Source organism: Halomonas kalidii, from assembly GCF_030010475.1.
Lineage (GTDB): Bacteria > Pseudomonadota > Gammaproteobacteria > Pseudomonadales > Halomonadaceae > Halomonas > Halomonas heilongjiangensis.
Genome location: NZ_JASCQN010000040.1, coordinates 57,672 through 167,238 on the forward strand (window position 1 = coordinate 57,672; position 109,567 = coordinate 167,238).

Consider the following 109,567-nt stretch of genomic DNA (forward strand, 5'->3'; position numbering starts at 1 on the left):
CGCCTCTCCCCCAGCTTCGAACGCCACGCCGGTATCACGCCTCGGCGCCCACCTGACGCAACCACTCCTGCAGGTTGTAGTAGTTGGTCACCCGGGTGATGCGGCCGTCGCGCACCTCGAAGAAGGCACCACCGGGCAGCACATAGCGCTGGCCCGTGGCCGGCGGCAGCCCCTCGTCGGTGGTGCGGTATTCGCCGTGCACCACGTACTCGGCGGCGAGGCGCCGGCCATCGGCGGTGGCCATGACGACGATGTCCTCCAGCCGCTCGACGTAGCTGCGGTCCATGCGCGCGAGGAAGGCGCGGAACGCCTCGCGGCCGATTTCCCGCTCCCCCTGGTTCAGGTCGTGCGCGACCTCCTCGGCGAGGCAGTCGAGCATGGCGTCCCAGTCGCCCCGATTGAAGGCCGCGTAGTACCGCTGGACCAATTGCACGCTATCGGACATGGTGCTCCCCCTGGACGGCAGATGAATCGAAAAGGCGACAGTGTAGCCGAGCCGTCCCCGGGCGGTGTAGGCCGCCCGGCAGCACGACATTGCTGCCACATGGCAATGATGCACCCCCATTCCTGCCCTGCCCCCTGGGGGGATTCGGGCGTCACGCCGGCTAGTACTACAGCCTTAACTGAACAAGCTAAAATGCATGTGTTTGATATGGAAGCGATCATACGGTGGAGAATGCAAGCGCTGGATCTCTCTGTCTCAGCATTGTTTGATGACTTGACGGATCGGTTAGGCCCGCTCTTTCCACATTCGGAAATGCGCGATCGAGCACTACGCTACATCCAGGGGCTGCTCAGTCATTGTGAACGAAAGAATGGGTGGCACCTCGCCGAGTGACACGGGGATGCATCCCCGGATGGGGTGCAGTACCTGTTGGATCGTGCCCGTTGGGATGCGGAGGCGGCACGGGATATCCTCCGTCAATGGATCATCGATACGCTGGGCTCGCCTGAAAGTGTCCTGGTGCTGGACGAGACCGGCTTTTCAAGAAGGGTCAGCACTCGGCCGGTGTGCAACCCCAGTACAGTGGCACTGCCGGTCGTATCGAAAATTGTCAGATCGGGCGCCAGTTCACTGTATGCACACCTTCCCGGGCGCACTAGGAGCGCCCGCGGGCGCGATCAGGCCGGCGGGGCATATCGTGCCCGAGATCGCGACTTCCCCTCTTCGCGATCACCTCCGCCTCAATCGCGGGGGAAGCGCGCTTCCAGTTCGGCAACCTGCTCGGGGGTCAGGCAACGCGGGTTCTGTCCGCGCAGCAGCAGGTACAGCTTGGCGGTTTCCTCGAGTTCCTCGGTGGCGTAGAGCGCGGCTTCCAGCGTCTTTCCCGCAACCACCGGGCCGTGATTGGCCAGCAGCACCGCGCTGTGCCGGCCGGCCAGGGCGCCCACCGCATCGCCGAGCGCGGTGTCGCCGGGGATGTGGTAGGGCACCAGCGGCAGCTTGCCGACGCGCATCACGTAGTAGGCCGTCAATGGCGGGATGCAGTCGTGCGGTTCGATCTCCGGCAGGCAGGAGACCGCCACCGAGTGGGTCGAGTGCAGGTGCACGATGGCCGCGGACTGGGGACGCTCGCGGTACATCGCCATGTGCAGGAAGCACTCCTTGGTCGGCTTGTCGCCGTCCCGCAGGCGGCCGTCGCGGTCCAGGCGCGAGATGCGCGCCGGGTCCAGCCGCCCCAGGCAGGCGTTGGTCGGCGTCATCAGCCAGCCACCGTCCACGGTGCGCACGCTGATGTTGCCACTGGAGCCCATGGTCAAGCCACGCTCGAACAGCGACTTGCCGTACACCACAATCTGCTCGCGCAGGCGATTCTCGTCATGTCGGGTCATGCCAGCACCTCGAAAGCCCGGGTGAAGAAGTCGACGTCGCCGAAATTGCCCGATTTCAGCGCCAGCGACAGCGGCGCGGCGCGCCCGGCCAGCGGCGCCTGGGTCCAGGGCACGCCGGGATCGATCTGATGGCCGATGCGCAGCTGCTGGATGTCCAGCGCCGAGACCACCGCCCCGGAGGTTTCGCCGCCAGCGACCACCAGGCGCCCCACGCCCTCGCCCACCAGGATGCGGGCCAGGCTGGCCATGGCCTCCTCGACGACCCGTCCCGCGGCCTCCGTCCCCAGGACCTGCTGGGCCTGCTTGACGCGTTCCGGCGACGCCGAGGCATAGATCAGCACCGGCTCGTCCCGCCGCTCACCCTGCAGATGCGCTCGGGCAAAGGCCAGCGCCTCCTCCAGCTGCTCGCCGCTCTCGGCCAGCGCCAGGGGATCGAGGGCAAAGCCCGGGTGACGCTCGAGGAAATGCTCCACCTGGCCCAGGGTGGCCCGCGAACAGCTCCCGGACAGCACCAGGGTGGCCCCCTCGGCGGGCGCCAGCCGACCGGCATCGGTCACCTCCTCGAGCCAGCCCAGGCGCCGGTACTCCGCCGGCAGCGACTGGCCCAGACCGGAGCCGCCGGTGACCAGCGGATACTCCGCCACGGCGCCGGCCAGCACCGCCAGGTCCGCCTCGTCCAGGGTGTCGCAGATCACATGGCGCACGCCCTCGTCGGCCAGGCGCGCCAGGTGATCGCGCAGCGCCTCGACCCCCTGCACCAGCACCTCGCGCGGCGCCAGGCCGACCCGATGCGGGGTCTGGCGCGACAGCACGCGCACCAGGTCGGCGTCACGCATGGGGTTGAGCGGGTGGTGCTCCATGCCGCTGTCGTTGAGCAGCCGGTCGCCGACGAACAGGTGCCCCTGATAGACCGTACGCCGGTTGGTCGGGAACGCCGGCACCATCACGGTCTGGCGGCTGCCCAGCCGCACTTCCGATGTCGCCCGCATCCGCTCCAGCAAGGCATCGCTTACCGGGCCGATATTGCCCGCGTCGGTGGAATCAAAGGTGGAGCAGTACTTGAAGAAGATCTGCCGCGCGCCCTGCTCGTGCAGCCATTCCAACGCGGCCTGGGAGTCCTCGACGGCCTGGTTGGCGGGACACGAGCGCGACTTGAGCGCCACCACCACCGCGTCGACATTCTCCAGGGCCAGCGTCTGCGGGGGAACCCCGATCACCTGCACGCAGCGCATGCCGGCACGCACCAGGTTGTTGGCCAGGTCCGTCGCGCCGGTGAAGTCATCGGCGATCGCCCCTAGGATAATGCTCATGCGGGTACCTCCCGAGTTGCAGTGCATGCGTGGTTGTCATTGCGTCAATGACCGGGGTGGGCTGTGCCGCGCTTCACCCGTGAAAACAGGTCCTCCCCGCCGATCTGGCCGCCCTTGAGCACCACCTCCAGCCCGTCGATCGCCGAACCGGTGGCGACCAGGCGACACAGGTGGCCGCCCTGGGCCTCGTCGAAGGCCACCAGCTCCAGTGCCTCGGCGCCGACTTGGCGCATGGCATGGCTCGAGGTATCGCCACCGGCGAAGACCACCCGGTGAAGGTCGCCGGCATCCCGCACCTCGCGGGTCAGGCGAGCGAAGACCTTGCCCACGGCCGTCGCCAGGCGCTCGGTGGAGAGGTCGGCGACCACGTCCGCCTCGCCGCGCGTGGTCGCCACGGCGACATCACGGCCCTCGCCGAACAGCGCCACCACCTGGCCTGCCAACCGCCTGGCCAGGCCCGGCGCATCGCGCAGCGCCTGCTCGGGCGGCAGCGACAGGATCGCCCCGCCCCGGGACTCGAAGTGCGCCAACTGGCCGCGGGTCTGCGGCGAACAACTGCCGGACAGCACCAGCAGCCGGGCCACGCCGGGGTAGGTGGTCGGCAACGGCTGCCGCTCCGCCGTATCGCGGGTCACCACGCGCCCCACGGCATCGGCCAGCCCCTGGGCGGCTACCGCCAGCGTGGGTCGCCGGTCGGCCAGGCGCAGGATCAACTCGGCGGCATGCTGCAGTTCGGCCTGGTCGGTGGCGTCGAGGACCGCGAAGCGCTCCGCCTCGGCGGCCGACCACAACGCCTGCCAGCCACCGTCCGGCGCACGATAGTCGAGCAGCGTCACCGCCGCCGGCGCGATCGTCGTCTGCGCGGTCAGGTGGCGGCGCAGGTCCGCCTCGGTCATCGGTGTCGAGGGGTGATGGGCCATGGCCGGATTCTGGTCCAGCCGGCAGATCTCGCCCTGGTAGCGGGTGAACAGGTGGGAGAACGCCGTGAATCGCCCGAAGGCCGGCGTGGCGGGCAACACCGGCAGGGCACAGCCTGGCCAGCGCTGCCGGGCCAGCTCCATCACGTGACCGATGCTGCCCACCGTCGGCGACGAGTCGAAGGTCGAACAGACCTTGAACTGCATGAGCCGCGGGGCGAGCGCCTTAAGGACCGCCAGGGCCGGCTCGACCTCTTTGGTCATCGCCGCCGGGGCCAGTCCGCGGGCCGTGCCCGCCAGCCCCACCACGTCCAGCTCCGGCGCCATGTCGAGAATCGCCTCGCGCCTGGCACTGAAGAACAGCCGGCCCCGCAACCCATGGCGGCTGAACTGTGCCAGGTTTTCCGTCGAACCGGTGAAATCGTCGCCATAGAAGGCCGCCAGCAGTCGCGTCATTGGTTGTCTCCTTCCGGCCAGGGTTCAGGTGCTCTCGCGCACGGTCAGTTCATAGCCGATGTCGACCCGCGGCAAGGCGGGCGACCGGCCCTCCAGCCTCGCCAGCAGCAACCTGGCCGCCTCGACGCCCATCTCGAAGCGTGGCACCGTCACGGTGGTCAGGCGAGGGGTCAGGTGCTCCCCCAGCGACAGGCCCAGATAGCCGCCGATGGCGATATCCTCCGGTACCCGCATCCCGCGCCGATTGGCTTCCAGGATCGCCCCGGCGGCCAGGTTGTCGTTGGCGAAGTGCATCGCCTCGAGATCGGGACGCGCCTCCAGCGCCTCGAGGAACAGCTGCCGGCCCACTTCATACGAGGAGGGCTCGTCATGCTGGAACAACAGCTCGCTCTCCACGCCGGCCGTTGCCAGCACCTCGCGATGTCCTTCGTAACGCAGGCGGGCCCGATAGTCGCGCACCATGCCGGTCCCCAGGAAGGCGATGCGCCGATAGCCCCGCTCCAGCAGGTGGCGGGCCATGCAGGCCCCGACGCCGGCGTTATCGACCCCCACGTTCATATCGATGCTGGCATCGCCGAGCTCCATGATCTCGACCACCGGGCGCCCCCAGGCCTTCAGGCGACGCACGGTGCTCTCGCGATGCCGCAGCCCGGTCATGATCACCCCCGAGGGTGAATAGCCCAGCACCGAGTCGAGCAACGCCGCCTCACGGTCCAGGTCGAAATCGGTCGAGCCCAGCAGCACCTGGTAGCCGGCATCCTCCAGGGTCTGCTGGATGCCGTGGATCACCTCGATGAAGGTCAGGATCGACAGCGACGGCACCACCACCGGGATCACCCGGGTGCCCGCCGAGGCCAGCCCGCCGGCAATCAGGTTGGGCACATAGCCCAGCGTCTCCACCGCCTGGTCGATGCGTTCGCGCAGGCGGGCCGAGACCTTCTCTGGGGTGTTCAAGGCGCGCGACACCGTGATCGGGGCGACCCCCGCCTGCTTGGCCACGTCCTCGATGGTCACGCGGTTGTCGCCGCGATGACGGCGCCGTTCCCGAACGCCCGCCTTGTCGATCGCCATGCCCTCATCCTCTACCAGCCCAGGTTGCGTGCCTTTCAGTCTACCCTAGAATGAAAAATATGGTAGCGCTACCAAATATCCCGTGCTAGCTTTCTTTCAACAACGACAACCACCCGTACTGATCGCTGAGGAGCACGCAAATGGCGACAACCCCCATGCCCCGCTTCAGCGCCAGCTATCGCATCGAAACGCCGCTTGACCCCGAGCGCACCGCCGCGTCCATGGCCGGCGAGCAGTCCTCCGGCACCTTTCTCAAGCTCGCCGGGGAAACCGACGCCCTGCGCGAACGCCATGCCGCCCGGGTCGAAGCGGTGACCCCGCTGGAAAGACGGCAGGCCCCCTCACTGCCCGGCGCCCTGCCCGGCGAGACCTACCACCGGGCCGAGGTCACCCTGTCATGGCCGCTCGAGAACATCGGCGCCAGTCTGCCCAACCTGATGGCGACGATTCTCGGCAACCTCAGCGAGCTGCGCGAACTCTCCGGCATCCGGCTGACGGATATCGCCCTGCCCGACGACTTCATCGAGGCCTTCCCGGGACCGCAGTTCTCCATCGGCGGCACCCGGCGGCTGGCCGGGGTCGAGCGCGGCCCGCTGATCGGCACCATCATCAAGCCCAGCGTCGGCCTCTCGCCCGAGGAAACGGCGGACCTGGTCCGCCAGCTGATCGAGGCGGGCATCGACTTCATCAAGGACGACGAGCTGATCGCCGATCCCCCTTACTCGCCGCTGACCGAGCGTGTCCCGGCGGTCATGCGGGTCATCGAGGAGCACGCCCAGCGCACCGGGCGCAAGCCCATGTATGCCTTCAACATCACCGGTGATATCGACGAGATGCGCCAGCGCCACGACCTGGTCCGCGACCACGGCGGCACCTGCGTCATGGCCAGCGTCAACTGGATCGGCATGAGCTCGCTGGTGGCGCTGCGTCGCCATGCGCAACTGCCGATCCATGGCCATCGCAACGGCTGGGGGCTGTTCTACCGCCATCCGCAGATCGGCATCGACTATCGCGCCTACCAGGCCCTGCTGCGCCTGGCGGGCGCCGACCACCTGCACGTCAACGGGCTCGGCAGCAAGTTCGCCGAGGCCGACGCCTCGGTGATCGACTCCGCCCGCGCCTGCCTCACCCCTCTGCTCGAGGCACCGGGCCGGGACGACCGCGCCATGCCGGTGTTCTCGTCGGCACAGACCGTCCACCAGGCGCCCCCTACCTTCGCGGCGCTGAAGTCGACCGACCTCATCTACACTTGCGGTGGCGGCATCATGGGCCATCCCGACGGGGTCGCCGCCGGCTGCCGCAGCATTCGCGCCGCCTGGGAGGCCACGGCCAGCGGCGCCACCCTGGAGGAACACGCCAGACAGGAACCCGACCTCGCCGTCGCGTTGCGGGCCTATCAAAGCCCGTTTTCAGGATGAAGAAGCAACGACACGCCACCCAAGCTCGAACCGCACAGGGGTACTCAAGATGAAGACAATAACAGCAAGCGGCATCGTCCTCGCCGGCCTCGCCTCCCTCGCCACCGCGGCGAATGCCTCGGCCGCGGAGCTGGCCATCGCCATCCACGTCGAGCCCTCGCACGCCATGTTCAAGGTCGGCGAGCGGCTCAAGGAAAGCATCGAGGAGCAGACCAACGGCGAGTTCTCGATCACCCTGCTGGGCACCGAGGTGGGTGGCGAACGCGACCACCTCGAGGGCGCCAGCTACGGCGAATACCACATCGCCCTGGGGGGCTCGATGCCCATGACGCTGTATGCCGAGGAGTTCGCCGCCGCCGATCTGCCCTTCGTCTACGGCTCCAGCGGGGAAGCCAGAGAGGTTTACGAAGGGGAGACCGGCGAGCTGCTCAACGACCAGCTGGTCGCCAACGGCAACATGCGCCTGGTCGGGCTTTCCGCGCGCAACCCGCGCAACCTGACCTCCAACTTCGCGGTCGAGGCACCGGAGGACATCGAAGGCGTACGCATGCGCGTTCCCGAGATCGCCCCCTGGATCCAGATCTGGGAGGAGATCGGTGCCCTGCCCAGCCCCATCGCCTGGCCCGAGGTCTACACCTCGCTGCAGACCGGGGTGATCGAGATGCAGGAAAACCCGGTCGACCTCATCCATGCCGGCAAGATCTACGAGGTGCAGAGCCACATCAACCGCACCGAGCACGTCTACTCCTTCTTCCACTGGCTGATGAACGAGGACTTCTACCAGGGCCTGTCCGACGACGATCGCGAGATCATCCTCGGCGCCATCGAGGAGGCCACCACCTGGGGTAATGAGATGGTCGCCGATGGCCAGGCCGACCTCTACGAGCAGCTCCAGGAACTCGGCATGACGGTCGTCGAGCCGGACGTGGCCGCCTTCCGCAGTGCCGCCGAGCCCGCCATCCGCGAGATCGCCGAAAGCTATCACCCCGCGGTGCGTGACTACGTCCTGTCCCTCGTCGAGTAGTAAACGAGGGGGCGATCCGGCGAGCCAGTCACGGCACCGGATCGCTCCGGGCACACCACTGCGAACCACATCCCTCGGAGGCGCCCGTGAAAACCGCGGAACGCATTACCCGTGCCCTCGACCTGTTCTGGCGATTGCTGACCGGTGTCGTCATGACCGCCTTCGCCCTGATGCTGATCATCATGGCCATCCAGGTCATCTCGCGCTACGCCCTGGGCATTGCGGTGTCCTGGACCGACGAGGCCTCGCGCTACCTGTTCCTGGCCGAGATCTTCCTGGGCTCCGTGCTCGCCTTGCGTTACCAGGAGCACATTCGCATCACCATCGTCACCGACATCATGAGTCCGTCCCTTCGCAACATCGCCGCCAGCGTGGCGGACGTGATCTGCGTGCTGGTGCTGCTGATGCTGGTGGTCGGTGCCTGGAACATGATGGACCGCACGGCCGGCATCATGGCCAGCACATTCCAGATGAGCTTTTCCTATATCTACCTCATCCAGCTGATTTCCGCGCTGCTGATGATCGGGCTGCTCCTTGGCGATCTCTACCGGCGAATCGCTGGCGGCCCCCCAACCACCGAAGAAGGCAGGAGTGATTGACCATGGAAGTCTTCGTCATCATGTTCGTCGGCCTGATCGTCCTGCTGATGCTGGGGGTGCCCGTGGCATTCGCCATGATCGCCTCCTCGGCCCTGGTGCTGGGCTATACCCGTGGCTTTGATTCCATTCCCATGGAAATGATCTCCCAGCGCACTCTCTATGGGGTCAACAGTTTCACCCTGCTGGCCATTCCCGCCTTCCTGCTCATCGGGCGGCTGATGAACAGCGCCGGCATCTCGGATCGTGTCTTCGATGTCGCCCGCACCATGGTCGGTCACCTCAAGGGGGGCCTGGGGCATGTCAACGTCGTCGCCAGCATGCTGTTCGCCGGGATGTCGGGCTCGGCGGTCGCCGATGCCGGGGGGCTGGGGGCGCTCGAGATCAAGGCCATGGAAGATGACGGCTACCCGACCGGCTTCAGTGCCGCGGTTACCGCCAGCTCGGCGACCATCGGCCCAATCATTCCGCCCAGCATCCCCGCGGTCATCTACGGCGCTCTGGCCAATGCCTCGATTGCCGCGATCTTCCTGGCCTCCATCATTCCCGGGCTGTTCATGGGGCTGGGCCTGATGGTGATGGTCGCCATCATCTCCCATCGCCGCGGCTTCCCCACCCGAGCCAGGGCGCGCCTGAGCGAGTTCACCCTCGCCATATCGCGTGGCCTGCTGCCGATGCTTACGCCCCTGATCATCATCGTGGGCATCCTGTCGGGCGTGTTCACCCCCACCGAGGCCTCGGTGGTCGCCCTGCTCTACTGCATGATTATCTCGTTTCTGGTCTATCGCTCGATCAGCTTCCGGGAATTCCTGAAGATCCTGCGTGCCACCGCTATCGACACCGCAGCCCTGCTGTTCATCATCGCCGGCAGCGCCCTGTACAGCTGGGTTCTGGCACGCTACCAGGTCACCTCGCTGGTGGCTGACTTCCTGTTGGCCACCGTGACCGACCCGCTGGCACTGCTGCTGTTGCTGGCCTTGTTCATTCTGCTGATCGGGCTGTTCATCGATTCTGTGCCGGCGCTGTTCCTGCTGACCCCGCTGCTGGTGCCTGTGGTGGTGCAGTACGGCATCGACCCGGTGCATTTCGGTGTGGTGATGATCTTCACCCTGATGATCGGCCTGATCACGCCCCCGGTCGGTACCGTGCTGTTCACGATACAGAAGATCACCGGCATGTCCTTCGCGGGCCTGGTGCGGGAAACCATGCCGTTCTACATCCCGCTTTTCGTGGTACTGCTGATCATCATCTGTTTTCCGGCAATCGTCATGTTCCTGCCCGACCTGGTACTCAACTAGGGCAGGCAACGCCTGTCCGAGACAACCGAGGAGATTCACATCATGTCCGTTCTGATCACGGGGGGGCTCGGCCACGTCGGCTCCTGGGTGGCCTACCAACTGGCCAAGCAAGGCAAGCAGGTCATCCTCTGCGACATGGCCGCGAACCATTTCGACCGGCTGGGGCTCGACTACCTGGAGGAGGTCCGCGACAAGCTGGTGCTGGAAAGCGTCGATGTCCTCGACTATCACAGCATGTTCGAGCTCCTGCTGCGTCATCGCGACGACCTCGAAGGGGTGATCCACGGCGTCTCGGTCATCGCCGGCCCGCACTTCCAGCAACGCCCCTTCAAGCACATCTCGATCAACGCCACCGGCACCCTGAACGTGCTCGAGATCTGCCGGATCCTGGGCATCGACAAGGTCGTCAACATGAGCTCCGGCGCCGTCTACGGCGATGCCCCCGGCCCCCAGAGCGAAGCGACCCCCTACAAGGCAACCGACCTCTACGGTGCCACCAAGATCTCTGGTGAGCTCTACGGCCTGCAATACAGCGATACCTTCGGTATGGACGTGCGCAACGCGCGGCTGTTCTTCGTCTACGGCCCGGGCAAGCGCCCCTCGCACATGCACCTGGTCTACCAGGCGCTGTTCGGCCCGCTGGAAGGGCTCGACGACATCCAGGCGCCCAACGGCTCCGAGCAGACCCTGGACTGGACCCATGTCCACGACACGGCGGCCGGGATCGTCAAGCTGTTCGAGAAGGAGAGCGTCACCCACCGCAACTTCAACATCTCCAGTGGTGTCACCGTCGATCACCTGCAGATCGTCGAACATGTGGCGGATATCATCGGCAAGCGGTCCAACGTCCAGCTCGGCCCCGGCCCCTTCGTGGTCAGGGGAGCGCCACTGGACATCACCCTGGCCCAGCAGGAGATCGGTTTTACGCCCAAGTTCACGGACATCCGCGAAGGCATCCGCGACTACTGGCAGTGGCTGAAAACCAACGCCGGCTGAGGTGGCCCCGCCATCGCGGCTGAAGCCGCTCCTACAAAGGCCTGGGTGCCAGGTGCGAGCGCGGTGGCGTCACCGTCGCGCCGCGCGTGGCATGGCGCCCATGCCCCGGTACTCGCCGTAGATCCCGTGCTCACGGGGGTATTCATCCAGCGCGTCTTCATAGCAGTGGATCACCGCGCCCCACCCCTGGCGAGCCATGTGCTGGCTGGTGGCCGATGACGTTTCGCCTGCGACCTTCACGCTCTCGGCAAGTAACAGCCACTGGACCATTTCTTGTTATGAATGGAGTACGATTCTGAGGAACGAAGCACACCACGGAGCCATAAACGACAATTGGCTGATTAGACCAGTTCAGAGTTGCGCCATACCGTGCCAGCACGACGCTATCCTTCTTGTCCATTTTGCCGCGTACCCCCAGGTTACGGGAGTCGCTCGCTCTTCGAGCAGCGGAGCTGCCCAAATCGTCAATCCTGACGATTTGTCGCTGACTTTTGCCTTGTCTGACCATCGCTCGCCGACTTTTCAGACAATGCTAGAACCCCTCGGCCTCCAGGCGATCGGCCAGCCCCTCGAGGATCTCGATCCCCTGGACATCGGTGGGCAGCCAGGGCAGGCGCGGCCGCGGCAGGTGGCCGAGCTCGGCGTCGATGCGCGCGAGATAGGTCGCCTCCTGCGCGCGGCGGGCACGCAGGAAGTCGCCGTCGGCGTCCTCGGGAATGACCCGGTTGACCAGGGTGCCGGCCACCGGGACATGCACCGCCTCCAGCGCCTCGACCGCGCGCGCCGTCTCGAGGATCGGCAGCCGCTCCGGCGTCAGCACGAAGAGGAAGCTCGTCTCCTCGGCGTCCTCGATGCGCCGCCGGGCGCGATGGAAGAGCCGCCGCCGCTCGATCAGGGTGCGTGCCACGTCGCGGGTGCGCTCGTCGAGATCGGCCAGCGGGTCCTGCTCGGGGTCGTCGAAGGGGGTCGCCACGTCACGCCCACGCTTCGGCGTCAGGTGCGAGAGCACGCGTCCCAGCTCCTCCGACTTGCGGTTGTGGGCGAGCAGCCCGTCGGTCCAGGCCGCCATCGCCTCGGGCAGGGTCAGCAGGCGCAGGGTATGGCCGGTGGGGGCGGTGTCGAAGATGACCAGGTCGTGGTCGACGTCGTCGGCGGTCACCAGTCGCGACAACCGCTCGAGCAGCGCCGCCTCCTGGGTGCCCGGCGACTGCCGGGTCAGCCGCATCTGGCGCTCGAGCTCGGCCATCATCTCCGGGGCCGCGTAGCGGCGCATCTGCTCGGTGACCCGCGCCAGGTGGGCGTCGACCTCGGCGTCGGGGTCGATCTCCATGGCGTCGAGGCCCGGCAGCAGGCGCCGCGGCGTGTCGCCGAGCTCGCGGTCGAAGACATCGCCCAGGCTGTGGGCCGGGTCGGTGGAGACCACCAGCACGCGCTTGCCGCGCCGGGCGGCGAGTACCGCCAAGGCCGCGGCCACGGTGGTCTTGCCCACCCCGCCCTTGCCGCCCACCCACAGCAGGCGCTTTTCCAGCAGTTCTTTCATGTCATCTCTCAAGCAATTGAAACGTCGGGGCTAAGGCTGCATGGAGCAAGCGCCGAGACCGCCCCTGTGGGGTCAGACCCCAACCAAGACGTCAGGCCCGTCGTAGTGCACTGAGCGAGCGGAACCGATACCGCCGGGGTCTGACCCCGCAGGGTTCTCCAGCGTTGGCAAAGTAGTACCGAAGTCTTCCCATCTTTCAGCAGCGCCAGTACCGGCTCAGCAGCAACGAAAGTGATCCAGCGGCGAGTGCTCCATACCCATGCGCCGGTGCCAGTCGTGGAAGCGCTCCAGCAACAGCGGCTGGAGCTCCAGGGTGTAGTAGGCGGCCGGGTTGGGGACGCCCATCATCTCGGAGAACACCAGCAGCATGAACAGGTCGTCCTCGTCGCGCCGGGCCCGGGCGATGGCGCCGCGGTAGCGGGCGGAGTAGACCTCCTCCGCGAAGAAACGGGCCTGGCTCAGCCAGGCCCGAATCCGTTCGCGACGAGGATCATGCCCCTTGCCATGATCGTCGTTCATCTCACCCTCCTTGCCTCACTGCTGCTCGGTCGCCACCTCGGCGCGAGAGCGCTTGAGCGCCGAGGCGCACTCCATGGCCACCATGATCGCCGCGATCAGCACCACGATGTCCAGCACCAGCAGGAAATAGTTGCCCTGCTCGAGGAAGCTGCGCAGCTGGATCAGCAGCGCGGCGATGGTCATCACCAGCAGGAAGCAGAGCGGCACCAGGGTGTACATCATCGGGCGCCGCAGGCGTACCAGCATCACCGTGATCACCAGCAGGGTCAGGCCGGCCAGCAGCTGGTTGGTGGTACCGAACAGCGGCCAGATGATCAGGCCGCCGGAGCCGTCGGCGCCACCGGCACCGAAGGCCAGCAGCAGGCAGCTGCCCACCGCCAGCAGGGTGGCGATGGCCGGCTTCTTCATCCAGGCCTGGTCATAGATCTCGCCCCACTCCTGGAAGATGTAGCGCTGCAGGCGCAGGCCGGTGTCCATGGTGGTGCCGGCGAACAGCGCCGCCATCACGGTGAGCAGGGTCGCGGCGGTCGCTTCCGGCAGGCCGAGACCGTTGTGGATGATGAAGGCGCCACCCTCGACGAAGGCGTTGACGCCGCCCTGGCCGAAGGCGGTGTACATCGCCTCCCAGTCGGCGAAGGTGGCGAAGCCGGCGGTGGCGGCGAGGATCGCGGCCAGTGCCAGCATGCCCTCGCCCACGGCACCGAAGTAGCCGACGAAGCGGGCGTCGGTCTCCTTGCTGAGCTGCTTGGAGGTAGTGCCCGACGAGACCAGGCCATGGAAGCCGGAGATGGCGCCGCAGGCGATGGTCACGAACAGCAGCGGCAGCAGCGACGGCGTGCCCGCCGGCACGTTGGTGTTGAAGGCCGGGGCCACCAGGGTCGGATTCATCAGCACGATGGCGCCGTAGAGCACGATCAGGCCGATGAACAGCTGCAGGCCATTGATGTAGTCGCGCGGCTGCAGCAGCACCCAGACCGGCAGCAGCGAGGCGATGGCGGCGTAGCCGAACAGGATCAGGATCCACACCGCGTTGCCCGACAGCCCGGCCACCTCGGCAGGCATCTGCAGCGGCACGGACGGCCCGATGCCGATCAGCGCGTAGAGCGCCACGACGCCGATGATCGACACCATCGGCAGGCTCAGCAGGCGCCGATAGATCAGTTGGCCGATGACCAGGGCCACCAGGATGGCGCCCCACACCGGGACCACGGCGCTGGAGAAGTTCATCATCAGCCCGGCGATGACCAACGCGAACACCGCGTTGACCATCAGCAACACCAGGAAGATGACGATCATGAAGATGCTGCGGGCGCGCTTGCCGACCACGTCGCCGGTCAGGGCCCCGACCGACTTGGCCCTGTTGCGCACGCTGGCCCAGATGGCGCCGGCGTCGTGCACCCCGGCGAAGAAGATGGTGCCGCCGATCACCCACAGGAAGGCCGGCAGCCAGCCCCAGATCACCGCGATGGCCGGCCCCACGATGGGGGCAGCCCCCGCCACGGAGGTGAAGTGGTGGCCCCAGAGCACGAAACGGTTGGTGGGCACGAAGTCGACGCCGTCCTCGAACTCGTGGGCAGGCGTCTGGTAATCGGGATCGAGGCGATAGATCTTCTCGGCGATGAACTTCGAGTACAGCAGGTACCCGGCCGCCATCGCGGCAAGACCCAGGACAAGTAGAACGATTGCACTCATCAGGGAAGCTCCTTGGTAAGGATGTCCTTGTTCTGTACGGCCTGCATGTTTGGCAAGACGCGTCCAGGCAGCAGAATGGTGACCCCGGATGAATAAGTCCATCCTTGTGTAAGCGAATTACATCAAAAGTCGAAGGGGCAGCCGCGCCGCGAAAACGCTACGCTGGCGACACTGCCTCTTCCTGCCCACGGCACGAGACTCGACATGCAAGAACTGCTGATCCCCCTGGCCATGGCGGCCGCCTTCGGCGCCTTCATCGGCTCGCTGTTTCGCCTCTCGCGCCTGGCCGGCCGCAAGCGCCCCCTGCTGTTCCCGATGGTCGGGCTGATCGCCGGGATCACTGCCTTCTTCATCCACTACGTGCTGGTCTCGACCGTGGGGGCGCCGATCTGGCTGCTGCCGGTGCTGGTGGTGGTGCAGATCTGGCTGTGGCTCGGTCCGCTGGGGCCGAAGGTCCGCGACACCGGGAACGGCGACAACGGTCGCTGATCGCCCCGCCCCGTACGCCGGCGTGCCGCTTGCTGCTGGCCGCCTCGGCCAGCATTTTCTGCGCCGGTTCTCCTGCCAAGGTCGTCTTTGCCGCGCCCTGGCCGCCCACTAGACTGATCGGTAACAACGCATGATAGAAGCACGCTGACGAGGAGAGCGCCCATGGCCAAGGTCCTGGTGGTGGACGATGAGCCCAACATCGTCCTGTCGCTGGAGTTCCTGATGCAACAGGCCGGCTTCGAGGTGGTCACCGCCGAGGACGGCGAAGGGGCGTTGGCCAGGGTGGCCGAGGGGGCCCCCGACCTGATGCTGCTGGATATCAGCCTGCCAGGCATCAGCGGCTTCGACGTGCTCGAGCGGCTGCGCGCCGACCCGGCCCACGCCCGCCTGCCGATCATCATGCTCACCGCCCACGGCCGCGAGGTCGAGCGCGAGAAGGGCATGGCGCTGGGGGCCGACGACTACATCACCAAGCCCTTCTCCACCCAGGCCCTGGTGGAGAAGGTCAAGACGTTGCTCGACGAGGCTCGCTGATGGGGCGTCGTCTCTCCGGCCTGCCCAGGCGCCAGCGGCTGGTGGGACTGTGGCTGTTGCTCAGCGGCATCAGCCTGTTCGGCGGGGCGGTGTTCGCCCTCTGGCTCGACAGCCTGTTCCAGCCCCAGGGGCTGGCCCGCTGGGTCCTCTGGCTGGGCTGCTTCTCGGGCGGCGGCACCATCTTCCTGGTCGGCCTGCTGCTCGAACGCCAGTTGTTCACCCCGCTGCGCCACCTGCAGGTCCAGTTGGCGCGGCTGGTGGCCAACCCCGACGCCCGGGAGGACTACCCGCCGGAGGGCTGGCTGCGCGGCCTGGGCCCCGACCTGGTACGGATCCGCGACGCCTGGCGGGCGGACCGCAATCGCCTGGCCACGGCCCATGCCGAGGGCGCGCGCAGTGCGGCCCGTATCCGCCAGGAACTCGAGGCCCTGCTCCAGGTACTGGACACGCCCCTGCTGCTCTGCGACCACCACCGTCGCCTGCTGCTCTTCAACCAGGCCGCCGAGAGCCTCTTCGAGGGCCACCCCGGGCTCGGTCTCGGCAAGCGGCTCGATGCGCTGCTCCCGGTGGCCAGCCTGCAGGAGGCATTGGGCCAGCTGCCCGACGACGGCACCCCGCGCGAGATCCTGGTGCCCTGCGACGAGCGCTGGCTGTGCGCCATCCTGCGCCGGGTCCCCGGCAGCAACGGCGAGACCCTGCTGACGCTCACCGATACCACCGCCGCCTGGACCAGCGAGATGGGCGCCCGGGGGAAACTGGTCGACACCCTGCTGCTGCTGCGCCGCCACAGCGCCAGCCTGACCAGCGCCGCCGACGCCTTGTCCAGCCTGCGCCCCGACGGCGAGTCGAGCGAGCTGCGCCAGCGGCTGGAGACGGTGGTCGAGGAGGAGAGCCTGGCGCTGGGTCGCGACATCGAACGCATGGGAGCGCTGATCGAGGACATGCAGCGCCAGGGCGAGCGGCTGGTGCCGCTGTGGTCCAACGACCTCTGGGACGCCCTCAACGAGCGCCACGCCGGCGACGGCCGCAGGGTCGTGCCGATCGGCATGCCGGCCTGGCTCAAGGGCGACGCCACGGCGTTACTGGTGCTGCTCGGCTCGCTGCTCGAACGGCTGGCGGCGCATACCGGCGGCGGCGACATCGAGGGCGAGATCTGCCTCGGCAACAAGCGGGTCTACCTCGACCTGGTGTGGCGTGGCCCGCCGCTGGGCGAACGCCAGCTCGCCGACTGGAGCCGCACGCCCCTGGAGGCCCTGCCGCTCGTGCCGCGGGTGGGCGATGTGCTGCGCCAGCACGACAGCGACGCCTGGAGCCTCGCCGACCCTGACGGCGAGCACGCCCGGCTGCGCCTGCCGCTGCCGGCCACCGAGCGGGTCGGGGCACCGCGCCCACGGACACCGCCGCGGCCCGAGTTCCACGACTTCGGCATCGCCGACCTGCCGCCCCCGGACGCCGAGCTCGCCGGCCGCTCGCTGCGGGCGCTGGAGGTCGTGGCCTTCGACACCGAGACCACCGGCCTCGAACTGCGGCGCGGCGACCGCGTGATCAGCATCGGCGCCTGTCGCGTGGTCAACGCCCGGCTGCTGGCCAGCGACGTCTTCGACATCCGCGTCGACCCGGGCCGGCCGATTCCGCCGGCCAGCACCGCCATCCACGGCCTGACCGACCGCGACGTGGCCGGCGCCCCGCCCCTGCACGTGGCACTGCCGCGCTTTCGCAACTACATCGGCGAGGCGGTGATACTCGCCCACAACGCCGCCTTCGACCTGCTGGCGATCCAGCCAGCGGACGGTGGGGTGCGCTTCGAGATGCCGGTGCTCGATACCCTGCTGCTGTCCCGGGCGCTCGACGAGGCCATCGACGGCCACGACCTGGATACCCTGGCCGAGCGCTATGGCCTGATGATCCCCCCGGGGGCCCGTCACACTGCCCTGGGCGATGCCAGGGTCACCGCCGAGCTGTGGCTGGCGCTGCTGCCACGGCTCGAGGCCCGCGGCTTCGATACCCTCGAACAGGTGCTGGCGCTGCAGGCGACCGCCTTCGATCGGGAGGATGCCAGCGCATGACGACCCCCCGGCTCAAGGAGCGGCTGATCGCCCTGATCGTGCTGGCGACCCTGCTCTTCTCGCCACCGCTGCTGCTGGTGGTCGACCGCCCCCCGGCCGCCGGGCTCTCCTGGCTGCCCCTCTACCTGTTCCTCGCCTGGGGGGCGGTGATCGCCCTGGCCGCCTGGCTGATGGAACGGCGCCACGAGGAGTGACCGGACCATGAGGGGAGACATGGTGGTGCTGAGTGTCGCCTTCGGCTACCTGGCGCTGCTGTTCGTGATCGCCGCCTGGGGCGACCGCCGCGCCGAGCAGGGTCGCTCGCTGATCGGCTCGCCCACCGTCTACGCCCTGTCGATCGCCGTCTACTGCACCGCCTGGACCTTCTACGGCAGCGTCGGCCGGGCCGCCGAGCACGGGCCCAGCTTCCTGCTGATCTACCTGGGGCCGACGCTCGCCATGCTCATGGCGCCCTTCGTGATCCGCAAGATGGTGCGCATCGCCAGCGCCCAGCGCATCACCTCCATCGCCGACTTCATCAGCGCCCGCTACGGCAAGAGCTCGAGCCTGGGCGCCCTGGTGGCGCTGATCGCGCTGATCGGCATCACCCCCTACATCGCGCTGCAGCTCAAGGCGATCACCCTGAGCCACGCGGTGCTGGTCAATTACCCCGAGGCCGCCGCGCTGAGCCTGGCCGAGGAGAGCTTCTGGCACGACAAGTCGTTCTGGGTGGCGCTGGTGCTGGCGGTGTTCATCATCCTCTTCGGCACCCGCCACCTCGACGCCAGCGAGCGCCACGAGGGCATGGTCGCGGCCATCGCCTTCGAGTCGCTGGTCAAGCTGGTCGCCTTCCTGTCGGTCGGGGTGTTCACCCTCTTCGTGCTGTTCAACGGCCCCGGCGATCTCTTCGCCCGCGTGGCGGCGGTACCGGCCCTGGCCGACGCCCTGAGCCTCGAGGCGGTGCCGGGCGGCGCCGTCGGCTGGGTCGGCATGCTGGTGCTGGCCTTCCTCGCCTTCCTCACCCTGCCCCGCCAGTTCCAGGTGCTGGTCGTCGAGAACGTCGACGAGCGGCATCTCAAGCGCGCCAGCTGGCTCTTCCCGCTCTACCTGCTGGCGATCAACCTGTTCGTGATCCCCATCGCCATGGCTGGGCTGCTGCTCGGCGGGACGGGCAGCGACCCGGACAGCTTCGTGCTCACCCTGCCGCTCTCCGCCGGGCTCGATGGGCTGCCGCTGCTGGTCTTCATCGGCGGGCTCTCGGCGGCCACCAGCATGGTGATCGTCGAGACCATCGCGCTCTCGACCATGGTCAGCAACCAGCTGGTGATGCCGCTGCTGCTGCGCTCGCGGCGCCTTCACCTGGGGTCCCGTGGCGAGCTCGCCGGCTGGCTGCTGGGGATCCGCCGCGTGGCCATCGTGCTGATCCTGCTGCTCGGCTACCTCTACCATGCCCTGATCGGCGACTCCTACAGCCTGGTGACCATCGGCCTGGTCTCCTTCGCCGCCGCGACCCAGTTCGCCCCGGCCATGCTGATCGGCATGTACTGGCGCGGTGCCACCCGCAACGGCGCGGCCCTGGGCCTGATCGCCGGCTTCCTGATCTGGGCCTGGACCCTGCTGCTGCCGGGCTTCGCCCTGTCGGGATGGCTCGACGCCGGCTTCATCGACGAGGGGCCCTGGGGGCTGTCCTGGCTGCGACCCTATGCGCTGTTCGGCCTCGAGGGCTGGGACATCTATACCCATTCGTTGCTGTGGAGCCTGCTCGCCAACGTCGGCCTGCTGGTCGGGGTGTCGCTCTTCACCCGCCAGGGGCCGCTGGAACAGACCCAGGCGGCGCTGTTCGCCGAGGCGATGCACCCGGGACTGATGGAGACCTCGCTGTGGCACGGCCAGACCACCCGCGGCGAACTGCGCGCCCTGCTCGATCGCTACCTGGGCCTCGCCGCCACGGCGCGGGTCTTCGCCCGGCAGGGCGAACACGAGGGCGACGACCAGCCCGCCCCGCCGGCGCTGATCGCCCGCGCCGAGCAGGCGCTGGCCGGCGCACTCGGCAGCGCCTCGGCCCGGGTGCTGATCAACTCGGTGGTGCGCGGCGAGGCGCTCGACCTGGAATCGATCCTCAGCATCCTCGACACCACCTCCCAGACCCTGGAGTACAACCGCCGCCTGGAGCAGAAGTCGCGGGAGCTGGCGCGCATCGGCGAGGAGCTGCGCGCCGCCAACGAGCGGCTGCGCGAGCTCGACCGGCTCAAGGACGAGTTCGTGGCCATGGTCAGCCACGAGCTGCGCACCCCGCTGACCTCGATCCGCGCCTTCGCCGAGATCCTGCGCGATGGTCGCGACCTGCCCGACGAGAAGCGCGAGCACTTCCTCGACGTGGTGGTGCTGGAGAGCCAGCGCCTGTCGCGGCTGATCGAGGAGATCCTCGACCTGGCACGGCTGGAGAGCGGCCGCCTGACCCTCACCCCGCAACCGCTGGACCTGGCCGCACTGGCCCGGCACAGCGTGGACGCCGTGCACCGGCTGCAGGAGAACCGCGGCGTGAGCCTCGAGGTCGAGATGGCGCTGGAGACGGCACCGGTGATCGGCGACCCGGACCGGCTCGAGCAGGTGATCATCAACCTGCTCGACAATGCCGGCAAGTTCGCCGCCGACGAGGACCCGCGGGTGCTGTTGCGCCTCGAGCGCCACAAGGGGCACTTCCGCCTGGCGGTGGAGGACAACGGCCCCGGCATCGCCGAGGACGAGCGTGAGCGGGTGTTCGAGAAGTTCCACCAGATCAAGCGCAGCGGCGGCCAGACCCGCGGTCGCCCGCGGGGCAGTGGCCTGGGCCTGCCGATCAGCCGCGGCATCGTCGCCCACCTGGGCGGGCGGCTGTGGGTGGAGGATGCTCCGCACCTGGGGGGCGCCTGCCTGGTGATGGAGCTGCCGGCCGCGCCGCCGGAGGCGCAGGCGGCCGACCGCCCTACCCTGCTGCCCGTCCCCGGGCCAGCCTGACCAGCGCGCGGATCTGCTGGAGATCGTGACGCAGCAGCAGGCGCCGGTCCTCGCCGAGGCGGGCGACATCCACCCAGCCATCCACCGGACGTCCCTCCTGGAGGTTCAAGCGCTGCTCGGCCAGCAGCAGCCCCTGCAGGCGCTCGAGTGCCGCGGTCAGGGCCAGGGCCCGCTCGGCGCTCAGCCCCCCCTTCACCACCAGGTCGGTCAACCGGGCGCGGGTCTCCGGCGGTCGCACGCCATGGCGCAGCGCCAGCAGCCGGACGGCATTGACCAGCGGCAGCACGCCCTGGTGCTTGAGGTTGAGGGCGCGGTCGTGGGGGGCCCCCTCGCGGCTGCCGGCGAGCCGCCCGAAGCGATCCAGTGCCACCGGCAGTTCGTCGAGCAGCGCGGCCATCTCGTCGAGGAACAGCGGGGAGCGAGGCATCAGCCTGGCGACGTGGTCGGCCAGCGCCTCGGCCAACGCCGCCTCGCCACGCACCGGAAAGAAGTCGAGCAGGATATTGGCCTGCTGGACCCGCTTGACGCGCCGGTCCGCGGTCCAGATCGCCAGTTGCTCCGTCCACTCGCAGAGCCGCTTGCGCCACATCGGCCAGCGCGCCATGACGTGGCCGCTGCACAGCGGGATGCCGGCCTCGTCGAGACGGGTGGTGAAGCGTTCGCCGAGCGCCTGGAAATAGCCGTCGATCTCGGTGTGCCGGCTATCGGGATAGTCGGCGATGATCATGGCATTGTCCTGGTCCGGCGCCAGCAGGCTCTCGTGGCGGGCCGCTGAGCCAAGGGTCAGCACGCACCAGGCCGTGGGGGGCGCGCCCCAGCCCTGCCCCTGCATCTCGTTGAGGGAGAGGTCGATGGCGCGGCGGTAGAGCCAATCGTTGTGGTCGCTGACCAGCTGCGCGATGCGCCAGGCCGGCAGGTCGAGGCGGTCGAGCGCGTCGACCAGCTCGGCCTGCCAGCGGTGGGCGACGGCGAGACTCGGTGCCGGCCCCAGCGAGGTCAGCGCATCGCGCAGCGGCGCGACCAGCGATGGCAGCCGGGCGGGATCGGGCAGGGCGTCGGCGGCGAAGAGGTCCCGCCAGGGCGAGGCGCGATGCAGCAGGCGCATGGAGGCTCCGGGTCAGCGTGAACCGCACTTCACGAATACCCGAAGTGTAGCGAGGCGCGGCGGCCGGGGCACTTGGGCGAAGGGTTAAGTGAACATCTCGTCGCCCACCTCGTCGATGAAGCGCTGTGCCTTGCTGATCATCAGCTGATCGCAGGCCTCGCGCCCGGGCACCATGTCGGAGCGCTCGAAACGGTGCTCGAGGAGCTCGCCATCGGCGCCGGGCTTGCGGATCCAGCCGCTGACGCGGTACAGCCCCCCCAGCTCGGCGGGCTCGGAGACGATCTGGAACCCCTTGTACTCCACCGGCTCGGCGGCCGCATCCTTCGGCTTCTCGTCACCGCCGCCGAACAGCCCCGACAACAGTTTCTTGAACATTGTGCTGTCCTCACCAATGATAAGCCTCGAAACGACGACGCCGGCGGCGAGCCGGCGTCGAAGAGGGCGCGGGCGCCGGGCTCAGTCCTGCTTGCGGCCCTTGCCGGCGGCGATGCGCAGGCGCAGGGCGTTGAGCTTGATGAAACCCTCGGCGTCCTTCTGGTCGTAGGCGCCGGCATCGTCCTCGAAGGTGGCGATCGACTCGTCGAACAGCGACTGGTCGGACTTGCGGCCGACCACGGTGGCGCTGCCCTTGTAGAGCTTCATGCGCACCACGCCGGAGACGTTCTTCTGGGTCTCGTCGATGGCGGCCTGCAGCATGCGGCGCTCCGGGCTCCACCAGTAGCCGTTGTAGATCACCTTGGCGTACTTGGGCATCAGCTCGTCCTTGAGGTGGGCCTCCTCGCGGTCGAGGGTGATCGACTCGATGGCACGGTGGGCGCGCAGCATGATGGTGCCCCCCGGCGTCTCGTAGCAGCCGCGGGACTTCATGCCCACGTAGCGGTTCTCGACGATGTCGAGGCGGCCGATGCCGTTGTCGCCGCCCAGCTTGTTGAGTGTCTCGAGCACCTCGTGGGGACGCATCGGGGTGCCGTCGATGGCGACGATGTCGCCCTGCTCATAGGTCAGCTCCACATAGGTGGGCTGGTCCGGGGCGGTCTCCGGCGAGACGCTCCAGCGCCACATGTCCTCCTCGGCCTCGGCCCAGGGGTCCTCGAGGATGCCGCCCTCGTAGGAGATGTGCAGCAGGTTGGCGTCCATGGAGTACGGCGACTTCTTCTTGCTCGAGGAGAAGTCGACCGGGATATCGTGCTGCTGGCAGTAGGCCATCAGCTTCTCGCGGGAGGTCAGGTCCCACTCGCGCCACGGGGCGATCACCTTGACGCCGGGCTTGAGCGCATAGGCGCCCATCTCGAAGCGCACCTGGTCGTTGCCCTTGCCGGTGGCGCCGTGGGAGATGGCGTCGGCGCCGGTCTGGTTGGCGATCTCGATCAGGCGCCTGGCGATCAGCGGGCGGGCGATGGAGGTGCCGAGCAGGTACTCGCCCTCGTAGATGGTGTTGGCGCGGAACATCGGGTAGACGTAGTCGCGCACGAACTCCTCGCGCAGGTCCTCGATGTAGATCTCCTTGACGCCCAGGGCCTGGGCCTTGGCCCGTGCCGGCTCGACTTCCTCGCCCTGGCCGATGTCGGCGGTGAAGGTCACGACCTCACAGTCATAGGTCTCCTGCAACCACTTGACGATGACGGATGTGTCCAGGCCGCCGGAATAGGCGAGAACGACCTTCTTGACATCGGACATTGAGGGGCTCCTGAAATTGAAATGAATGACAGCGGTGAACGTCATGGAGCATCGATTATAGCGCGGCAGCCCGCCAGCGAATACCGGCCACGGGACGCAGCCAGGCCAAACTGCTAGACTGCCGCGATTCGATGCCGACCGGGACACGACCGTGCTCCTGGATGACGGTGCATTGGTCGTGACGAGCCGGAATGACGCAAGGAGAGGTGCATGAGCGAGGCGATCGCCCGCGAACTGATGGCGCAGCGATTCCGCAGCTTCCTGCCGGTGGTGGTGGACCTGGAAACCGGCGGATTCAATGCCGAACGCGATGCGATTCTGGAGATCGCCGCCGTGACCCTGACCATGGACCCGGAGGGCAACCTGATTCCCGATGCCACCTACGCCTTCCACGTCAAGCCCTTCACCGGGGCCAACGTGGAGCAGTCGGCGCTGGACTTCACGGGCATCAGGCTCGACGACCCGCTGCGCCAGCAGGTGGCGCTCACCGAAGCCGAGGCGCTGGGGGAGATCTTTCGTCCGGTACGCAAGGCGATCAAGGCCCACGGCTGTACCCGGGCCGTGCTGGTGGGACACAATGCCGCCTTCGACCACGGCTTCCTCAACGCCGCCGTGGCTCGCTGCGGCATCAAGCGCAACCCCTTCCACCCCTTCTCGAGCTTCGACACCGCCTCGCTGGCCGGCCTGATCTACGGCCAGACGGTGCTGGCCCGCTCCTGCCGGGCGGCCGGCATCGAGTTCGACAACAGCTCGGCCCACTCGGCCCGCTACGATACCGAGCGCACCGCCGAACTGTTCTGCGCCATGGTCAACCGCTACAAGGACCTGGGTGGCTGGGCACTGGCCCAGCACGAGCAGGGCATCGAGGAGCAGCCGTAAGCGGCTAACGCAAGCGGGCCCGCCGGATCACGACGGGCCCGCTGCCATGGCCTGCTACCCTCCTGTGGGAGCGCAGATTTTCTGCGCGATTGGCGCCGGCAGGCGCCCAGGTGCTGATCGCCAACGGCTCGACTCACCGCCGGCGCCGCTTCGCGACGCATCGCCCGGCAGAGCCGGGCTCCTACAGTGGGGCGTGCAGCCCAGCTCAGGCTTCCGGCTTGTCGCTGGCTTCGGCGCGCGCGGCGGCCTCCTTGACCAGCTTCTCGAGTTCGCCGTTCTGGTACATCTCGACCACGATGTCGCAGCCGCCGACCAGCTCGCCCTCGACCCACAGCTGCGGGAAGGTCGGCCAGTTGGCCACCTTGGGCAGCTCGGCGCGGATGTCCGGGTTGTCCAGGACGTTGACGAAGGCGAAGCGCTCGCCGCAGGCCATCAGCGCCTGGACGGTCTGGGCGGAGAAGCCGCACTGGGGCAGCTGGGGGGTGCCCTTCATGTAGATCAGGATGGGGTTCTCGCTGATCTGACGCTGGATGTTCTCGACGGTAGTGCTCATGGGCCTGTCCTTTCTGAAGCTTGAAACGTGGGAGTCTGGAACGGGGATGGACCGTCGCCCCGGAATACCCGAGTGCGGTCGTCGGCATTGAGTGTGTCCATTCTACTGATGCAGGGCGCATTGCGCATCCCCCCGGCGCTGGCTAGGATGGTCGTTTTTTCCCGTGGAGCGACCCCATGGCCACCCGCCACTTCCTGACCCTGCTGGACCTCAGCCCGGAAGAGCTGCGCTACCTGATCCAACGCGCCATCTCGATCAAGAACGGCCTGAAGACCCACGGCCCGACCTACACCCCCTTCGCCAACCGCACCCTGGCGATGATCTTCGAGAAGTCGTCGACGCGCACCCGGGTCTCGTTCGAGACCGCCATGGCGCAGTTCGGTGGCCATGCGCTGTTCCTGTCGCCCCGCGATACCCAGCTCGGCCGCGGCGAGCCCATCGAGGACACCGCCCGGGTGCTCGCCGAGATGGTCGATGCGGTGATGATCCGCACCTTCTCCCACGCCGGGCTCGAGGCCTACGCCGCCGCCAGCACGGTGCCGGTGATCAACGCGCTCACCGACGACTACCATCCCTGCCAGTTGCTTGCCGACATCATGACCTGGACCGAGCTGCGGGGGGGCGTGAAGGGGCGTACCGCGGTATGGATCGGCGACGGCAACAACATGTGCCACTCGTGGATCAACGCCGCGCGCCAGTTCGACTTCCAGCTGCGCATCTGCTGCCCCGAGGGTTACGAGCCGCGCCGGGACATCCTCGACGCCGCCGGGGATCGCGTTACCCTCTTCCGCGACCCGCGCGAGGCGGTGACCGGCGCCGACCTGGTGACCACCGATGTGTGGGCCTCCATGGGTCAGGAGGAGGAGCAGAGCAAGCGCGAGGCGGCCTTCGCCGACCTCCAGGTCAGCGAGGCCCTGCTCGACCTGGCCAGGGACGACGTGCTGTTCCTGCACTGCCTGCCCGCCCATCGCGGCGAGGAGATCAGCGAAACGCTGCTCGACGACCCCCGCGCCGTGGTCTGGCAGGAGGCCGGCAACCGCCTGCACGCCCAGAAGGCACTGCTGGAGTTCCTGCTGATCGGCCGAGTCGACGGCTAGCCGCCACCGGCCGATCACCGACTAGACTTTGGTCGCATATCGTCCCTCGTGGTATAGTGCGCTGCAGCACACTGGAGTCATAGGGAGATGCAGCGCATGACACCCGACACTTCCGCCACGGCCGGCATGCAGCGCAGCCTGCGCCAGTGCCTGTCGCACATGGCCGCCCTGCTCTATCACCACGGCCACGTCCTGGAGTCGGTAACGGTTCCCCACCGCGGCCTCGACCGCAACGCGATGCGCGACCTGCACGCCGCCTCGGGCGACTGGTCCACCTGCCTGCGCGTCCTCGAGCGCAGCGAGGCCGCCGCCTACAACGAGCAGGACCGCTTCGTGCTCACCGCCCTGGGTCGCGAACTGCTGTTCGACATGTTCGGCGAAGGCGCCGCCGACTGCGCCTGACCCCCTGCCGCCTGCGTACCGACCCCACGACGGCGCCGCCCTCCAGCATCGGCGACGCCCTCTCTCGCCGCCCACCCTCACCACGGTCCGCCCCGCCAGGCTTGCGGGACACTTCGCCAGCACTGTATCGGCACACGAAGAACACCAGCACACGAAAAAGCCGCTTGAAGCAGTGCTTCAAGCGGCTGATTCTTCTAAACTTGTTGGTGGAGCCTAGCGGGATCGAACCGCTGACCTCAACACTGCCAGTGTTGCGCTCTCCCAGCTGAGCTAAGGCCCCACACCGTCTCGCCGTGCGAGAACGAGGCATATAGTACGCAGGGTGACAGGCCGGGTCAACCCCGAGGCGAAAGAAAAGGGTGAACGAGAATATTCACCCCCTCGCACCAATTCCTCTTAGGATGAAGTTGTGTCACTCTTACGCTACCAGAGACATCATCCGTCGTCGCAGTCGATGATCCGCCATTTCGCTCAGGAGGCACTGCCTTGATCCGGGTTCTTGTTGCCGATGATCACCACCTGGTAAGGACCAGCATTGCCCACCTGCTGAATGCCGAGGAGGACATCAGCGTGGTCGGCGAGGCCGCCGACGGGGAGGATGCCATCACCCAGGTCCGCACCCTGCGTCCGGACATCGTGCTGATGGATATCCGCATGCCCGGCATCGGCGGCCTCGAAGCGACCCGCAAGATCACCCGGGGCATGGACGAGACCCGGGTGCTGGTGCTGACCGCCTTTCTCGAGGAGACCTTCGCCCAACGCCTGCTGGAGGCCGGGGCTCACGGCTTCATCAGCAAGGGTTCGCAGCACGACGAGATGGTCGGGGCCATTCGCAGCGTCTTCGCCGGCCAGCGCTACGTCAGCCCCGAGATCGCCCAACGCCTGGTACTGTCGCGAATCGACTCCCAGGATAACCCCTTCGACCAGCTCTCGCAGCGCGAACTGCAGGTGGCGATGATGATCGTCAACTGCCAGAAGGTGGCCGATATCTCCGATCGGCTCTTCCTCAGCCCCAAGACGGTCAACACCTACCGCTACCGGATCTTCGAGAAACTCGGCGTCCACTCCGACGTGGAACTGACGCACCTGGGACTGCGCCACGGTCTGGTCGACGGCTACGCAAGCGTGGAGTGAGTCCCCCCCCGCCCGAACGATCTGCTAGGATGACACTCCCGTCGTCCCGGCCGCGTTTCCCGCATGAGCTTCGACCACCGCCACTTCCTCGACACCGTCAGCGAGTCCCCCGGCATCTACCGCATGCTCGACGATCAGGGCGAGACCCTCTACGTGGGCAAGGCCCGCCGGCTCAAGGCACGGCTGGCGAGCTACTTCCGCGGGGCGCTGAACACCAAGACCCAGGCCCTGGTCGCCCGCATCGGCGATATTCAGGTCACGGTGACCAACAGCGAGACCGAGGCGCTGCTGCTGGAACAGACGCTGATCAAGGAGCTGCGTCCGCCCTACAACATCCTGCTGCGCGACGACAAATCCTATCCCTTCGTCTTCGTCACCGATCGCCACCCCTTCCCGGCACTGGAGTACAAGCGCGCCCGCACCCGGCGCGACGACGGCCGCTACCTGGGCCCCTACCCGAGCAGCGGCGCGGTACGCGAGAGCCTGTCGCTGATGCAGAAGATCTTCCGCATCCGCAACTGCGAGGACAGCGTCTTCGCCCACCGCACCCGTCCCTGCCTGCAGCACCAGATCCAGCGCTGCAGCGCGCCCTGCGTCGGCTACATCGACGAGGCCGACTACCGCCGCGATCTCGAGCACGCCGTGCAGTGCCTGGAGGGCAAGAGCGAGCAGGTCACTCGCGAGCTGACCCGCGACATGGAAGCCGCCAGCCGCGACCTGGACTTCGAGGAGGCGGCCCGGCTGCGCGATCAGATCCAGCACCTGCGCCAGCTCCAGCAACGCCAGTTCGTCGACACCGCCGCTGGCGATGCCGATGTGTTCGCCCTGGCGAGCCGCCCCGGGGCGCTGTGCATCTCGGTGCTGACGGTGCGCCAGGGCCGGTTGCTGGGCGCCCGCCACCACGCCCCGAGCAACGGCCTGGACCTGGGCCCCGAGGCCCTGCTCGGCGATTTCGTCAGCCAGTTCTATCTGGGCCAGGCCCGGGAGATCCCCCAGGAGGTGATCACCAGCCACCGGGTGCCGGACGCCGACCTGATCGCCCGGGCGCTGGCCGAGCGCGCCGGCCGGCGCGTGCGGCTGGCCGACCAGGTGCGCGGCCACCGCGCCCAGTGGCGGGAGCTTGCCCGGACCAACGCCGAGCAGCAGCTCGCCAGCCAGCTCGCCGGCCAGGCCCAGCTGTCCCATCGCTTCGAGGCCCTGCGCGAGGCCCTGCACCTCGAGGCAGTGCCGCGGCGCCTGGAGTGCTACGACATCAGCCATAGCCACGGCGAGGCCACGGTGGCGTCCTGCGTGGTGTTCGACGCGAACGGGCCGCGCAAGTCCGATTACCGCCGCTTCAACATCGAGGGCGTGGCCGCCGGCGACGACTACGCCGCCATGCGCCAGGTCCTGACCCGTCGCTTCCGGCGGCTCAAGGAGGGCGAGGGCGAACGGCCCGACATCCTGATCGTCGACGGCGGCAAGGGCCAGCTCAACATGGCGCGCGAGGTGTTCGCCGAACTCGGCGTCGAAGGCGTGATGCTGCTCGGGGTGGCCAAGGGCACCACCCGCAAGGCGGGGCTCGAGACGCTGTTCGTCGAGACCGTCGAGCGCAGCCTCGACCTCGATGGCGCCTCCCCCGCCCTGCACCTGATCCAGCATATCCGCGACGAATCTCACCGCTTCGCCATCGCCGGGCACCGGGCCCGGCGCGACAAGGCCCGACGCACCTCGACCCTGCAGGAGATCCCCGGCGTGGGGCCGCGCCGTCGACGCGAGCTGCTGCGCTTCTTCGGCGGGCTGCAGGGCGTGAAGCAGGCCAGCCGCGAGGAGCTGGCGCGGGTTCCGGGCATCAGCGCCACCCTCGCCGAGACGATTCATCGCGCCCTGCATGGATGACGGCGCCCAAGCTGGATAGAATGAGTGGCCTCTTGGCCCCACCCTACCGGCAAGGACAGCATCACCCGATGAACATACCCAACATTCTGACCCTGGCTCGTATCATCTTCATCCCGTTGCTGGTGGTGCTGTTCTATCTGCCCTTCGCCTGGAGCATGCCGGTGGCCGCCGGGCTCTTCGGTCTGGCCTCGCTCACCGACTGGCTCGACGGCTACCTGGCGCGCCTCTGGGACCAGTCGACCCCCTTCGGCGCCTTCCTCGACCCGGTGGCCGACAAGCTCATGGTGGTGGTGGCCCTGGCCCTGCTGATCGAGCGCTACGAGGCCCTCTGGCTGACCCTGCCGGCGCTGGTGATCATCGGTCGCGAGATCGTCATCTCGGCGCTGCGCGAATGGATGGCCGAGATGGGCAAGCGCGGCCAGGTGGCGGTCTCCTGGATCGGCAAGGTCAAGACCAGCCTGCAGATGATCGCCCTGCTGGTGCTGCTGGCCTTCGCCCCCGGCTCGTCGCTGGCCAATATCGGCGTCGCCACTCTCTACCTGGCCGCCGTGCTGACCCTGTGGTCGATGATCCTCTACCTGCGCGCCGCCTGGCCTCACCTGAGTCGCTCGATGTGACGACGGGCAGTGAAAAGCGTTTGACAGTCACCGACTTATCCGTATAATTCGCTCTCGAGTCGAGCGGGAATAGCTCAGTGGTAGAGCATCGCCTTGCCAAGGCGAGGGTCGCGAGTTCGAATCTCGTTTCCCGCTCCATTCTCTCCGTCGAGAGCTTCTCGACAGGGAACGGCTCGATGAGGCTGGATGGCAGAGTGGTTATGCAGCGGACTGCAACTCCGTGTACGCCGGTTCGATTCCGACTCCAGCCTCCATCTTCCCCCGACTTTTCGCCCGAACCCATGCCGCCCGGATGGCGAAATTGGTAGACGCAAGGGACTTAAAATCCCTCGGTGGCGACACCGTGCCGGTTCGAGCCCGGCTCCGGGCACCAGCCTCCTGGCTTCGACTCTGGACCCTTCCGCTTCCAGGCTACGAGCGGGGCATCGCTTCATGATCCTGCCGCGTTTGCGCGACCCCCACTTCAACTATCGGCACCGCCGAAAGCTGCACGTGCTGCGTGTACTGCTGGCACTCACGATCACCTACGCCGTCATCAATGTGTTCACCATCCCCCACTCCAGCTGGGCGCTGGTCAGCACCGTCATGGTGATGGGCAACCTGCCGCACATCGGCGGCGTGCTCGACAAGGGGCGGCAGCGCCTGCTCGGCACCCTGCTCGGGGCGGGCTGGGGGCTCACGCTGATCCTGCTGCCGCTGCCCGTGCATCAGCTGGTACCGGCCGGCGCCCTGGCCGGCATCGGGGTGGCCACCTGGATCACCTTCGGCAAACGCCACGGCTACAGCGGCCTGATGTTCGCCATCAGCCTGCTGCTGGTGATCGGCGACGGCAGCCATGACCTCGGCCTCGGCCTGTGGCGGTCCTTCGACGTGCTGCTCGGCACCCTGGTGGGCATCGCCGTCACGGTCCTGGTGCTGCCCCAGAAGGCCACCGACATGATGCGCTTCATGCTCGCCGAGAACCTGGATCGCCTGGCGCGGCTCTACCACGCCCACACCTCGGCCACCTCGTCGGCGGATGTCGACACCCGGGCACTGCTCAAGGCCACCAGCGCCCTGCTGGTCAAGCAGCGGGGCCTGGTCGACGCCATCCACCGGGAGCGCCGGCTGCGCCGCGACGAGCTCGACGACATCATCTCCCTGCAGCGCCGCATGCTCTCGACCGTCGAACTGCTGCTCGAGACCCACTGGACGACCCGCGCCGGACATGATCGTATCGATGCCATGAGCGGGCTGCGCGACGAACAGCACCGCCTGGCCCGGGACCTCGGCAGCCTGGCCTTCCAGGTGCGCACCGGCCAGCCCATCGAGGTCCGGGTCAGTCAGTTCGACCTGCAACGTCATGCCGAGCTGGCCTGCAATGCCCGCACCGACAACGGCCGGGCGCTCTTCAGCCCCAGCGGCTATCTATGGCTCAACCGCGAGCTGGCGCGCCTGACCGACGCGCTGGTGGAACGCCTCGGCAGCCTGACGCGCCTGCCCAGCAGGCGCCTGCGCAGTGCCTCGCACCGTGCCGGCGCCACCGAGCGGCCGGCCCAGCTCGAAAAAGGAAAGCGAGATGACTGACGGCAAGCATGACGTACTGATCATCGGCGGTGGCGTCGCCGGCCTGGTGCTGGCCCTGGAGGTCGCCGACCGGCGCCGGGTCACCCTGCTGCGCCCGGCCAGCGACGACCAGGGGGCCAGCCGCTGGGCCCAGGGCGGGATCGCCGCCGTGCTCTCGCCGCTGGACGATTTCGACGCCCATGTCGCCGACACCCTGGTGGCCGGCGATGGCCTGTGCGACGAGCGTGCCGTACGCTTCACCGTGGAGCAGGGCCCGGCGGCCATCGAGTGGCTGCTCTCGCTGGGCGTGCCCTTCACCCCGGACCCCAGCCCCGAGGCCGCCTACCCCTACCACCTGACGCGTGAAGGCGGACACGGCGCGCGACGCATCATCCACGCCGACGACGCCACCGGCCGGGCCGTGGTCGACACCCTGATGGCCCACGCCCTGGCGCATCCGAACATCGCCCTGCGCGACGACCTCACCGCCATCGGCCTGATCGGCGACGTCGACGGTCACTGCCGCGGGGTTCGCTGCCTCGACGCCGGGGGGGATCGGCACGACCTGTCGGCCGAGGACACCGTGCTCGCCACCGGCGGCGCCAGCGGGCTCTACCGCCACACCACCAGCCCGCGCCCGGCCAGCGGCGAGGGCATGATGATGGCCGCCGAACTCGGCGCCGAGCTGATGAACCTGGAGTTCCAGCAGTTTCACCCCACCTGTCTCTACGACCCGGACGGCCCGCCCTTCCTGATCAGCGAGGCGGTGCGCGGCGAGGGGGGGCTGCTGCTCAACGCCGCGGGCGAGCGCTTCATGCCGGCGCTGGACCCGCGGGCCGAGCTGGCCCCGCGCGACATCGTCGCCCGGGCCATCGACGCCGAGATGCAGCGTACCGGCCGCGACCATGTCTTCCTCGACATCCGCCACCTGGGCGAGGCCGCGATCCGCCACCACTTCCCCACCATCCACGCCCATTGCGCGAGCCGCGGGCTCGATATCACCCAGGCGCCGATCCCGGTGGTACCGGCGGCCCACTACAGCTGTGGCGGGGTCGCCACCGACCTGGACGGCGCCACGACGGTGCCACGACTGCATGCCATCGGCGAGGTCGCCTGCACCGGCCTGCACGGGGCCAACCGCATGGCCAGCAACTCGCTGCTGGAGTGCCTGGTATTCGCCCGCAGCTGCGCCCGACGCCTGTGTCACGCCGCACCGGCCTCCACCGCCCCCCTGCTGCCCGGGCCGCACGGCAGCGACCGGCTACCCGCGGCGACGGTCGCCGAGGCGTTCGAGGTAATGCGCGGCGTGATGAGCGCCCGGGTCGCCATCGTGCGCCGCGACGCCGGCCTCGCCGAGGCTGCCGACCGCCTGGCCCGCCTGCAGGCCGAGCTGGCCCCGCGGATGAGCCGGGCGGCAGCCGATGCCGAACTGGCGAGCCTCTGGCACGCCCTGCGCCTGGCACGGCTAACGGTGGCCAGCGCCCGGGCACGCCGCGAATCCCGCGGCCTGCACTACAACCCCGACTGCCCGGCCCACGGCGACCCGACACCGCGGCCATCGCGAATCCGGCTGAGCGATCTGGACGAGGCGTGACGGGCCGACGACGCGTCGCGCCCTCCGCACCCGGCAGGCCGTCAGGGCAAGGCGACCAGCGCACGCCGAAGCGCGTGTAGCGAGGCGGCATCGCTGCTGTCGGGCCAGAGCCAGAGTCGGCGCCCGTCGAGGCGCAGGCCGATCAGCCAGGGCCCCAGGTAGTCGCACCGCAGGGCCACCGGCCGCCACGGCGCGGCGGCACCCTCTCGCCAGCGCCAGCTCGTCTCGCCGGCGGGCCGCGGCGACCCGCGAAGCTCCCCCCGCGACCGGCGACGCCCCTCGATCACCAGCACGCCGGCCAGGCTCACGATGGCGAGCGAGGCGACCCATGCCGGGGCGAACCACAGCGCCAGCCCGCTCACGACCAGAACCAGCAGCAGATGGACGGCCAGGGCCAGCCTAGACGGGACGATGCGCAGCGCTATCGGGGTGTTCGGCATGCTCGACGATCATCTGCACGATGCGGCGGCGCAGCGGCTCCTCCGGCCACTCGCGACGCATCAGCCAGGCGAAGAGGTCCTGGTCCTCCTCGTCGATCAGCGCTCGGTAGGCGGCCTGGTCCGTCTCGCCCAGGGCGTCGTAGCGCTGTTCGAGGAAGGGAATCAGCAGCAGGTCCAGCTCCCACATGCCACGGCGGGAGTGCCAGTAGAGCCGCTTGCGCAGGGCAGCGTCCGTGGACGATTGTTCGCTCAACGTCGACCTCGACAGTGCGGATGAATGTGGCGCCAGTATACCCGAGCCCCCTCCAGGCAGCAGCATGCACCGGCCCGCACGGGACCGTTCCAACCTCAATAGTCGTAGTTCGTTGTTTTATCACGCTTTGCGCAGTATGCTTTGACAAAACAACAACGCTGGGAACAGACAGGCCCCAGGCACGAATGCATGGAGAGAGCCGATGACCAAGTCAGAGTTGATCGAGCAGATTGCGATGCGGCAGCCCGAGCTGTCGGTCAAGGAAGTCGAAGCGGCGGTGCGCCTGATCCTCGACGACATCACCGACACCCTGGCCGAAGGGGGACGCGTGGAGATCCGTGGCTTCGGCAGCTTCTCGCTGCACTATCGCGAGCCCCGGGTCGGCCGCAACCCCAAGACCGGCGAACCGGTCGCGCTGAGCGGCAAGTTCGTGCCACACTTCAAGCCCGGCAAGGAGCTGCGCGAGCAGGTGGATGCCAGTCGCGCCCTGGGCTACTGAGGTCCACACCATCTATCGGGTTCCGATTTCCATTGCCATACCGACTGACATCACAGGGGACACATTCATGCGTTGGCTCAAAGGCCTGATCCTGGCCATCATCCTGCTGGCGGTTCTGCTCATCGGCATCCTGTTCGCCGTCAACAACCAGCAGGCGCTGCCCCTCAACCTGATCTGGATCGAGCTTCCCGCGGCCTCGCTGTCGGTATGGTTGCTGGCGGCCCTGGCCTGCGGCGTGTTCCTCGGCATGCTGGCCATGAGTGGCGTCTATCTCCGCCTGCGCACCCTGCTGACCCGCGCCCAGCGCCACAATCAGCAGCAGCGCAAGGAGCTCGACCGCCTGCGCATCCAGGAGATGAAGGAACTCCCCTAAATGCCCGATGTTCTGCTGCTGGCGCTGTTGTTGGCAGCGGTGGCCATCGGCTGGTGGCTAGGCCGCCGCGAACGCAGAAAACACCACGATCCCGCGCCGTCGACGCCCCTTGCACGGGATTATTTCGTGGGCCTCAACTATCTGCTCAATGACCAGCAGGATCGGGCCATCGAGACCTTCGTCGCGGCCCTCGAGGTCAACAGCGAGACCATCGAGACCCACATCACCCTGGGCAACCTCTTTCGCACTCGCGGAGAGGCCGACCGCGCCGTGAAGATCCACCAGAACCTGCTCGCCCGCCCGACCCTCACCGCCCTGCAAAGCGACCGCGTACAGCTCGAGCTGTCACGCGACTTCCTCAAGCTGGGGCTGCTCGATCGCGCCGAACGGTTGCTGCAGAGCCTGGTGCGCGACACCCCGGACGAGGAGATCCGCCAGGCGGCCAAGCGACTGCTGGTCGACCTGCTGGAGCGTGAAGGCGAATGGAGGGCGGCTCTCGACGTGGCGCTGCCCCATATGGTGCGCCAGCACGACGATATCCGCCGCGCCGCCGCCCACTGGCTCTGCGAGCTGGCCGAGCAGGAGCGGCACACCTCGAGCCCGGCGCTGGCACGGCGCCACCTGCGCCAGGCGCTGGCCACCGACGAGCGCTGCGTGCGCGCCAACCTGCTGCTGGCCGGCATGGAGCACGACACCGGTCACTACAAGCAGGAGATCCGCCTCCTCAGGCGCATCCCCGACCAGGACCCGGCCTTCGCCCCCACCATCCTCGAGCCACTGGGCCGGGCCTATCGCCTGATGGACGACGAGGAGGGCCTGATCCAGTGCCTGCGAGAGCTGCTCGAACGCGCGCCCTACACCAGCGTGATCATCCTGCTCGCCGAGACGCTGCGCCAGCGCGAGGGGCTCCAGGCGGCCCTCGACCTGGTCGGCGAGCAACTCGACCGGGAGCCGAGCCTGGGCGCGGTGGACTACCTGATGGACCTCTACCGACACGACGGCCAGGGCCAACCCGCCGAACGTATCCTGCTGCTCCAGCGCCACACCCGCACCCTGCTCCAGGCCCTGCCCCGCCACCGCTGCCGGCGCTGCGGCTTCGCCGGCGAGCAGCTGCACTGGCAGTGCCCCAGCTGTCGCAGCTGGGGCACCACCAAGCCGATCACCGGTATCGAGGGCGAGTAGCGATCACTCCCCGGCCAGCTCCGCCTCGATGGCGGAAAGCGCCGCCATGGGGTCCTCCGCCTGGGTCACCGGACGCCCCACCACCAGATGGGTACTGCCGGCCGCCAGGGCGTCGCTCGGCGCCATGATGCGCCGCTGATCGCCGGCAGCCGCGAAGCTCGGGCGAATGCCCGGCGTCACCTTCAGAAAATCATCGCCACACAGCGTACGCAGCCGGGCCGACTCCCTGGCCGAGCAGACCACGCCGTCCATGCCGCTGTCGCGGGCCAGCAGCGCCAGGCGCTCGACCTGCTCGGCGGGACTCGCGGCGACCCCCACCTCGGCAAGGTCCCCCGCCTCCATGCTGGTCAGCACCGTGACCGCGATCAGTTGGGTCGAAAGGCCATGTCGGTCGAGCCGTTCCCGGGCGGCCTCCATCATGCGCCGCCCGCCGCCGGCATGAACATTGACCATCCACGTCCCCTGCTCGGCGGCGGCCTGCACCGCACCGGCCACCGTATTGGGGATGTCGTGGAACTTGAGATCCAGGAACACTTCGAAACCGCGCCCATGCAAGGCATCCAGCACGTCGGGCCCGCTGCGGGTGAACAGCTCCTTGCCCACCTTGACCCGGCAGCGCGCGGGGTCCAGCTGGTCGGCCATGCACAGGGCGGCATCCAGGGAGGGGTAGTCGAGGGCAATGATCAGCGGCGAATCGGTGGACACGGACCGGTCTCCAGGCAGGTGGGCATTGGGCAGATAACACGCAGCCGCCAGTATATCAGCCCTGGCGGACGGCCGATGTGGGAGAAAACCTGCAACGATCATGGCAACCGGCCGACAGCCACTGGCGGCGATGGCCGACCCTGCAACCGGGAAGCTCGCGCTAGCTTGATAGGGGCACCCGCGGGGTGTCTAACGCCAAGAGGAACTGAAAGGGAGAATCGACATGACACAATGGACCAGAGGGATCGTCGCCGCGATGCTGCTCGGGCTGCTGCTGGGCCTATCGTCCATGGCGGCACTGGCCCAGGAGGTAGCCCCCATCAACGTCAACACCGCCGACGCCGAACTGCTCACCGAGCTCCCGGGGGTCGGGCCCAGCCGGGCAGAGGCCATCATCGAGTATCGCGAGTCGAATGGTCCCTTCGAGAGTGCCGACGACCTGGCGAATGTCAGCGGCATCGGCGCCAGCACCGTCGAGGGATTGCAGGAGCAGGTGGAGTTCTAGCCACTCCGGGCGGGCCAGCACTGGCCCGCCCTTCGCGACACCGCCTCATAGGCGCAAGCCACCATCGCACTCGATGACCCGGCCACTGAAGTAGTCGTTCTCCATGATGAAGGCCACGCTCTCGGCGATGTCCGCCGGCTGCCCCAGTCGGCCCAGCGGCACCCCGGCAGCGAGCTTGTCGAGCATGTCCTGGCGCATCGAGGCGGTCATGTCGGTCTCGATGAAGCCCGGCGCCACCGCCCCCACGCGAATGCCGTAGCGCGCCAGCTCCCTCGCCCAGGTCGTAGTCAACGCCACCACCCCGGCCTTGGCCGCGGCATAGTTGCTCTGTCCCATGTTGCCGGCCCGCGAGATGCTGGAGATATTGACGATCACGCCCTGGCACTCCGCCTCGATCATCTGGGCGGCTGCCTCGCGTCCGCACAGGAAGACCCCGGTGAGGTTGACGTCGATCACCTGCTGCCACTGCTCCAGCGACAGGGTCTTCTCGACCCGCCCCTCCTTCGCCTTGACCAGCAGGCCATCGCGCAGGATACCGGCATTGTTGACCAGGCCGTTGACCGGGCCCAGGGAGGCCGCGATGTCGCCGAAGGCCTGCTTGACCGATGCCTCGTCGGCCACGTTGACCACGAAACCGCGCGCCTCGATGCCGGCGCCGTGAAGGCTGGAGACTGCCCGGTCGAGGGAGGCGGCATCCACGTCGAGCAGAGCCGGGGTCGCCCCACGGCTCCCCAGCAGATGGGCCATGGCGAGGCCGAGGCCGCGGGCGCCGCCGGTGATGGCGACAATGGAACTTGCGAGCTTCATATGCGCTTCTCCAGGGGAAAGGGTCATGCCGCCTGCGCAGGCTCATGGCAGCGGCTCGAGCCTGCGGAGCACTCATCCTGTTATTATGCAACCACTATGCAACCATCGTTCATGCAACCATCGTTCATGCAACCAACGTTCATGCAACCAACGTTCATGTAACCAACGTTCATGTAACTAACGTTGTGCACTGCATCATTACCATATCGAGATATGGAAGCCTATTCCACCTTCGCCAAAGCAGGATCGGTCGGACGGCGCGTCGCTTGATTTTTTTCCTGCCGCCCCCATCCTCTGCGAAACTGTCATCCGCGGAGTCGTCATGCCCTTTCTGCTTGTCTTCACTCTCTTCGCCCTGCTCGATTTCGTCATCCTGTTCTCCGTCGGCAGCCAGATCGGCCTGCTGACGACCCTGGCCCTGGTACTGGCCACCGGCTTCATCGGCCTGCACCTGATACGCCGCGAGGGGGTCGCGACCTTCGCCCGGGCCCAGGAGCGCATGGCGCGGGGCGAGGTACCCTCCGGCGAACTGCTCACCGGGGCGGCACTGATCTTCGGCGGCGCGCTGCTGATGGCCCCTGGCTTCCTTTCCGACGCCCTGGGGTTCATCTGCCTGCTCCCCAACGCCCGCCGCCTGCTCGGCCGTCTGCTGGGGTGGCTCGGCATCCGCCTGCAGCACCGCACGGTGCACGGCCATGGCACTCGCCCCGACCAGGGCCCCGATGCCGACTGGCAACAGGCCGGCCGGGGAGACGACGCCCCACGACAGGAGCAGGCAACGTCCAGCAGCGGCTCCCAGGAGGCACCGCTGGAAGGCGATTTCATCGGCCGCGACGAGCGGCGCCGTTGAGCGAGAGCCGGGCAGGAATTTTTTTTCTTCGGCGCCCTTGAAAGCCCCTACCCAGCCCCCACTTCTCGCTCAGCAACAGGCTTCGGCACGGGGTCAGCCCCGGGCCATCGACAGGGAAGGCGATTCGTCGCCTCCACCTCGCGGCCCGTCCGCGAGGGTGATGATGAACCGCCATGGCAGTGACGTCATGGCACAGCAAACCATCAGGAGAACGTGAGCAATGAACATCCGTCCCTTGCACGATCGCGTCGTCGTCCGTCGCGTGGAAGAAGAACAGAAAACCGCTGGCGGCATCGTGCTCCCGGGTAACGCCCAGGAAAAACCGACTCGTGGCGAGGTACTCGCCGTCGGTAATGGCCGGATTCTCGACAACGGCGATGTCCGTCCGCTGGATGTGAAGACCGGTGACACCGTGATCTTCAAGGAGGGCTTCGGCGTCGAGAAGCAGAAGATCGACGGCGAGGAAGTCCTGATCATGAGCGAGTCCGACATCCTGGCCGTGGTCGAAGGCTGAACGGCCTTCCGCAACGCCGAGACTCGCACGCATACCGCTCAAATCTGACGTTCACGAACTCATAGGAAGACTTCGAAAATGGCAGCAAAACAAGTCAAGTTCTCCGACGACGCCCGCAAGCGCATGGCCCGTGGTGTCGACATCCTGGCCAACGCCGTGAAGGCCACCCTGGGGCCGAAGGGCCGCAACGTGGTGCTCGAGAAGTCCTTCGGCGCCCCGACCGTGACCAAGGACGGCGTCTCCGTCGCCAAGGAGATCGAACTCAAGGACAAGTTCGAGAACATGGGTGCCCAGATGGTCAAGGAAGTCGCTTCCAAGACCTCCGACGTCGCCGGTGACGGCACCACCACCGCCACCGTGCTGGCCCAGTCCATCGTCACCGAAGGCATGAAGGGCGTGACCGCAGGCATGAACCCGATGGACCTCAAGCGCGGCATCGACCAGGCCGTCGTCGCCGCGGTCAAGGAGATCCAGAACCTGGCCGTGCCCTGCACCGAGCGCAAGTCCATCGCCCAGGTCGGTACCATCTCCGCCAACGGCGACGCGCCTATCGGCGAGATCATCGCCGAGGCCATGGAGAAGGTCGGCAAGGAAGGCGTCATCACCGTCGACGAAGGCCGTGGCCTGGAAGACGAGCTGGAAGTGGTCGAAGGCATGCAGTTCGACCGCGGCTACCTGTCGCCCTACTTCGTGACCAACCAGGACACCATGGCGGTCGAGCTGGAAGACCCCTACCTGCTGCTGGTCGACAAGAAGATCTCCAACATCCGCGAACTGCTGCCGGTGCTGGAATCCGTCGCCAAGGCCGGCAAGCCGCTGGCGATCATCGCCGAGGACATCGAGGGCGAAGCCCTGGCGACGCTGGTGGTCAACACCATGCGCGGCATCGTCAAGGTCGCCGCCGCCAAGGCGCCCGGCTTCGGTGATCGTCGCAAGGCGATGCTGCAGGATATCGCCATCCTGACCAACGGCACCGTGATCTCCGAGGAAGTGGGTCTGACCCTCGAGCAGGCCACCCTGGATCACCTGGGTAGCGCCAAGCGCATCACCATGTCCAAGGAAAACACCACCATCATCGATGGTGCCGGTGGCGAGGGTGACATCGAGGCCCGCGTCAACCAGATCCGCGCCCAGATCGAGGAGACCTCCTCCGACTACGATCGCGAGAAGCTCCAGGAGCGTGTCGCCAAGCTGGCCGGCGGTGTCGCCGTGATCCGCGTCGGTGCCGCCACCGAAGTGGAGATGAAAGAGAAGAAGGCTCGCGTCGAGGACGCCCTGCACTCCACTCGCGCCGCCGTCGAGGAAGGCGTGGTGCCTGGCGGTGGTACCGCCCTGGTCCGCGTGCTGACCAAGATCAAGGACCTCAAGGGCGACAACGAGGACCAGACCCACGGTATCGCCATTGCGCTGCGCGCCATGGAGTCACCGCTGCGTCAGATCGTCACCAACGCCGGCCAGGAAGCCTCCGTGATCCTCAACGAGGTCAAGGCGGGTGAAGGCAACTTCGGCTACAACGCCCAGACCGGCGAGTTCGGCGACCTGTTCGAGATGGGTGTGCTGGACCCGGCCAAGGTGACCCGCTCTGCGCTGCAGTCCGCCGGCTCCGTGGCAGGTCTGATGATCACCACCGAGTGCATGATCGCCGACGATCCGGAAGAGAAGGATGCTGCTCCGGACATGGGCGGCATGGGCGGCATGGGTGGCATGGGCGGCATGATGTAACCAGCCCCCTGACCCACCAGGCACCCGCCTGATCGACCCCCGCCGGGACACCGGCGGGGTTTTTTATTGCAGAATCAGGAAAGCTCCAGGCCCGCGAATCCGGCGTTGGCCACCGCCTGGTCGTCGCCCCTGAAGGCCACGTCCGCACGCGAATGCCGGGGGCGACCTCCGGTATCCTCACCGATGTCCTGAACCTGGATTAGGTGGAGCGTGCACGCACCTTCGGCACTGCGGGCTTGAACCGGGTATGGTCCCAGTTCCGCGAAGACGACCCAGTGCTGGAGCTGCCGATGTATGAGGGTCGCATCGATCCGCGCCAATGGAATCGAAGGCGATGAGTGGTCAGCCTGGCCCAGCGTCTTCCACGAAGGAAATGAAGGAGGGAGGCATACGCCTCCCTCCTTCCAGTTCAGGTGCGAATTCCAACTCACCGGTAGCGCTTGGCCTCGCGATTAGCGCTCGCGGTAGTTGAACTCCTGCCTGCTAAGCACGCCGTCATGGTTGCGGTCCATGAACAGGAAGATCCTCGGCAAGGTGCCTGCTTCGGCCTCGTCGTGGGAGAGGCGGCTATCGTTATCGAGGTCCAGCTTCTCGAAGCTGTTCTGGTCGGAGGTACCGGTCGAGGTGGCCAGCGGTATCTGCAGGTCCGCGGCGCCCCTTTCGGCAAGGGCGACACCGGAAGCAAGGGCAAGTGCAAGGAACAGGGCGGTTTTCTGAGTTTTCATCGTTTCTCTCTCGATTCGTTTCAGGGAGTAGGTCCGCACCTCTCGATGGATGCCGTCTCTGGTGCCGACCCGATATTTGTATTCTATAGGACACCAATCCACTGACTAGATCGCACCATTCGAACTTTGCGTTTCCCTGGGGAAACGATTAATGTACGGCTGACTCCCACCCCGTAGCGCCGCGATGAACGACCTCAACGACCTCTACTACTTCCATGCCGTGGTAACTTACCAGGGCTTCTCCGCCGCCTCCCGCCACATCGGCGTGCCCAAGGGAACGCTCAGCAAGCGCATCGCACGGCTCGAGGAGCGGCTCCGGGTTCGCCTGCTGGAGCGGTCGACCCGCAGGATCCGCACGACCGACGTGGGCCAGGCGTTCTACGAACACTGCCAGACCGTACTCGCCGGAGCCGAAGCGGCTGAAACGGTGGCGGCGCAGGCCTACGCTGAGCCCAACGGCATCGTGCGACTCAGCTGTCCGCAGGGTCTGATCCAGAACCTCATCGAGGAAGTCTTGCCGGCCTTCATGAAGACCTACCCCAAGGTCCGCGTACACATGCAGGTCTTTGACCGCCGTGCCGATCTGATCGAGGATCGACTCGACATCGCCATACGCGTTCGCAGCAGGCCGGACATGGCCGACGCCTCGCTGATCATGCGCCCGCTCGGGCAGAACCATCTGGTGATGGCGGTAAGCCCAGCCGTGCATGCCGCCTGCCAGCGGGGACTCACCATCGACGAACTCCCACAGGTGCCGACACTGTCGATGGGGGGAGACACGGATGAGGTCCGCTGGGAACTGACGGGGCCGAATGACGAAATGCGCGTGATTACCCTGCGGCCCCGCCTGATGTGCAGCAACTTCGACATGTTGCTTGCGGCAGCGTGCCAGGGGCTCGGCGTGGCGCTGCTGCCCATTCATATTTGCCGCACGAGTTTCGCCAAGAGAGATCTGGTCCATATCCTCCCGGACTGGCGCTCACCTTACGGCACGATCCAGGCGGTCTTCGCCTCTCGCAAGGGCCTCGTCCCCGGCGTGAGGGCGCTGATCGACTTCCTCGCCCAGGCCATTCCCTGCAAGCTCTCGGTCGACGCCTGATTCGAGCCACTGGCCTCGAGCGGACGATAGCCCGCCTCGTAGCTCGTATCTCGTAGCTCACGTACACTGTCGCCTTGTGCCCTCTCGACACGAAAGCGCAAGACCCCAGATGCTCTCCAATATCCGTATCGTCCTCGTCCAGACCTACCACCCCGGCAACATCGGCGCCTCGGCCCGGGCCATGAAGACCATGGGCCTGACGGACCTGGTGCTGGTCAATCCGCGCCGCTACCCCGACCCCGAGGCCTCGCGCCTGGCCGCCGGGGCCGAGGACCTGGTCGACCAGGCCCGGGTGGTGGCCTCCCTCGAGGAGGCCGTGGCCGACTGCGTGCAGGTGGTGGGGGCCAGCGCACGGCTGCGCAGCCTGCCGCTGCCCCACTTCGACGAACCCGACGCGATGGCCGGCGAGCTGGTGGAGCATGCCGTCCATGACCCGGTGGCGCTGGTGTTCGGGCGTGAGCGCTTCGGCCTGACCAACGACGAGATCCGTTGCTGCAGTCACCAGGTGAGCATTCCCGCCAACCCCGACTACGGCATCCTCAACCTGGCCCAGGCGGTGCAGGTGCTCGCCTACGAGGCATTCAAGGCCTGGCGTCGTCGCCCGGAGAGCGACTACCGGCCGGCCCGTCCCGCCGGGGAGCGGCAGCCCACCCGCGAGCAGCTCGGCCACTTCCACGACCATCTGGGCCGGGTGATGCAGGCGAGCGGCTTTCTCACCCAGCCCCACGCCCGCACCGAGGCCCAGCTCCAGGCGCTGTTCGCCCGCGCCCGCCCCAGTCGCAAGGAGCTCTCGCTGCTGCGCGGCCTGCTCGGCTCGCTGGAGCGCCACCTGCCGGATAAATAAAAACGGCGGCCACCCGGGCCGCCGATCTCACCTCGTCACGTCGATGCGGGTCACAGCAGCATCGCCGCCAGCCAGCCGAAACCGATCAACGGGATGTTGTAGTGCAGGAAGGTGGGCACCACGCTGTCCCAGATATGGTCGTGCTGGCGGTCGACGTTCAACCCCGAGGTCGGGCCGAGGGTCGAGTCCGATGCCGGCGAGCCGGCATCACCCAGCGCCGCGGCGGTCCCCACCAGCGCCACCGTGGCCAGCGGCGAGAAGCCGAACTGCACCGCCAGGGGCACGAAGATCGCCGCGATGATCGGGATGGTCGAGAATGACGAGCCGATCCCCAGGGTGATGAACAAGCCCACCAGCAGCATCAGCAGGGCCGCCAGGCCGCGGTTGTCGCCGATCACCTCGACGCTGGAGGCCACCAGGGTCTCGATCTGCCCGGTGGCGGTCATCACCGCGGCGAACCCCGAGGCCGAGATCATGATGAAGCCGATCAGCGCCATCATGCGCATGCCGCTGGTGAAGAGGTCGTCGGCCTCGCGCCACTTGAAGATGCCGCCCAGCGACAGCAGCGCGAAGCCCACCAGGCCGCCCAGCACCATCGAACCGGTATAGAGCTGGATGCCCAGGGCGGCGACGATGGCCAGGCCGGACATGACCAGCCCCAGGGCATGCGGCTCGAGGTGTCGATTGGGGTGGTGGTGCGGCACGTTGCTGGTGATCACCTCCAGCGCCTCGTAGTCCCTCGGCCGGCGATAGCTGACGAAGAGCGCCACCAGCAGGCCCAGCGCCATGCCGGCCACCGGCACGCCCATGGCCAGCGGTACCAGGCCGCGGCCGATCTCCAGGCCCAGCGCCTCGCCGGCACGGTTGATGTTGGCCAGCAGGATATCGTTGAGGAAGATGGCACCGAACCCCACCGGCAACAGCATGTAGGGGGCGGTGAGGCCGAAGGTCAGGGCACAGGCGACCGCGCGACGGTCCAGACGCAGCTGGTTCATGACCTTGAGCAGCGGTGGGATCAGGATGGGGATGAAGGCGATATGCACCGGGATCAGGTTCTGTGACGAGATCGCCACCAGCAGCACGGCCGCCAGCAGCAGCATCTTCACGGCGGCCTGGCGTTTCGCCGAGGCCTCCTGGCCCAGCAGGGCGATCAAACGCCTCGCCAGCAGGTCCGGCAGGCCGGAACGCGAGATCGCCACCGCAAAGGCCCCCAGGGTGGCATAGGCCAGCGCCACCTTGGCGCCGCCCCCCACGCCGTCGTTGAAGGCGGCGAGGGTCGCTTCCACCGAGAGTCCACCGGCCAGCCCCCCGACCAGGGCGCCCACCACCAGGGCCAGGACCACCGACACCCGGGCCAGCGACAGCCCGACCATCACCAGAACCGCTAGAATCACCGCATTCATGGCAAGAATTCCATCGAAAATAGGGTTATGAGCGCACGAAAGCGGCGGATTCTACCAGAATGCTCGGTCAACTGTTGGGAATCGTCCAAACCTGACGGTCATCGGAATGTCATCCGCCGGTGATCGGACTGTCATCCTGATGCGCGATAAAGGAGATGCCCGCCAGGCGGGAGAGGCAAGGGACACTGCCACCCCACGCCAGGGATGCGAGGGTGCAGGGAGCACTCGAGGGAGACCCGGGGCTGGAAGGCCTGGGTCGAAGCATCGGGACGATGCCCAGGGAGGAGCCGCATGCCGCCACGACGCTCGCCGTCGTGGCGTTTTTATTCGCGGTGAGCGAACGACTCCCAACCCGGCACGCCCTGGCGGATGCATCGCGAGAAGTCCGCGGCCTCATGGGCCCGGCGAGCCCGATCGGTGATATCGCCGAGCCGGCGCAGCTCGGCCAGGGTATAGCCCTCGACGAGCCCGCCGTGATCGAAGACATAGCCGGGCAGCAACCCGGTCAGCAACAGGCGATGGTCCATGGACAGCCCCTCGATGATGCGGCGCATCATGGCGAACACCAGGGTGGTGCAGTTGGCGGTGATGGTGTGATAGAAGCGCGGTTCGTGCTCGAGCCGGCCGGCCTCCTTGACCAGCGCCAGCAGCAGCTCGCGCCGGTCCTCGGGCGAGAGGGAGACACGGTAGAGGGTGACCCGTTCGTCGCGCACGTTACTGCGCAGGCGCACCGCATCGCGCTCGTCGGCGGCGATGATCGCCAGCTCGTACTGCTTGAAGAAGCCGCCGATCTCCGAGAACCGCTCGTGTCGCTCGCGGCGCACCTCCACCGAGAAGGCGACGAAGTCGCCGTCACCGCCCTCCTCGTCCAGGAAGCCGAAACTGATCAGTACATGGGCGATGCCGGGACGTCCCCAACTGGAGATGAAGAGATCCACCGACGCGAGCCGGTCCAGGTCGTACTGCCGGCTCTCCCACTTCGCCACGGCCTCGTCCGCGCTCAGCCAGGTGAAGTGGCGGACATGGTGCAGCGTCAGCCGGTTGCCCTCGAGCTCGCCGGTGGCCAGATGGGCCACGTCCTCTGCCCAGTCGAGGTCCTTCGCCGGCCGCAGGCCGCGCCACCAGACGAACAGCGCGGCCATCTGCACGACCATCCCGACCAGCGGGGCCAGTCTCGCTCCCTTCCAGGCCAGCAGCAGCCAGATGCCGCCTGCCGTCACCCAGCCCGCGACCACCAGCCTCCGACCGACCGCAGGCAGCGGCAGCCGATGACCCAATGCCAGCGCTCCCCAGGCGGTGCAGAGCAGCAACGCCAGGCGCAGCAGGCCGTCCATGAATGCAATGATCATCGTTGCCCTTTCGTCCCGGATCGCGAGCAGGCTACCACGCCCGGGGCGTCGACGCGGTCAACGAAGCTGTCGGTCATGCATCGGGGAGGCGAGGCTTGGCCTCAGGCGGGCGTCAGCCAGTTCCGGAACGCCACGAGATCGTCACCCGGGTCGCCGCGGGTCACGCGCCGGTAGAGGCGCTGGAGTCGTGCGGTCACCGAGCCCTCGGCGATGGGGCGACCCGGCGGCGGGGCCCCGGCCCGGGCCCCGATATGGCGGCCGTCGAGCTCGCGCAGCGGCAGGATCTCGGCCGCCGTGCCGGTGACGAAGGCCTCGTCGGCGGTGTAGAGCTCGTCGCGGGTGATGCGGCGCTCGCGCACCTCCAGCCCGAGCGCGTCCCGGGCCAGGCGGATCACGCTGTCGCGGGTGATCCCCTGCAGGCAGGAGGTGACCTCCGGCGTATGCAGTACCCCATCGCGCAGCAGGAATACATTGGCCGCCGAGGCCTCGGCCACGTAGCCCTCGGGGTCGAGCATCAGCGCCTCGTCGAAGCCCGCCTTCAGCGCCGTATTGAGCGCCAGCATGGAGTTGACGTAGTGGCCGTTGGTCTTGGCCCGGCACAGGCTGATGTTGACGTGGTGCCGCGACCAGGACGAGGTCAGCGCCCGCAGGCCGATCGACGCCGCCTCGGGGGAGATGTAGTCGCCCAGGTCCCAGGCCGCGACCATCACGTGCACGGTCAGGCCCTTGGCCCGTAGCCCCAGCCCCTCGGCGCCGAAGTACACCGTGGGCTTGAGGTAGGCGTTGGCCAGGCCATTCTTCTCCAGGCACAGCCGCTGGGCCTCGATCAGCTCGGCCTCGCTGAAGTCGAGGGGCATGTCCAGGGCGTGGGCGCTGTCGGCCAACCGCCGGGTATGCTCGGCCACCCGGAACAGGTGGGTGCCCCATTCGCCGTGATAGGCGCGCACCCCCTCGAAGCAGCCCATGCCGTAGTGCAGGGTGTGGGTCAGCAGGTGGGTGCGGGCGTCGCGCCACGCCAGCCATTCGCCGTCGTGCCACAGCCAGCCGTCGCGATCGTAGAGCGGCGTCATGCTCGTGTCCTCATGTAGCCATCGCGCCAGCCGTCGATCAGCAGGCGCTGGTGGGGCTGCAGGTCCTGGTAGGCCCAGGCGGCGATCTCGTCGTTCTGCGGATCGGGCACCTCGATCCGGCTCTCGGCCAGCACCTGGATCGCCGCATGGCCACACAGCGGTGCATAGCCCTCCGAATAGCCGCCCTCATGGACCAGCACCAGCCGCCCAAGGCAGATCCGCTCGGCCAGCGCCTTGACCCGGGCGGTCATGGCAGCGAAGGCGGCGCTGTTGAGCAGCATCTTGCCCAACGGATCCTTGGCGCAGGCGTCGTAGCCGCAGGCGACCACGATCAGCTCAGGGGCGAAGGCCTCGATCGCCGGCAGCACCAGCTCGGTCATGGCGTAGTCATAGGCGCCAATGCCGCAGCCTGGCGGCAGCGGCAGGTTGAGGTTGGCGCCCTCGCCCGCCCCCTCGCCCTGCTCATCGAAGGCGCCGGTGTCCAGCGGGTAGTTGCCGGCCTGGTGGATCGACACCGTGAACACCTCGGGATCGTCGTAGAAGGCCGCCTGCTGGCCGTTGCCGTGGTGGACGTCCCAGTCGAGGATCGCCACCCGTCCGACCTGGCCCAGGACGCGCGCCCGCATCACGGCCACCGGGATGTTGCCCAGCAGGCAGAAGCCGCGCCCCCGATCGGCTTCGGCGTGGTGGCCCGGCGGACGACACAGGGCATAGGCATTGGCCAGTTCGCCGGTCGCCACCGCCTCCAGCGCGGCGATGGCGAGTCCCGCCGAGTGCCGTGCGGCCGCCAGACTGCCCGGCGTGTAGGGGGCACAGTCGCCGCCGTCGCCACCGCGCCCCCGGTCCCCGGCCTCGAGGGCATCGAGATAGCGCACCGTATGGAAACGCTCGAGATCCCGGCGCGAGGCAGGGGGCGGCTTGCGCACCTCGAGCTCGTCGATCAGCCCCGAGACCTCGAGCAGGTTCTTCAACCGCCGCTTGCTCGCGGGGCTCTCCGAGGCGGGCAGGGGCTGGAGGTACGCCCCCGGCGCCGAGAAGACCCCGATGGCGCCGGGGTCGTGCCAAAAGCAGCGCTCATGCCAGAAGAACCCGGCGGCCGGTGCCCCGGGACGGCGCGCCATCACCGACGCCCCTCCAACTGCTCCCAGACCTCGATGGCCGCGGCCAGGTCCTCGAGCGAGGCGCCCACCGACTTGAACACCGTGATCGCCTCGGGCGACGATCGCCCCGGTCGCGCGCCCCGCAGCAGTTCGGCGAGCTCGCCGCGGATCTCGTCGAAGGCGAAGGCCCCCTCGTCGATGGCCTGCAGGATGTCGCCCGCCTCGCCCTTCGCCCCGGCGTAGGTGTCGACGAACACCTCGCCGCGGCGCAGGCACTCGGCGTCGGTCTCGCGCATGGTCGGGCGGAAGGCGCCGACCAGATCGAGGTGCGTGCCGGGGGCGAGCCAGTCGCCGAGGATCAGCGGCGCGCTGGAGAGCGTCACGCAGCTGATCAGGTCGGCCTCACGGGTGGCGGCCTCGAGGTCGGTTACCGCGGCGCTGTCGAAGCGATCGGCGTAGTCGGCGGCCAGCCGCTCGGCCTTCTCGGCATGGCGTCCCCAGATGCGCACGCGCCGGATCGGGCGCACCGCGGCGTGGGCCTCGATCACCATGGGCGCCAGCTTGCCGGTGCCCACCACCAGCAGGGTCTCGGCGTCGGCGCGGGCGAGTTCACGGGCCGCCAGCGCCGACGCCGCCGCGGTACGCCGCCGGGTCAGCTCGCTGCCGTCGAGGCAGGCCAGGGGACGCCCGTGGGCGCCCTCGCTGAGCAGGTAGACGCCCGAGATGGCCGGAATGCCGTGGTCGGCGTTCTGGGGGAAGACGTTGACCATCTTCACCCCGATATAGCCGGCCCGCTCCCAGGCCGGCATCAACAGCATGGTGGCCTCGCCATCGGGGCGATGCATGGCATGGTGATGGCGCGGCGGCGACTCCACCCCCTCGCGGAAGGTCTTGGCCAACCGCTCCACCAGCGCCGTCCAGGGCAGCGAAGCGGCCACCTGGTCAGCCGTGATGATGCGCATGTCAGGCCTCCGGCACCGCCGCCGTCACCATGATCTCCACCCTCCACTCCGGCTTGGCCAGCTTGGCTTCCACCGCGGCGCGCACCGGCGGACGCCCCGGCACCACCCAGGCGTCCCAGGCGGCATTCATCTGGTCGAACTCGGTCATGCTGGTCACCCAGATCTGGGCCGAGAGCAGGTGCTCCCTGGAACTCCCGGCGGCCGCCAGCAGGCGGTCGATCTTGGCCAGCACCTGCTCGGTCTGGCCGCGCATGTCGGCCGAGGCATCGTCCGGCACCTGGCCGGCGAGATAGACGGTCCCGTTGTGAACGGCGGCCTGGCTCATGCGGGTGTTGCTGTCGTGATAGTTGACGGTCATGGCGTTGCTCGCTTTGCAGTGGATGGACGTTACGAAGCAGGGGTTGCGGATCGAGGGTGCACATCAGGCACCGGTGAAGCCGCCCATGAAGGCGGCCAGGTTCTCGCTCAGGTGCTCGGTGGGGTAGCCCCCCTCCTGCACCAGCACCGTGGGCAGGCCGATGTCGGCGAGCCGCCGGCCCACCCGGGTGAAGTCGTCGGTCTCCAGCGCCAGGCCGGCCAGCGGGTCGGCCTTGTGGGCGTCCAGGCCGAGGGCCACGACCACGGCGTCGGGGCGGAAGTCGGTCAGCCGCACGATCAGGCGGTCGAGATGCTCGAGGAACACCGCCCCGTCGCTGCCCAGCGGCAGCGGCAGGTTGACGTTGGCGCCGAGCCCCTCGCCCAGCCCCTCCTCGTTGGCGCCGCCCCAGAAGAACGGGTAGAAATCGGCCGGGTCGGCGTGCAGCGAGCCGGTCCAGACGTCACCGCGATGGTAGAAGATGTCCTGGGTGCCGTTGCCGTGATGCAGGTCCACATCGAGGATAGCCACCCGGGAGAAGCGCTCACGCAGCACGGTGGCGGCCAGCGCCGAATTGTTGAGGAAGCAGAAGCCGCCGGCCCGCTCCGGCCCGGCGTGGTGTCCCGGTGGCCGGCACAGCGCATAGGTGGCGCGGTCGCCGGCGAGCACCGCCTCGGCGGCGGCCTCGGCCGAGGAGGCGCTGGCCAGGATACCGGTGAAGCTGTCGGCGGTCATGGGACAGGCCATGTCGTGCATGTGCCAGCCGACCCGGCCTACCGGGTGCCGGGGGTAGTGGTGCCCGCCACCGCAGGGGTGGACATTGGGGGCGACGATCTCGGCGGCATCCGGCAGCTCACGCCAGCGGGCATGAATGGTCTCGAGGAAGTCGAGGTAGCGCGGCGTGTGGATCCGCGCCAGCCGGGCCCGCAGGGTCGGGCTGTCGGCATCGGTCGGTGGGGTCAGCGAGAGCCCCGCGCGGGCCAGGCCATCGGCCAGCAGTTCGGCGCGGAGCGGCCCCTCCGGGGAGGCCACCGACCGGCCGCGCAGCAGGAAGGAGGGCGGCGCATGGCGTTCCTGGTCGGGGTGATAGAAGAGCTTCATCGCATCGCGTCCTTGTTCGACCTCGCCTCAGTGCAGCAGCGAGGGGATCCAGGTGGAGAGTATCGGAAAGAGGGCCAGCAGCACGACCACCGCCACATAGGCGAAGTAGAACGGCAGCGAGGCGAGGATCGCCCGCTCGTAGGGCACCTCGGCGATGCGTGCCGCCGTCATCAGCGTCATCCCCACCGGTGGCGTGACGTTGGCGATGTTGAGCACCACGATCATCAGGATGGCGAAGTGCAGCGGGTCGAAGCCCAGCTGGATCATGGCCGGCACCAGCACCGGTGCGATCACCACCAGGGCCGGCAGCACGTCCATCACCGTGCCGATCAGGATCAGCAGCACGCAGACCAGCATCAGCTGCAGGAAGGCGGAGTCGCTGGCGGTGGTGATCAGGCCCGCGGCGTCGCGGGCGATGCCGGAACGGGTGACGAACCAGCCGAGCACCGCCGAGGTCGCCAGCAGGAAGAACACCACCCCGGAGAAACGCACCGTCACCACCAGCGCCTGCCACACCTTGTGCCAGCTCAGGCTGCGATAGAAGAACGCGCCGATCGCCAGGGCATAGACGGCGGCGAACCCGGACGCCTCGGTGATGGTGGTGAGCCCCGAGAGGATACCGCCGAGAATGATCAGGGGCACGAACATCGCCGGCAGCGCCGCCAGGAAGGCGAAGATCGCCACCTTGAACGGGGTCGGCGCCTGCTTGGGATAGCCACGCTTCCAGGCCAGGAAGAAGCTCACCGCCAGCAGTGCACCGGCCATCAGCAACCCGGGGATGATGCCGCCGGCGAAGAGGTCGATCACCGAGATGTCCCGCAGCAGGGTCGCATAGACCACCATCACCACGCTGGGCGGGATGATCGGGCCGATGATCGACGAGCAGGCGGTGATGGCCGCCGCATACTCGGCGTCGTAGCCCTGCTTCTTCATCTCCGGAATCATGATCTTGCCGATGGCCACGGTATCGGTGATGGCGGCACCGGTGAGGCCGGCGAAGAACACCGACACCGAGATGTTGACGTGGGACAGGGCGCCGCGGACGCGGCCGAACAGGGCATTGTTGAAGGCGATAAGCTTGTGGGTCAGCCCGCCCTGGTTCATCAGCTCGGCGGTGAAGATGAAGTAGGGCACGGCGATCAGCAAAAAGCCCGATACGCCCGAGAACATGCGGTCGGCGATGATGCCGAGCATGCGCTCGCCCCCCAGGGTATAGCCCCCCACCAGGCCGGACATGGCCATGACCACGGCGACCGGAGCGCCGATCAGCAGCAGGACGACGAAGGCGATGATCGCAGGCGTCATGGGCGCTCCTCCAGGTCGGTGGTCTCGATGAGTTCGTCGATCATCGTCTCGTCATCGATGAAGTGCTCGAGCAGCGCGAAGCCCTGCACCAGGTGCAGCAGGATGATCACCCCGGAAAGCGGCACCACGATGGCGGTGAACTTGCTGTGAACCTGGATCTGGTCGGAGACCATGTAGACCTGGGTGGCGTTGAGGAAGTAGCCCCAGCCGTACCACACCAGTAGCGCCGCGAAGATCGCGATCACCGCCAGGCAGAGGCCGGCCGCTACCTGCAGCAGCACCCGCGGAAGGCTGCGCACCAGCAGGGTCATGGCCACGTGCTCGCCGTAGCGCAGCGAGATGGTCATGGAGAGAAAGCCGATCCAGGGCAGGAAGAGCCGGGCCAGGGAGTAGGTCCAGCTCAGCGCACTGCCGGTGAACAGCTTGTAGACGAAGGCGGTGAACGAAATGCCCAGCATGGCCAGGATACACACCACGCAGAGCACGATGGCGACCTGATTGACGCCATCGCTGAAGCGACGCAGGGGAACAAGCGGACTCATGAAAGGCACCCGTCACGGCTGGTTCTCGGCCGAGCCCCGGCTCGGCCGCGCGGGAACGGAGCGGAGGGAGCCATCATCCCCCTGCCCCGCTCGTTTCACTGACCGTAGATGCGGAAGTCCTCGTCGGCCACCTCGTTGCCGACACGCTCCACCTCGGCGAGCAGCGCCTCGACCCGCTCGGCGTCCATGCCGAAGTCATCGACGATCCATTCCTTCCAGGCCGGACGCGCGATCTCGGCCATGCGCTGACGCTCCGCTTCGGGCATCAGGTAGCAGGTCTCGAAGCGCTCGCAGGACTCCACCCAGCTGGCGGTGGCCAGGGCACCGGACATGCCGTGGCTCACTTCGATGGCCTCCCGCGCCGAGGTGATGACGACCTGCTGGTACTCCTCGGGTAGCTCCTGGTACCAGGCCTCGCTGATCATCCAGGGGGCGCTGTTGTAGACATGCCCGGTCAGGGTGGTGTGGTCGGTGACCGCGTCCAGGTTGAAGGCGGTGTTGATGACGGGGGCATTGAACTGGCCGTCGGCGAGGCCGGTCTCGAGCGCGGTGATCAGTTCCCCCCAGGGCAGCGGCGTGGCGGAGGCGCCCAGCGCCCGCATGACCGCCACATGCGCCGGATTCTCCTCGGTGCGAATGTTGAGCCCCTCGAGGTCCTCGACGGTCTCGATCGGCCGCACGTTGTTGGTGAAGGCCACGAAGCCGCCGCCGTCGTCGAAGGTTCCCAGGTAGCGCATGTTGGCCGCCTCGATGGTGCCGGACATGAAGTCGGCGAACCATTCGCTGTCGTAGAAGGCCCAGGCCTGACGCCAGTTGGTGAACAGGAAGGGGGCGGTGACCAGCTGGTAGTCCTCGTAGAACGAGGACATGGCGCCGGTCGACATGATGGTGGACTGCAGCGTCCGCCCGCCCTGCACCTCCGAGCCGGTCTCCACCTCGGAGCCGAGCTGGCCCCCGCCGAAGATGCTGACCTCGAGGTCGCCGTCGGTGCGCGCCTCGACGAGGTTCTTGAAGTGCACCAGCGCCGGATAGATCTCGTTGTTGGTCATGCTCTCGGGGATCAGCGTGGCGATCACCATCTCGTGGGACTGCGCCTGAGCCTGGGTGCTGGCAACGACCAGCGGAAGCGCCGCCAGCGCTACCATGGCGGGCAGCATCGTCTTGTTCATCATCCCTCACCTCTTTGTCGTTCTTGTGGTTCGCGGGGCATCGCCGTGGGCCGGAACTGGCCGGTCGATTGGCGACTTGCTCACCCTGAGCCTAGAACGCCGACGACGAGCCTGCTTGCCTTCGACTGAGAGAGACTTGCCCGGGGCTCGTCAGATGAGGCTCAGCGGGAACGACGATCGAGGGAGGGCGCCACCTGGAACCGGCGACGATAGACGCGGGAAAAGCTGCCCTGGTCGCGAAAACCCACCAGGTAGGCGATATGACCCAGACTCAGGGCACGGGTACGGGTACGAAGGTCGAGAAACGACATCGGGAACTCGGGCCGTCCGCGCCGCCGGGGATGGGCGTTTTGCCATAACCCCGGCGGCACGAAAAGCAACCACCCTCCTCAACAGCGGCCCTGCATCCTCAACCCCGGCGGGCAGAAGCCGCCACGACGACGATCGTCGTCGTAGTAGTAGTGTCGCTCCACGCGACGATGGCGATGGCGGTCGGAGTAGCGGCGGTCATAGTAGCGGCGGTCGTCACCACGATAGTGACGATGCCCACTGTAGCCGTCGATCTCGATCAGCGGCCGGGACTGCACGCGCGCCGGGGTATAGCTGCAACCGGCCAGGGTCAGGGTGCCGGCCACCACGGCGAGCATCAGCAGGCGCATGGGAGTCATCATGGCGAATACCTCGCAAGGCAATGAACGGGTGATGGGCTCCCTTCGTTCCCGGCCCGGTACGCCTATCGACACGGGCTTCGACCGTGGCTGCCTCTGCGGGCGGGGCGACTCGGGCACTGCTAAAAAGAACGCTGTTTTCAATCAGTATATCCGCCACCCGGGTCACGCCAAGCCCCGAGCAAGGAAAGATCGTGCAAGGTCAGCAGCGCCCCTTCTTGGCCTGGCCTGGCGGGCAGAAGCCGCCGCCGTGGGAGTGGCCGTGGCCGTGGCCGTCATCGATGACGATCAGTGGCTCAGACTTGATACGCGCAGGCTGGTAGCTGCAGCCGGCCACCAGCAGGGTGGAAAGCAGTACGATGCACAGGGTCAACAAGCGCCGGGACATGGAAATCTCCTTGTGTAGGGGACCTCATTCTAGCGAAGAGCGGCCACATCACCCATGTGGCATTCGGGCGACATTGCTGTCGCTACAAAGCGACTATGGCCAGAGGGGGCCGGGACGCGCGATAGTGCCAACTCATTAGTCTGCAAACAGGTGCCTCGACATGGACGCCCTTCGCCGCCATACCCTGCTGCTGGTCCTGCTCGGCAGCCTGGTCATCTCCGTGGCCATGGGGCTGCGTCATGGCTTCGGCCTCTTCCTGGAGCCGATGAGCAGCGACCTGGGCTGGGGACGCGGAGTCTTCGCCTTCGCCCTGGCGCTGCAGAACCTGATCTGGGGGCTCTCGCAGCCCTTCACCGGCGCCCTGGCCGACCGCTTCGGCGCCGCCCGGGTGGTGGCGATCGGCGGGCTCCTCTATGCCCTGGGGCTGACGTTCATGGGGCTCTCGGAGTCCGCGCTGGGCATGTCGCTGTCGGCCGGGGTGCTGATCGGCCTGGGGCTCTCCGGCACCACCTTCTCGGTGATTCTCGGCGCCGTGGGCCGTGCCGTGGCGCCGGAGAAACGCAGCATGGCCATGGGCATCGTCAGCGCGGCAGGCTCGTTCGGCCAGTTCGCCATGCTGCCGGGCACCCTCGGGCTACTGGAGTGGCTCGGCTGGTCCGCAGCGCTGCTGGTGATGGGCGCCCTGGCGGCGCTGATGGTGCCCCTGGGTGGCATGCTCAGGGACCACCCCTCACCCCGCCAGGGCAGCGATATCAGCCTCGGCGCGGCACTGGACGAGGCCGCCGGCCACCGTGGTTTCTGGCTGCTCTGCCTGGGCTTCTTCGTCTGCGGCTTCCAAGTGGTGTTCATCGGTGTGCACCTGCCAGGCTACCTGTTCGACAATGGCATCGCCGTGCACGTGGGCAGTACCGTGCTGGCCCTGGTGGGGCTGTTCAACATCCTCGGCACCTACACCGCCGGCTGGCTCGGCGGCCACTTCTCCAAGCCGCGGCTGCTGACCTGGCTCTACCTCATCCGCGGCGTGGTGATCACCGCCTTCATCGTCTTCCCGTTGAGCCCCGCCAGCGCCTATCTGTTCGGCATCGCCATGGGCCTGCTGTGGCTCTCCACCGTGCCGCTCACCAACGGCATCGTGGCCACGGTGTTCGGCGTGCGTCACCTGTCGATGCTCGGCGGCATCGTCTTCCTCTTCCACCAGCTCGGCTCCTTCATGGGCGTCTGGCTCGGTGGCTACCTCTACGACCTCACCGGCCACTACGACGTGGTGTGGCAGCTCGCCATCCTGCTCTCGGTGGTGGCCGCCACCCTGCACTGGTTCATCGGCGAACAGCCCATCGATCGCCCCACGCCCAGCGAGGTCCAGGCATGACACACCGGCATCGGCTCCTGGTCCTCTTTGCCGCGCTCACCGCCGCCGGCGCCCTGGCGCTGGTCTGGTGGGGCTGGCACAGCCTGGATGCCGGCCTGTTGCTGCTCGGCAGCCGGCTGTGCTGAATGCACCGAGCCTTCACTCGCCTACCTGCACCAGCGGGCCGACATCATCTCGATGATGATGCAAGCCCTGTGACTCACGCTGATTCCTTGACAGAGTAGGACATGCGTCCTAACTTGCCTTCTGTAGGACAGTCGTCCTACCTTCGTGGACTACCAAGATGGCATCACGTCTTTTCACCCGGTTCCACAAGCCCCTCGAGAGAGGCTATTCGAATGACGACTGTCGAACTTCAGGAGCACTCCCTCCATGCGCCATCAAACGACTCGAGAACAGATCATCGAAGCCGCTGACGGGCTGTTCTATCAGCAAGGCTACGAACACACCTCCTTCTCGGAGATCGCAAAAACCGTCGGAATCTCTCGAGGAAATTTTTACTACCACTTCAAGTCCAAGGATGAAATTCTTGACGCCGTCATCAACCTGAGGATGACCAATACCAAGAGTATGCTGGAACAATGGGAGAATGAAGGCGAGCGACCGGAAGAGCGCATCCGGTGCTTTATCCGCATCCTGATCACGAACTGGTCAAAGATAGAGTATTACGGCTGCCCAGTTGGGACACTGACTGCCGAGCTTGCCAAGCTGAACCATGCCTCACTAGACGAGGCCAGCAAGGTATTCACCCTCTTTCGTACCTGGCTGAGAGAACAATTCATACAGCTAGGCCATGCGGAGGATGCCGATACGCTGGCAATGCAAGTCCTGGCCTTCAGTCAGGGAGTTGCCGCGCTGGCAAGCGCTTTCAAGGACGAGAGATTCGTCAGGCAAGAAGTGCAACGAATGTGTGCATGGCTGGATTCACTATCAAAACAAGGAGGTCAACCGAATGTTCATCATCCTGCTTGAATTCTCTCGCAACAAGGGCCAAGCCAGCATGTTCATGGAAGGCCATAAACAGTGGCTTGAGAGTGGCTTTGAAGATGGTATCTTCCTGATGGCCGGCAGCCTGCAATCCAATCTGGGTGGCGGCATCCTGGCTCATGACGTCTCTCTGGAAGCGCTTCATGACAGAGTTAATGATGACCCGTTCGTCTCGGAAGGCATTGTCAACGCGAGGATCATCGAGATGACACCGTCGCGGGCAGACAGGCGGCTAGACTTCCTGATCGACTAACCCGTCTCTGAGCCCATGCTCTCAACACGAGGAAATGGAAAAGACAATAACGGGCCCCGATGGCAAGCCACGCTGCCAATGGTGTGGGGCGGCACCAGAGTTTCTCGCCTATCATGACACCGAGTGGGGGTTTCCGGTCAGCGATGATCGTCACTTATTCGAAAAGCTGAGCCTGGAGAGCTTCCAGTCTGGCCTGAGCTGGCGCACCATCCTCGTCAAGCGCGAGAACTTTCGCTCCGCATTCCATGATTTCGACTTCTGCAGGGTTGCCCGCTTTACCCAGCAGGACGTCGCCGCCACCATCGTGACCCTGGTGACCTATCTGTTCATGCCCCTGGTGGCCTCATGGATGTTCCGTTAGCCGCCGGTCGGACTCGGCCGCCGCGATGGCCCGCCCCACGGTAAGCGCCTCGCGCAACGCGGGCGCCATCTCCCGATAGGCGACGTCCGCCTCGGTGCCGAGGCCATCCAGCACCTTGGTGAAGAAGGCCCGTGCCGCGGCCACGGTGACGATGTCGAAGATCTCCTCGTCGGCGAAGCCGAGTGCCAGCAACCGGTCGACGTCGCCCTGGCACACGCTGCTCGCGTCCCGCGCCACCTGCCGGGCAAAGGCCATCATCGCCCGCTCCGCCTCGGTCAGCGCGTCCCGCCCGTCGGCCGCGGCAATCGCCCGTGCCTCGTCCTCCCCGAGCAGTTCCGCCAGCATCTTGCCATGGGCCAGCGAGCAGTAGGTATTCCCCAGCGCCTGGGCGGCGGCCAGGGTCACCAGCTCGAACCGCCGGGGCTCGACATGGCGGCGAATGGTCGCCAGCAGCGTCGCCCAGCTCGCCATCACCTCGGGGCGGTGACTGAACGCCCGGGCATAGTTGGGCAGGTAGCCGAAGTGGGCCTGCTGGCGCCGGTACATCGCCAGCACCTCGCCCGAGGCCTGCTCGGGTGCCACGGTCTGGATAAAGGACATGACACTGACTCCCTGGTTGGATGAGCGGCAGGCCTAGACGATCGACGCCCGGGGGTGCAGCCAGCCGGGCAGCAGGTCGTCGGGATCGACCTCGACATCGCGGTCGTAGGCGATCCCCCGGGCCTCCAGCCACCCGCGCAGCGAACCGTCGCGCCAGGCGTCGAACAGCTCGCTGCAGCCGCCGACATGCTCGCCGCCGATGAAGACCTGCGGAATGGTCCTGGCCCCGGTGCGCTCGGCCAGCACGGCGCGGATCCTGCCCCCCAGGTCGTCCGCCTGGTAGGACACCGAGTCGAGGTCGACGCTGCGATAGTCGATGCCCAGCCGCGCGAAGAGCTTGCGTACCGACCAGCAGAACTCGCACCACTCCAGGGCGAACAGCACCACCGGTTCGGCCGCCACGATCCCGTCGACGAAGCCCACCGCCTCGGCGTCCAGCGGTACCTTCTCCCGCTCAGGCGCCGGCCGCCGTACTCCCCCACCTCCCGGCGCCGCATCGAAGCGATAGCCCGGCGTGGAACGCGACAGGGCCAGCTCCTCGTCGTTCATCTGCTCGCCGATGCCGTCGAACAGCGGGGTGGAGAGGTAGCGCTCGCCGGTGTCCGGCAGCATGCAGACGATGTTGCTGCCCGCGGGCGAGCGCCGGGCCACGTCCAGGGCGGCGGCCAGGGTGGCGCCGCTGGAGGTGCCGACGAAGATGCCCTCCTGGCGGGCGAGCTCGCGGGCGAGCCGCAGGGCCTCGCTCCCCGCCACCGGTACCAGTTCGTCGACGAGCCCGGCCGCCAGCGCCTCTTCGGTGAGCCGGGAGATGAAGTCCGGGCTCCACCCCTGCATCAGGTGGGGGCGAAAGCTCGGGTGGCTGGCGGGGACGCCACCGGCCTGACGTGGCTGAGCCAGGCCGCTGCCCAGCAGCCGGGCATTGTCGGGCTCGGCGACGACGACACGGGTCGCCGGGTCCGCCTGCTTCAGGGCGCGGGCCACCCCCTTGAGGGTGCCACCGGTGCCGAAGCCGGAGACCCAGCAGTCCAGCACCTCGCCCGGGAAGTCGGCGAGGATCTCCCGGGCCGTGGTCCGCGAATGTACCTCGGCGTTGGCCTCGTTCTCGAACTGGCGGCACAGGAAGTAGCCATGCGTCTCGGCCAGTTCGATGGCCTTGGCGAGCATGCCGGTGCCCTTCTCCGAGGCCGGGGTCAGCACCACCCGGGCGCCCAGGTAGCGCAGCAGCTTGCGCCGCTCAACGCTGAAGCTCTCGGCCATGGTCACCACCAGCGGATAGCCCTTGCGGGCACACACCATGGCGAGCCCGATCCCGGTATTGCCGCTGGTGGCCTCGATCACCGTCTGGCCGGGGCGCAGCTCGCCGCTGCGCTCGGCCTGCTCGATGATCGCAAGCGCCATGCGGTCCTTCACGGAGCCCATGGGGTTGAACGCCTCGACCTTGGCGTAGAGGTTCACCCCTGGGGGGGCGAACGTGTCGAGCCGGACCAGCGGCGTACGGCCGATGGTATCCAGGATGCTGTCGTAACGGGCCATGCCAAGCCTCCTCGGGGAACCGGTGGTGTCTGCCACTGCCAGGAGTATCGGGCGGGCCCGAGGAAGTGATCGTGGTAGCCAGCGTGGTTTTTCCAGCGGCCGGCGTGGAAGTCGCCGCTCCGGGCGTGGCGGTGCACCAGAGCGGCAGCGGGGCGTCCGGGCGATATCGGGCCAAGGGCGGCATGGACGGCCGCGCTATACTGGAAGGGTTATCCCACCCGGTGGCGGGCGATATGAACGCGCTGACCCTCAACTTGCTCGGTGATCTCGAAGTGCTTCGAGAGGGCCAGCCGTTGCCACTCCCCCCATCGAAGAAGACCCGGGCGCTACTCGCCTACCTCGCCCTGCACCCCCGAACCTTCAGTCGCGAGCACCTCTGCGATCTGCTCTGGGAACTGCCGGACGATCCCCGCGGGTCGCTGCGCTGGAGCCTGTCGAAGCTACGCCGGCTGGCGGACGATCCCGAGCGCCCCCGCATCATCGCCGACCGTCTCTGCGTGGGGCTCGATACCTCCGATATCGACCTCGACGTCAGCGCCCTGCACGAGGCCTTCGAGCAGGGCCCGCACCAGGCCCCCATCGATATGCTCGAGGCCGTGGCCATGCGCTACCGGGGGCCCTTCCTGGAGGGCCTGGACCTGTCGCGGTTCCACGATTTCCACAGCTGGTGCCTGGCCGAGCGCGAACGCGCCATGCGCGCCCAGACGGCGATCCTGTCGGCGCTGGTCGAGCGTCTGGCGGAGACACCCGAGCGCGCGCTCGCCCACGCCCAGGTGCTGGTCCGGCTGGCCCCTTTCGACGAAGACGCCCGCGCCGGGCTGATCCGCCTGCTGCTGATCCTCAGCCGTCCCCGGGAGGCCGAGCAGCACTTCCAGTTGGGCATGCGCCTGCTCAAGGAGGCGGGCATCCCCACCAGCGGTGCCCTGCTGCGGGCCCGACGGGGCACGGCCGGGCGCGCTGCCGTCCCATCGCCGGGCCCTCACGCCAGCGACCAGACCGCCGCCCCCATCGGGGAACCGTCCCCCCCCGTATCGTCGCATGCCGGCAATGGCGGAGTCGGGGAAGTGGACGCCGCGCTGGCCAGCCTCGATCCGGAAGCCCGGGAGGTGCTGCGCTGGGCCGCGGTGCTGGCGCCCTGCCTCGACCCGGCGATGCTTGGCCGGGTCACCGGACTGAATGCCAACCGTATCGGCGAGGCCCTCGGGGCGGCCGAGCGACTACGGCTCCTCGAGGCCACCGAGCGTGGGCTGTGTTTTTCCCACGAGCGGGTGGCGCGCGATGTGTACACGGGGATTACCCCATCACGGCGCCAGGTCATGCACCGGCAGGTCGCCGACCTCCTGGGGCAGAACGCCGCCCTCGACCTCGAGCACGCCGCCGACCTGGTGCGTCACGCCCAGTCGAGCGGAGACCCGGGGCTGGCGGCCGAGGCCATGGTCACCGCCGGGCGGTTGTGCCTGCGCTTCTTCGCCAACGACGAGGCGATGAGACTCGCCCGCCAGGGCCTCGCCCTGACCGAGCAGCTTTCCGGCGCCCGGCGCGTCTGCCTCATGCTGGAACTGCGTGACGTGATGCTCAGTGCCGCGCCACTGGAAGACTGGGAGACCACCGCCCGGGATCTGGTGGCCCTTGCCGAACGGGCGCTGGAGCACGGCGCCCTCGCCCACGCCCGTCTCGGCTACCAGCTGGCGAGCCAGGTCCGCTGGGCTCATGGGCAGTGGACGGGGGCACACGAAGAGGCGCTGCAGGCCGAGCGGGTGACCCGTAGCGCCGACGACCACGACCAGGTCGTCGCCATGGCGGAGACGGCGAAGTGCCTGGCCATGCTGGAGCGCGACCTGGACCAGGCGGCCGCCATGCTGGCCCAGGCCCGGGCGTTGGCCACACAGCGCCGGATCAGCCACCCCGCCATCCCCATGGCCCTCGGCCTGCTGGCATGGCACGACAGCCGGCTCGCCGAGGCCGATGAGCATTTCAAGAACGCACGCACCCTGTGCAAGGCCACCGGGGACCGCCTGGGCGAGTTCCAGGCCAACGAATATCTGATGATGATCGATGTCGAGAGCTCCCGCTTCGCCGCGGCACGGTCACGCTGCGCCACCCTCATGGAGATCGGCGAGCGGCTTCGCGACGGCAGCGAGGCCCCGTTCGCCCGAGCCGCGCAGGCGTTCTGCCGCTACGCCCTCGACGACGATGCATCGCCGCTCGAGGAGTCGCTTCCGGCGTTGCGACACGCCGACGCCAAGCACCGGCTCTCGTACCTGCTGACCCAGGCCGCCCTGCTGGACCTGGCGCGCGGGCGTCCGGCCGCCGCCAGGTCCCGCGCCGAGGAAGCGCTTGCCCATGCCCAGACCCTGGAGCGGGCCACCGAGCAGCTACTGGCCCACTACGTGCTCGCCGAGGCCCATCGTGCCGCCGGCGACACGGTCGCCCGGCGGCGTCATGCGGCCGCGGTGGCGAAGCTCGAGCAGGGCCCGGTCGCCCACTGGGCCCGCCACCGGGTCGCCGAGCTGCTGGCCGACAGGGAAGCGGAGGGGGAGACATGATCGACGTCCTGGTCGAGCGGTACTTCGAGAAACCGCTCGGGGCGGAACTCGTGATGACACTGACCCTGGGGGCACAGGCGTGCTTCGACCTGCACCGGATCGCCTGGCAGGGCAGCCTGCTGGCGAAGGACGGCCACCGGCTGTTCTGCCACTTCCACGCCCCGGATGCGGAAGCGGCACGGACCGGGCTGCGCCAGGCGGGGGCGGACGTCAGCGGGCTGTGGGCCGGCACGGTACACGATGCCCCGGGCCCCGCCTCCGCGGACCAGGCCGGCGCCAACGTGCTGGTGGAGCGCTCCTTCGCCGAGCCGGTCACCGTCGAGGCGATCCAGGCGCTCGAGGACGCCGGCTCGGCCTGCCTGCAGAACCACCGCGTGCGCTTCGTGCGCACCTTCTTCTCGCTCAACGGCAAGCGGATGATCTGCCTCTACCGTGCCCCCGACGCCGAGTCGGTGCGCCTGGCCCAGCATCAGGCCGGCATGCCGATGGATCGCGTCTGGGCCTTCCAGCTCGTCTCCCCCGCGAACGGCAGCGCTTCCACGCCCGCCCCGTGAAAAACCACGCCCTCTCCCACGCTGGGTCCCACGGCCCCGGCGCAATCTCGTGTCTGACCGATCACTCACCGGTCAGACAACGACAACATCCTGAGGAGAGATCACCATGCAGACCGTTACCCGCCCCGTCGACAACGGCGTCAACGTCACCGCCCTGCTCGGCGCCCGCGAAGCCCTGGCACAGGCCCCCGCGGCCGCCCGCTTCACCTGGCGCGCCAGTTGCGACTGGGTCAACGGCACCCACAGCCGGGCCACCATCGAGGGCTACCACGGCCTCGGTGAGGAGCAGCGGCACAAGACCCGCTTCACCTTCGATGCCGACCACCCCGAGGTGTTCGCCTCGGAGGACCATGGCCCGACCCCGGTGGAGTACGTGCTGGTCGGCCTCGCCGGCTGCCTGACCGCCGGCATCGCCGCCGTCGCCCAGAATCGCCAAATCCAGCTGCGCTCGGTGACGGCCACCCTGGAGGGCGACATGGACATCCAGGGCATCCTGGGCATGGACGGCGACGTGCGCAACGGCTTCGATGCCATCAGGGTCACCTTCGAGATCGACGCCGACGCCACCCGGGAGGAGATCGAGGCGCTGGTCGCCCAGTCCCAGAAGCGATCGGCGGTCTACGACGCCCTCACCAACCCCACCAACGTCGCGGTACGCGTGCAATGAGCGACGGCCTTCGCCATCGACAACGCGGTCCCGCCCGCGCCGTGACCGTCGTGGTCATCGGCGCGGGTCAGGCCGGGCTCGCCATGAGCCACCACCTCGGCCGACGCGGCATCGACCACGTGCTCCTGGAGCGCGGCGAGGTGGCCCATTCATGGCGGCACGAGCGCTGGGATTCGCTGCGTCTGCTGACCCCCAACTGGCAATGTCGGCTGCCCGGGCTCCGCTATGCGGGGCCCGACCCCGATGGCTTCATGACGATGCCGGAGGTCGTCGCCTTCCTGCGCGCGTACGCGAGGCGGCTGTCGGCCCCGGTGCAGACCGGCACCACGGTGCTGTCGGTCCGGCAGGCAGACGACGGCTATCGGGTGATCACCGACCGGGGCGACTGGCGCTGCCGGGCGGCGGTGATCGCCAGCGGCGCCTTCAACCTGCCGCAGTTCCCCGCCCTGGCCGCCGAGTTGCCGCCGGCCATCGCCAGCGTGACCGCCCGGGACTACCGCAACCCGGGCCAGTTGGAAGACGGCGGCGTACTGGTGGTCGGCGCCTCCGCGACCGGCCTGCAGCTCGCCGACGAGATCCACCGCTCCGGACGACCGGTGACGCTGGCCGTGGGCGAACACGTCCGCATGCCCCGGCACTACCGGGGCCGGGACATCCAGTGGTGGATGGAAGCGGCCGGCATCCTCGACCAGCGCTTCGATGAGGTGGACGACATCGACCGTGCCCGGCGCGTGCCCTCTCCGCAGCTGGCCGGCAGCGCGGCCCCGACGACCCTGGACCTGAATGCGCTGACCGACCGCGGCGTCCGGTTGGTCGGGCGCCTGGCCGGCCTGAGCGATGGCAGGCTGCAGTTCTCCGGTTCGCTACCGGCCCGTTGCGCCGCGGCGGACCTCAAGCTGGGGCGGCTGCTCGACACCATCGACGGCTGGGCAAGGGACAGCGGCCTGGATCACGAGGTGGGGCCGCCGGAGCGCCTGCCGCCGACTCGGGTGCCGGACTCGCCACGCCTCGGCCTCGACCTCGCCAGCGGCGAGATCCGCACCGTCGTCTGGGCGACCGGCTTCCGGCCCGACTATTCGTGGCTGCAGGTGCCGGTGCTCGACCGCAAGGGGCAGCTCAGGCATCACGGCGGCGTGGTCGACGCCCCGGGGCTCTACGTGCTGGGCTTGCCGTTCATGCGCCGGCGCAAGTCGAGTTTCATCCACGGGGTCGACGACGACGCCCGGGAACTCGGCGCCCACCTGGCCGTCTATCTCGACAAGCGGAATCGGGCGCCCACTTCGCTGAGCGGCTCTCGGCGAGCATTCCAGCCACTGGCTGGCAGGCGCGACACCGAGACGATATCGATGCCCTGAGGGCGAAGCCGTCCATCGAGCACGCCGGCCGCTGCCGCCAGTCGGCCCGGCCGGGTTCTCGTGCCCGGCGGACACCTCGTGCGGGCGTGGGCCAGGCAAGCTTCAGCCGAGAGGGGCAACCGATGCGCCGGATATGGATAGCGACCTGGGTGGCCATCCTCCTGTTCACGGGCCAGGCCGTCGCGGCCGATCGGTCGGAGCAGGCGGAAGCCGCCCGGAGCAAGGCGGAAGATCTCGAACAGATCGCCGCGCCCGAGGGCAGTCAGGCGCCCGCGGCTCCCGCCGAGACCATCACCAGGCCCGAAGCCCAGGCGGTCGACCCCGCGGGCGAAGCCCCGCTGGACGATGCGATTACCTGCCTCGCCCGCAGCATCTATTGGGAAGCCAAGGGCCAAGCCGTCACCGACATGGAGGCGGTCGCCAATGTCATCATGAACCGGCTGGGCCACGAGGGCTTCCCCGATACGGTCTGTGACGTCGTCACCCAAGGCTCCGAGCAGGGCGCCTGCCAGTTCTCGTGGTGGTGTGATGGCCGCCCGGACGAGGTCATGGAGGAGGACCGCTACGAGATCGCCAAGGAGATCGCTCGGCAAGCCCTCAACCAGCAATTGCCGGACCGCACCGATGGGGCCCTCTACTTCCACCAGCGGACGGTGGCGCCCCCCTGGGCCGCGGACTACATCAAGACGATCGAGGTCGGCGAGTTCTTCTTCTACCGGCCACTCGGCGATGCGTCACACTAGCGACAGGGGCAGACAGGCACCGGCAGGAGGCCTACACTGCGTCGCAGCATTCATGTGTGAGCGGGGGAAGGCATGGCGAAGGGCGACAGGAAGCGCATCGACCTGGCGTTGCAGGGCGGTGGCTCGCACGGGGCCTTGACCTGGGGCGTTCTGGATCGCCTGCTGGAAGAGGACCGGCTGGAAATCGACGGGATCAGCGGCACCAGCGCGGGCGCCATGAATGCCGTGGTGCTGGCCGATGGGCTGCACGAGGGTGGCCGCGAAGGCGCCCGTGCGGCACTGCATGCCTTCTGGAAGGCGGTCAGCGATGCGGCACGCTTTTCGCCCATTCAGCGCGGCCCCTGGGACCGGCTGATGGGTAACGACAGCCTCGACCATTCGCCGAGCTATCTGCTCTTCGAGAGCCTCACGCAGCTGATCGCCCCGGCCAAGCTCAACCCCCTCGCCATCAACCCGCTGCGCGACCTGGTGATCAGGCTGGTCGACTTCGAACGGGTCAATGCCTGCCGCAAGGTCAAGCTGTTCGTCACCGCCACCAATGTGCGCACCGGGCGGGCGAAGATATTTCGCCAACCCGAGCTGACGGTCGATACCGTGATGGCGTCGGCCTGCCTGCCCTTCATGTTCCCGGCGGTGGAGATCGATGGCGAGGCCTACTGGGACGGCGGCTACAGCGGCAACCCGGCACTCTATCCGCTGGTCGACGACCAGGGCTGCCGTGATCTGGTGGTGGTCCAGGTCAATCCCCTCGTGCGCCACAAGCTGCCCGACAGCTCCCGGGAGATCATCAACCGGATCAATGAAATCACCTTCAACTCGAGCCTGATCAAGGAGCTGCGCAGCATTCACCTGTTGCACCAGTTGATCGAGGCGGAGGGGCTGGAGCTCGAGAGTTACCGTTCGATGCGCCTGCACCTGATCCATGCCGAGCACGACGTCGAAGCCCTGAGCGCCTCCAGCAAGATGAATGCCGAGTGGGGCTTCCTCTCCCGCCTGCATGCCCAGGGTCGCGCCTGGGCCGGCCGGTGGCTGGATGAGCACTTCGACGCCCTTGGCGAACGCTCGACCTTCGACCTGAATGCGGTCTTCGCGGACACGTTTCGTCCGGTCTCGACAGCAGACGCACCCCCCGCCAGGCATGGCGGAGAAGAGCGCGGATGATCGGCATCCTGACGATCGCCGTTGCGTTGATGCTGTTGATGTATCTCGCCTATCGCGGCCTCAGCCTGTTGATCCTGGCGCCGACCCTGGCCGCGCTGGTGGCCCTGGTCTTGGTCGACACCCCGCTGCTGGCCAGCTACACCCAGGTCTTCATGGGCGCCGCGGGTGATTTCATCGTCCGTTACTTCCCGCTGTTCCTGCTGGGGGCGGTGTTCGGTAAGCTGATGGAGGATTCGGGCAGTGCCGAGGTACTGGCGAGCGCGATCGTCGAGCGCCTGGGTGACTCGCGCGCCATCCTGGCGGTGGTGCTCTCCTGCGCGGTAATGACCTATGGCGGCGTCTCGCTGTTCGTGGTGGCCTTCGCGGTCTACCCGATCGCCGCAGCCCTGTTTCGCCAGGCCCGCCTGCCCAAGCGGCTGATCCCCGGCACCATCGCCCTGGGAGCCTTCACCTTCACCATGACGGCGCTGCCGGGCACGCCGGCCATCCAGAATGCCATCCCCATGCCCTATTTCGGCACCACGCCGTTTGCCGCGCCGGGGCTCGGCATCCTCACCGGCCTGGTCATGCTGGGGCTGGGACAGGCCTGGCTGAACCACCGGGCGCGCCAGGCGCGAGCGTCCGGCGAAGGCTACGGCAACCATCAGGAGAAGGCACCACCGGCCATTCACCTGCGCGAACACGCAGCGGGCGAAGGCTTCGATCTGGCCGAGGTCACTGCACAGCCGGTTCGCGATCTGCCCCCCTTGATGCTGGCGCTGCTGCCGATCGTGCTGGTGATCGCGTTGAACCTGCTGTTCACCGCGGTGGTGATCCCGGCCATGGAGACGGGATACCTGGCCGAGCCGCTGTATGGCGCGACCAGCCTCGAGGCGGTGCGCGGGGTCTGGTCGGTGATCGCTGCCCTGGTGATCGCCATCGGGATCATCATCGTCACCAACCTGCGCCGTCTCGAGGCCCTCACCACCACCCTCGACAGCGGCGCCAATGCCTCGCTGCTGCCGATCTTCAACACCGCCAGCCTGGTCGGCTTCGGCTCGGTGATCGCGTCGCTCGCGGCCTTCGACACGATCAGCACCTGGGTAACCTCGGTGGGGGGAGACAACCCGCTGATCTCGCTCGCCATCGCGGTCAACCTGCTGGCGGGCATGACCGGGTCAGCCTCGGGCGGCATGAGCATCGCCCTGGCGACACTAGGAGACGCCTACCTGGCCATGGGCCAGGCCGCCGGCATAGCGCCCGAGTTGATGCACCGGGTCACGGCGGTGGCCACCGGCGGGCTGGATGCGCTGCCGCATAACGGCGCGGTGATCACGTTACTCTCCATCTGCGGGTTGACGCACCGCCAGGCCTACCTCGATATCGCCATGGTCGCCGTCGTGGCGCCCCTTGTTTCGCTGGTGCTGCTGATCGCCGTGGGCACCCTGGTGGGTTCGTTCTGAGCGGCGCCGCATCCCTCCCCTGTAACGTGACAACCGTTACATCGCTGTATCGCCCTTGACACCTGTCACCTCCCCCCTGGCCCAGCTAGCTCATGAAAAACATGGGCTTACCGAAGCTTTCCACATGCCCCGCGGCTGGCATGGGCATTGCTCCTTCGTTCCGGTGGCCACCGCCACCGACACCTGTCACTGACAACCGTCACCGACAACAATGCACAACGATGGAGATATGCCATGTTCGATACCCTCAAGCGCGCCACCCTCTCGGCCCCCCTTTCCCTGGCCCTGTTGCTGGCCGGCCAGGCCGCCCAGGCGGATCTGCCGGGAATGCGTGGAACCCAGCACTTCGGCTTCACCGTGCCCGACCGCCAGGCGGCGGTGGATTTCTTCGTCGAGGTGATCGGCTGCGAGGCCTTCTTCACCATCGGCCCCTTCGGGCCCTTCGATGATGACTGGATGGGCGTGAACCTCGACGTCCACCCCGAGGCCACCATTCCCGCCGCCCACCTGGTGCGCTGCGGCAATGGCACCAACCTGGAGATCTTCGAGTACACCGCCCCCGACCAGCGCACCGAGCAGCCGCGCAACAGCGACATCGGCGGGCACCATATCGCCTTCTACGTGGACGACATGGACAGCGCGGTGGCCTATCTCGAGCAGCACGACGTGGAGGTGCTCGGCGAGCCCAAGACCTTCACCGAAGGCCCCATGGAGGGGCTGACCTGGGTCTACTTCATGGCCCCCTGGGGCATGCAGCTGGAACTGGTCAGCTCCCCCCATGGCATGGGCTACGAGGCCGACACCGCCAGCCGGCTCTGGGATCCGCGCCACTAGCCTGCGGTGCGCGGCGGCACCGCCCGGTGTCGCCTGCGCACCGTTCTCGACATGGGTAGGTTCAGGGCCTGGCCTTGGCCCGCCAGGCGGCCTCCAGCGAGCGCCGGGCCCAGTCGGCGGCCAGCTCGCGATCCTCGAAGAGCACTTCCGGGGCCTGGTAGTAGGACATCCGGACCACCCTGCCGCCCTTGTCGTACTCGAACGGGCCCAGCCCCTCCCGCTCGAAGTCGCCGACAGTCTGCGCATCCGCCTTCAGGTAGAGGGTCTCGTCCGCCACCAGGGCGAACATCACGCCATCGTGGTAGATGCCGTGGCCCCCGAACATCCTGCGCGCCGTGATCGGCCCGAACAGTTCGAAGACATCCTGCAGGTACTCCGTGTAGTCGCTCATGCCTCCTTCCCCTCGATCCCGTGACCTGGACTTGCCCACCATTGTCGCACCGCCTGACGCCGATCGTCGGCCCGGCGTGGCTCGGAGGCAAGCCACACCGGCCCGGGGGAGGCATCAGCCGGTCGGTGCCGCCCTCACGGCAGGCGCCGGGGGCCCTGGCGAGCACGCGCTCGACCGGCGACAATCAGGCGACGGGGAATCCCGGCGTCACCATGCCCGCGGGCCCAGGATCATCCTGCGAAGCCGCCGAGGTGGAGAGTGTGCCATGACCATCAAACCGCATTGGGAACGCCTCTATGCGACGAAGCCGTCGCATCGGCTCGGTTGGTACGAGCCCAGCCTGCAGACGTCCCTGACCCTGATACGGCGCACCGGGGCCTCCCGGACGGCACCGATCATCGACGTGGGAGGCGGCGCGGCCACCCTGGTGGACGACCTCCTGGAGGCCGGCTTCGAGGATCTCACCGTCCTCGACATCGCCGCGGCCGCCCTGGCACAGGCGCGAGCGAGGCTCGGCGAGCGTGCCGATCGGGTGCGCTGGATCGAGGGGGACGTCACCGACGTAATACTCCCCGACGACCACTACGCGATCTGGCACGACCGGGCGGTCTTCCATTTCCTGACCGACGCCGCGGACCGGACCCGCTACGTCGACCGGTTGTGGCGAGCGCTGACCGCGGGTGGGCATATCGTGATCGCCACCTTTGCCCCCGAGGCGCCGCCGACCTGCAGTGGCCTCGAGGTGGTCCGCTACACCCCGGAAGGCCTCCACCGGGAACTCGGCGCCTCGCTCATCCTCCACGAGCACCACCAGGCACTGCACGTCACGCCGGGCGGCGTGGAGCAGATGTATCTCTACTGCCGTTTCCAGAAACCGGACTGATCAGCAACGAGCTCAGCTCGCCACTTCCAAGCGTTCGAGCAGCCCCGGCAGCGCCGTATCGAGGTCGAGGGTGGGCAGCGCCTGGGCAAGCGCGACATGGCTGGCGGCCTGGAAACGCTGTGGGTCGTCGATGGCGGCCTGGAAGGCGTTGACCAGCTCGACCAGCGCCTCGGGGGTCTCCCCCACCTGCATGGCGCCGTGCACCAACATCGCCATGTCGCGACAGCCGCGTACCCGACGCCAGCGCTGGGCGGTGCCCACCAGCTTGCGACCCTTGACGCGCACGTTGAAGCGGCCGTCGCAGTATGCGCCGGGGGCCGAGCCGAGGTCGGCATCCTGCACGCCGAACGAGGCGAGCCAGTCGCACCAGGGGTCGCCGAGCCGACGATAGCCCCACTCCAGGTGGGCCGCGGAGCTACCGACCCGGCAGCGCAGCGCCAGCGCCACGTTGACCACCGCCGGGGATTGGGGCACCGGCGTGCCGCCGGTGGAGCGGAACAGGATCGGCCAGCCCCGCTCGCGCAGCGCCCGGCGCGCCGCGGGGAAGCCCTCGAGACGCTCATGGCGCCGCGGCATCACCAGGGCCCGATCCGTTGGCGACCAGGCGAACAGCCCCAGGTGGCCCTCGCCCTGGCAGATCGACTCCAGCAGCGCCTCCTCCGCCGCCAGGCCTTCACCCACGGTGGGCCGCTGCAGCAGCAGGCTCGCCTCGTCGATAGCCAGTGACACGCTCATGCCCCCTCCCCTATACGGCCGCTACGGCCAGTTCGTGATCGAACGCCGGCGGCGCCAGGGTCTCGATACGCTCGCACAGCGTATCGAGGAAGGCCGCCGCCGGAGCACCGTTGACCGCGCGGTGATCGAAGGTCAGCGACAGGCCGATGACATCGGCCGCCCGCCAGCCATCCGATACTGGCACGGCCCGGGTCTCGACACCACCGATGCCGAGGATCGCCACCTGGGGGACGTTGAGGATCGGCGTGAAGTGGTGCACCCGGGAGCGCCCCAGGTTCGAGACCGTGAAGGTCGCGCCGGTGAGCTCGCCGACGCTCAGCTTGCCGGCCTGGGCCCTGGCCACCAGGGCGCGGCGCGCCTCGGGCAGTTCGCCCAGGGCCAGTGCCTGGGCATCGAACAGCGCCGGGGCCACCAGCAGGTCGCCGGGCAGCGGGATCGCCAGCCCCAGGTGCACCGCCTGGTGCTCGGTGATGCGGTTCTCCTCCAGGGTGGCGTTGAGCGCCGGGAAGTCGGCCAGGGTCTGCACCACCAGGCGCAGCAGCAGATCCTGCACCGAGGGCGTGGCCCGGCCGGCCGCCATGCAGCGCTCCCGCAGCGCCTGCAGGGCATCGAGTCGTGCGCTGGCGTGGTGGGTGAGCTGGGCCGACGACTGCAGGCTCTGCAGCATCTTCGAGGCGATCATGCCGCGCATCCCGCGCAGCGGCTCCACTCTCGCAGGCGGCGCCCTTGAGGCTTCGGGGCCCGCCCCCTCGGGGGCGGGCGGGGCAGTATCATGGGTTTCCAGTTTCATGGTTTGTCTCCTCAAGCCTCGAGGCGGGCGATAGTTGTACCCTTGGTCACCACGTCGTCCTCGGCCTTGGCGATGCTCAGCTTCCCCGAAACCGGCGCCTCGATCTCGTACTGGGCCTTTTCCACCATTACCTCGGCGACCAGGTCGCCCTGGACTACCTCGGCGCCATCGTCCACCAGCCAGGCGGTGATCACGCCCTCGGTGTCGCCCTCCCAGAGGTCCTCGGGTACGGTGATCTCGGTCGTCATATGGGTCTCTCCTCAACTCTCGTTCAGCATCTGGTGAAAGGCGGCGACGATCTTGTCGGCACTGGGCAGCGCCCACTGCTCCATGGTCGGCGCGAAGGGAATCGGAATGTCCGGATAGGCCACCCGCTTGGGCGCGGCCTTGAGCCGGGTGGCGGCGTGCTCGGCCACGCTGGCGATGATCTCGCCGCTGACCCCGTAGCTGTGGTAGTCCTCGTCGACCACGATCAGCCGGCCGGTCCTGGCCACCGAGGCGCGCACGGTGTCGCGGTCCAGCGGCACCAGGCTGCGCAGGTCGACCACCTCGGCGGAGAACCCCTCCTCCTCCAGCGCCCTGGCGGCGCGCAGGCAGTGGTGCACGCCGGCGCCGAGGCTGACCAGCGTCAGGTCATGGCCCTCGCGCACCACCGCGGCCTTGCCGATCTCCACGGTATAGGGTTCCTCGGGCACCGCCACGGTGGCGCCCTTCTCGGTGCCCAGCCAGCCCATGCCCTGCAGCGCCTTGTGGTACATGAACACCACCGGGTTGTCGTCGCGGATCGCCGCGGTCATCAGCCCCTTGGCGTCATGGGCGTTGCTCGGCACCACCACCTTCATGCCCGGCAGGTGGGCGAAGGTGCCGTAGAGGCACTGGGAGTGCTGGCCGGCATCGGAGTAGCCGCCGCCGGTGGAGGTCATCAGCACCATGGGCACCTTGACCCGGCCGCCGGAGAAGTAGCTGTTCTTGGCCATCAGGTTGTAGATGGCGTCCATGCACACCCCGAAGAAGTCGACGAACATCAGCTCGACGATGGGCCGCATGCCGTCGGAGGCGGCCCCCACGGCGGCACCGATAAAGGCGGTTTCGGAAATCGGCGTATCCCGGACGCGTTCCGCACCGAACTCGTCATACAGGCCCCGGGTGTTGCCGAAGACCCCGCCCAGGGGGCCGATGTCCTCGCCCATCACGAAGACCCGGGGGTCGGCACGCATCTCCTGGGCGGTGGCCTCGGCCATGGCCCGGGCGATGGTCAGCTTGCGGCTGGCGGTGGTAGTACTCATGGCGTGACTCCTTCGCCCAGCGGCTCGCCGGGCCGTACGATGATCTTGATATGCGACTTGTCGTTGAGCAGGACCTCGAACCCCTCCTCGACCACGTCGTCCAGCGCGATACGCGCGGTGATCAGGTCCTCGGCCCGGAAGTAGCCCTGCTGCATCAGGGCCATCACGGCGGGGTAGATATGCCGGTAGGCGATGATGCCCTTCAGGGTGCGTTCCTTGATCACCAGGTCGTTGGGCTGGAAGGCGGCCTCGGTCTCCCAGATGCTGACGATCACGGTCTCGCCGCCGGCATGGGTGGCGTTGATGGCCTGGTCCAGCACGGCGGGTAGGCCGGTCACCTCGAAGGCGAAGTCGGCACCGCCCTGCGTCAAGGCATGGACCTGGGCCACCGCGTCCTGCTCCCGGGGGTCCACGGCCCGGGCGCCCAGCTCGGTCGCCTTGCGCCGACGCGAGTCCGACGGCTCCACGGCCACGATCCTGGCGGCACCGGCGGCCTTGAGCGCCTCAATGATCATCAGGCCGATGGGGCCCGCCCCGAAGACGACGGCGCTGTCGCCGGCCTTCAGGGCGCTCTGCCGCACGGCATGCAGGCCCACGGCGGCCGGTTCGATCAGGGCACCCTGCTCATAGGAGAGATCATCGGGCAGGGGGTGGACCATGTGCTCGCCCACCAGGGTGTACTCCGAGAAGCCGCCGCCGCCGCCCGAGAGCCCGTGGAACCCCAGCAGGGGGGTCAGGTTGTAGCGCTCCATCAGGTAGTGGCCATCCTGGTTGGGCGAGAGGATCGGCTCGATGGCCACGCGGTCCCCGGGCTTGACCCGGGTGACGCGCTCCCCCACCTCCACGACTTCGCCGGCGAACTCGTGGCCCATGATGATGGGAGCCCGCTGCTGGCTGAGCGGATGCGGCGCATCGACCGGGATGAAGATGGGGCCGGCACTGTATTCGTGAAGGTCACTGCCGCAAATACCGCAGGCGGCGACCTTCACCTTGACCTGGTGAGGATCCCGAAGGGTCGGGACCTCGACCGTTTCCACGCGCAGGTCCCTGGCGCGATACCAGACCGCCGCTTGCATGGTGCTCATGGCGTTGTCTCCTGTTTGTTGTTGTCGATCGGCGATCAGACGAAGACGGTTTCCAGCGCCGCCTCGGGCGGCAGGAACTCGCTCTGCTGGGCGAAGCGGATGGCCGTCTCGACCCGCTCGTGGGCCTCGGCGACCAAGTCGGCGTCGCCGGTCTCGTCGAACACCCCCGCGTCGAGCAGCGCCCGGCGATAGCGCGGGATCGGATCCGTGAGCCCCTCCTTCTCGCCCTTGGGCCGGTAGTCCTCGCCGTCGCCCATGAAGTGGCCGGCGAGCCGCACGGTCTCGATCTCGATCAGGCTCGGTCCCGCCCCCTCCCGGGCGCGGGCGATGGCGGTGCCGGCGGCGGCGAATACGCCCTCCACGTCGTTGTCGGCCACGTGATGGCCGGGCATGCCGTAGGCGCTGGCGCGCTGGTCGTTGCGCGGCACCGCGGTGGAAGCCTGCTTGGCCACCGAGATGCCCCAGGCGTTGTCCTCGATCACGAAGACCACCGGCAGTTGCCACACCGACGCCAGGTTCAGCGCCTCGTGGAAGGCCCCCTGGTTGGCGGCGCCTTCGCCCATAAAGGCCACGGCGACTCCAGGTTTTCCCTGCAGCTTCCTCGACAGTGCCGCGCCCACCGCCGGGCCCAGGCCCTCGCCGATGATCCCCGAGCAGGAGAAGTTCACGGCCTCGTCGAACAGGTGCATATGGCCGCCGCGACCGCCGGCGAGGCCCGTGGCCTTGCCGAAGATCTCGGCCACCATGGCGTCGAGGTCGACCCCCTTGGCCACGGCGATATGGTGGGGCCGGTGGGTGGCGGTGACGATGTCGCCGGCCCCGAGGTGGGCACAGACCCCCACCGCACAGGGTTCCTGGCCGTTGGAGAGGTGCATCTCGCCGGGGATCGGCCCCTTGGCCATGTTGAACACCGGGGTCTTGCCCTCCATGTAGAGCGCCTCGATGCGCTCCTCGAGGTAGCGGCTGAGCACCATGTTGCGGTACATCCAGCGCCGCTGGTCGGCTGTCGGTTGCATAGGGGGTCCTCCTCTCAGAGCTCGCCGCGCGACATGCGCTCGGCGATGTGATCGGCCTGGCGCAGGGCCAGGGCGACGATGGTCAGGGTCGGGTTCTCGGCGCCGCTGGTGGTGAACTGGCTGCCGTCGGAGACGAACAGGTTGTCGATGTCGTGGGTCTGGCCCCACTGGTTCACCACGCCGTCGACGGGCCGGGCGCTCATGCGGTTGGTGCCGACGTTGTGGCTGGTGGGAAAGTCCGGCACGTCGAAGACGCGCACCGCGCCCACCGCCTCGTAGCACTTGGCGGCCTGCTGCTGGCCGTGGCGGCGCAGGCGCTCGTCGTTGGGGTGGTCGCCCTTGTAGACGATCGGCACCGGCAGGCCGTACCGGTCCTTCCGGGAGTCGTGCAGGGTGATGCCGTTGCGCTCGACCGGCAGATCCTCGCCGCAGATCCACACCCCGGAGAGGTGGTCGTACTTCTCGAGGATGGCGGCATAGTCGCGCCCCCAGCCGCCGTTGGCCGGGTCCATGAACTTGGCGAAGAAGGGAATGCCCAGCGACATCACCTCCAGGGTGTAGCCGCCGACGAAGCCGCGCGAACGATCGAGGCGCGCCTCGTCGGAAATGATCCCGGCGAAGGTGGTGCCGCGGTGCATGTTCACCGGTTTCGGCATCTCGGCGAACACGCAGGCGGTGGCGTGGGTCATGTAGTTGCGCCCCACCTGGCCGGAGGAGTTGGCGAGCCCCTCGGGGAACAGCGACGAATGGGAGTTGAGCAGCAGCCGCGGCGACTCGATGGAGTTGCCCGCCACGCAGACCGCGCGGGCCCGCTGACGCTGCAGGTTGCCGTCGCCGTCGGCATAGACCACCCCCGTGGCCCGCCCATCGCTGTCGTGCTCGATCGTGAGCGCCATGGCATGGGGTCGCACCTCGCAGTGCCCGGTGGCCTCGGCGCGGGGAATGTCGGTGTACATCGTCGACCACTTGGCGCCGAAGCGGCAGCCCTGCATGCAGAAGCCGGCGTGCAGGCAGGGGGGCCGCTCGTCATAGGGCCGGGTGTTGATGGCCATGGGCCCGGCACGCAGCTTTTCGTAGCCGATCCGCCTGGCCCCCTCGGCCAGTACCTTGAAGTTGTTGTTCCAGTCGTGCAGCGGCATGCCGGTGGACTCGCCGGTCACCCCCATGTGGCGCTCGGCCTTCACGTAGTAGGGCTCGAGTTCCTCATAGGAGATCGGCCAATCCAGCAGGTTGGCGCCGGCGATGTCGCCGACCTCGCTGCGCAGGCGAAACTCGTGGGGCTGGAAACGCAGCGCCACGCCGGCCCAGTGGATGGTGCTGCCACCCACCCCCTTGACGATCCAGGCCGGCAGGTTGGGGAAGGTCTCGGTGAGCTGGCGGGGGCCGGCGGTGATGCGCTCGTCGAGCCAGGAGAGCTTCTCGAACATGGCCCACTCGTCGTTCTCGATGTCCTCCAGGGCGTGGCGCTTGCCGGCCTCCAGCACCACGCTGCTGATGCCCTTGCGGGCCAGGGCGTGGGCCAGGGTGCCGCCGCCGGCCCCGGAGCCGATGATCACCACTACCCCATCATCGTCATGGGCGAATCGGGTACTCATGGTGTGTCTCCTCTCGTTCACTCGTTGGCGGTTGTTATTGGTCGCGGATGCTGTATTCGGGGCCCATCACAGCCAGTCGATCACCAGGTCGTCGAAGCCACGGTTGATATAGCCGCCCTGCTCCCAGGAGGAGCCCTGGTAGCCGAAGTGCGGCTCCCACAGCTCCGAGTCGTTGTAGAGCCCCACCACCAGGGTGTTGCGTACGGCCTGGAAGAAGTCGCCGTTCTGGATCTGGCGCAGCAGCGCCTCGCGCTCGGCACCGCTGTCGATCCCGGCGTAGGCGTGGCCATGGGCGGCCCGGGCACGCCGGTCCAGGTCGTCGAGGCCGGCGGCGATCATGTCGCGTTGCTCTTCGAGCAGCGGGGTGAGCGGCTCCAGGTAGTAGCGGTCCTCGATCGCCTCGTGGGGATAGATGTCGCGCCCCAGGCGCAACAGGCGATTGGCCAGCTCGGGCTCGGCCAGGGCCCAGCGCGGCCACAGGCCGGTGGCGCCCAGCGCCAGGCTGCCGGCGGTCAGGGCGCCGGTGAGGGTGAGGAAACGGCGACGGCTGAGCATCGCCCGGGAAGCGTCGGTCATGGCGTGACTCCTCGATCTCTTCTTGTTCGAGGGCCGCAGGTCGGAAGACGGCGGCCACGCCCTTCCCATGGCGGAATTCATGCCAGGTTGGCCGAAGATTCCAGTAACCAGTTATTTGCAAAGGGAAAATAACTTCTTACCGGGCACCGGGCGGTGTCCGGCCAGGCCACAGGCGTGACACTCGGCGTGACAGCACGCTTTACACCGCTCGTTACACCTGTAACCGGGGGCGACGAAGGTCGTATCTCGGGGCGGGACCCCAGCCCTTACCTTGAAGAAATGACAACGACAAGACCGCGATCGGCAGAGACACGCCATGACCACCACCCTGAGCCAACGCCAGCATATCGAGACCATCCTCCAGTCGCTGGCCAGCCCCAGTGCCGAGGGCGAGGCGGCGATGATCGAGCGCTCCTGGCGGCGCTGCATTGACCGCTACGGCCTCGACCCGGCGCGCCCGACGCCGCCGCGCTACGTGCCCGGGGCCACCCTGCGCGAGCACCAGGACCAGGCCGATGCGCTGCTCCAGGTGGCACGGGCCGGGGTCGAGCAGCTCTACCGCCAGGTCGCCTCGCTGGGCTATGTGGTGTTGCTCACCGATGCCCGCGGCATCGCCGTGCAGTTTCTCGGCGCCAAGCGCGACCAGCGCGAGCATCAGCGCACCGGCCTCTACCTGGGCGCCGACTGGAGCGAATCCCGTGCCGGCACCTGCGCGGTGGGCACCTGCATCCATGAACGCAGCGCCCTCACCTGCCACCACAGCGACCACTTCAGCGCCCACCATATCCAACTGACCTGTACCGCGGCACCGGTCTTCGACCCCCACGGCCAGCTGCTGGCGGTGCTCGACATCTCCGCCTACCACTCGCCGGAGTCCAAGCACTCCCAGACCTTCGCCCTGCAGCTGGTCAAGTACACCGCCAAGATGATCGAGGACGCCTACTTCCTGCAGCGCTACGCCGATCATCCCATCGTCTGCCTGGACCGCTCGCGGGAGTTCGTGCAGATCAACCGCCGCTACCTGCTGGCCATGGAACCGGACGGCAGCCTGGTGGCGGCCAACACCGCCGGGCGCAAGTTGCTGCGCCACCACGAGCTCCCGCTGCCGGAGGCCGGCGAGGCACGCCCGTTCCGGGCCTGGAACATCCAGGACCTGCTCGACGCCGGGGTCGACGAGGTGCTGGCCATTCCCCAGCACAGCGACGACCGGGTGCGCGCCTTCCGCACCCACCGCCATCGCGAACTCCACTTCGCGACCCTAATCGAGCCGCCCCGGCGAGCCAGCGCGGTGACCGGCACCGGCGCGCGGCGCGACTCGAGCCTGGCGCCACTGGAGACCCTGGCCGACGACGACCCGGCGATGCGCGACACCCTCACCCGGGCCGCGCGACTGCGCAACGAGCCGATCAACATCCTGGTGATCGGCGAGACCGGCACCGGCAAGGAGCGCATGGCCCGCGCCCTGCACGAGTCGAGCCGACGCCGCGACAAGCCGTTCGTGGCCATCAACTGCGCGGCGATGCCCGAATCGCTGATCGAGAGCGAGCTGTTCGGCCATGAGCCGGGGAGTTTCACCGGTGCCCGCAGCAAGGGCATGAAGGGGTTGATCGCCCAGGCCGACGGCGGCACCCTCTTCCTCGACGAGATCGGCGACATGCCGCTACAGCTGCAGACCCGGCTGCTGCGGGTACTCGCCGAGCAGGAGGTGCTACCGATCGGCGCCAGCCGCCCCATCAAGGTGGACCTGCGGGTGGTGGCCGCCACCCACCGCGACCTGCGTGGGCTGATCGGTGAGGGGCGTTTTCGCGAGGACCTGTTCTACCGCCTCAACGGCGCCAGCCTGCGCCTGCCGCCGCTGCGCGAGCGGGCCGACAAGGGTTACCTGATCCGCCGCATCTTCGACGAGCTCAACCAGCAGCGCGACGCCCGGGTGCGCCTGCGCGGCGATGCCATGAGCGCCCTGCTCGCCTACCCCTGGCCCGGCAACATCCGCGAACTGCACAACGCCCTGCACTATGCCCTGGCCACCTGCGAGGGCGATGAAATCGTGGTGAACGACCTGCCCGAGGAGTGCACCCACGGCCAGCTGGCCCACCCCGGGGCCAGCCCCGGCCTGGCTGCCCAGGACACGACCGGCATGACGTCCGCGGCGGCTCGCCGAGGCCCCGAGCAGGACCTGCTCCATCGCTCGCTGTGTCGTCACCAGTGGAACATCAGTGCCGTGGCCCGCGAACTCGGGCTGTCGCGACCCACCATCTACCGGCGCATGAAGCGCATGGGCATCGTGCCGCCCAACCAGCAGCCACCGCAATGAGACCGCCCGGGGAGAGCCCCGAGCGGTCGAGAGGCCGGGCCGGCCAGGACGCCTCAGACGTGCATGATCTCCCCCTTCAGCGAGTAGGCGATGCCGAGCACCTCCTGACGCGTCTGGGGATCGATGCCATGCCGGTCGAGGACGCCCAGGATATCGTCGATGGCGGCCATGTACTCCGCCTCGTTGATATTCATGCCGCGATGCGCCTCGGGCATGCTGCGTCCCCGGTACTCCACGGGGCCGCCGCTCCCGGCGGCGAGGAAGTCTCGCAGGTGCCCCTTGACCACCTCCAGGTGATCGGGGTCCTCGCGATAGGGCAGGAAGCGCGCCCGGATCCGCGGGTTCTGCATATGGGACTCGACGATGTCGTCGACCAGCGAGGCGATGCCCCGCTCTCCGCCCAGGCGTTCGTAGAGGTTGGTACTTGTCATTCGACACCTCCCGGGTCGGCCGCATAGCCGACCCTCACCACTGGTGGTGGACGACCTCAAGCCGTCCGGAACAGACCAGTCGGTACAAGCGTCGCCCGACGACTAGCCGCTCGCGGCGCCCCGCGAGGCTCACTTCGTGGCGACCGAGAAGTAGAAGTCGAGCATGGCCCCGAGTGGGCCTGGGTCGCGGCGCAACCGGCTACGCAAGGCCGCGCCCTCCCAGCAGTCCACCAGCAGGTCCGCCATCTGGCGAGGATCGCTGTCCGGCGGCAGGTCACCCTGCTGCCGTGCCTCCTCCAGGCAGTCGGCGACCCGCTCGGCGATACCGGCGAAGCAGGTCTCGATCTTGCGCCGGAACGTCTCGCTGATCCCCGACAGCTCCTGGCCGACCCCGCCAAGCAGGCAGCCCAGGTAGCCTTCCTGGCGGTACTTCTCCTGCGACAGCTCGAAGAACCGTCGCACCCGCTCCAGGGGCGGTAGACTGGCGTTGCCCAGGCTCAGATCCAGCCCAAGGTGGACCTCCTCCATGTAGCGGTCGATGACCTGCAGGGCGAAATCCTCCTTGCTGCGGAAGTGATGATAGAAGGACCCCTTCGGCGTCCCCGTCGCCTCCAGCAGCGCCTGAATTCCCAGGTCGTTGTAGCCGTGCTCCAGCAGCATGGTGAGTCCCGCCTCGAGCAAGCGCTCCTTCGTCATATGCGTCATACGTCATCCCGTCAGACCGACCGGTCTAATCAGCAGTATCGCCCACAGGCGCGAGGCGTCAAGTCGCCCGCCTCAGGCGTTATAGACCACCTTCCCCTGCTCGCCGAGGTCATAGCCGCCGAGCGCCACCGCTCGTTCGGCGAAGCGCGGCTCGCGGGCGAAGGCCAGCAGGCGCTGCACCGGCGCCTCGAAATAGTCGCGCCGCCGCAGCAAGAGATCGAAGGGCTCCCAATGCAGTGGCAGGAAGTCGACACCCTGGCGGCGCGCCGCCGCCTCGACCCCGAGCCCCACGTCCGCCTCCCCCTGGCGGATCGCCAGAGCCAGGTCGTCCTCGCTCAGCGCCGGATGGGGGGCGAAGGTCAACGCCTGGAGGTTCATACCCTCCCGGGTCACCATGTGGCGCAGCAGCCGCTCCGCCCCGGCATCCGGCTGCCGGCGCGCCATCACCAGCCCCGGCCGGTCGAGATCGGCCAGGCCGGTGAGCCCTCGGGGGTTGCCCGGCGCGAGCAGCAGCCCCTGGCAGCGCCGCGCCCAACGCACCCCCACCAGGTCACGCATGCCGCCCAGGCCGAGACGCCGCGGGGCATTGTAGTCACCGCTCTCCGGGTCGATCAGGTGCACCGCGGCGAGCATCGTCTCGCCTTGCGCCAGGCGGCGCACTCCGTCGCCACTGCCGTGACAGAGCAGCGCCAGGTCGCAGCCGCTCTCGCGCACCGCCCACTCCAGCAGCGGATCCTGGCTACCGGCCAGCACCGGCGGCGCCGGTCGTCGACTGGCCTGGTCTCCCTCCAGATGGTGCATCAACCAGAGATCGAGGCTATGGCGCGGGAAGAGCAGCTTGCCGGTGACCCGGGTGCAGGGAATCACCCCCTGGGCGACCAGATCGTAGACCTTGCGCTCCTTGAGCCGAAGGTAGTCGGCCGCCTCGGCGGTCGTGAGGTAGGTGTAGGGTGTCGCCATCGGATCGTCTCTCGTCGTATCACTGCATTATCCTGCATGAATTTCAGCATAGGATGCATCGACGTCTTGCAATGCAGATGATGCAAGGAAGCCACGAGGGAGCACCATGCCGACCGCCGACAACGCCTTCGCCACCGCCCTGGGCCTGGTGCTGCACCTCGACCCGGCCCTGCGGGAGATCGTCGCCCTGTCGCTGCAGATCTCGCTGTCCGCGGTGGCCCTCGCCGCGCTCGTCGCCCTGCCACTGGGCGCCGCCCTGGCGCTGTGGCGCTTCCCGGGGCGCGGCGCGGTCGTGGTGGTGCTCAATGCCCTGATGGGGCTGCCGCCGGTGGTGGCGGGGCTCGCGGTCTACCTGCTGCTCTCCCGCGCCGGCCCGCTGGGGCAGTTCGGCCTGCTCTTCACGCCCAGCGCCATGGTGGTCGCCCAGGTCCTGCTGATCCTGCCGATCATCGCCGCCCTGACCCGCCAGCAGGTGGAGGAGCTGCACGCCGAGTACCGCGAGCAGCTGCAGTCGCTCGGGCTGTCACGGCTGCGCCGGATCCCCACCCTGCTGTGGGATGCCCGCTTCGGCCTGATGACGGTGATACTGGCCGGCTTCGGTCGCGCCAGTGCCGAGGTGGGCGCTGTGATGATCGTGGGCGGCAACATCGACGGCGTCACCCGGGTCATGACCACGGCGATCGTGCTGGAGACCAGCAAGGGCAACCTGCCGCTGGCCCTGGGGCTCGGCCTGGTGCTGCTCGCCCTGGTCACGCTGATCAACGGCGCCGCCTATCTGGTGGGCGAGACGGCCAGGAGGCGACTGGGATGACCCACGTGGCCCACCAGTTGCCCGAGGTGGCGATCCCCGCTCTGCGCTTCGAGGGTGCGAGCATGGTCCACCGCGGCCAGACGCTGCTCCAGCCGCTGAGCCTCACCCTCGACGGCTGCCGGCGCACCCTGGTGATGGGGCCCAACGGGGCCGGCAAGAGCCTGCTGATGCGCCTGGCCCACGGCCTGCTGCTCCCCAGCACCGGACGGGTGTACTGGGGGGGCAAGCCACCGCGCCAGGCGATGGTCTTCCAGCGCCCCGTACTGCTCAAGCGTTCCGCCCTGGACAATCTCACCTACGCCCTGGCCGTCGGCGGCACGCCGTGGCGGGCACGCAAGCCGCTGGCCCGCGAGGCACTGGCGCGCTTCGGCCTGGGGCCCCTGGAAAGACGCCCGGCACGGGTCCTCTCCGGCGGCGAGCAGCAACGCTTGGCCCTGGCCCGCGCCTGGCTGCTCGCCCCGGAGGTGCTGTTCCTCGACGAACCCACCGCCGCCCTGGACCCGGCCTCGATGCGCGCCGTGGAAGCGGCGGTCCTCGACTTCCATGCCCGGGGCACGCGCATCCTGATGACCACCCACGACCTGAACCAGGCGAAACGGCTGGCGGACGACGTCGTGCTGCTCCACGAGGGGCGCCTGATCGAACACAGCGACGCCGAGCGCTTCTTCACCACACCGGCCTCCCCGACCACCCGCGCCTTCATCGACGGCGACCTGGTCTGGTAGCGCGGATGACAACCACAGAAGGAAGACGAGATGCCGAAAACCGGACTCATCCTCGCCGCACTCGCCCTGATGGGGCCGTCGCTTAACGCCGCCGCCCAGAACATCGGCCATATCACCCTGGCCTCCACCACCTCCACCGAGAACTCGGGGCTCTTCGATGCCATCATCCCTGCGTTCACCGAGTCCACCGGCATCGCGGTGCGGGTGGTGGCGGTGGGCACCGGTCAGGCCTTCGAGATCGCCCGCCGCGGCGATGCCGACAGCCTGCTGGTGCACGACACCGAAGGCGAAACGCGCTTCGTCGCCGACGGCCATGGCACCGAACGCGCCGACGTCATGTATAACGACTACGTACTCGTCGGCCCGGACGGCGATCCGGCCGCCATCGCCGATGCGCAAACCGCAGCCGAAGCCTTCGCGCTGATCGCCGCCGCCGAGGCGCCCTTCGCCTCCCGCGGTGACGACAGCGGCACCCACCGTGCCGAACAGCGCCTCTGGGAAGCCGCAGGGATCGCCCCCGCTTCCCCCTGGTACCGCGAGCTCGGCAGCGGCATGGGCGCCACCCTCAACACCGCCGCCGCCATGGACGCCTACGCCATGACCGATCGCGCCACCTGGGTCGCCTTCGACAACCGCCAGGGGCTCGCGCTGCTGTTCGAGGGCGACGAGGCGCTGTTCAACCAGTACGGCAGCGTGCGGATCTCCCCCGAGCGCCACCCCCACCTCAAGCATGACCTCGCCGCGCAGTGGCACGAGTGGCTGCTCTCCGAGGCCGGCCAACAGGCCATCGCCGACTTCCGGGTCGACGGCGAGCAGCTGTTCTTTCCCAGCGCCGAATAACTTCGCGTCAGTGCCGCCTGGGGTGAGGATATCCTCGTCTGGCGGTCATTCAGCCGAGTCGGAACAGCTCCCGCGGGGCCTCCTCCAGGATGTACCGGCGATCGTCGGCATCGCTGACCCAGCCGGTCAGCCAGTCGAAGGTATCCCGGTAGGTGTGCCTGCCTTCATGGCGGGTCCAGGGCCAGTCGCTGCCCCATACCAGCCGCTCTCGGCCGAGATGCTCCAGCAATGCCCTTACATGCGACCTCAGGTCGTGCACCGGGGAGCGATAAGGGGCCGACAACTTGACCCAGGTGCGTCCGGCTCGTCCTGCCTCCAGCAGCAGACGAAAGCCGCCGTCGGCAAAGGGATTGGCCTCGACGGGTAGCCCTAGATGATCGATGACCAGCGTGACTCCGTGCTGGTGCAGCGCCGGAAAGAGTTCCGGGAGGCGGCTTCCCTCCAGGTGCAGCTCGAGGTGCCAGTTCAGTGCCTTGAGGCGATCCAGGAAGTCGATCCATCGGGAATCGTCCAGGTCGGGCAGCTCACAGCGCCGTTCGATGAGATTCCAGCGCACACCGACGATGCCGGCGGCATCCAGCTCACGCATCTCCGCCAGGCTTGTACCCTTGGGCAGTTGCACCACCCCCCTGTAGTGCTCATCGAGCTTGTCCAGGATCTCCAGCAGCTCGCAGTTATCGTCGCCCAGGAAACTAGGCTGCACGAGTACCCCGCCGCGGAGCCTGCGGTCATCCAGGTGACCCTGCCACTCGTCGAGCGGTGCCGGCCGCGACGGTCGGTAGTTGGACCCCTTGGCCTCATCCACCCGGGCGTAGACATGGGCATGGCAGTCGAATCCTCGCTTCACTCTCGTTTCCTCTCGGTCTGGTCACCGTGCAGGGACATGCCCCACCCGGCTTTCCGACTAGACTTAAGTCTAGTTCTCTAGAGAACTGCTTGACTAGAAGTATACACTGGTCTTTAGTGACAGCAACCAGACAGCGGAATCCCGCTTGGAGAACCCACATATGAGCGCACTGAACATGCCCCGTGCCGATGGACGACTCCCGCTGTACGCCCGGTTGCGCGATCAGTTGGCGTCCCGGATCGCCAATGGCGAGTGGTCACCCGGCGACATGATCCCGTCCGAGAACCGCCTCGCCGAGGAGTATGGCGTCGCGCTGGCCACCATGCGCATGGGGCTCAAGCAGCTCGTGGACGAAGGCTTGCTGGAACGCCGTCGCGGAACCGGCACCTTCGTCAAGCAACCGGCATTTCGCGCCGACCTGTTCCGCTTCTTCCACATTCACGATGTAGAAGATCCAGACGGCCCGGTGATTCCCGAAAGCCGAGTCCTCACACGCCAGGAAGTCGACTTGCCCCCCGAGGTCAAGCGAGCCTTCGGCGACGACGCTGGAGCACGCTGCCTCAAGTTGGAACGCGTGCGTCTCTGGGCCGGAGATCCCTTGCTATTCGAGGAGATCTACCTGCGCCTGCCCGATTTCGATGGACTGATGTCACTCGATCCCAAGGAGATGGGGCCCCTGCTCTATCCGGTATTCCTGCAGAAATTCGGAATCCTCATCTCGTCTGCGACGGATGAGCTTTCGTTCGGCACCACCACCTCGGCCAGCGCCAAACACCTGGCGCTACCTGCCGATTCACCGGTTGCCATCATCGAGCGTGTTGCACGCAACCCGGTGGGTCGTGTCATCGAGTATCGCCGCGTACACGGCCGCCCCGAGCGGTTCCGTTATCGCGTCACCCTCGGCGAACAACCCACCTGATGCGATTGCACAGTGCCCACATCCCCCGCTGATTCGAACCGACAGGTACAACAAATGAAAGCCACGCTGCTCTTCACCGCCGCCGCCATGTCATCCGCTGCCTTCACTCCCGTCATGGCAAGCGACTACCCCGACCGCCCCATCGAGATCATCGTGCCGGCGCCTGCCGGTGGCGGCACGGACAACGTCGCCCGGATGCTCAACCAGTACCTCGAGCAGGAGCTGGGCCAACCCGCCGCCGTGCTCAACGTCGCCGGTGGCGGTGGCGCCATCGGGGTCAACCAATTTGCTCGGTCGCGTCCCGATGGCTATACCCTGCTCTCCACCTGGAACAGCCCCATCACTACGGTGCCGCACATGCAGCGCGTGCAGTATTCCTACGAGACGCTGACTCCCATTATCAGCACCTCGCAGAGTGCCTATACCCTTTGCGTATCGCCTGATTTCCCGGCTGAAAACGCCGAGGAGTTTCTTGCCGAGCTTCAGGCTAACCCCGGCCAATACACCTATGGCAACGATGGCGTCGGCGGCACCATGCGCCTCGCTGCCGAGCGAATCTTCGACGCCTTCGACATCACCGCTCGCCCCATTCCCTTCGGCGGCGCCGGCGAAACCCTGCAGAACTTTCTCGGTGGCCACGTCGACATCTACGGCGGCTCTATCACGCCGGTGCTGCCCTATGTCGAGGACGGCCAGGCCAAGTGCCTGCTCGTGACCTCTGCCGATGATAACGAAGCCCTGCCCCAGGCATCCGGGCTCGCGGCCCTGGGCCACCCGGAGCTGGAGACCGTGCTCTGGCGCATGATGCTGGGCCCGGAAGGCATGGACGAAGAACGCACCGAGGTCATTGCCGACGCCGTGGCCCGTGCTGTGGAACAAACCGAGTTCCAGGACTTCCTCGCCGCCCAGGGCGAAACCCTCAACCTGGTACGTGGGGAAGAACTGCGCGAGCGGCTGCGCCTGGAGACGGAAGCCATTGGCGAAACCCTGGAAAGCCTCGGCCTCAAGCAACACTAACCTGTGCCTGCACAGGGAGCCATCATGTCCATGAATTACAGAGATCTCTTCTCTGGCATCGCCTTCCTCATCATCGGCACGACCACGGCCTGGATGGGGAAGGACTTCTTTGCCGACGCCGCCTACATCCCCATCGGGGCAGGAACCCTGATGGGGCTGTTCTCGCTTCCACTGATCTGGCGAAGTTCGCGGAGCCTCTTGGCCAGACGACCCAGCAGCCAGCCCGCCATGGCCCTGGTGGATCATTCGGGGCGCTTCTTGGCCACCCTGGGCTGCTGCCTGGTCTATTACGTGGCCCTGCCGACCGTAGGCTTCTATACCACCAGCGCCCTGTTCATCATTCTGCTGGCTCCGGTGCTGGGAGAGCGACGACCCGTGGTAGTGCTGGGCATCACCCTGGGTTTCATCACCCTGTTGTATGGCCTGTTTGCCGTAGTGCTCAAGCGTCCCTTGCCCGTCGAGTTCTTCCTCGCTTCGTAGAAAGGGTGTCCCAATGTTCGAATCACTGTTGAATGCGCTCCCAGTGGCGCTGCAGCTCGGGTCGCTGATCAGCCTGGTCGTTGGCACTCTGATCGGTATCCTGATTGGCGCCCTGCCGGGCCTCAACCCGGTCATGGCCATCGCACTAATGCTGCCGCTGACCTACGGCTTCGACCCCATCATCGCCCTGGGGCTGGTGGCCGGCATCTATAACGGCTCCATGTACGGTGGCTCCATACCGGCCATTCTGCTCAATATTCCAGGTACGCCGGCCGCCATCGCTACCACCTTCGATGGCTATCCGATGACACGCAAGGGGCAAGGTGGACTCGCCCTCAAGACTGCATGCTGGTCATCCGCCATCGGCGGTATCGTCAGCGCCCTGGCTCTGATGACGCTGGCACCCATGCTCGCCAAGGTGACCCTGGCCTTCGGTCCCTCGGAATATTTCTGGGTGGCCATCTTCGGCCTCGTCAGCATTGCCGTGCTGGTCGGCAAGGACATCAGCAAAGGCATGCTCAGCGCCCTGCTCGGCGTCGTCATCGGTCTCGTGGGCGTCGATGCCATCAGCGGCGAAGAGCGCTATACCTTCGGCACTCTCTACCTGGTGGGCGGCTTCGAGCTGCTCATCGTCCTGATCGGGCTTTATGCCGTTCCTCCTGTGCTGGAGATGGCGGAAAAGCGCAACGAATCCTACTTCAATGCCGACAGCTTTCGCGTCACGGCCAGTGACGGCATCCTTGGCCTGGTGCGGCGCTACTGGCGGACCTGGACCCGCTCATCCATGATCGGCGTCTGTGTGGGCATCCTGCCTGGTGCTGGCGGTAACCTTGCTGCACTGCTCAGCTACAACGAGGCCAAGCGAAAAGCCCCCGATCCCGAGACTTTCGGCACTGGCAACCCGATCGGCGTCGCCGCAGCCGAATCCGGCAATAGTGCCGACAATGCCTCGGCCATGATTCCCTCCCTGACGCTGGGCATTCCCGGCAACCTGATAGCTGCCCTGGTATTGGGTGCCCTGATGATTCACGGACTTCAGCCCGGGCCGCAGCTGTTCACCCGTTCGCCCGATGTGGTCTTCGGATTCATGTGGCAACTGCTGCTGACGGCCATGCTGCTCCTGCTGCTCGGTGGCATGGTCGCCACTCGACTGTTCGCTCAGATCCTGCGCATGCCCACCGCATTGCTGGTACCTACTACCATGGTGCTGATGGCCATAGGAATCTACACCGTGAACGGCAACGTGATGGATCTCTATGTCATGCTGGCCTTCGGCCTGGTCGGTTACCTGCTCAATCGTCTCGCCTTCCCGTTGGCGCCCGTGGTGCTAGGAGTACTGTTGGGCCCCATGGCCGAGCAGAACCTGCGCCTGTCCATGCTGATCTCCCAGAACGACTGGACGGTCCTGTTCACCCGCCCCATCTCCCTGGGCATCATCGCTCTCCTTGCGGCGGTCCTGCTTTCCCAGCTCTGGAAAACGCTGCGTGGTCGGCGCCAGTCGCAGGGTCAAGGTGCCTGAGACATCTACGAGAGGTCCCCCAGACGCCCCAGCATCTCCTCCAGCTCATTAGCCACGAAGCGCGGTTCCACGCACTCGTCGATATGCCCAGCGGCGAAGCGCAGGAAGCCCATGGCAGCATGGGGCAGGCGCCGATCGCGGCGCACGATGAACTGCCAGTGGCTCTCGATGGGCAGCCCCGCCACCGGCAGGATCACCAGGTCGGGGTGTTCCGGGGGCAGCACGTGTTCCGAGAGCACGGCGAGCCCCATGTTCGATGCCACGCCGACGCGGATCGCCTCGTTGCTGGCCATCTGCAGGGTCGGGCCGAGCGACAGCCCCTGCTCCTGCAGCCAGCTCTCGAACAGCATGCGGGTGGCGGAGCCCGGCTCGCGCAGCAGGAAGCGCTCCGTCAGCAACTCCTCCATGGCCACCCCCTCGTGCCCGGCGAGGCGATGGTCCTGGGGGGCCACCACCACCAGCGGGTTGTGCAGGAAGCGCCCGGCCACGGCGTGGGCCAGCGAGGGCGGATGACTGAACACGTAGAGGTCGTCGTCCTGGCGCTCGAAGCGGGTCAGCATCTGGCGGCGGTTGCCGATGTGCACGGTGACGTCGACCTCGGGAAAGGCGCGGCTGTAGGGACCGAGCAGCCGCGGCAGCACGTACTGGGCGGTATTGACCAGGGCGATGCTGAAACGACCGCGCTCGCCGCCGCGCAGTGCCACGAGATAGTCGTCGAAATCGGCGAAGCGCCCCAGCACCTCGCGGCTGGCCCGATAGAGCTCATGGCCCGCCTCGGTGGGCACCAGCCGCCCCTGACGGTTCGCCAGCAGCGGCTCGCCCACCGCCTCGCCCAGTCGCTTGAGCTGCTGGGAGACCGTCGGCTGGGTCAGGTGGAGCCGGCGGGCCGCCTCGCTCACCGAGCCACAGCGCACCACCGCCACATAGACCTGCAGCAGGCGGAAGGTCAGATGCCGGATGTTCATTGATGATCATCAATCCATAGCGATGCAAAGTGTTATTGGTATCAATATTCCATTATCCGCACAATCCGCAGCGTTTCCTGGTACTCCCCCGCCCCTGACCACACGAGACCCGTCATGCCCGATATCGTGGTGATGTTCTTCCTGCTCGGCCTGCTGGCCGGGCTGGTGAAGTCCGACCTGACCATCCCCAAGGCCGCCTACGACACCCTGAGCCTGCTGCTGATGCTGACCATCGGCCTCAAGGGCGGCATGGCGCTCTACGGCAACCTGGGCTGGTCCATCGTGCCGGAGCTGGCCGCGGTGGCGGCGCTGGGGGCCGTGATTCCGCTGGCCCTGATGCCGGTGCTGCGCCGACTGGTGCGCCTCTCGGCGGCCGACAGCGCGAGCCTCGCCGCCCACTACGGCTCGGTGAGCGCCGGTACCTTCGCCGTGGCCCTCGCCTACGCCGAGGNGAGGGCCACGGCCTGCCCATCGGCGCCGAGGTCACCCTCTATCTGGTGATGATGGAATTGCCGGCGATCATGGTGGCCATCGCCCTCTACCGCCGCTACCGGGGTGCCGAGGCCGCGGCCGCCATGCAGGGCCTGTGGCACGAGACCCTGACCAACCGCGGCGTCATCCTGCTCGCCGGCGGCGTGGTAATCGGCGCCATGTACGGCCCCATGGAGGGCGCCAACGTCACCGACCTGCTGACCGGCGCCTTCCATGCCGTGCTGGCGATCTTCCTGCTGGAGATGGGCCTGACCGCCGCCGAGACCCTGCGCCCCCTGCCCTGGCGCCTCTGGCGGCTGCTCACCTTCGCCCTGGTCGCCCCGCCGCTGCTCGCCCTGGCGGGGCTGGCGACGAGCCTGGCGCTGGGCCTGCCCACCGGGTCGCTGCTGATCCTCACGGCGCTGGCCGCCAGCGCCTCCTATATCGCCGCGCCCGCCGCCATGCGCACCGCTATCCCCGAGGCCAACATCGGCCTGGCGATGCTCGCCGCCCTGGGCCTGACCTTCCCGCTCAACGTGATCGTCGGCATCCCGCTCTACCACCAGTTGATCCAATGGCTGGCCGGCTGAAATGGAAACGGCGACCTCCCCGGTCGCCGTTCCCTTGTCTCACTGCCTTCCTGCGTCCGGACCTATACGACTTTCGTCACAGACGCCCAAGGCTGCACTTTACGTTAACGTAAACCTCGCCTAGTCTTGTGCCATCTGCCACGCTACAAGACGTGAGATCGCCGGTTGCGTCGCCTCCCATGGCGCCGGACGCATCCCCTGACAGGAACGGAGCCCACCATGTACAGCCCTTACAAGCCCCTCGACTTCGGCCTCGACGACGAGCTCAACATGCTGCGCGACCAGGTCAACGCCTTCGCCCGCGACGAGATCGCCCCGCGCGCCGCCGAGATCGACGAGAAGAACGAGTTCCCCAACGACCTGTGGCGAAAGTTCGGCGACATGGGCCTGCTCGGCATCACCGTGTCGGACGAGGACGGCGGCAGCGGCATGGGCTACCTGGCCCACTGCATCGCCATGGAGGAGATCTCCCGGGCCAGCGCCTCGGTGGGCCTCTCCTACGGCGCGCACTCCAACCTGTGCGTCAACCAGCTCAAGATCAACGCTTCGGCCTCCCAGAAGGCCCGGTACCTGCCCAAGCTGATCAGTGGCGAACATGTCGGCGCCTTGGCCATGTCCGAGCCGGGCGCCGGTTCCGACGTGGTCTCCATGAAGCTGCGGGCGCGCAAGGACGGCGACCACTACGTGCTCAACGGCAACAAGATGTGGATCACCAACGGCCCCGATGCCGACGTGCTGGTGGTCTACGCCAAGACCGACCCGGACGCCGGCTCCAAGGGCATCACCGCCTTCATCATCGAGAAGGGGTTCAAGGGCTTCTCCACCGCCCAGAAGCTCGACAAGCTCGGCATGCGCGGCTCCAACACCTGCGAGCTGGTGTTCCAGGACTGCGAGGTGCCGGCCGAGAACGTGCTCGGCGAGGTGAACCGTGGCGCCAAGGTGCTGATGAGCGGGCTGGACTTCGAGCGCACCGTGCTCGCCGCCGGCCCCATCGGCATCATGCAGGCGGCACTGGACGTGGTGGTGCCCTATGTCCACGAGCGCAAGCAGTTCGACACCCCCATCGGCGAGTTCCAACTGGTGCAGGGCAAGATCGCCGACATGTACACCACCCTGAACGCCTGCCGCGCCTACCTCTACGCGGTGGCCGCCGGCTGCGACCGCGGCCAGACCTCGCGCAAGGACGCCGCCGGGGTGATCCTCTTCTGCTCCGAGAAGGCCACCCAGGTGGCGCTCGACGCCATCCAGCTGCTCGGCGGCAACGGCTACATCAACGAGTACCCTACCGGGCGGCTGCTGCGCGACGCCAAGCTCTACGAGATCGGCGCCGGCACCAGCGAGATCCGGCGGATGTTGATCGGCCGCGAGATCTTCAACGAATCTGCGTAAGAATGGCTGCGCTCACTCATACTGCGTTAAAAATTGACTCAAGATGCTCATTTACAACAGTAAACTCCGCTCTTTCGTCAATTTTTGCCTTGTCTGAGTATCGCTCGCTCATTCTACGAACTTTTAAGTGAAGTGCCGTCGGAGCCAAGCAATGGCCATTCTGAATACGCAAATCAATCCGCGCAGCGAGGGCTTCCAGGCCAACGAGGCGTCGATGCGCCACGAGGTCATGAAGCTGCGCGAGCTGACCGCCGCGATCAGCCAGGGCGGCGGCGAGAAGGCCCGCGCCCGCCACGAGTCGCGCGGCAAGCTGTTCGTGCGCGACCGCATCGACCACCTGCTCGACGAGGGCTCGCCCTTCCTGGAGTTCTCGGCGCTGGCCGCCCATGAGGTCTACGACGATGCGGTGCCCGCCGCCAGCATCGTCACCGGCATCGGCCGCGTCTCGGGCGTGGAGTGCGTCATCGTCGCCAACGACGCCACCGTCAAGGGCGGCACCTACTACCCGCTCACCGTGAAGAAGCACCTGCGCGCCCAGGAGATCGCCCGCAAGCACCGCCTGCCCTGCCTCTACCTGGTCGACTCCGGCGGCGCCTTCCTGCCCCGCCAGGACGAGGTGTTCCCCGACCGCGACCACTTCGGGCGCATCTTCTACAACCAGGCCACCCTCTCCGCCGAGGGCATCCCGCAGATCGCCGTGGTGATGGGCTCCTGCACCGCCGGCGGCGCCTATGTGCCGGCCATGGCCGACGAGTCGATCATCGTCAAGCAGCAGGGCACCATCTTCCTCGGCGGCCCGCCGCTGGTGAAGGCCGCCACCGGCGAATCGATCAGCGCCGAGGACCTGGGCGGCGCCGACGTGCACGCCAAGAAGAGCGGCGTGGCCGACCACTACGCCGAGAACGACGCCCACGCCCTGCAGCTGGCGCGCGGCTGCGTGTCGCGGCTCAACTGGCAGAAGCGCGGCCGGCTCGCCATGCAGGCCCCCAAACCGCCGCGGCTGGACCCTAGCGAGCTCTACGGAATCGTCGGCACCGACCTCAAGAAGCCCTATGACGTGCGCGAGGTGATCGGGCGCATCGTCGACGACTCCGACTTCGACGAGTTCAAGCGCTACTACGGCGACACCCTGGTCACCGGCTTCGCCCACATCCACGGCTTCCCGGTGGGCATCGTCGCCAACAACGGCGTGCTGTTCTCCGAGTCCGCGGTCAAGGGCGCGCACTTCATCGAGCTCTGCGCCCAGCGCAAGATCCCGCTGATCTTCCTGCAGAACATCACCGGTTTCATGGTCGGCTCGAAGTACGAGCACGAGGGCATCGCCAAGCACGGCGCCAAGCTGGTCACCGCGGTGGCCTGCGCCCGGGTGCCCAAGTTCACCGTGCTGATCGGCGGCAGCTTCGGCGCCGGCAACTACGGCATGTGCGGCCGCGCCTATGAGCCCAACCTGCTGTTTATGTGGCCCAACGCGCGCATCTCGGTGATGGGTGGCGAGCAGGCCGCCGGCGTGCTGGCCCAGGTCAAGCGCGAGCAGATCGAGCGCGAGGGCCGCGAGTGGTCGAAGGAAGAGGAAGAGGCCTTCAAGCAGCCGACCCGCGAGCAGTACGATCACCAGGGCCACCCCTACTACGCCAGCGCCCGGTTGTGGGACGACGGCGTGATCGACCCGGCCCAGACCCGCGACGTGCTGGGGCTCTCGCTCGCTGCGGCGATGAACGCCGAAGTTCAAGAGACCAAGTTTGGTGTCTTCCGGATGTAGGCAACGCCCCTGTAGGAGCGCAGATTTTCTGCGCGAATGGCGCCGCCAGGCGCCCCGTCCTTCCCAGGATGGCCTTCGCCCGACAACGCTGGGCGCCTAGCTGGACAGCGCAGAGAGAACCGTTATGTCAGAGACAACTTACTCAAGCCTGGAAATCGACGCCCGCGGCGTCGCCCGGCTGACGCTGAACCGCCCCGAGGTGCACAACGCCTTCGACGACAGCCTGATCAGTGAGCTCAACGCCCACCTCGATCGCCTGCACGCCGCCGCCGGCCGCGGCGAGGTGCGCGTGGTGGTGCTGGGCTCCGCGGGCAAGAGCTTCTCCGCCGGGGCCGACCTGGGCTGGATGAAGCGCATGGTGGAATACGACGTCGACGGCAACCTGGCCGACTCGCGCAAGTTATCCCAGCTGATGCACGGCCTGGACACCCTGCCCTGCCCCACCGTGTGTCGCGTGCAGGGGGCCGCCTTCGGCGGCGCCGTGGGCCTGGCCGCCTGCTGCGACATCGTGATCGCCTCCGAGATGGCCAGGTTCTGCCTCTCCGAGGTGAAGATCGGCCTGTCGCCGGCGGTGATCAGCCCCTATGTGCAGCGCACCCTCGGCCCCCGCCAGATGCGCCGCTACGCGCTTTCCGCCGAGGTGCTCGACGCTGCGACCGGCCTCGGGCTGGGCCTGGTCCACCAGGTGGTCGGCCACGACGACCTGGACGACGAGGTCGAGACCATGATCGAGACGCTGTTGGCCGGCTCGCCCCAGGCCCAGCGCGCCACCAAGGCGCTGCTCGCCGAGGTCGCCCGCGAGCCCGATGCCGATGCCACCCGCGAGCGCACCTGCCGGGTGATCGCTGAACTGCGCGTCAGCCGGGAGGGCCAGGAGGGCCTGGCCAGCTTCTTCGAGAAGCGCCGCCCCGCCTGGGCCCCTGACCAGAACGCCCCCGACAAGCCTGCCTCGGAGCCCAACTCATGACCAAGTTCGATACCCTGCTGGTCGCCAACCGCGGCGAGATCGCCTGCCGGGTGATGCGCACGGCGCGCGCCATGGGCCTGCGTACCATCGCCGTCTACTCCGACGCCGACGCCAATGCCCGCCACGTGCGTGAGGCCGACGAGGCCGTGCGCCTGGGCCCCGCCGCGGCTCGCGAGAGCTACCTGAACGTCGCGGCGGTGATCGAGGCCGCCCAGCGCACCGGCGCCGGCGCCATCCACCCCGGCTACGGCTTCCTCTCCGAGAACGGCGCCTTCGTCGAGGCCCTCGACCAGGCCGGCATCGTCTTCGTCGGCCCGCCCGCCTCGGCCATCGCCGCCATGGGCGACAAGTCCGCCGCCAAGGCGCGCATGGCCCACGCCGGCGTGCCGCTGGTGCCCGGTTACCACGGTGACGACCAGGACGACGCCCTGCTCAAGGCCGAGGCCGACAAGATCGGCTACCCGGTACTGCTCAAGGCCAGTGCCGGCGGCGGCGGCAAGGGCATGCGCGTGGTGGAGTCCAACGCCGGCTTCCAGGCCGCCCTCGACGGCTGCCGCCGCGAATCCCAGGCCGCCTTCGGCGACCAGCGCATGCTGATCGAGAAGTACCTGACCCAGCCGCGCCACGTCGAGGTCCAGGTGTTCTGCGATGCTCATGGCAACGGCGTCTACCTGTTCGAGCGCGACTGCAGCGTGCAGCGCCGTCACCAGAAGGTGCTCGAAGAGGCCCCCGCCCCCGGCATGACCGCCGAGCTGCGCCGCGACATGGGCGAGGCCGCGGTACGCGCCGCCCAGGAGATCGGCTACGTGGGCGCCGGCACCGTCGAATTCCTGCTGGACTTTTCATCAAGCTCTTCACAAGAGCGGGACGGCGCGTTTTTCTTCATGGAGATGAACACCCGCCTGCAGGTGGAGCACCCGGTCACCGAGATGATCACCGGCCAGGACCTGGTCGAGTGGCAGCTGCGCGTGGCCATGGGCGAACCGCTGCCGCTGGCCCAGGACGAGCTGACCATCACCGGCCACAGCTTCGAGGCGCGGCTCTACGCCGAGGACCCCGAGCAGGACTTCCTGCCCGCCACCGGCACCCTGACCCGCTTCGCCATGGATCTGGAGGGCGCCGGGCTAGATCCCCAGCGTGTACGCCTGGACAGCGGCGTGGAGAGCGGCGATGTGGTCTCGATGCACTACGACCCGATGCTCGCCAAGCTGATCGTGCATGGTAGCGACCGCGACCAGGCACTGGCCACCCTCAACCGGGCCCTGGCCGCGCTGGACGTGCAGGGCGTGGTCACCAACCGCGCCTTCCTGCAGCGGCTGGCGACGCATCCCGGTTTCAAGAACGCCGAACTGGATACGCGCTTTATCGAGCGCCACGAGGCGACCCTGTTCGCGCCACGCCGGTACAGCATCGAGGAGTACGCCGGCGCCGCATTGATCGGCCTGAACCAGCTCGCCCGCGAGTGCGAGAGCGACTCCCCCTGGGACCGCCACGACGGCTTCCGCCTGAATGCCCCGCACACCATCCGCATCGCCCTGTGCGATCCGGCGCATGCCCAGGATCCCGACGATTCCGAGGCCGTGGTGGTGGTCGAGGGCCGGCGCGAGCGCGGCACCGATACCACCTGGCACCTGGCCATCGGCGGCGACACCCTCACCGCCAGCTTGCAGCACCTGGAAGGCGACGCCGTGGCGGTCACGCTCAACGGCCACCGCCGCCGCCTGCAGGCGCGTCGCGACGGCCATGTGGTGGTGATGGTCGACCCGCGCGGCGAAGCCCGGCTGTTCTGGCGCCGCATCGACGCCATCGACCACGGCCACCACGAGGCCGAATCGACCCTCACCGCACCCATGCACGGCACCGTGGTGGCGCTGCTGGTGGAGCCCGGCCAACGGGTCGAGAAAGGCATGCCGCTGATGGTCATGGAAGCCATGAAGATGGAGCACACCATGACCGCCCCCGCCGACGGCCACGTGGAAAACTTCCATTTCCAGGGTGGCGATACCGTCGGCCAAGGCGACGTACTGCTCGAATTCGCCGCCGACGAGTCACCACAAGCTTGACGAGGCCCCTGTAGGAGCCCGATTTATCGGGCGAATGGGCGCCGCAGGCGCCCTCTGGTACATCCACGGCGCCGTGCAGCCTGCGGGTCAGACCCCGGCGGAGGCAGCACCGCTCGGACAAGACACAACCACAGGCTGGCGCCTCGGCTGGGGTCTGACCCAAGAAGGCGGGTAACGCCTACCGACCCAAGGAGTCTGCCCCCAAAGCGGGACACCCCAGCCGAGCGAAAACAGGATTGGAGAACACCAATGGCCTTCCCCCAACACATACGCCTGGTCGAGGTCGGCCCCCGCGACGGGCTGCAGAACGAGCCCGACCCGATCGCCACCAGCACCAAGCTCGAACTGATCGACCGCCTGGGCGCGGCCGGCATCCGCTACATCGAGGCGGCCAGCTTCGTCTCCCCCAAGTGGGTGCCGCAGATGGCCGACCACCGCGAGGTGATGCAGAACCTCGCCCGCCGCGACGGCGTGGTCTATGCGGCGCTCACCCCCAACCTCAAGGGGCTGGAGGCCGCACTGGAATGCGGCGTGGAGGAAGTGGCGGTGTTCGGCGCCGCCTCCGAGGCCTTCTCGCAGAAGAACATCAACTGCTCGGTGGCCGAATCGCTGGAGCGCTTCGCCCCGGTACTGGAGCGGGCCAAGCAGGCCAACGTGCGCGTACGCGGCTACGTCTCCTGCGTGCTCGGCTGCCCCTACGAGGGCGAGATCGCCCCCGCCAAGGTCGCCGAGGTCTCCAAGGCCCTGTATGAGATGGGCTGCTACGAGGTCTCCCTCGGCGACACCATCGGCACCGGCACACCGCTTGCCGCCAAACGCATGCTCGAAGCGGTGGCACGCGACATCCCCATGGGGAAGCTCGCCGCCCACTTCCACGATACCTACGGCCAGGCGCTGGCCAACCTCTACGCCGTGCTGGAAGAAGGCATCGCGGTGGTCGACAGTTCCGTGGCCGGCCTCGGTGGCTGCCCCTATGCCAAGGGCGCCTCCGGCAACGTCGCCAGCGAGGACGTGGTCTACCTGCTCAACGGCCTCGGCATCGAGACCGGCATCGACCTCGAGGCGCTCGCCGCCACCGGCACCTGGATCACCCAGACCATCAAGCGGCCGAACCGCTCCAAGGTTGGCGTCGCCCTCGCCGCCAAGTAACCGTACCCCAGAACGCAAAGCCCCCGAGCCAGGAGACTGACTCGGGGGCTTTGGAATTATCGAGATTAAAGCGTAGGTGACTTAACGCCTCAATCAGCCGACCCATCAGCGGACGGATGCATCGAGGTGCTAGGCATATTGACCGCAATAAACCATTTTGGGTGCATATTCTCGAAGTCTGTTCTGATGTTGGACGGCAAATAGCTGGCCGAGTCAAGCACTAGAGGCCGGCCATCTACTCTTTCGAAAACGACCCAGTGCCAAAAACCCTTACCGTCTTCCTGGTAGTGCTTGATCGATAGCAGCGCCAGATCGGGCAGTGTACTCCATGATTCAAAAGGAATCTCATCGGCAGACGTCTCGACTCCGGCATGAGACAACATCTTCCATACATACTGGGTATCAGACCAAAGCGATTCATCTTCAGCATGGACACCCATCGCATTTGCTGTACCCTTCATTTCCGAGTAGGTCTTACCCAGAATATTGGCAACTGACGAAATTCCGCATCCTGTGGTTTCTTCCTGTATTACGGGCTTCAGCACCGTCTACTCCTTTATATATAACGTATAACGTACTATTACATCGTGGACTGAGGCGCGATCGAGACGGCCTGGTTCAGACGTTGCTCGCAATCATCTAGCACCTCCGGGCCCGTGATCGGCTCGCTTAACCCACAGCGATCGGTTTCGACAAGCCCCTCGTCACTCAGCATGATGGCGCGCACATTCGCCCGCCGTCCATCGGGCACCAATAGCTGCATGCGCCCACCGATCAGCGAGGGCCTCGACAGATCCATCTCCGGGGAGCCATAGACATGATTGGAAAAGCCGCCCAGCGAGGCGATCTCCACCAGGCGCTCACCACGGCGCCGGTAGACCCTCAGCACGCCACCAATGTGTGGTGTCGTCACCGCGGCTATCTCCGCCTCCCCGTTTCCGCTCAGGTCGGCGACGCCGACCGGGTTGAGCCAACGGTTCGGCATACCGATCGGGGCCGACTGCGCCACTATCTCCAGCCGATTTCCACCGAGGCCGACCAGCGCCAGCCGCGACCCGCTGTCCAGCGAACTGACGATAACCAGCAATTCCGTCGGCACCTGACCCGTCACTTGCACGAGGCGCGGCGCAAGGTCTTCGAACACCTCGTCTATGGGCAAGCCCAGCACCACTTCTCGCCCAGCGTCGGTGGTCGCCACCAAACGCGCATATTCATGCGGCCGACCAAGGGCATAATGCCCGTACCGATCGACCGGCTCGGCATAGCTGGCAGCGATGATCTGCTCCGCACGAGCGGAAGGCGCCATCAACACGATCAGGGCACACAGTGAGAGAGCGTAACGTATCACCATCCTGATCCCTTGAGGCTGTTCAACGCTTGCAGCATGCGCTCTTGGAATGGAGCCGAAGTCGCAATGGAAAGGGCGTCGCCGTGCCTGAAATTGTTACGGCGAAGCTACAAAGCTGAAACCTTCAGGGTAGGAATGAATACCATCATAATCACCCTTGCCTAACTCGACACCATTTGCCTTCGCTATTGCATACACCATGCTTATGTGAAATAAAAAATTTGGAAAAATATAACGGTAAATAAACACGGACTGTGATAGTTCTACTTCAGAAAAACCCGCTTTATCCTTTAGCAACTTTTTGTCATCAAACTGAATCACTTCCGGCAATTCGTTCAGGTAATTTATTGTTTCCGAAATCTGCTCTTGAACAGCCTCCTTACCTGATTCATCTCTGAAGAATGAAACCACACTGTGATTTAACAATGGGCAATAACCTCGCAATGCAAAATTGGCCGCGATCTTGGCATTCATCTCCAAAGTGAACATACCGTTAGCCAGGGTCAAAGGAAACATTTCAGGTGGGATCTTGGAAACTATAATATCCAACTGGGATAGGTAGTACTGAAATAAACTCTTGATACTAGTGTTCATTGATACCTCTAAGCCCTAATAAACCACTGATATTGAATGAACGTGCCGGCACGTTCAACAATGTTATCAGTCACGCCGTTCTGAACCTAACCCATTGATATCAAATAATACTAAGTATAGTTCGGCATCCTATACAGGATTCGTGCGCCTGCGCGATTACAAGCAAGCCGGGCACGCTACCGCCCTACCCTGCACGACGCGATGACCCCTGCCATGCATGCGATAGTCCCTTCGCTCCACTGTTTACTGCGATGCCACCGGGCGCCTTCAGCGGCCTTAGTGATCAAGAGTAAGCAGGTGTAACGTTGGATGCAAAGCTGAGGATGGTCGTTGAGGTCGGTGACAGGCGGCGTTCACCGGCTGCACGAGCAGCAACCAGGGCACCCGGGAAAGGTCGAGGCAGACCGATTCCCGCCAGCGTCGACCGGCAGTGGGTGCCCGGTCATCGAAGTAAAGGGGCCGCTGTCAACGGCCCCGCTTGTTCCGGTGATATGCCGATCATTCCAGTACGGGGCGTGCGTTGACTGCTTGCACGGGGCGATTGTTGTGATGCCCCATCACCTGCAAGAATTGATCAATCTGTTCCTTGGTTGCGGAAATCGGCTGCTTCATCACTATCCAACGCACCCCCTCGGAGCAAGGCGGTGTCGTCAATGAACCTTTGAAGCGGTAGTAATCACGATCTGAAGGCAAGATTTCCAGCGGGAAGATATCTGATGACAGCGCTAGCGTTTCACCTTCTTCCGGCATTTGCGCCCACGCTTTTTCAAGCGCATCGCTTGCTTGCCCCTCCGTCACCATGACCGCTACCACTGCCAAGTTGCCATCCTCGTCGGCATGTACGAGATGCCCTTCCATGGGATAGGACTCGCCATGTATGAGATTTTCACTCGGCACGTGAAAGTGGAATTGCTTCAGTTCGAACTCGATGTCATCAACGGTGATGGTGCTACCGGGAAGGGTGTTGACTTGAACGGTGTGTCCGTTATTAAGAATCTCTTCGCTGCCGGCTTCATAGTTGAAAGCAATGGGCTCCAGCTCGGCATCGATGAACCCCGTCAGGTTGATGGGTGACTGATTGCTCCCTGCACAAGCGCCGTATTCGGGACTGAGCTGTGCCCACTGATCAGGCCCCGTGTCGCCGGTATAGTCCCAAGGGGCCCCGTCACTGGAGAATGCGGTGCTCGAAAACAACAGCAACCCCACGGCAAGCAATGTTCCTTTCATGGTGTTCCTCCTGGATATCTTGTTGATGGAATCGACAAGATAGATCGCCGGGCGTTAAGACTGCGTTAAGGGGGTGGCACGGCGGGAAAGGACAGGACGAAGCGGGTTCCCCCGGCTTCCGGAATCTCCAGGCGCACGTCCCAGCCGATATGATCGGCCACTCGCTTGACGATCGACAGGCCCAGGCCCGTGCCCTCGTGTGCCGGCCGGTCGTCACCGTGGACGAATCGTTCGAACAGCCGCTCGCGCACCCTCTGGGGGATGCCCGTACCGCTGTCTTCGATCACCAGCTGGCCAGCGGCAAGTTGCACAAGGATCATGCCCTGGTCGGTATGCCGGCAGGCGTTGCGCAGCAGATTGCCGATCACGATCCCGGCCAGCTCGGGGCGCACATGGGCCGATACCCGTTCGGTCCAGTCCAACCGGCATTGGACCGTCTTGCCATCCAGCAGGGGCCGGCAACGCTCCATTTCCGACTCGACGATGGTATTGAGCACGGTGCGCGGCGCATCCAGGGACTCCGGAACGCGGGAGAGCAGTAGCAGCGCACTGACCCGCTGCGCGGTTTCGTCGGCCACGCGCCGGATGCGCTCCGCCGTCGCCAATTGCGCCGGGTGGTCCGACAGTTGCGCAGCCAGCACTTCCGCCGCACCCAGCATGACGGTCAGCGGCGTGCGCAATTCATGGCTGACGTCGCCGGTGAACAGCTGCTCGCGCTGCAGGAACTGCTGCAGCTCGTCGGTTCGCTTGGCGAAGGCGCGCGACAGGACGCCAATTTCATCTTGCGCAGAGAGGGAAGGCAGCTCGGTGGGCCCTGCGTTGCGGGAGACCGCATTGGCAAGCGCCGCTACCGGCGCGATCACACGCCGGGCACTCAGCACCCCGAGCACGGCGGCGAGCAGGACGCTGACCGCAAAACCCATTGCCAGGGACAGGAGGATGACCAGTTCCGTATGCTCGAGTTCGTCAACCTCCTGCACCACGGCGTAACGGCTGGTGCCATGATCGCGCAGCAGCGCATGAACCTGCCGATTGCCGAGCGTCAGTTCGTAGAAGCCAGCGGGCAACTGCCGCAGCTCGACCGGGATGCTGGCGTCGATCAGATAGCGCACTTCCGGCGGCGCATCCGGCATCTGGCCGTTCCGGTGAAACTCGATCAACCTGTCGGCCATTTTGGCGAGTCGTGCATCGATGACCTGCTCTTCGATAATTTCCACCGAGACATAGGAAACCAGGCTGAAGGCGCCGGCCACTGCGACCGCCAGCAGGATGTAGGTGAGCGCAAGGCGCTTTTTGAGCGAGAGCCTAGGTTTCATCGATATCTGTCAGTCGATAGCCGGTGCCCGGCAAAGTCAGCAGCATGGGGTAGGGAAACGGCTTGTCGAGCACCTGGCGCAGCGTATGGATATGGGTGCGCAAGGCATCGCTATTCGGTGGGTTGTCGCCCCACACCTCGCGCTCAAGCACTGCACGGGGCATCAGCGCCGGTGCAGCGTGCATCAGTGCGGTGAGGATCTTGTAGCCTGTCGGCGTCAGGTCGAGCGGCTGCCCGGCGCGTGTGACCTGGCCGGTGCCGGTATCCAGCCGAAGATCGCCGAAGGTCAGGACGGCCTGCACATGCTCGTTGCGCGCACGGCGTATCAGGGCCTTCAGGCGCGCGTCCAGCTCGGGGAGGGAATAGGGTTTGACCAGGTAGTCGTCGGCGCCGACCTCGAATCCGGTCAGTTTGTCGTGCACCGTGTCACGCGCGGTCAGCATCAGGATCGGCGTCGCCAGACGATACTCCCGGCGGAGCGCCCGACATACCTCCACGCCATCCATACCCGGCAGCGACAGGTCGAGGACAATCGCATCATGGAAGGAGCCCGTTGCGCAGGAGATACCGGCATTGCCGTTGCGCGCCACGTCCAGCGTGTAGCCAAGTGGTTCCAGATATCCGTACAGATTCGCGATGATATCCGGGTTGTCCTCAATAATCAGCACATACATGAGTTTCCCGTCTAACTTCCTGTGCGGCATTCAGCATGACTGATCCTACCCCATGTGCTGGGCAATCGCTTCGCCGGTGAAGGCCGCTGGACACGCGACGAGGGGGTGGACACGCTCGGCCCGCCCCTGAGGAAATGCGCACGCGCGTTACAAAGGCTGCCCGGACTCGAGCCTGAGAGCCAGCGTTCTTGCCAACTCACCCGCCCAATTCACCGAAACCAGAGGATGCCCCGTGGGGGAGCTGACCAGCACGATATCGATGCTGGGCAGCGCCGGCATTTCATGGGTGGCATCGACTTCGATCAAATCAGGCGGCAAGGAGGCCGTGGCAGCGGCGGTAATGGCGTTTCGCTGTCGAACCAGAGCCATCAGGGCACCGGCATTGGCACTGAGTGCCTTGAGGCGATAGGGGCGGTGCGTCTTGTTCAGGCCATCCAGGGCCGAGCTGTGAAATTTGCAGTCGGCTTCATACAGAGCCAAGGGCAAGGCTTCGTACCGTTGCCAGTCGAATTCCGGGTGCTGTATCCAGATCCCCCTATCGAGCGTCAGGACATGGCCTTCATCACTGTTGACCGCACGAGTCAGGATGGCCAGGTCCAGTGCTCCCCCATCCATCAGGTTTCTCAGTTTGCTGGTCGGCGCGCAGGTCAGCTGCAGTTGTACTCTGGGGTGTTGGTCATGAATGGTATCCACCAACAAGGGGAGCAGGCTCTGGGCGTAGTCATCCGGACTGCCGAGGCGCAGCGGAGGCAGAGAGGCGTCCGTTCTCAGTTGGCTGAGTGCTTCGTCGTGCAGGGCCAGCAAGCGGCGGGTGTAGCTGACGAGACGCTTGCCGTCGTTGGTGAGTTCCAGGTTGCGGCCTTCCTTGAAGAACAAGCTGCAGCCCGCCTGCTCTTCCAGGCGCTTCATTTGCATACTGAGTGCGGCCTGGGTTCGGTGCACCTGGCGGGCGGCCCGGGTCAGGCTGCCGGTATCGACGACGGCGAGGTAGGTGCGCAGGAGATCGAGATCCATGTAACGAGGGGCTCCTCTATCCATCAGCCCCACTTATGGCTGATATTATTTCTATTCGATTGTCGATACTCGGGAAAAACGGAACACTGTCGTCCGGTGTTCGGGGTTGAATGCCAGACCGGCTGCCTTCTCGTTCAATTCACTGGAGACGACGATGATCTTGCACGACTACCTGCCCTCCGGCAACGGCTATAAAGTGCGCCTGTTGCTTGACCTGCTCGACCAACCCTATGAATATCGTCATTACGATATCGTTCGTGGAGACACCCGAACCCCCGAATTCCTGCGCAAGAACCCGGCCGGCAAGGTCCCGGTGCTGGAACTCGACGACGGCCGCCTTCTCAGCGAATCCAACGCCATTCTCTACTACCTGGCCCAAGGGACCGACTATTGGCCGGAGGGCCGCTGGGATCAGGCCCAGGTCCTGCGCTGGATGAGTTTTGAGCAATACAGTCACGAGCCCAACATCGCCACACCGCGCTTCTGGTTGACACATCTTGGTCTGAACGAGGAACGCAAGGCGCAGCTGGCCGGCAGGCAGGCGTTGGGGCGGGCGGCGTTGGCGGTCATGGACGATCACTTGGCGCGACAGGCCTGGTTCGTCGCGGATCGCTACACCATCGCGGATATCGCCCTCTACGCCTATACCCATGTGGCGCAAGAGGGGGGGTTCACATTGGCGGACTATCCCAACGTTTGCCGATGGCTGGAGCGAGTGGCGTCTCACCCGAACCATCGTCCGATCACGAAAGAATAGGGGGATTGAGACCGACAAGCTGGCGAGGCTAGCAGCCGAGTGGATGGCATGGGGCCGGCACCTCAATTTCGTTCAATACGGCGCGCAGCCGCCATTGCACACTTCGGCCATTGCCACCCAGGAGAGTGACGATGAACCTTGCTTTGATGCTGCCGATGTCGGCGTTTGCCCTTGCGGCATCGATCTCGCCGGGGCCGGTGAACCTGGTGTGCCTGAGCAGCGGTACCCGCTACCCGCTTTCGAAGGGGCTGGTGTTCGTCACCGGCGCCACCCTGGGGTTTGTCGCCCTGTTCATCGCCGTGGGGTTGGGGCTCTATTCGCTGCTGGCGGTGGTGCCGGGATTACAGGAAGCACTGCGCTGGGCCGGGGTCGCGTTCCTGCTCTACCTGAGCGTGCGGCTGGCCCGGGACGATGGCCGCCTGCCGGAGGGAGGCAGCCATGAGGCGCCGGGCTTCATGACCGGCGCCCTGATGCAGTGGCTCAATCCCAAGGCCTGGCTGGCCTCCGCCTCGGGTATCGGCGCCTATACCAGTGGCAGCGACCCGCAACAGGTCATCATCTTTGCCCTGCTCTATCTGCCCATCTGCTGGCTGTCGCTGGGGAGCTGGGTCTACGCCGGGGCCTTCCTGCGCCGCTACGTCCACCGCCCCGTGGTACTGGCCGCGGTCAACCGCACGCTGGCGGTACTGCTCGCCGCCAGCTGCGTCTATCTACTGATTGGGTGAGGCCTGGAAGTCCAGCTCCGCGACCAGTGATACCGTCAGGGCGTCTGCAGCGCGAAGCTCTGCGATGATGATCATTGGCATCATGGCATCGCTCCCCCCTGGTAACGCCGACGATGACGCTTTGTCTGAAAACTGCCTGCGCTCGACCATCCGGCGTTAAAAATCGGCTCAAAGTACTCATTTACACCGCGTAAACTCCGTCTTTTCGCCGATTTTTGCCTTGTCTGGCCATCGCTCGCCGACTTTTCAGACAAAGCTTAGCCATGGTGAGCTGTTCTGTCTGTTGCAGCAGCGGCTCTGGCGGCACGCGCTGCGTGCAGCTTCTTGTAGCTTTCGACCAGGCGCTGGTGCTTCTCCAGGCCTTCGAGCTGCATGCTGGTCGGCGTCAGGCCATGGAATCGCACCTCGCCACTCACCGAGCCGACCACCGCTTCCATGGTCGCTTCGCCGAACATGCGCCTGAGGTTGTAGAGGAAGTCGTCCAGCTCCAGCTCGTCATCGAGGACGATCTCCAGCACCGCATTCACCGCACGGTAGAACAGCCCGCGCTCGACGGTGTTGTCGTTGTACTGCAGGAACATCTCGACCCGCTCGAGGGCCTCTTCTTGCTGTTGCAGGGCGAGGTTGATCAACAGCTTCAGCTCGAGGATGGTCAGCTGCCCCCAGTCGGTGTTCTCGTCGAACTCGATGCCGATCAGGGTGATGATGTCCATGTGGTCGTCGAGCTGGCTCTCTTCCAGGCGCTCCAGCAGGTCGGCCAGCCGATCGTCACTCAAGGCGTGGAGGTTGAGGATGTCTTCTCGATAATCCAGGGCCATGTTGGTGTTGTCCCAGATCAGGTCATCCACCGGGTACACCTCGGAGTAGCCCGGCACCAGGATCCGGCAGACCGGCGCCCCCAGGTCCTCATGCACGGCCATGTACACTTCCTTGCCCAACTCTGCCAGGATGCCGAACAGGGTTGCCGCTTCTTCCTCAGTACTGCTGGAACCGCTGCCGGAGAAATCCCAGTCGCTGAACTCGACATCGCTCCTGGCGCTGAAGAAGCGCCACGAGACCAGCCCCGAGGAGTCGATGAAGTGCTCGACGAAGTTGTTCGGCTCCGAAACGGCCTGCGAGTTGAAGGTCGGCGGCAGGAAGTCGTTCAGGCCTTCCAGGCTGCGGCCCTGCAGCAGCTCGGTGAGGCTGCGCTCCAGCGCCACCTCGAAGCTGGGGTGCGCGCCGAAGGAGGCGAACACGCCGCCGGTGCGCGGGTTCATCAGGGTCACGCACATGACCGGGAACCGGCCACCCAGGGAGGCATCCTTGATCAATACGGGAAAGCCCTGCGCCTCCAGCGCCTGGATGCCCTCGAGAATCTCGGGATAGCGCTGCAGCACTTCGATGGGGACGTCCGGCAACGCGATCTCCTGCTCGAGGATCTCCCTCTTCACCGCCCGCTCGAAGATTTCCGACAGGCACTGCACCTGCACCTCATGGAGCGTGTTGCCGGCGCTCATGCCGTTGCTGAGGTAGAGGTTCTCGATCAGGTTCGAGGGGAAGTAGACCACCTCGCCATCCGACTGGCGCACGAAGGGCAAGGCGACGATGCCACGCTCCGCCTTGCCGGAGTTGGTATCGATCAGGTTCGAGCCGCGCAGCTCGCCCTCCGGGTCGTAGATCTCCCGGCAGTACTCGTCGAGGATGCCTTCGGGCAGCTCGTCGTTCGGCCCCGGCTTGAACCACTCCTCGTCGGGGTAGTGGACGAAGGCGCTATTGGCGATCTCTTCGCCGAAGAACTGGTCGTTGTAGAAGAAGTTGCAGCTCAGGCGCTCGATGAACTCGCCCAGCGCCGAACAGAGTGCGCTCTCCTTGGTGGCCCCCTTGCCATTGGTAAAGCACATGTTTGATGCGGCGTCGCGGATGTGCAGCGACCACACGTGGGGCACGATGTTGCGCCAGGAGGCGATCTCGATCTTCATGCCCAGGTCCGCCAGCATGGTCGACATGTTGGCGATGGTCTGCTCCAGCGGCAGGTCCTTGCCCTCGATCCAGGTGCTGGTCTCCTCGTCGGGCTTGACCATCAGCAGGGCCTGGGCATCCTCGTCGAGGTTCTCCACTGTTTCGATCTGGAACTCCGGCCCGGTCTGCACCACCTTCTTTACCGTGCAGCGGTCGATGGAGCGCAGGATGCCTTCGCGGTCTTTATCGGAGATATCTTCCGGCAACTCGACCTGGATCTTGAAGATCTGGTTATAGCGGTTTTCCGGATCGACGATGTTGTTCTGGGACAGGCGAATATTCTCGGTGGGAATATTACGCGCCAGACAATACACACGAACGAAATAGGCTGCGCAGAGTGCGGAAGACGCCAGAAAGTAGTCGAAGGGACTTGGCGCCGAGCCGTCACCCTTGTAGCGAATGGGCTGATCGGTGATGACGGTGAAATCGTCAAACTTGGCTTCAAGCCTGAGATTTTCAAGAAAATTGACTTTGATTTCCATTAACTGGGTACCGGGTGTTTAACCTTGAACAGGGGAAGGGCGTGAGGCTGCCGCCGTATGGGGCGTGATGGTATCACCTGACAATCGGCCGCTGAAAGCGAAGCGGCGCTGCCCCACGCAACCGCGCATGCGCCAACACTGGCCTCGGCCGGCTCGAGGTGCCTTGCGTGAGCGACCATTCTCCCATCGAAACCGACGGCCCAGCCTGGCAACGGTGCCCTGTCACCGTCATGCTGAGGCGTACTGAATCGCGACGAAGGCCGGGAAGCACGATGCCAACACTGATCGATTTTCACACCGCGGAAGAGGCCGCGCGCTGGCACCCTGTCACTGATGGCGTGATGGGCGGCGTCTCTCACGGTGCCATGCACGCGGAGCCGGCCAACAGCGCCTTCTCGGGCGCGCTCTCACTGAGCAACGGCGGCGGCTTTGCCTCGCTACGACGCGAGCCGCACTCCTTCCGGCTGGCAGACTACCCGGGGCTGTGCCTCGAGGCGTGTGGCGACGGGCGCCGCTACCAGCTGCGCCTGTATAGCAACCAACTGATCGACGGCGCCGCCTATCGCGCCGTCTTTCAGCCCCCCGCGGGTGAATGGCAGCG

Annotated in this window: 111 protein-coding genes, 4 tRNA genes and 4 pseudogenes (2 of these 119 only partly in view); 62 read left to right on the top strand and 57 right to left on the bottom strand. The window is 67.0% G+C overall.

The genetic code is table 11. The features are described 5' to 3' along the window. Positions 1–27 carry the start of a carbon-nitrogen hydrolase family protein gene (locus QLQ85_RS11225; RefSeq protein WP_282739065.1) on the bottom strand. The gene continues 906 nt to the left of window position 1, outside the view, so the window shows 27 of its 933 coding nt (coding positions 1–27); its start codon is at positions 25–27; its stop codon lies off the left edge, out of view. Between the two features lie 7 nt (positions 28–34). Then, the gene (locus tag QLQ85_RS11230; RefSeq protein ID WP_282739066.1) at positions 35–445 is read right to left on the bottom strand and encodes a ketosteroid isomerase-related protein; all 411 of its coding nucleotides are present in this window, start codon (positions 443–445) and stop codon (positions 35–37) included. A gap of 231 nt (positions 446–676) precedes the next feature. Here QLQ85_RS11230 and QLQ85_RS11235 point away from each other — a divergent pair. Continuing rightward, positions 677–1,065: pseudogene (locus QLQ85_RS11235) on the top strand (transposase); the annotation flags it as partial. A gap of 120 nt (positions 1,066–1,185) precedes the next feature. On the opposite strand, the gene otnC reads toward QLQ85_RS11235, so the two are convergent. Genes otnC through QLQ85_RS11255 form a run of 4 tightly spaced genes read right to left on the bottom strand, consistent with a single transcriptional unit; the run spans position 1,186 to position 5,587 of the window. Beyond that, positions 1,186–1,833, bottom strand: coding sequence for a 3-oxo-tetronate 4-phosphate decarboxylase (gene otnC, locus QLQ85_RS11240; protein ID WP_282739067.1), 648 nt, complete (start codon positions 1,831–1,833; stop codon positions 1,186–1,188). After that, entirely contained in the window at positions 1,830–3,143 is a 1,314-nt protein-coding gene (otnK, locus tag QLQ85_RS11245; protein ID WP_282739068.1) for a 3-oxo-tetronate kinase, read from the bottom strand. The genes otnC and otnK overlap by 4 nt, the downstream gene beginning before the upstream one ends. 44 nt (positions 3,144–3,187) lie before the next feature. Then, on the bottom strand, positions 3,188–4,516 hold the full coding sequence (locus QLQ85_RS11250; RefSeq protein ID WP_282739069.1) for a four-carbon acid sugar kinase family protein: 1,329 nt from the start codon (positions 4,514–4,516) through the stop codon (positions 3,188–3,190). Positions 4,517–4,540: 24 nt separating this feature from the next. Further along, positions 4,541–5,587: a LacI family DNA-binding transcriptional regulator gene (locus tag QLQ85_RS11255; RefSeq protein ID WP_282739070.1), complete on the bottom strand. Its 1,047-nt coding sequence runs from the start codon at positions 5,585–5,587 to the stop codon at positions 4,541–4,543. Between the two features lie 140 nt (positions 5,588–5,727). On the opposite strand from QLQ85_RS11255, the gene QLQ85_RS11260 reads away from it, so the two are divergent. The 5 genes from QLQ85_RS11260 (at position 5,728) to QLQ85_RS11280 (ending at position 10,919) form a co-directional block, all read left to right on the top strand. After that, positions 5,728–7,005, top strand: coding sequence for a ribulose-bisphosphate carboxylase large subunit family protein (locus QLQ85_RS11260; protein WP_282739071.1), 1,278 nt, complete (start codon positions 5,728–5,730; stop codon positions 7,003–7,005). Positions 7,006–7,054: 49 nt separating this feature from the next. Then, entirely contained in the window at positions 7,055–8,029 is a 975-nt protein-coding gene (locus QLQ85_RS11265) for a TRAP transporter substrate-binding protein (RefSeq protein ID WP_282739072.1), read from the top strand. An 86-nt stretch (positions 8,030–8,115) separates the two neighbouring features. Beyond that, a complete protein-coding gene (locus tag QLQ85_RS11270) occupies positions 8,116–8,628 on the top strand; it encodes a TRAP transporter small permease (protein WP_282739073.1) in 513 nt (170 codons plus the stop codon). A gap of 2 nt (positions 8,629–8,630) precedes the next feature. Beyond that, positions 8,631–9,923, top strand: a complete 1,293-nt coding sequence (locus QLQ85_RS11275) for a TRAP transporter large permease (protein WP_282739074.1) — start codon at positions 8,631–8,633, stop codon at positions 9,921–9,923. Between the two features lie 42 nt (positions 9,924–9,965). Further along, positions 9,966–10,919, top strand: coding sequence for an NAD-dependent epimerase/dehydratase family protein (locus tag QLQ85_RS11280; RefSeq protein ID WP_282739075.1), 954 nt, complete (start codon positions 9,966–9,968; stop codon positions 10,917–10,919). 69 nt (positions 10,920–10,988) lie between these two features. On the opposite strand, the gene QLQ85_RS11285 is transcribed toward QLQ85_RS11280, so the two are convergent. The 4 genes from QLQ85_RS11285 to QLQ85_RS11300 all read right to left on the bottom strand — a co-directional run bounded on the left by QLQ85_RS11285 (position 10,989) and on the right by QLQ85_RS11300 (position 14,670). Further along, a complete protein-coding gene (locus QLQ85_RS11285; RefSeq protein ID WP_282739076.1) occupies positions 10,989–11,117 on the bottom strand; it encodes a hypothetical protein in 129 nt (42 codons plus the stop codon). 334 nt (positions 11,118–11,451) lie between these two features. Continuing rightward, positions 11,452–12,459 (bottom strand): ArsA family ATPase, encoded by a 1,008-nt coding sequence (locus QLQ85_RS11290; protein WP_282739077.1) that lies wholly within the window; start codon positions 12,457–12,459, stop codon positions 11,452–11,454. Positions 12,460–12,675: 216 nt separating this feature from the next. Further along, positions 12,676–12,978, bottom strand: coding sequence for a cory-CC-star protein (locus tag QLQ85_RS11295; protein ID WP_282723791.1), 303 nt, complete (start codon positions 12,976–12,978; stop codon positions 12,676–12,678). Positions 12,979–12,993: 15 nt separating this feature from the next. After that, positions 12,994–14,670, bottom strand: a complete 1,677-nt coding sequence (locus tag QLQ85_RS11300) for a carbon starvation CstA family protein (protein ID WP_282739078.1) — start codon at positions 14,668–14,670, stop codon at positions 12,994–12,996. 204 nt (positions 14,671–14,874) lie between these two features. Between QLQ85_RS11300 and QLQ85_RS11305 the strand changes: the two genes are divergently transcribed. From QLQ85_RS11305 to QLQ85_RS11325, 5 genes are all read left to right on the top strand, one after another. Next, the gene (locus QLQ85_RS11305; protein WP_282723793.1) at positions 14,875–15,159 is read left to right on the top strand and encodes a hypothetical protein; all 285 of its coding nucleotides are present in this window, start codon (positions 14,875–14,877) and stop codon (positions 15,157–15,159) included. A 162-nt stretch (positions 15,160–15,321) separates the two neighbouring features. Further along, entirely contained in the window at positions 15,322–15,693 is a 372-nt protein-coding gene (locus tag QLQ85_RS11310) for a response regulator transcription factor (RefSeq protein ID WP_102627601.1), read from the top strand. Next, positions 15,693–17,759, top strand: a complete 2,067-nt coding sequence (locus QLQ85_RS11315; RefSeq protein WP_282739079.1) for a 3'-5' exonuclease — start codon at positions 15,693–15,695, stop codon at positions 17,757–17,759. Before QLQ85_RS11310 ends, QLQ85_RS11315 begins: the two co-directional genes overlap by 1 nt. Next, positions 17,756–17,953 (top strand): hypothetical protein, encoded by a 198-nt coding sequence (locus QLQ85_RS11320; RefSeq protein WP_282739080.1) that lies wholly within the window; start codon positions 17,756–17,758, stop codon positions 17,951–17,953. The genes QLQ85_RS11315 and QLQ85_RS11320 overlap by 4 nt, the downstream gene beginning before the upstream one ends. 7 nt (positions 17,954–17,960) lie before the next feature. Next, the gene (locus tag QLQ85_RS11325; protein ID WP_282739081.1) at positions 17,961–20,735 is read left to right on the top strand and encodes a sensor histidine kinase; all 2,775 of its coding nucleotides are present in this window, start codon (positions 17,961–17,963) and stop codon (positions 20,733–20,735) included. Here the strand turns inward: QLQ85_RS11325 and QLQ85_RS11330 are convergent. The 3 genes from QLQ85_RS11330 to QLQ85_RS11340 all read right to left on the bottom strand — a co-directional run bounded on the left by QLQ85_RS11330 (position 20,704) and on the right by QLQ85_RS11340 (position 23,517). After that, entirely contained in the window at positions 20,704–21,840 is a 1,137-nt protein-coding gene (locus QLQ85_RS11330) for a DUF294 nucleotidyltransferase-like domain-containing protein (RefSeq protein WP_282739082.1), read from the bottom strand. The two genes, QLQ85_RS11325 and QLQ85_RS11330, sit on opposite strands and share 32 nt — an antisense overlap. Before the next feature lie 84 nt (positions 21,841–21,924). After that, positions 21,925–22,215, bottom strand: coding sequence for an HlyU family transcriptional regulator (locus tag QLQ85_RS11335; RefSeq protein WP_282723798.1), 291 nt, complete (start codon positions 22,213–22,215; stop codon positions 21,925–21,927). An 81-nt stretch (positions 22,216–22,296) separates the two neighbouring features. Next, a complete protein-coding gene (locus QLQ85_RS11340) occupies positions 22,297–23,517 on the bottom strand; it encodes an argininosuccinate synthase (protein ID WP_282739083.1) in 1,221 nt (406 codons plus the stop codon). Between the two features lie 210 nt (positions 23,518–23,727). Between QLQ85_RS11340 and rnt the strand changes: the two genes are divergently transcribed. Beyond that, positions 23,728–24,396, top strand: coding sequence for a ribonuclease T (gene rnt, locus QLQ85_RS11345; protein ID WP_282739084.1), 669 nt, complete (start codon positions 23,728–23,730; stop codon positions 24,394–24,396). A 205-nt stretch (positions 24,397–24,601) separates the two neighbouring features. Here the strand turns inward: rnt and QLQ85_RS11350 are convergent, their stop codons facing one another. Then, on the bottom strand, positions 24,602–24,949 hold the full coding sequence (locus QLQ85_RS11350; RefSeq protein ID WP_102627593.1) for a Grx4 family monothiol glutaredoxin: 348 nt from the start codon (positions 24,947–24,949) through the stop codon (positions 24,602–24,604). Between the two features lie 176 nt (positions 24,950–25,125). Here QLQ85_RS11350 and argF point away from each other — a divergent pair, with 176 nt between their 5' ends. Together argF and QLQ85_RS11360 are read left to right on the top strand one after the other, a co-directional pair. Next, positions 25,126–26,046: an ornithine carbamoyltransferase gene (gene argF / locus QLQ85_RS11355; protein WP_282739085.1), complete on the top strand. Its 921-nt coding sequence runs from the start codon at positions 25,126–25,128 to the stop codon at positions 26,044–26,046. Positions 26,047–26,142: 96 nt separating this feature from the next. After that, on the top strand, positions 26,143–26,448 hold the full coding sequence (locus tag QLQ85_RS11360) for a hypothetical protein (RefSeq protein WP_282723803.1): 306 nt from the start codon (positions 26,143–26,145) through the stop codon (positions 26,446–26,448). A gap of 204 nt (positions 26,449–26,652) precedes the next feature. Here QLQ85_RS11360 and QLQ85_RS11365 read toward each other — a convergent pair. After that, positions 26,653–26,728 (bottom strand) — tRNA-Ala (locus tag QLQ85_RS11365). Between the two features lie 206 nt (positions 26,729–26,934). On the opposite strand from QLQ85_RS11365, the gene uvrY reads away from it, so the two are divergent. From uvrY to nadB, 8 genes are all read left to right on the top strand, one after another. After that, on the top strand, positions 26,935–27,582 hold the full coding sequence (gene uvrY, locus QLQ85_RS11370) for a UvrY/SirA/GacA family response regulator transcription factor (protein WP_282739086.1): 648 nt from the start codon (positions 26,935–26,937) through the stop codon (positions 27,580–27,582). Between the two features lie 63 nt (positions 27,583–27,645). After that, positions 27,646–29,460 (top strand): excinuclease ABC subunit UvrC, encoded by a 1,815-nt coding sequence (gene uvrC / locus QLQ85_RS11375; RefSeq protein WP_282739087.1) that lies wholly within the window; start codon positions 27,646–27,648, stop codon positions 29,458–29,460. 68 nt (positions 29,461–29,528) lie between these two features. Beyond that, positions 29,529–30,077 carry a CDP-diacylglycerol--glycerol-3-phosphate 3-phosphatidyltransferase gene (pgsA, locus tag QLQ85_RS11380; protein ID WP_282723806.1) on the top strand — a complete coding sequence of 183 codons (549 nt, stop codon included), beginning with the start codon at positions 29,529–29,531 and terminating at the stop codon, positions 30,075–30,077. Positions 30,078–30,140: 63 nt separating this feature from the next. Continuing rightward, positions 30,141–30,215, top strand: a tRNA-Gly gene (locus QLQ85_RS11385). 42 nt (positions 30,216–30,257) lie between these two features. Further along, a tRNA-Cys gene (locus tag QLQ85_RS11390) sits at positions 30,258–30,331 on the top strand. 32 nt (positions 30,332–30,363) lie between these two features. Beyond that, positions 30,364–30,450 (top strand) — tRNA-Leu (locus tag QLQ85_RS11395). A 59-nt stretch (positions 30,451–30,509) separates the two neighbouring features. After that, the gene (locus tag QLQ85_RS11400) at positions 30,510–31,643 is read left to right on the top strand and encodes an FUSC family protein (protein ID WP_282739088.1); all 1,134 of its coding nucleotides are present in this window, start codon (positions 30,510–30,512) and stop codon (positions 31,641–31,643) included. After that, positions 31,636–33,216: an L-aspartate oxidase gene (nadB, locus tag QLQ85_RS11405; RefSeq protein WP_282739089.1), complete on the top strand. Its 1,581-nt coding sequence runs from the start codon at positions 31,636–31,638 to the stop codon at positions 33,214–33,216. Before QLQ85_RS11400 ends, nadB begins: the two co-directional genes overlap by 8 nt. 41 nt (positions 33,217–33,257) lie before the next feature. Here the strand turns inward: nadB and QLQ85_RS11410 are convergent, their stop codons facing one another. Further along, positions 33,258–33,656, bottom strand: a complete 399-nt coding sequence (locus QLQ85_RS11410) for a protein YgfX (protein WP_282739090.1) — start codon at positions 33,654–33,656, stop codon at positions 33,258–33,260. Continuing rightward, positions 33,616–33,909 carry an FAD assembly factor SdhE gene (locus tag QLQ85_RS11415; protein WP_282739091.1) on the bottom strand — a complete coding sequence of 98 codons (294 nt, stop codon included), beginning with the start codon at positions 33,907–33,909 and terminating at the stop codon, positions 33,616–33,618. The genes QLQ85_RS11410 and QLQ85_RS11415 overlap by 41 nt, the downstream gene beginning before the upstream one ends. 202 nt (positions 33,910–34,111) lie before the next feature. Here QLQ85_RS11415 and QLQ85_RS11420 point away from each other — a divergent pair, with 202 nt between their 5' ends. The 3 genes from QLQ85_RS11420 (at position 34,112) to lapB (ending at position 35,963) form a co-directional block, all read left to right on the top strand. Further along, the gene (locus QLQ85_RS11420) at positions 34,112–34,408 is read left to right on the top strand and encodes an integration host factor subunit beta (protein WP_102629340.1); all 297 of its coding nucleotides are present in this window, start codon (positions 34,112–34,114) and stop codon (positions 34,406–34,408) included. Positions 34,409–34,475: 67 nt separating this feature from the next. Next, positions 34,476–34,781 carry a lipopolysaccharide assembly protein LapA domain-containing protein gene (locus QLQ85_RS11425; protein WP_102629341.1) on the top strand — a complete coding sequence of 102 codons (306 nt, stop codon included), beginning with the start codon at positions 34,476–34,478 and terminating at the stop codon, positions 34,779–34,781. After that, the gene (lapB, locus tag QLQ85_RS11430; RefSeq protein WP_282739092.1) at positions 34,782–35,963 is read left to right on the top strand and encodes a lipopolysaccharide assembly protein LapB; all 1,182 of its coding nucleotides are present in this window, start codon (positions 34,782–34,784) and stop codon (positions 35,961–35,963) included. It abuts the gene before it with no gap. Positions 35,964–35,966: 3 nt separating this feature from the next. Here the strand turns inward: lapB and pyrF are convergent, their stop codons facing one another. Continuing rightward, positions 35,967–36,668 (bottom strand): orotidine-5'-phosphate decarboxylase, encoded by a 702-nt coding sequence (pyrF, locus tag QLQ85_RS11435; RefSeq protein ID WP_282739093.1) that lies wholly within the window; start codon positions 36,666–36,668, stop codon positions 35,967–35,969. A gap of 223 nt (positions 36,669–36,891) precedes the next feature. Between pyrF and QLQ85_RS11440 the strand changes: the two genes are divergently transcribed. Next, positions 36,892–37,173 carry a ComEA family DNA-binding protein gene (locus QLQ85_RS11440; protein ID WP_282739094.1) on the top strand — a complete coding sequence of 94 codons (282 nt, stop codon included), beginning with the start codon at positions 36,892–36,894 and terminating at the stop codon, positions 37,171–37,173. A 45-nt stretch (positions 37,174–37,218) separates the two neighbouring features. Here QLQ85_RS11440 and QLQ85_RS11445 read toward each other — a convergent pair whose 3' ends face one another. Continuing rightward, positions 37,219–37,980: an SDR family oxidoreductase gene (locus tag QLQ85_RS11445; protein ID WP_282739095.1), complete on the bottom strand. Its 762-nt coding sequence runs from the start codon at positions 37,978–37,980 to the stop codon at positions 37,219–37,221. Between the two features lie 322 nt (positions 37,981–38,302). Between QLQ85_RS11445 and QLQ85_RS11450 the strand changes: the two genes are divergently transcribed. From QLQ85_RS11450 to groL, 3 genes are all read left to right on the top strand, one after another. Then, the gene (locus QLQ85_RS11450) at positions 38,303–38,830 is read left to right on the top strand and encodes an FxsA family protein (protein ID WP_282739096.1); all 528 of its coding nucleotides are present in this window, start codon (positions 38,303–38,305) and stop codon (positions 38,828–38,830) included. Positions 38,831–39,050: 220 nt separating this feature from the next. Continuing rightward, on the top strand, positions 39,051–39,344 hold the full coding sequence (locus QLQ85_RS11455) for a co-chaperone GroES (protein WP_282723816.1): 294 nt from the start codon (positions 39,051–39,053) through the stop codon (positions 39,342–39,344). 78 nt (positions 39,345–39,422) lie between these two features. Beyond that, complete coding sequence (gene groL, locus QLQ85_RS11460) at positions 39,423–41,066, top strand: chaperonin GroEL (RefSeq protein WP_282739097.1); 1,644 nt, start codon at positions 39,423–39,425, stop codon at positions 41,064–41,066. Positions 41,067–41,518: 452 nt separating this feature from the next. On the opposite strand, the gene QLQ85_RS11465 is transcribed toward groL, so the two are convergent. After that, entirely contained in the window at positions 41,519–41,791 is a 273-nt protein-coding gene (locus QLQ85_RS11465) for an EF-hand domain-containing protein (protein ID WP_282739098.1), read from the bottom strand. A gap of 184 nt (positions 41,792–41,975) precedes the next feature. Here QLQ85_RS11465 and QLQ85_RS11470 point away from each other — a divergent pair, with 184 nt between their 5' ends. Both QLQ85_RS11470 and QLQ85_RS11475 read left to right on the top strand, forming a co-directional pair. Then, positions 41,976–42,890 (top strand): LysR family transcriptional regulator, encoded by a 915-nt coding sequence (locus QLQ85_RS11470; protein WP_282739099.1) that lies wholly within the window; start codon positions 41,976–41,978, stop codon positions 42,888–42,890. Positions 42,891–42,999: 109 nt separating this feature from the next. Further along, entirely contained in the window at positions 43,000–43,734 is a 735-nt protein-coding gene (locus QLQ85_RS11475) for an RNA methyltransferase (RefSeq protein WP_282739100.1), read from the top strand. Between the two features lie 50 nt (positions 43,735–43,784). Here QLQ85_RS11475 and QLQ85_RS11480 read toward each other — a convergent pair whose 3' ends face one another. The 13 genes and pseudogenes from QLQ85_RS11480 to QLQ85_RS11540 form a co-directional block, all read right to left on the bottom strand. Next, complete coding sequence (locus QLQ85_RS11480) at positions 43,785–45,137, bottom strand: Na+/H+ antiporter family protein (RefSeq protein WP_282739101.1); 1,353 nt, start codon at positions 45,135–45,137, stop codon at positions 43,785–43,787. Positions 45,138–45,460: 323 nt separating this feature from the next. Continuing rightward, entirely contained in the window at positions 45,461–46,486 is a 1,026-nt protein-coding gene (locus QLQ85_RS11485) for an Lnb N-terminal periplasmic domain-containing protein (protein WP_282739102.1), read from the bottom strand. A gap of 101 nt (positions 46,487–46,587) precedes the next feature. Then, a complete protein-coding gene (locus QLQ85_RS11490; RefSeq protein ID WP_282739103.1) occupies positions 46,588–47,556 on the bottom strand; it encodes a branched-chain amino acid transaminase in 969 nt (322 codons plus the stop codon). Continuing rightward, a complete protein-coding gene (locus QLQ85_RS11495; RefSeq protein ID WP_282739104.1) occupies positions 47,553–48,677 on the bottom strand; it encodes a class II histone deacetylase in 1,125 nt (374 codons plus the stop codon). Before QLQ85_RS11495 ends, QLQ85_RS11490 begins: the two co-directional genes overlap by 4 nt. Beyond that, positions 48,677–49,618, bottom strand: a complete 942-nt coding sequence (gene lhpI / locus QLQ85_RS11500) for a bifunctional Delta(1)-pyrroline-2-carboxylate/Delta(1)-piperideine-2-carboxylate reductase (RefSeq protein WP_282739105.1) — start codon at positions 49,616–49,618, stop codon at positions 48,677–48,679. Before lhpI ends, QLQ85_RS11495 begins: the two co-directional genes overlap by 1 nt. A gap of 1 nt (position 49,619) precedes the next feature. Continuing rightward, positions 49,620–49,976 (bottom strand): RidA family protein, encoded by a 357-nt coding sequence (locus QLQ85_RS11505; RefSeq protein ID WP_282739106.1) that lies wholly within the window; start codon positions 49,974–49,976, stop codon positions 49,620–49,622. Positions 49,977–50,039: 63 nt separating this feature from the next. Next, positions 50,040–51,074: a histone deacetylase family protein gene (locus QLQ85_RS11510; RefSeq protein WP_282739107.1), complete on the bottom strand. Its 1,035-nt coding sequence runs from the start codon at positions 51,072–51,074 to the stop codon at positions 50,040–50,042. Positions 51,075–51,101: 27 nt separating this feature from the next. Next, positions 51,102–52,379 (bottom strand): TRAP transporter large permease, encoded by a 1,278-nt coding sequence (locus QLQ85_RS11515; RefSeq protein WP_282739108.1) that lies wholly within the window; start codon positions 52,377–52,379, stop codon positions 51,102–51,104. After that, positions 52,376–52,921 carry a TRAP transporter small permease gene (locus QLQ85_RS11520; protein WP_282739109.1) on the bottom strand — a complete coding sequence of 182 codons (546 nt, stop codon included), beginning with the start codon at positions 52,919–52,921 and terminating at the stop codon, positions 52,376–52,378. The genes QLQ85_RS11515 and QLQ85_RS11520 overlap by 4 nt, the downstream gene beginning before the upstream one ends. A gap of 95 nt (positions 52,922–53,016) precedes the next feature. Then, positions 53,017–54,090 (bottom strand): TRAP transporter substrate-binding protein DctP, encoded by a 1,074-nt coding sequence (gene dctP / locus QLQ85_RS11525; RefSeq protein WP_282739288.1) that lies wholly within the window; start codon positions 54,088–54,090, stop codon positions 53,017–53,019. 161 nt (positions 54,091–54,251) lie between these two features. Then, positions 54,252–54,377: pseudogene (locus QLQ85_RS11530) on the bottom strand (AraC family transcriptional regulator); the annotation flags it as partial. Positions 54,378–54,479: 102 nt separating this feature from the next. Next, the gene (locus tag QLQ85_RS11535; protein ID WP_282739110.1) at positions 54,480–54,761 is read right to left on the bottom strand and encodes a hypothetical protein; all 282 of its coding nucleotides are present in this window, start codon (positions 54,759–54,761) and stop codon (positions 54,480–54,482) included. 199 nt (positions 54,762–54,960) lie between these two features. Next, entirely contained in the window at positions 54,961–55,146 is a 186-nt protein-coding gene (locus QLQ85_RS11540; protein WP_282739111.1) for a hypothetical protein, read from the bottom strand. Positions 55,147–55,306: 160 nt separating this feature from the next. Between QLQ85_RS11540 and QLQ85_RS11545 the strand changes: the two genes are divergently transcribed. From QLQ85_RS11545 to QLQ85_RS11565, 5 genes and pseudogenes are all read left to right on the top strand, one after another. Then, the gene (locus tag QLQ85_RS11545) at positions 55,307–56,515 is read left to right on the top strand and encodes an MFS transporter (RefSeq protein ID WP_282739112.1); all 1,209 of its coding nucleotides are present in this window, start codon (positions 55,307–55,309) and stop codon (positions 56,513–56,515) included. Beyond that, positions 56,512–56,640, top strand: coding sequence for a hypothetical protein (locus QLQ85_RS11550; protein WP_282739113.1), 129 nt, complete (start codon positions 56,512–56,514; stop codon positions 56,638–56,640). The genes QLQ85_RS11545 and QLQ85_RS11550 overlap by 4 nt, the downstream gene beginning before the upstream one ends. A 247-nt stretch (positions 56,641–56,887) precedes the next feature. After that, positions 56,888–57,487: a TetR/AcrR family transcriptional regulator gene (locus tag QLQ85_RS11555; protein ID WP_282739114.1), complete on the top strand. Its 600-nt coding sequence runs from the start codon at positions 56,888–56,890 to the stop codon at positions 57,485–57,487. Further along, positions 57,468–57,755, top strand: coding sequence for a YciI family protein (locus QLQ85_RS11560; RefSeq protein WP_282739115.1), 288 nt, complete (start codon positions 57,468–57,470; stop codon positions 57,753–57,755). Before QLQ85_RS11555 ends, QLQ85_RS11560 begins: the two co-directional genes overlap by 20 nt. Before the next feature lie 34 nt (positions 57,756–57,789). Further along, positions 57,790–58,047, top strand: a pseudogene (locus QLQ85_RS11565) (DNA-3-methyladenine glycosylase I); the annotation flags it as partial. Between the two features lie 51 nt (positions 58,048–58,098). Here the strand turns inward: QLQ85_RS11565 and QLQ85_RS11570 are convergent. Together QLQ85_RS11570 and QLQ85_RS11575 are read right to left on the bottom strand one after the other, a co-directional pair. Beyond that, entirely contained in the window at positions 58,099–58,716 is a 618-nt protein-coding gene (locus QLQ85_RS11570) for a carboxymuconolactone decarboxylase family protein (protein WP_282739116.1), read from the bottom strand. Between the two features lie 33 nt (positions 58,717–58,749). After that, positions 58,750–60,249, bottom strand: a complete 1,500-nt coding sequence (locus tag QLQ85_RS11575; protein WP_282739117.1) for a pyridoxal-phosphate dependent enzyme — start codon at positions 60,247–60,249, stop codon at positions 58,750–58,752. Positions 60,250–60,320: 71 nt separating this feature from the next. Here QLQ85_RS11575 and QLQ85_RS11580 point away from each other — a divergent pair, with 71 nt between their 5' ends. The 8 genes from QLQ85_RS11580 to QLQ85_RS11615 all read left to right on the top strand — a co-directional run bounded on the left by QLQ85_RS11580 (position 60,321) and on the right by QLQ85_RS11615 (position 69,551). Next, positions 60,321–62,795 carry a BTAD domain-containing putative transcriptional regulator gene (locus QLQ85_RS11580; RefSeq protein WP_282739118.1) on the top strand — a complete coding sequence of 825 codons (2,475 nt, stop codon included), beginning with the start codon at positions 60,321–60,323 and terminating at the stop codon, positions 62,793–62,795. After that, the gene (locus tag QLQ85_RS11585) at positions 62,792–63,349 is read left to right on the top strand and encodes a DUF4242 domain-containing protein (protein ID WP_282739119.1); all 558 of its coding nucleotides are present in this window, start codon (positions 62,792–62,794) and stop codon (positions 63,347–63,349) included. The genes QLQ85_RS11580 and QLQ85_RS11585 overlap by 4 nt, the downstream gene beginning before the upstream one ends. Positions 63,350–63,455: 106 nt before the next feature. Continuing rightward, on the top strand, positions 63,456–64,016 hold the full coding sequence (locus tag QLQ85_RS11590) for an OsmC family protein (protein ID WP_282739120.1): 561 nt from the start codon (positions 63,456–63,458) through the stop codon (positions 64,014–64,016). Next, positions 64,013–65,371: an NAD(P)-binding domain-containing protein gene (locus tag QLQ85_RS11595; RefSeq protein ID WP_282739121.1), complete on the top strand. Its 1,359-nt coding sequence runs from the start codon at positions 64,013–64,015 to the stop codon at positions 65,369–65,371. The genes QLQ85_RS11590 and QLQ85_RS11595 overlap by 4 nt, the downstream gene beginning before the upstream one ends. Positions 65,372–65,520: 149 nt before the next feature. After that, a complete protein-coding gene (locus QLQ85_RS11600; RefSeq protein ID WP_282739122.1) occupies positions 65,521–66,114 on the top strand; it encodes a cell wall hydrolase in 594 nt (197 codons plus the stop codon). Positions 66,115–66,186: 72 nt separating this feature from the next. Continuing rightward, the gene (locus QLQ85_RS11605) at positions 66,187–67,275 is read left to right on the top strand and encodes a patatin-like phospholipase family protein (protein ID WP_282739123.1); all 1,089 of its coding nucleotides are present in this window, start codon (positions 66,187–66,189) and stop codon (positions 67,273–67,275) included. Beyond that, the gene (locus QLQ85_RS11610) at positions 67,272–68,717 is read left to right on the top strand and encodes a GntP family permease (protein WP_282739124.1); all 1,446 of its coding nucleotides are present in this window, start codon (positions 67,272–67,274) and stop codon (positions 68,715–68,717) included. The genes QLQ85_RS11605 and QLQ85_RS11610 overlap by 4 nt, the downstream gene beginning before the upstream one ends. A gap of 234 nt (positions 68,718–68,951) precedes the next feature. Continuing rightward, positions 68,952–69,551 carry a VOC family protein gene (locus QLQ85_RS11615; protein WP_282739125.1) on the top strand — a complete coding sequence of 200 codons (600 nt, stop codon included), beginning with the start codon at positions 68,952–68,954 and terminating at the stop codon, positions 69,549–69,551. Between the two features lie 61 nt (positions 69,552–69,612). On the opposite strand, the gene QLQ85_RS11620 is transcribed toward QLQ85_RS11615, so the two are convergent. Beyond that, positions 69,613–69,942 carry a TfoX/Sxy family protein gene (locus QLQ85_RS11620; protein ID WP_282739126.1) on the bottom strand — a complete coding sequence of 110 codons (330 nt, stop codon included), beginning with the start codon at positions 69,940–69,942 and terminating at the stop codon, positions 69,613–69,615. A 265-nt stretch (positions 69,943–70,207) separates the two neighbouring features. On the opposite strand from QLQ85_RS11620, the gene QLQ85_RS11625 reads away from it, so the two are divergent. Further along, positions 70,208–70,825 carry a class I SAM-dependent methyltransferase gene (locus QLQ85_RS11625; protein WP_282739127.1) on the top strand — a complete coding sequence of 206 codons (618 nt, stop codon included), beginning with the start codon at positions 70,208–70,210 and terminating at the stop codon, positions 70,823–70,825. 12 nt (positions 70,826–70,837) lie between these two features. Here QLQ85_RS11625 and QLQ85_RS11630 read toward each other — a convergent pair whose 3' ends face one another. The 8 genes from QLQ85_RS11630 to QLQ85_RS11665 form a co-directional block, all read right to left on the bottom strand. Beyond that, positions 70,838–71,560 carry a lipoate--protein ligase family protein gene (locus tag QLQ85_RS11630; RefSeq protein WP_282739128.1) on the bottom strand — a complete coding sequence of 241 codons (723 nt, stop codon included), beginning with the start codon at positions 71,558–71,560 and terminating at the stop codon, positions 70,838–70,840. A 10-nt stretch (positions 71,561–71,570) separates the two neighbouring features. Continuing rightward, a complete protein-coding gene (locus tag QLQ85_RS11635) occupies positions 71,571–72,350 on the bottom strand; it encodes a 2-oxo acid dehydrogenase subunit E2 (protein WP_282739129.1) in 780 nt (259 codons plus the stop codon). 11 nt (positions 72,351–72,361) lie between these two features. After that, the gene (locus QLQ85_RS11640) at positions 72,362–72,598 is read right to left on the bottom strand and encodes a lipoyl domain-containing protein (RefSeq protein WP_282739130.1); all 237 of its coding nucleotides are present in this window, start codon (positions 72,596–72,598) and stop codon (positions 72,362–72,364) included. A gap of 12 nt (positions 72,599–72,610) precedes the next feature. Beyond that, positions 72,611–73,636 carry an alpha-ketoacid dehydrogenase subunit beta gene (locus QLQ85_RS11645; RefSeq protein WP_282739131.1) on the bottom strand — a complete coding sequence of 342 codons (1,026 nt, stop codon included), beginning with the start codon at positions 73,634–73,636 and terminating at the stop codon, positions 72,611–72,613. After that, positions 73,633–74,721 carry a 2,3-butanediol dehydrogenase gene (locus tag QLQ85_RS11650; RefSeq protein WP_282739132.1) on the bottom strand — a complete coding sequence of 363 codons (1,089 nt, stop codon included), beginning with the start codon at positions 74,719–74,721 and terminating at the stop codon, positions 73,633–73,635. Before QLQ85_RS11650 ends, QLQ85_RS11645 begins: the two co-directional genes overlap by 4 nt. A gap of 35 nt (positions 74,722–74,756) precedes the next feature. Continuing rightward, a complete protein-coding gene (locus tag QLQ85_RS11655; RefSeq protein ID WP_282739133.1) occupies positions 74,757–75,737 on the bottom strand; it encodes a thiamine pyrophosphate-dependent dehydrogenase E1 component subunit alpha in 981 nt (326 codons plus the stop codon). Positions 75,738–75,751: 14 nt separating this feature from the next. Continuing rightward, a complete protein-coding gene (locus tag QLQ85_RS11660; RefSeq protein WP_282739134.1) occupies positions 75,752–77,332 on the bottom strand; it encodes a GMC family oxidoreductase in 1,581 nt (526 codons plus the stop codon). A gap of 66 nt (positions 77,333–77,398) precedes the next feature. Continuing rightward, positions 77,399–77,908 (bottom strand): gluconate 2-dehydrogenase subunit 3 family protein, encoded by a 510-nt coding sequence (locus QLQ85_RS11665; RefSeq protein WP_282739135.1) that lies wholly within the window; start codon positions 77,906–77,908, stop codon positions 77,399–77,401. 316 nt (positions 77,909–78,224) lie between these two features. Here QLQ85_RS11665 and QLQ85_RS11670 point away from each other — a divergent pair, with 316 nt between their 5' ends. Beyond that, complete coding sequence (locus QLQ85_RS11670; RefSeq protein ID WP_282739136.1) at positions 78,225–80,222, top strand: sigma-54-dependent Fis family transcriptional regulator; 1,998 nt, start codon at positions 78,225–78,227, stop codon at positions 80,220–80,222. A 53-nt stretch (positions 80,223–80,275) separates the two neighbouring features. Here the strand turns inward: QLQ85_RS11670 and QLQ85_RS11675 are convergent, their stop codons facing one another. The 3 genes from QLQ85_RS11675 to QLQ85_RS11685 form a co-directional block, all read right to left on the bottom strand. Continuing rightward, positions 80,276–80,653, bottom strand: a complete 378-nt coding sequence (locus QLQ85_RS11675) for a group I truncated hemoglobin (protein ID WP_282723881.1) — start codon at positions 80,651–80,653, stop codon at positions 80,276–80,278. Between the two features lie 129 nt (positions 80,654–80,782). After that, the gene (locus QLQ85_RS11680; RefSeq protein WP_282739137.1) at positions 80,783–81,358 is read right to left on the bottom strand and encodes a TetR/AcrR family transcriptional regulator; all 576 of its coding nucleotides are present in this window, start codon (positions 81,356–81,358) and stop codon (positions 80,783–80,785) included. A gap of 72 nt (positions 81,359–81,430) precedes the next feature. After that, positions 81,431–82,318, bottom strand: coding sequence for a helix-turn-helix transcriptional regulator (locus QLQ85_RS11685; RefSeq protein ID WP_282739138.1), 888 nt, complete (start codon positions 82,316–82,318; stop codon positions 81,431–81,433). A gap of 106 nt (positions 82,319–82,424) precedes the next feature. On the opposite strand from QLQ85_RS11685, the gene QLQ85_RS11690 reads away from it, so the two are divergent. From QLQ85_RS11690 to QLQ85_RS11700, 3 genes are read left to right on the top strand one after another with little or no spacing between them, the layout of a single operon-like run. After that, positions 82,425–83,129: an ABC transporter permease gene (locus QLQ85_RS11690; RefSeq protein ID WP_282739139.1), complete on the top strand. Its 705-nt coding sequence runs from the start codon at positions 82,425–82,427 to the stop codon at positions 83,127–83,129. Then, positions 83,126–83,854: an ATP-binding cassette domain-containing protein gene (locus tag QLQ85_RS11695; RefSeq protein WP_282739140.1), complete on the top strand. Its 729-nt coding sequence runs from the start codon at positions 83,126–83,128 to the stop codon at positions 83,852–83,854. Before QLQ85_RS11690 ends, QLQ85_RS11695 begins: the two co-directional genes overlap by 4 nt. A gap of 30 nt (positions 83,855–83,884) precedes the next feature. Continuing rightward, positions 83,885–84,694: a substrate-binding domain-containing protein gene (locus tag QLQ85_RS11700; protein WP_282739141.1), complete on the top strand. Its 810-nt coding sequence runs from the start codon at positions 83,885–83,887 to the stop codon at positions 84,692–84,694. Positions 84,695–84,743: 49 nt separating this feature from the next. Here the strand turns inward: QLQ85_RS11700 and QLQ85_RS11705 are convergent, their stop codons facing one another. Further along, positions 84,744–85,541 carry an amidohydrolase family protein gene (locus tag QLQ85_RS11705; protein ID WP_282739142.1) on the bottom strand — a complete coding sequence of 266 codons (798 nt, stop codon included), beginning with the start codon at positions 85,539–85,541 and terminating at the stop codon, positions 84,744–84,746. A gap of 160 nt (positions 85,542–85,701) precedes the next feature. Here QLQ85_RS11705 and QLQ85_RS11710 point away from each other — a divergent pair, with 160 nt between their 5' ends. The 4 genes from QLQ85_RS11710 to QLQ85_RS11725 are packed head-to-tail and all read left to right on the top strand — an operon-like array spanning position 85,702 to position 89,476. Continuing rightward, a complete protein-coding gene (locus QLQ85_RS11710) occupies positions 85,702–86,460 on the top strand; it encodes a GntR family transcriptional regulator (protein ID WP_282739143.1) in 759 nt (252 codons plus the stop codon). Positions 86,461–86,514: 54 nt separating this feature from the next. After that, on the top strand, positions 86,515–87,477 hold the full coding sequence (locus QLQ85_RS11715) for a Bug family tripartite tricarboxylate transporter substrate binding protein (RefSeq protein WP_282739144.1): 963 nt from the start codon (positions 86,515–86,517) through the stop codon (positions 87,475–87,477). 30 nt (positions 87,478–87,507) lie between these two features. Further along, complete coding sequence (locus QLQ85_RS11720; protein ID WP_282739145.1) at positions 87,508–87,957, top strand: tripartite tricarboxylate transporter TctB family protein; 450 nt, start codon at positions 87,508–87,510, stop codon at positions 87,955–87,957. A gap of 13 nt (positions 87,958–87,970) precedes the next feature. Continuing rightward, the gene (locus tag QLQ85_RS11725; RefSeq protein WP_282739146.1) at positions 87,971–89,476 is read left to right on the top strand and encodes a tripartite tricarboxylate transporter permease; all 1,506 of its coding nucleotides are present in this window, start codon (positions 87,971–87,973) and stop codon (positions 89,474–89,476) included. A 5-nt stretch (positions 89,477–89,481) separates the two neighbouring features. Here QLQ85_RS11725 and QLQ85_RS11730 read toward each other — a convergent pair whose 3' ends face one another. Further along, positions 89,482–90,441: a LysR family transcriptional regulator gene (locus tag QLQ85_RS11730; protein WP_282739147.1), complete on the bottom strand. Its 960-nt coding sequence runs from the start codon at positions 90,439–90,441 to the stop codon at positions 89,482–89,484. Between the two features lie 114 nt (positions 90,442–90,555). On the opposite strand from QLQ85_RS11730, the pseudogene QLQ85_RS22880 reads away from it, so the two are divergent. The 6 genes and pseudogenes from QLQ85_RS22880 (at position 90,556) to QLQ85_RS11760 (ending at position 98,829) form a co-directional block, all read left to right on the top strand. Next, positions 90,556–91,502, top strand: a pseudogene (locus tag QLQ85_RS22880) (sodium-dependent bicarbonate transport family permease). 219 nt (positions 91,503–91,721) lie between these two features. Then, a complete protein-coding gene (locus QLQ85_RS11740; protein WP_282739148.1) occupies positions 91,722–92,891 on the top strand; it encodes an isovaleryl-CoA dehydrogenase in 1,170 nt (389 codons plus the stop codon). A gap of 151 nt (positions 92,892–93,042) precedes the next feature. Further along, the gene (locus tag QLQ85_RS11745) at positions 93,043–94,650 is read left to right on the top strand and encodes a carboxyl transferase domain-containing protein (protein ID WP_282739149.1); all 1,608 of its coding nucleotides are present in this window, start codon (positions 93,043–93,045) and stop codon (positions 94,648–94,650) included. Positions 94,651–94,774: 124 nt separating this feature from the next. Continuing rightward, positions 94,775–95,617: an enoyl-CoA hydratase-related protein gene (locus tag QLQ85_RS11750; RefSeq protein WP_282739150.1), complete on the top strand. Its 843-nt coding sequence runs from the start codon at positions 94,775–94,777 to the stop codon at positions 95,615–95,617. Further along, a complete protein-coding gene (locus QLQ85_RS11755; RefSeq protein WP_282739151.1) occupies positions 95,614–97,680 on the top strand; it encodes an acetyl/propionyl/methylcrotonyl-CoA carboxylase subunit alpha in 2,067 nt (688 codons plus the stop codon). Before QLQ85_RS11750 ends, QLQ85_RS11755 begins: the two co-directional genes overlap by 4 nt. Before the next feature lie 249 nt (positions 97,681–97,929). After that, the gene (locus tag QLQ85_RS11760; protein ID WP_282739152.1) at positions 97,930–98,829 is read left to right on the top strand and encodes a hydroxymethylglutaryl-CoA lyase; all 900 of its coding nucleotides are present in this window, start codon (positions 97,930–97,932) and stop codon (positions 98,827–98,829) included. 89 nt (positions 98,830–98,918) lie between these two features. Here QLQ85_RS11760 and QLQ85_RS11765 read toward each other — a convergent pair whose 3' ends face one another. The 7 genes from QLQ85_RS11765 to QLQ85_RS11795 all read right to left on the bottom strand — a co-directional run bounded on the left by QLQ85_RS11765 (position 98,919) and on the right by QLQ85_RS11795 (position 105,001). After that, on the bottom strand, positions 98,919–99,374 hold the full coding sequence (locus QLQ85_RS11765) for a hypothetical protein (protein ID WP_282739153.1): 456 nt from the start codon (positions 99,372–99,374) through the stop codon (positions 98,919–98,921). A gap of 35 nt (positions 99,375–99,409) precedes the next feature. Beyond that, positions 99,410–100,180: a hypothetical protein gene (locus QLQ85_RS11770; RefSeq protein WP_282739154.1), complete on the bottom strand. Its 771-nt coding sequence runs from the start codon at positions 100,178–100,180 to the stop codon at positions 99,410–99,412. A 93-nt stretch (positions 100,181–100,273) separates the two neighbouring features. After that, positions 100,274–100,771, bottom strand: coding sequence for a DUF1993 family protein (locus QLQ85_RS11775; RefSeq protein ID WP_282739155.1), 498 nt, complete (start codon positions 100,769–100,771; stop codon positions 100,274–100,276). Between the two features lie 498 nt (positions 100,772–101,269). Then, entirely contained in the window at positions 101,270–101,998 is a 729-nt protein-coding gene (locus tag QLQ85_RS11780) for a carbonic anhydrase (RefSeq protein ID WP_282739156.1), read from the bottom strand. 65 nt (positions 101,999–102,063) lie between these two features. Next, a complete protein-coding gene (locus QLQ85_RS11785; RefSeq protein ID WP_282739157.1) occupies positions 102,064–103,314 on the bottom strand; it encodes a sensor histidine kinase in 1,251 nt (416 codons plus the stop codon). Continuing rightward, positions 103,304–103,987 (bottom strand): response regulator transcription factor, encoded by a 684-nt coding sequence (locus tag QLQ85_RS11790; protein WP_282739158.1) that lies wholly within the window; start codon positions 103,985–103,987, stop codon positions 103,304–103,306. Before QLQ85_RS11790 ends, QLQ85_RS11785 begins: the two co-directional genes overlap by 11 nt. A gap of 147 nt (positions 103,988–104,134) precedes the next feature. Further along, a complete protein-coding gene (locus QLQ85_RS11795) occupies positions 104,135–105,001 on the bottom strand; it encodes a LysR family transcriptional regulator (protein ID WP_282739159.1) in 867 nt (288 codons plus the stop codon). A 154-nt stretch (positions 105,002–105,155) separates the two neighbouring features. Between QLQ85_RS11795 and QLQ85_RS11800 the strand changes: the two genes are divergently transcribed. Further along, on the top strand, positions 105,156–105,758 hold the full coding sequence (locus QLQ85_RS11800) for a glutathione S-transferase family protein (protein WP_282739160.1): 603 nt from the start codon (positions 105,156–105,158) through the stop codon (positions 105,756–105,758). 131 nt (positions 105,759–105,889) lie between these two features. Further along, a complete protein-coding gene (locus QLQ85_RS11805) occupies positions 105,890–106,483 on the top strand; it encodes a LysE family translocator (RefSeq protein WP_282739161.1) in 594 nt (197 codons plus the stop codon). A gap of 257 nt (positions 106,484–106,740) precedes the next feature. On the opposite strand, the gene QLQ85_RS11810 is transcribed toward QLQ85_RS11805, so the two are convergent. Beyond that, positions 106,741–108,966: an OsmC domain/YcaO domain-containing protein gene (locus tag QLQ85_RS11810; RefSeq protein WP_282739162.1), complete on the bottom strand. Its 2,226-nt coding sequence runs from the start codon at positions 108,964–108,966 to the stop codon at positions 106,741–106,743. 272 nt (positions 108,967–109,238) lie between these two features. Here QLQ85_RS11810 and QLQ85_RS11815 point away from each other — a divergent pair, with 272 nt between their 5' ends. Then, on the top strand, positions 109,239–109,567 hold the 5' portion of the coding sequence (locus QLQ85_RS11815) for a CIA30 family protein (protein ID WP_282739163.1). Its footprint extends 586 nt past the window's final position; only the first 329 of its 915 coding nucleotides appear in the window; it begins with the start codon at positions 109,239–109,241; the stop codon falls past the right edge of the window.

Excerpts from the sequence above, each read along its gene's own strand:
- QLQ85_RS11645 (WP_282739131.1), bottom strand. The coding sequence starts at position 73,636 with ATGAGTACTACCACCGCCAGCCGCAAGCTGACCATCGCCCGGGCCATG.
- QLQ85_RS11650 (WP_282739132.1), bottom strand. The coding sequence starts at position 74,721 with ATGAGCACCATGCAAGCGGCGGTCTGGTATCGCGCCAGGGACCTGCGC.
- QLQ85_RS11710 (WP_282739143.1), top strand. The coding sequence starts at position 85,702 with ATGAGCGCACTGAACATGCCCCGTGCCGATGGACGACTCCCGCTGTAC.
- QLQ85_RS11340 (WP_282739083.1), bottom strand. The coding sequence starts at position 23,517 with ATGTCCGATGTCAAGAAGGTCGTTCTCGCCTATTCCGGCGGCCTGGAC.
- QLQ85_RS11475 (WP_282739100.1), top strand. The coding sequence starts at position 43,000 with ATGCTCTCCAATATCCGTATCGTCCTCGTCCAGACCTACCACCCCGGC.
- QLQ85_RS11670 (WP_282739136.1), top strand. The coding sequence starts at position 78,225 with ATGACCACCACCCTGAGCCAACGCCAGCATATCGAGACCATCCTCCAG.
- QLQ85_RS11445 (WP_282739095.1), bottom strand. The coding sequence starts at position 37,980 with ATGAAGCTCGCAAGTTCCATTGTCGCCATCACCGGCGGCGCCCGCGGC.
- groL (WP_282739097.1), top strand. The coding sequence starts at position 39,423 with ATGGCAGCAAAACAAGTCAAGTTCTCCGACGACGCCCGCAAGCGCATG.
- QLQ85_RS11440 (WP_282739094.1), top strand. The coding sequence starts at position 36,892 with ATGACACAATGGACCAGAGGGATCGTCGCCGCGATGCTGCTCGGGCTG.
- QLQ85_RS11795 (WP_282739159.1), bottom strand. The coding sequence starts at position 105,001 with ATGGATCTCGATCTCCTGCGCACCTACCTCGCCGTCGTCGATACCGGC.
- QLQ85_RS11520 (WP_282739109.1), bottom strand. The coding sequence starts at position 52,921 with ATGAGTCCGCTTGTTCCCCTGCGTCGCTTCAGCGATGGCGTCAATCAG.
- QLQ85_RS11540 (WP_282739111.1), bottom strand. The coding sequence starts at position 55,146 with ATGTCCCGGCGCTTGTTGACCCTGTGCATCGTACTGCTTTCCACCCTG.
- QLQ85_RS11455 (WP_282723816.1), top strand. The coding sequence starts at position 39,051 with ATGAACATCCGTCCCTTGCACGATCGCGTCGTCGTCCGTCGCGTGGAA.
- QLQ85_RS11535 (WP_282739110.1), bottom strand. The coding sequence starts at position 54,761 with ATGATGACTCCCATGCGCCTGCTGATGCTCGCCGTGGTGGCCGGCACC.
- QLQ85_RS11410 (WP_282739090.1), bottom strand. The coding sequence starts at position 33,656 with ATGCCGAACACCCCGATAGCGCTGCGCATCGTCCCGTCTAGGCTGGCC.
- QLQ85_RS11275 (WP_282739074.1), top strand. The coding sequence starts at position 8,631 with ATGGAAGTCTTCGTCATCATGTTCGTCGGCCTGATCGTCCTGCTGATG.
- QLQ85_RS11740 (WP_282739148.1), top strand. The coding sequence starts at position 91,722 with ATGTACAGCCCTTACAAGCCCCTCGACTTCGGCCTCGACGACGAGCTC.
- QLQ85_RS11785 (WP_282739157.1), bottom strand. The coding sequence starts at position 103,314 with ATGAAACCTAGGCTCTCGCTCAAAAAGCGCCTTGCGCTCACCTACATC.
- otnK (WP_282739068.1), bottom strand. The coding sequence starts at position 3,143 with ATGAGCATTATCCTAGGGGCGATCGCCGATGACTTCACCGGCGCGACG.
- QLQ85_RS11290 (WP_282739077.1), bottom strand. The coding sequence starts at position 12,459 with ATGAAAGAACTGCTGGAAAAGCGCCTGCTGTGGGTGGGCGGCAAGGGC.
- lhpI (WP_282739105.1), bottom strand. The coding sequence starts at position 49,618 with ATGCGCATCATCACGGCTGACCAGGTGGCCGCTTCGCTGCCCTGGACG.
- QLQ85_RS11560 (WP_282739115.1), top strand. The coding sequence starts at position 57,468 with ATGTTCATCATCCTGCTTGAATTCTCTCGCAACAAGGGCCAAGCCAGC.
- QLQ85_RS11745 (WP_282739149.1), top strand. The coding sequence starts at position 93,043 with ATGGCCATTCTGAATACGCAAATCAATCCGCGCAGCGAGGGCTTCCAG.
- QLQ85_RS11715 (WP_282739144.1), top strand. The coding sequence starts at position 86,515 with ATGAAAGCCACGCTGCTCTTCACCGCCGCCGCCATGTCATCCGCTGCC.
- QLQ85_RS11545 (WP_282739112.1), top strand. The coding sequence starts at position 55,307 with ATGGACGCCCTTCGCCGCCATACCCTGCTGCTGGTCCTGCTCGGCAGC.
- nadB (WP_282739089.1), top strand. The coding sequence starts at position 31,636 with ATGACTGACGGCAAGCATGACGTACTGATCATCGGCGGTGGCGTCGCC.
- QLQ85_RS11260 (WP_282739071.1), top strand. The coding sequence starts at position 5,728 with ATGGCGACAACCCCCATGCCCCGCTTCAGCGCCAGCTATCGCATCGAA.
- QLQ85_RS11800 (WP_282739160.1), top strand. The coding sequence starts at position 105,156 with ATGATCTTGCACGACTACCTGCCCTCCGGCAACGGCTATAAAGTGCGC.
- QLQ85_RS11620 (WP_282739126.1), bottom strand. The coding sequence starts at position 69,942 with ATGAGCGACTACACGGAGTACCTGCAGGATGTCTTCGAACTGTTCGGG.
- QLQ85_RS11680 (WP_282739137.1), bottom strand. The coding sequence starts at position 81,358 with ATGACGCATATGACGAAGGAGCGCTTGCTCGAGGCGGGACTCACCATG.
- QLQ85_RS11230 (WP_282739066.1), bottom strand. The coding sequence starts at position 445 with ATGTCCGATAGCGTGCAATTGGTCCAGCGGTACTACGCGGCCTTCAAT.
- QLQ85_RS11295 (WP_282723791.1), bottom strand. The coding sequence starts at position 12,978 with ATGAACGACGATCATGGCAAGGGGCATGATCCTCGTCGCGAACGGATT.
- QLQ85_RS11690 (WP_282739139.1), top strand. The coding sequence starts at position 82,425 with ATGCCGACCGCCGACAACGCCTTCGCCACCGCCCTGGGCCTGGTGCTG.
- QLQ85_RS11685 (WP_282739138.1), bottom strand. The coding sequence starts at position 82,318 with ATGGCGACACCCTACACCTACCTCACGACCGCCGAGGCGGCCGACTAC.
- QLQ85_RS11640 (WP_282739130.1), bottom strand. The coding sequence starts at position 72,598 with ATGACGACCGAGATCACCGTACCCGAGGACCTCTGGGAGGGCGACACC.
- QLQ85_RS11320 (WP_282739080.1), top strand. The coding sequence starts at position 17,756 with ATGACGACCCCCCGGCTCAAGGAGCGGCTGATCGCCCTGATCGTGCTG.
- QLQ85_RS11805 (WP_282739161.1), top strand. The coding sequence starts at position 105,890 with ATGAACCTTGCTTTGATGCTGCCGATGTCGGCGTTTGCCCTTGCGGCA.
- QLQ85_RS11610 (WP_282739124.1), top strand. The coding sequence starts at position 67,272 with ATGATCGGCATCCTGACGATCGCCGTTGCGTTGATGCTGTTGATGTAT.
- QLQ85_RS11315 (WP_282739079.1), top strand. The coding sequence starts at position 15,693 with ATGGGGCGTCGTCTCTCCGGCCTGCCCAGGCGCCAGCGGCTGGTGGGA.
- QLQ85_RS11310 (WP_102627601.1), top strand. The coding sequence starts at position 15,322 with ATGGCCAAGGTCCTGGTGGTGGACGATGAGCCCAACATCGTCCTGTCG.
- uvrC (WP_282739087.1), top strand. The coding sequence starts at position 27,646 with ATGAGCTTCGACCACCGCCACTTCCTCGACACCGTCAGCGAGTCCCCC.
- QLQ85_RS11625 (WP_282739127.1), top strand. The coding sequence starts at position 70,208 with ATGACCATCAAACCGCATTGGGAACGCCTCTATGCGACGAAGCCGTCG.
- QLQ85_RS11630 (WP_282739128.1), bottom strand. The coding sequence starts at position 71,560 with ATGAGCGTGTCACTGGCTATCGACGAGGCGAGCCTGCTGCTGCAGCGG.
- QLQ85_RS11485 (WP_282739102.1), bottom strand. The coding sequence starts at position 46,486 with ATGATCATTGCATTCATGGACGGCCTGCTGCGCCTGGCGTTGCTGCTC.
- QLQ85_RS11250 (WP_282739069.1), bottom strand. The coding sequence starts at position 4,516 with ATGACGCGACTGCTGGCGGCCTTCTATGGCGACGATTTCACCGGTTCG.
- QLQ85_RS11760 (WP_282739152.1), top strand. The coding sequence starts at position 97,930 with ATGGCCTTCCCCCAACACATACGCCTGGTCGAGGTCGGCCCCCGCGAC.
- QLQ85_RS11675 (WP_282723881.1), bottom strand. The coding sequence starts at position 80,653 with ATGACAAGTACCAACCTCTACGAACGCCTGGGCGGAGAGCGGGGCATC.
- QLQ85_RS11660 (WP_282739134.1), bottom strand. The coding sequence starts at position 77,332 with ATGAGTACCCGATTCGCCCATGACGATGATGGGGTAGTGGTGATCATC.
- QLQ85_RS11750 (WP_282739150.1), top strand. The coding sequence starts at position 94,775 with ATGTCAGAGACAACTTACTCAAGCCTGGAAATCGACGCCCGCGGCGTC.
- QLQ85_RS11595 (WP_282739121.1), top strand. The coding sequence starts at position 64,013 with ATGAGCGACGGCCTTCGCCATCGACAACGCGGTCCCGCCCGCGCCGTG.
- argF (WP_282739085.1), top strand. The coding sequence starts at position 25,126 with ATGGCCACCCGCCACTTCCTGACCCTGCTGGACCTCAGCCCGGAAGAG.
- QLQ85_RS11755 (WP_282739151.1), top strand. The coding sequence starts at position 95,614 with ATGACCAAGTTCGATACCCTGCTGGTCGCCAACCGCGGCGAGATCGCC.
- QLQ85_RS11335 (WP_282723798.1), bottom strand. The coding sequence starts at position 22,215 with ATGTTCAAGAAACTGTTGTCGGGGCTGTTCGGCGGCGGTGACGAGAAG.
- QLQ85_RS11810 (WP_282739162.1), bottom strand. The coding sequence starts at position 108,966 with ATGGAAATCAAAGTCAATTTTCTTGAAAATCTCAGGCTTGAAGCCAAG.
- QLQ85_RS11725 (WP_282739146.1), top strand. The coding sequence starts at position 87,971 with ATGTTCGAATCACTGTTGAATGCGCTCCCAGTGGCGCTGCAGCTCGGG.
- QLQ85_RS11480 (WP_282739101.1), bottom strand. The coding sequence starts at position 45,137 with ATGAATGCGGTGATTCTAGCGGTTCTGGTGATGGTCGGGCTGTCGCTG.
- QLQ85_RS11325 (WP_282739081.1), top strand. The coding sequence starts at position 17,961 with ATGAGGGGAGACATGGTGGTGCTGAGTGTCGCCTTCGGCTACCTGGCG.
- QLQ85_RS11605 (WP_282739123.1), top strand. The coding sequence starts at position 66,187 with ATGGCGAAGGGCGACAGGAAGCGCATCGACCTGGCGTTGCAGGGCGGT.
- QLQ85_RS11665 (WP_282739135.1), bottom strand. The coding sequence starts at position 77,908 with ATGACCGACGCTTCCCGGGCGATGCTCAGCCGTCGCCGTTTCCTCACC.
- QLQ85_RS11770 (WP_282739154.1), bottom strand. The coding sequence starts at position 100,180 with ATGGTGATACGTTACGCTCTCTCACTGTGTGCCCTGATCGTGTTGATG.
- QLQ85_RS11470 (WP_282739099.1), top strand. The coding sequence starts at position 41,976 with ATGAACGACCTCAACGACCTCTACTACTTCCATGCCGTGGTAACTTAC.
- QLQ85_RS11425 (WP_102629341.1), top strand. The coding sequence starts at position 34,476 with ATGCGTTGGCTCAAAGGCCTGATCCTGGCCATCATCCTGCTGGCGGTT.
- QLQ85_RS11635 (WP_282739129.1), bottom strand. The coding sequence starts at position 72,350 with ATGAAACTGGAAACCCATGATACTGCCCCGCCCGCCCCCGAGGGGGCG.
- QLQ85_RS11585 (WP_282739119.1), top strand. The coding sequence starts at position 62,792 with ATGATCGACGTCCTGGTCGAGCGGTACTTCGAGAAACCGCTCGGGGCG.
- QLQ85_RS11590 (WP_282739120.1), top strand. The coding sequence starts at position 63,456 with ATGCAGACCGTTACCCGCCCCGTCGACAACGGCGTCAACGTCACCGCC.
- QLQ85_RS11515 (WP_282739108.1), bottom strand. The coding sequence starts at position 52,379 with ATGACGCCTGCGATCATCGCCTTCGTCGTCCTGCTGCTGATCGGCGCT.
- QLQ85_RS11450 (WP_282739096.1), top strand. The coding sequence starts at position 38,303 with ATGCCCTTTCTGCTTGTCTTCACTCTCTTCGCCCTGCTCGATTTCGTC.
- dctP (WP_282739288.1), bottom strand. The coding sequence starts at position 54,090 with ATGAACAAGACGATGCTGCCCGCCATGGTAGCGCTGGCGGCGCTTCCG.
- QLQ85_RS11510 (WP_282739107.1), bottom strand. The coding sequence starts at position 51,074 with ATGAAGCTCTTCTATCACCCCGACCAGGAACGCCATGCGCCGCCCTCC.
- pgsA (WP_282723806.1), top strand. The coding sequence starts at position 29,529 with ATGAACATACCCAACATTCTGACCCTGGCTCGTATCATCTTCATCCCG.
- QLQ85_RS11285 (WP_282739076.1), bottom strand. The coding sequence starts at position 11,117 with ATGGCTCGCCAGGGGTGGGGCGCGGTGATCCACTGCTATGAAGACGCG.
- QLQ85_RS11305 (WP_282723793.1), top strand. The coding sequence starts at position 14,875 with ATGCAAGAACTGCTGATCCCCCTGGCCATGGCGGCCGCCTTCGGCGCC.
- rnt (WP_282739084.1), top strand. The coding sequence starts at position 23,728 with ATGAGCGAGGCGATCGCCCGCGAACTGATGGCGCAGCGATTCCGCAGC.
- QLQ85_RS11775 (WP_282739155.1), bottom strand. The coding sequence starts at position 100,771 with ATGAACACTAGTATCAAGAGTTTATTTCAGTACTACCTATCCCAGTTG.
- QLQ85_RS11780 (WP_282739156.1), bottom strand. The coding sequence starts at position 101,998 with ATGAAAGGAACATTGCTTGCCGTGGGGTTGCTGTTGTTTTCGAGCACC.
- QLQ85_RS11720 (WP_282739145.1), top strand. The coding sequence starts at position 87,508 with ATGAATTACAGAGATCTCTTCTCTGGCATCGCCTTCCTCATCATCGGC.
- QLQ85_RS11700 (WP_282739141.1), top strand. The coding sequence starts at position 83,885 with ATGCCGAAAACCGGACTCATCCTCGCCGCACTCGCCCTGATGGGGCCG.
- otnC (WP_282739067.1), bottom strand. The coding sequence starts at position 1,833 with ATGACCCGACATGACGAGAATCGCCTGCGCGAGCAGATTGTGGTGTAC.
- QLQ85_RS11400 (WP_282739088.1), top strand. The coding sequence starts at position 30,510 with ATGATCCTGCCGCGTTTGCGCGACCCCCACTTCAACTATCGGCACCGC.
- QLQ85_RS11490 (WP_282739103.1), bottom strand. The coding sequence starts at position 47,556 with ATGACGCCGCTCTACGATCGCGACGGCTGGCTGTGGCACGACGGCGAA.
- QLQ85_RS11465 (WP_282739098.1), bottom strand. The coding sequence starts at position 41,791 with ATGAAAACTCAGAAAACCGCCCTGTTCCTTGCACTTGCCCTTGCTTCC.
- QLQ85_RS11505 (WP_282739106.1), bottom strand. The coding sequence starts at position 49,976 with ATGACCGTCAACTATCACGACAGCAACACCCGCATGAGCCAGGCCGCC.
- QLQ85_RS11350 (WP_102627593.1), bottom strand. The coding sequence starts at position 24,949 with ATGAGCACTACCGTCGAGAACATCCAGCGTCAGATCAGCGAGAACCCC.
- QLQ85_RS11730 (WP_282739147.1), bottom strand. The coding sequence starts at position 90,441 with ATGAACATCCGGCATCTGACCTTCCGCCTGCTGCAGGTCTATGTGGCG.
- QLQ85_RS11790 (WP_282739158.1), bottom strand. The coding sequence starts at position 103,987 with ATGTATGTGCTGATTATTGAGGACAACCCGGATATCATCGCGAATCTG.
- QLQ85_RS11420 (WP_102629340.1), top strand. The coding sequence starts at position 34,112 with ATGACCAAGTCAGAGTTGATCGAGCAGATTGCGATGCGGCAGCCCGAG.
- QLQ85_RS11360 (WP_282723803.1), top strand. The coding sequence starts at position 26,143 with ATGACACCCGACACTTCCGCCACGGCCGGCATGCAGCGCAGCCTGCGC.
- QLQ85_RS11615 (WP_282739125.1), top strand. The coding sequence starts at position 68,952 with ATGTTCGATACCCTCAAGCGCGCCACCCTCTCGGCCCCCCTTTCCCTG.
- QLQ85_RS11330 (WP_282739082.1), bottom strand. The coding sequence starts at position 21,840 with ATGCGCCTGCTGCATCGCGCCTCGCCCTGGCGGGACCTCTTCGCCGCC.
- QLQ85_RS11300 (WP_282739078.1), bottom strand. The coding sequence starts at position 14,670 with ATGAGTGCAATCGTTCTACTTGTCCTGGGTCTTGCCGCGATGGCGGCC.
- QLQ85_RS11695 (WP_282739140.1), top strand. The coding sequence starts at position 83,126 with ATGACCCACGTGGCCCACCAGTTGCCCGAGGTGGCGATCCCCGCTCTG.
- QLQ85_RS11555 (WP_282739114.1), top strand. The coding sequence starts at position 56,888 with ATGCGCCATCAAACGACTCGAGAACAGATCATCGAAGCCGCTGACGGG.
- lapB (WP_282739092.1), top strand. The coding sequence starts at position 34,782 with ATGCCCGATGTTCTGCTGCTGGCGCTGTTGTTGGCAGCGGTGGCCATC.
- QLQ85_RS11570 (WP_282739116.1), bottom strand. The coding sequence starts at position 58,716 with ATGTCCTTTATCCAGACCGTGGCACCCGAGCAGGCCTCGGGCGAGGTG.
- QLQ85_RS11550 (WP_282739113.1), top strand. The coding sequence starts at position 56,512 with ATGACACACCGGCATCGGCTCCTGGTCCTCTTTGCCGCGCTCACCGCC.
- QLQ85_RS11255 (WP_282739070.1), bottom strand. The coding sequence starts at position 5,587 with ATGGCGATCGACAAGGCGGGCGTTCGGGAACGGCGCCGTCATCGCGGC.
- QLQ85_RS11280 (WP_282739075.1), top strand. The coding sequence starts at position 9,966 with ATGTCCGTTCTGATCACGGGGGGGCTCGGCCACGTCGGCTCCTGGGTG.
- QLQ85_RS11265 (WP_282739072.1), top strand. The coding sequence starts at position 7,055 with ATGAAGACAATAACAGCAAGCGGCATCGTCCTCGCCGGCCTCGCCTCC.
- QLQ85_RS11655 (WP_282739133.1), bottom strand. The coding sequence starts at position 75,737 with ATGCAACCGACAGCCGACCAGCGGCGCTGGATGTACCGCAACATGGTG.
- QLQ85_RS11495 (WP_282739104.1), bottom strand. The coding sequence starts at position 48,677 with ATGGCGCGCCGTCCCGGGGCACCGGCCGCCGGGTTCTTCTGGCATGAG.
- QLQ85_RS11575 (WP_282739117.1), bottom strand. The coding sequence starts at position 60,249 with ATGGCCCGTTACGACAGCATCCTGGATACCATCGGCCGTACGCCGCTG.